Origin of the sequence: Klebsiella sp. A52 (genome assembly GCF_018388785.1) — a bacterium.
Classification (GTDB): Bacteria; Pseudomonadota; Gammaproteobacteria; order Enterobacterales; family Enterobacteriaceae; genus Klebsiella; species Klebsiella aerogenes.
Genome location: NZ_CP074437.1, coordinates 4,130,745 through 4,246,087, shown reverse-complemented (window position 1 = coordinate 4,246,087; position 115,343 = coordinate 4,130,745). Strand labels below are relative to the sequence as shown.

Here is a 115,343-nt window from a genome sequence, read left to right as displayed (position 1 = left end):
TGTAATACTGGTAGCGTACGCCGGCCACGGCAATCCAGTTGTCGGTCAGATACAGGGCGTCCTGCAGATAGGTTGCGTAGCTCTCCTGTTTGATACGCTGATCGCTATCGGCAGCGGAGACGGTATTACAGGTATCGAGAGTGCCGTAAACCGGATGATAAATATTAAAGCCTTTCACGTTCTTACAACGCAGCATATCGGTACGCAGCAGATCGTAATTCTCATAGGCGACGCCGGTCAGCACTTCATTATAAAAGCCGCCGATGACCACATTGCCTTGTAGATCGGCGCGGGTGGAATGCATTTTTTGCGTTGAGCCATGGGTACCGTCGACCCGGCGGGTCAGGTTGCCGGTCGCAGAATCATAGGCCATCACCCTGGCCTGATTATCGTTGTAGTGATCCTGGCTGTAGCTGTAATCAAAGCGCGCGGTCCAGGCGCTGTTAAGTCGATACTCGGCATTCAATTGGGCAATATCGGAATAACCATCGGTGATATTAAAGGCTTCATCGAAACGGGTTTTACGGTCGACGTTGACCGCGTGGCCAGTATTGAGATCGAAAATGGTGCCGCGGTCAAAAGGAGCGCTGTAATCGCGATGTGAATACGAAGCGGTAATAGTCGCGCTATCGCCAAACCAGCTCAGGGAAGGGGCGATAAAGCTGCTTTTGTTCTTGCCGAAATTACGCCAGTAATCTTCATTTTGATATTCGCCGATCAGTCGATAGGCCAGACGAGTCCCTTCTATCGGACCGGTCACGTCGAAGCTACCCGTGCCGCCGCCAAAACTGCTGGAGGTGGCGGAAACCGAACCAGAGAACTGGCGCTCGGGGCGTTTGGTGACAACGTTAATCAGTCCGCCGGGGTCGAGAATACCGTACAGCGTCGAGGCCGGGCCTTTCAGAACTTCCACCCGTTCGGTCGCGGCGTTAAAGCTGCGCGGTAGAACGGTACGCAGGCCGTTGGTCATGATAGAACCGTCGCGATTGGCGCCGAAGCCGCGGCGGGTAAAGGCATCCTGGGTACCGCCGAGGGTATTGGTCTGCACCACGTTGGCGACGTTATACAACGCTTCATCCAGCGAGGTAGCGTGCTGATCTTCCAGCACCCGGTCGCTGACGGTATTCACCACCTGCGGAATATCCAGCAGCGGCATTGAGGTCAATGTCGCCGTGGACGAACTCAGCGGCTGATAACCGCTGGTGGCGTTCTGCTGGCGGCCGTCAGCCACCACGGTAATGGTGTCCTCCGCGTCCTTGGTATTCTTTGCCGCGTTATTTTCTGCGGCCATTAATCCCGGTGAGGCTAAAAAAAGAAGCGAAAAAAGCGCGCGCCCTTGCAACGTCCTGCAGGCGACATGGGGTTGAGTCATTATCTGTTTCTCGTGAACGAATCTGCCTTTGCGGTCAGATAAAGCCAATAAAATCATTGCCCTGAAAATAAAACCTATCTGTTAAGCGTCTGAACGCGCCTTCAGATATGTAATTGAGAATCATTCAAACACGAAGAAATGTAGTAGTAAATGTTATGTAAGATAAAAAATCATCGCAGAAGAAAAGCGCGATTTCGCAGCCTGTCGTAGGCGGTAAGATGCTCTTATTTTATTGATTATAAATGCTATTCATAAAATTCATTTTGTCGATTCGCGAGATGGTCAACGTGAAGGAAGCAACATGAAGCACAGTATTGACTACTACATTCATCCCCTTCATGATCAAAAGAGAATGAGATTTATTTTGATTTGACTGCAGAACGTTGAAGGCGGACGCCGGAACGCTGCGGCGCAGGAGCGAGTTATGCCACAGCGGGTAAACCCTGCAGAAAAGGGGATCGTCCTGGAATCCCTGTCGGCCGGATATGGCCAGACGCTTATCGTCGATGACATTAACCTGACGATCCCCAGCGGTAAAATGACGGTGCTTGCCGGGGCTAACGGCTCAGGCAAATCAACGCTGTTATCGACCATCGCCCGGATGCTAAAGCCGCTCGGCGGCTGCGTCCGTCTGGATGGAAAGGCCATCCACGACATGCCGACCAAAACGGTCTCCCGCCAGCTGGGGATCCTGCCGCAATCGCCGCTGACGCCGGAAGGGCTCACGGTGTTCGAACTGGTATCGCGCGGGCGCTACCCGTGGCAGGGGCTGATGCGCCAGTGGTCTGCAGCCGATGAACAGGCGGTGGAAGAGGCGCTGCTATTAACCGGCACCGCCGAATTCGCCCATCTGGCGGTGGATAGCCTTTCCGGCGGCCAGCGTCAGCGCTGCTGGATAGCGATGGCGCTGGCCCAGCAGACGAAAACCATATTACTGGATGAGCCGACCACCTGGCTCGACCTGCGCTATCAGGTCGAAATTCTTGAACTGCTGCAAAGCCTGACCCGCGAACATGGCCGCACGGTAGTGACGGTGCTTCACGACCTGAACTTTGCGGTGAACTATGCCGACCTGCTGGTATTTCTCAAAAAGGGGCGGATAGCCGGGACCATTTCAGAACAGGAAATCTGCAGCCCCGAACTGATTAAAAACGTCTTTGATGTTGATGTGCAGATGTCAATCAATCCGCAAACCGGCAAACCTTTCTTTATGCCGTTTCGCGCACCCCAGGCCGTTGCCCGATGAGCGCCGCCGTGCTGTACGCCACGCGGCGTCGTACTCGTCCGCGGTTGGCCATGCTGCTATTAACCCTGATGCTAATCGCCGGTTCGCTGATTCATCTTGGTTTAGGCGCCCGCTGGATCGCGCCGCAGACGGTCCTGCAGGCGCTGATCGAGTACGACCCGCGGAACTTCGATCACCGTATTATTGTTGATTTACGTCTGGTTCGGTTGGCGGCGGCGCTGGTGACCGGCGCGGCGCTTGGCGTTGCCGGGGTACTGCTGCAGACGGTGATCCGCAACCCGCTTGGCGAGCCGCATATCCTTGGGCTCAACGCCGGCGCCTCGTTGGCGGTGGTCGCGACCTCGGCACTGGGCCTCTCTCTCGGCGATTTTCCGGCAGCACGCCCGCTAACCGCCGCCTGTGGCGCGGCGCTGCTGTTCGGCGGGGTGATGGCGCTGGCCGCTGCCGGGCGCGGCGGGGCGACGCCGCTGCGCATCACGCTATGCGGCGTCGCGATCTCGGCGTTTGCCTCGGCGGTGACGGCGGCGATATTAATTCTTGATGAACAAACGCTGCTGGCGATGCGCACCTGGCTTGCCGGCGATCTGGCCGGGTTGAACTGGGCTAGCCTACAGGCGGCGCTGGTGCCGGCGCTTTCTGGCATGGGACTGGCGCTGCTTCTCGCGCCACGCCTGAACGTGCTGGCGCTGGGCGATAAAGTGGCGCTGGGGCTGGGGGTGAATCTGGTGCAGACCCGACTGTTGGGGCTGGTCGCTATCGCGCTGCTGTGCGGCGCGGCGGTGGCGGTCGCCGGGCCAATTGGGTTCGTCGGGCTGGTGGTGCCGCACGTAGTGCGCCGTCTGATAACGCAAGATATTCGTCTGGCGTTACCGCTGGCGGCGCCGGTCGGGGCGCTGGTGCTGGTGCTCGCGGATATCGCCGCCCGTACCCTCGTCGCGCCGCAGGAACTGGCGACCGGCGCGATGACCGCGCTGGTGGGCGCACCGCTATTTATCTTTATCGCCGCGAGGTTTTTTAAATGAAACGCGCCGTTCACCGCGCCGGATTTCGGCCACTGGGTTTTGCTTCAAGGCATCTGTTGTTGCGCCCGGCTTCATTAAAAATTGCCGCCTTCATCCTGCTGCTTTTGCTGGCTCTCGGGCTCTACAGCCTCAGCCGAGGCAGCTTCCCGCTGCCATCTTCGACATGGGCGCGTGCGCTGCTGGCGCCGGAGCAGATTGGCGAACAGCAGCGTTTTATCCTGTTTGACATCCGCCTGCCGCGAATTTTGATGGCGCTGCTGTGCGGCGCCATGCTTGGGCTGGCCGGGGCGGCGATGCAGAGCATTACCCGTAACGGTCTGGCGGACCCCGGCCTGATTGGCGTCAAAGAGGGCGCCTGCATTGTCGTGCTGGCGCTAATTCTGTTTTTTCCGGCCGTAGGGCTGGCGTGGCGACCGCTGGCGGGAATGCTCGGCGGTGTGCTGGTGGCGCTGTTGGTGCTGGCGCTGGCGCGCGATTGTTCACGTCCGCGCTTTATTTTGATTGGCATTGGCGTGTCGTGGACGCTGGCGGCAGCGGTTGGCATTTTTATGACCACCGCCGACGTACGCGATGTACAGACGGCGATGATCTGGCTCTCCGGCAGCCTGCACGCGGCGACCTGGCCGCTGCTGGCGGTGGCGTTTAGCTGGGCGCTGCCTGGCGCACTGATTCTGTTCTGCACTGCCCGCGCGGCGGATGTGGCGCTGCTTGGCGACAGTACCGCCATCGGTCTTGGCGTGCGTTTGCCGCAGCTCACGCTACTGCGTTTCTTCGCCCCCGTGCTGCTGACCTCTGCCAGCGTTTCCTGCGTTGGCAGTCTGGGTTTTGTCGGTCTGATGGCGCCGCATATGGCGCGCTTCGTCCTGCGCGGCGGTCAGGTGGCGCTGCTCTGCGGCAGCGCGCTGATTGGCGCGTTGCTGGTGCTGGCAACCGATACGCTGGGGCGGCTGGCGTTTGCGCCGCTGCAGATCCCGGCGGGGATTGTCATTGCGCTGGTAGGGTGCCCATTTTTTATTGCTCTGCTTTGGCGTCGCCGTGACGCCCTGTAAATCAAAAAGGATTGTTATGCGTTGGTTCGTTTCTCTGCTGGTGCTGTGCGCGGGCGCTGCCGCGGCTGTCGATTCGCAAACCTTCACCGACGATTTAGGTCGTACGGTGAGCGTACCGCTGCATCCGCAGCGTATCGTTTCGATGCACGATCTCGATATTACCATCCCGCTGATCGAGCTTGGGGTGCCGCCGGTAGCCAGCCATGGCCGGACGCGCCCTGACGGCAGCCATTACCTGCGCTCCAGCGCTCAGTTAACCGGCGTCGATTTCGACAATAGCGATATTCGCTTTATTGGCACCGCCGATATTGACCTTGAAGCCGTGGCCGCGGCGAAACCGGATCTGATCATTACCGAGCCCAGCCGTCATGTCTCGGTGGAGCAGCTGGCGAAAATCGCGCCGACGGTCAGTATCGATCACCTGCAGGGCAGCGCGCCGCTGATTTACCGCAAACTGGCGCAGCTCACCGGCAGCCAGGCGCGGCTGGCGGTGCTTGAACGTCGTTATCAGGAACAAATCAAACAGCTAAAGGCCACGGTCGCCCCCCAGCAGTACCGCGTGTCGGTGATTCAGGCGAATAACGGTAAGGTAACGGTACACCACTCGTATCACGCGCTGGGGCGGGTTCTGCGCGACGCCGGGTTCCGCTTCCCGCCGTTGATCGACAAGATCCCCGATGGCCAGCGGATCGACGTCAGCGCTGAACAGCTACCGGAGCTGGATGCCGATTTTGTCTTCGCCACCTGGCGTTCGGACACCGGCGGTAAGCCGCAGGATGAGCTAAAGGCCATGGAGGCGGTCATGCCCGGCTGGTGTGACTTTATGCGCGCCTGCCGAACCGGCCGCTATATTTTGCTGCCGCGCGAAGAGGTTATTTCTAATTCGTACGCCGCATTGACGCTGATGGTGGCTCAGGTGCAGTCGCACATCGCCGGACGGCCGATTCCAGCGGGGGCGAAATGAAAGCAGGGGTGAAAAAAGAGAAGGGCAGAGTCGATCTGTTTGGCGAGCGTTTTCGCGCTCGCGCGCACCAGCTTTCGCCCCGTTTACGCGAGGTGGCGAACTACATCAATGATAATCGTGAAGTGGTGCTGGAGCGCACGGCAATGGAGATAGCCACCGCCACCCACACCTCCGATGCCACCGTGGTGAGGGCGATTCAGGCATTGGGTTTTGCCGGGCTGCGTGAGTTAAAAGAGACCATGGCGCGCTGGTTCGGGCCGTCAGCGACCTCGTCGGAAAAGATGCGCTCGACGGTGGGGGCACTCTCCTGTGATGTCAATTCCAGCATTGATTTTGTGCTGGATGGGCATCAACGCGCCTGTGAGGTGCTATCGCGTGCCGATAATCGCGCGGCGGTAGCCCAGGCGGTGGCGCTATTGGGCGATGCGCGTCAGGTGGCGATATTTGGCATCGGGGCGTCGGGGATCCTCGCCGAGTACACCGCGCGTCTGTTTAATCGTATTGGCTTACCTGCCTGTACCCTCAACCGTACCGGCTTCAGTCTCGCCGAGCAGTTGATTAGCCTGCAGCGCGGCGACGTGCTGATTATGATGGGGCAAAAATCACCGCATCGGGAGGGCATGACCACATTGCGCGAGGCGCAGCGGCTGGGGATCCCGACGATATTACTCACCCAGGCGCTAGATTCGCGCTTCAGTCAACTGGCGCAGGTGGTGATTGATGTTCCGCGCGGCGGCGATAACGGGCGGGTGCCGCTGCACGGCACCGTGCTGATTTGCCTTGAGATGATCGTGCTGTCCGTCGCCTCGACCGCGCCGCAAAAGACGGTCAAATCAATGAAGCGAATCAATGAATTGCATCGAGCCATTGGCAAATCAGGTGGTCAACGCGGTTGAACAAAAGATAATTCACTATCCGGTTGCATGCCATGCTAAGTGTGTGTATTTTTATGCAAAATAAATGCATAAAAAGGATGTCTCATGGTCAAGAATTTGCTCAAAGCGTGTTTCATGATGGCCGCGCTGGCGGCAGCCGGACAGGCGGCTGCGGAAACCTATACCGTCGGCTCCGGCGGCACCTACCGTCCCTTTGAATTTGAAAATAGTCAAAAACAGCTGGAAGGCTTTGATATCGATATCATCAAAGCCATCGCCAGGGCCGAAGGTTTTGACGTGAAGCTGGTCAACACTCCCTGGGAGGGCATTTTCGCCACCCTGGGCACCGGCGATCGCGACATTATCATCTCGGGTATTACTATCACCGATAAACGCAAACAGATGGTGGATTTCTCCGCGCCATACTTCCCGGCCGAGCAGTCGATTGTGGTGCCGGAAGGTTCAAAAGTGCACTCGCTGGCGGCGTTGAAAAACGAGAAAGTTGGGGTGGTGAACTCCAGCACCGGCGATATTGTGGTTTCGCAGGAACTGGGTAAAAACAGTACCTCCATTAAGCGCTTCGACAATACGCCGCTGATGCTGCAGGAGCTGTTTGAGGATGGCGTCAGCGCCGCGGTAGGCGACGTCGGGGTAGTAAAATACTACATCAAGCAGCACCCGGAAAAGCAGTTCAAGCTGGTGCCTGACGCTAAATTTGAGCGCCAGTATTTCGGTATCGCCGTCGCTAAAGGTAACAGTGAACTGCTGGGCAAAATCAACGCCGGTTTGCAGAAAATCGTTGCCGACGGCACCTATGCCAAAATCTATAAAACCTGGTTCGATGACAACGTACCGACGCTGCCTGCGCAATAACACCATTTTTCAGTGACCGCGGCTGTCGCTCAGGCGATGGCCGTATTTTTTTAGGGAAGGACTATGACGGGATTCCGTTGGGAGATCATCGAGGAGTACGGCCCGCTGTTTATGGACGGCGCCTTGATGACGATTAAATGTACCATTATCTGCGTGATCCTCGGGACGCTGTGGGGGTTAACGCTTGGACTGGGGCGGATGGCGAAGGCCGAGCACGGGCCATGGAAATATATTCTGCGTTATCTGGTACAGTTTCCGGTACGCTTCTACGTCAGCGCCTTCCGCGGTACGCCGCTGTTCGTGCAGATCATGGTGGTACACTTTGCGCTGGTGCCGCTGTTTATTAACCCGCGCGACGGCCTGCTGGTCACCAGCGGGATAATGAGCGCCGATTTTGCCCGCGAACTGCGTTCTAACTACGGCGCGTTTCTCTCCTGTATCGTGGCGATTACCCTCAACGCCGGGGCCTACGTGTCGGAGATTTTCCGCGCTGGCATCCAGTCTATCGATAAAGGGCAGATGGAAGCTTCGCGCGCGCTGGGTATGCCGTGGTGGAAAACCATGCGTAAAGTGATCCTGCCGCAGGCGTTTCGCCGCATTCTGCCGCCGCTTGGCAACAACGCTATCGCTATTGTTAAAGACTCATCGCTAGCCTCGGCGATCGGGCTTGCCGATCTGGCCTACGCGGCGCGAACCGTCTCCGGCGCTTACGCCACCTACTGGGAACCCTACCTGACTATCTCGCTGGTCTATTGGGTGATTACCTTCCTGCTGGCGCAGCTGGTTAACCGTCTGGAAAAGAGGTTTGGCAAAAGTGATTCACATTAATAACTTACATAAGCGCTTTGGCGATAGCCACGTACTGCGCGGCATCAGTTGCGATATTAAACCGCAGGAAGTGGTTTGCATTATCGGGCCCTCCGGCTCCGGCAAAAGCACCTTTCTGCGCTGCATGAACGCGCTGGAAACCGTGAGCGAAGGCGAAGTGGTGGTCAACGGCTTTGCCGCCCATGACCGGACGACCGACCTCAACAAGATGCGCGAAAGCGTTGGCATGGTGTTCCAGCGCTTTAACCTGTTCCCGCATATGACGGTGCTGGAAAACCTGCTGATGGCGCCGATGAATCTGCGCAACATGCCGCGCCAGCAGGCGGTCGACCTGGCGGATGCCTTGCTGGCGAAAGTGGGCCTCAGCGATAAGCGCGATGCCTGGCCTTCCAGCCTCTCCGGCGGTCAGCAGCAGCGGGTAGCGATTGCCCGCGCGCTGGCAATGAAGCCGTCGATCATGCTGTTTGATGAGCCCACGTCAGCGCTGGATCCGGAACTGGTAGGGGATGTGCTCGAAGTGATGAAAAATCTCGCCAGCGAAGGGATGACGATGGTAATCGTGACCCACGAAATGGGCTTTGCCCGCGAAGTGGCTGACCGGGTGATTTTCATCGATCAGGGGGTGATTCAGGAAGAGGGCAAACCGGCGCAGATCTTTAGCGCGCCGACCAATCCACGCACCGCCGCCTTCCTCAGTAAGGTGCTGTAGCCATCAGCAAAACGGGCAGGTGGAGTCCCGCCTGCCCGTTATCAACAACCCCGCTATTGCGCGGTCTCGGTAGCTTCTTCCATGTCTTCTTCCTGCTCATTGGCGAGCAGCGTTTTTTCATTCTTGCTAAGGCACTGGATAAGCAGGAACAGCACGCCGCTTGCGAACAGGGTGATGATCAAGCCGTCGTAGCCGGAGACGCCAATCAGCATGCCGCTGACAATCGGCCCGGCCACGCTACCGGCGGACCAGAAAAAGCCAAACAGGGCGTTAATCATGATTAACTTTTGCCCGCTAAAGGTTTTACCCGCCCGCACCAGCGACAGGGTATAAAGCGCGCCCGCCGCGGCGCCGAGCAGCAGGCAGATAGCCATCAGCTGTACGCGCGAGGCGAGCATAAACGGCAGCGCCAGTAGCGACAGGCTAAAGATAACCGCGCAGATAAGATGCACGCGGCGGATGCCGAAGCGGTCGGCAACCCATCCCAGCGGCGCCTGGAACATGGCGTCGCCGGTGAGGACGACAGTGACCAGCAGTACCGCCATCGTTTCATTTAAACCTTTATCGATGCCGTACAGCGGCAGTAGCGCGAGAATACTGGCGTCGAAGAAGGCAAAGCAGAATACCCCAGAGGCCAGGACCGGCAGGAAAGCCCCCAGGCTACGCCAGCTGGCGCGCTCGGCAAGGCTTTCGCGACTGCCGCGCGGCAGATGACGCAGCATCAGCAGGCAGACGGCGGTAATGGCGACAATCGCCATCAGCGCCGCGTGTTGCCAGGCGGGGCCGACGGAGATAAGCAGCGGGCCGGCGAGCTGGCAGCCGGTAAAGGCCGAGGCATAGATGCCGGTGAGAGTCGCGCGATTACTGCCCGCCGCGCCGCCGGTTATCCAGCTTTCCCCCAATACGATAATGACGCCGGAGGCGAGGCCGGTCAGCAGGCGCGGCACCAGCAGCAGCGTCATGTCGGTGGTCATGCAGGAGGCGATGGTCGCCAACGCCAGCAGGATCAGGCTGACGCTGAGCAACGCGCCCATTTCAAAACGACGGCACAGCGCGGGAGAAAGAAAAGAAGAGAGCATCATTCCAGCGGGCGGCAGCGCGGCCAGCAGGCCGACATAAAGCGGAGCAACTTGCTGCTGCGCCAGCTCAAGGCTGATTAATGGCACCGTATAGCCGGTGATAAATCCCACAAGTGAAGCGGCCATGATCATCGCTAGCGTGGGGGCCAGGCGATTCTGGTCTGGGTTAAACATTGTATTCCCGATAACGGAAGGTTGCAGGTGGATAATCCGGCAAGACGCCGACCAGTCTGCATGATAATTAATCAGCTGACGGAAGTCACCGCTGAAATAGCTACTATTTTTGATATTGATAAAACGATCCGCTGGTGAATAGACAAAAATCATCATCGCTGAAGTTGTCAGCCGCGGGGGCGAAAGGATATAACGAAGGGTGCCGCCTGGAAGCAGCAGGACGGGGACTACTCATTCAGTAATGAAAGGAACAGGACATGGCGGTATCGTCTTCACTGATTGCCGAAGCTATCGGCTGGCGTCGCGATTTTCATGCTCATCCGGAGCTTGGGTACCAGGAGCAGGAGACCTCGCGTCGGGTCGCCGGGCTACTGGCTTCGTTCGGCCTGCAGGTGCATGTCGGGCTGGCTGGTACCGGGGTGGTCGCGACGCTTGAGAACGGCCCGGGGCCGGTGATTGGCCTGCGCGCCGATATGGATGCGCTGCCGATCGCTGAACAGGGGGCGGTGGAATATCGTTCGCGTCGTGCTGGCGTAATGCATGCCTGCGGCCATGACGGTCACACCGCCATGCTGTTGGCCGCCGCCGCGCACCTTGCGCAGACCCGCAACTTTGGCGGCACCGTGCATTTTGTCTTTCAACCCGCGGAGGAGAACCTCGGCGGCGCGCGCAAAATGGTGGAAGAGGGGTTGTTCGAGCGCTTCCCGATGGACGCTATTTACGCGCTGCACAACTGGCCAGGTTTGCCGCTCGGGCATGTGGCGGTGAATCCCGGGGCAATGATGGCCTCGCTTGACGCCTTCGAGATAACGCTCACCGGCAAAAGCTGCCATGCGGCGATGCCGGAGAGCGGCGCTGACCCTATCGTCGCCGCCGCCCAGCTGATTATGGCGCTGCAGACGATTCCATCGCGACGCCTGTCGCCGCAGGATTCCGCGGTGGTCAGCATTACCCAGATAAACGGCGGTGAGGCGATTAACGTGCTGCCGGACCGCGTGGTGCTGCGCGGGACTTTCCGCTGCCTGAGTAATACGGTGCGCGAGCGGGTAAAAAACCTGATTGAGCAATACGTGCATACGCAGCCGCAGGTCTCCGACGTTGACGGTCAGATTGCGTGGTATCCGGGCTATCCGGTGACCAAAAACGATGAGCAACAGGCGCTGAAGGTGCGCGAGGTGGCGCAGGCCGAGCTCGGCGAAGCCGCGGTACGCTGGCAGATCAATCCTTCCATGGCGTCGGAGGATTTTGCCTGCATGCTGGAAGTGTGTCCCGGTGCCTATTTCTGGATAGGGACAGACGGCGAGACGCCCTCCAGGCCGCTACACAATGCCAGCTACGATTTTAACGACGATCTGCTGGCGCCCGGCGTGGCGCTGTGGACGGCGCTGGTGGAATCGCTGCTACCTGCCGGGCAGGGCTAAGTTATCGTGCGCCGCGGAAAGCGGGTCAAGGGTCTCCGGGCGCCAACATCTTGCAGTTTAAAAAGCCTCGATGGGAGTTCACTTAGCTAAATAACCCCCATCGATGGGATAAACGCCGCCGGTACAGAACGCCGCATTTTCTGACAGCAAAAACAGTATGAAGTCTGCTATTTCCCGCATTTTTGCCATCCTCTTCATAGGGTGGCTATTGGCGAAACTACGTACGATATTGTCAGGAAATTCACTCATTCGTGGCGTTTGGACATAGCCCGGAGCGACGGCATTGATTCGAATGCCTTGCGTTGCAAACTCTAATGCTGCGGTTTGGGTCAAACCGATGATACCGTGTTTAGCCACGGTGTAGGGCGCTAATCCGGGAATACCAACCAGACCATTTACTGCAGATAAATTAACGATAGAACCGCCAGACTTCATCATTGCAGGTATTTCGTATTTTAGGCAGTAAAAAACGCCGCTCAATGAAGTGGCAATAACTTTATCCCAGTTTTCAACCGTCTGCTCTGTTATATTTTTACCATGTTCACCTGTGATGCCCGCATTATTTACAGCATAATCAAGTCTGCCAAAATGTTTGATAACTTTAGCGATCATTTGCTCTACTTGTTCGGGTTGTGACACATCGCATCCGATCCCCAGCGCCTGTTGCCCCTGTGAAGATAATTGTTTCGCTTTTTGGATGGCCTGCTCTGGTGAACGGGAGACAATAACGACCTTAGCCCCATGTTGGTGTAATTGCTCTGCGACTGCCTCACCTATCCCTGTCGTGCTTCCTGTGATGACAGCAACTTTATTCTGGAAATTCATCATTCCCCCTATGACGTAGAATTGAGTCTTGCATCTGGGGGAGTATACAAAATAGCTGTGACAATTTTTGTCAGTACTCTTTTGCCTCGTCGATCCTTTCTTTTATTCTCCATTTTTTCAATAAAGCCGTCCGGCTTTCCCTGTAGATAGAGTCCAGTTGTGCCATCTCTGCAATTTTATCAGTTCTAAAGTGACGAAAATCATTTCTCATTTCACACCATGCGACCAAAAGCCAACATGACTGCATATATGCCAATCCGATGGGCCATATAACACGAGAAGAGTAAGCGCCTTTCTTGTCACAATATTTTATTTTGATTTTACTTTGCTTTTTAATAGCGCTACGAATGTCTTTGAAAAATACCTCATTGCTTTCTGCAGGGCCGATCAAATAGGATTGGCTTTCGATAAGGTTTTTTAATTCATCAGGAATGACGGCGTGTATTTTGGCAAGCGCGTTCCTTGCTGTATTTTTGAAATCATCATCTGTGTTATGAGATACCCAGTTTAGCCCAAGGGTAATAGCATTGATTTCTTCATGAGAAAGATTTAAGGGCGGCAAATGAAAATCAGACTTGACGATATAACCAATACCGGCCCCACCTTCAATACGAACCCCTTGATCCTGTAGCGTTTTTATATCTCTATAAAGCGAGCGCACGCTTATTCCTAATCTTTCTGAGAGCGTGGATGCCGTGATGGGATATCTTTGCGCCCTTAATATCTGTAGTAACTCGAGAAGCCTCTCTGTTCTGGTCATATCTATAAATCCATCCCGATACTGCGAAAAATCTTAAATCTAAAGTTTCCCGTTCATGCGCAGCGCATCAACAACGAGTGAAAAGGCAGGGGAAGGCTGCTTGCGGCTGGGATAATAAAGATAGTAGCCCGGAAAAGGATGACACCAGGACTCAAGCACCCGCACGAGACGATCTTCTCTGATGTGTGAGCCGAATTCCTCTTCAGGTAAAAAGGCGATGCCTAACCCGGCCAGGGCGGCGTCGACAACATGATCCGACGTGTTAAATGTCAACTGTCCATTAACCCGGACGTTCAACTCTCCTCCCTCGCGATCGAATTCCCAGACATAAATCCCGCCGGAGCGGACCATGCGCAAATTAATACACTGATGCTGCGTCAGCTCATGAGGCGTTTGCGGCTGCGGGTATCGCGCGAAATAATCTGGCGAGGCGGCTGCGGCCATGCGTAGTTTCGGGCCGATTGGCATCGCTATCATATCTTTATCAATCGTATCGCCAAGCCGCACGCCCGCATCAAACCGATCCGCCACGATGTCCCGGAATCCGTGATTAGCATCGAACTCAATATGAATATCCGGATATTCGCGGAGCAGCGGCGCAAGCTTGGGCAGCAGGGTCGTCTTCAGCACGTTCGGCCCGCAGGTGATGCGGACGGTGCCTGCAGGCTTGTCCCGCAGTTCAGTCAGCATGTCCAGCTCAGCCTCTATCTCGTCAATACGATGGCCCACTGATTGCAACAGGCGCTCCCCGGCGACCGTCGGGGACACACTGCGGGTGGTCCGCGTCAATAGTCGGATTTGCATTCGTTCTTCCAGCCCGGAAATCGCCTGGCTTAGCGCAGGCTGGGTCACGCCAAGCTGCGCGGCGGCGCGCGTGAAGCTGCCTTCCCGCGCCACGGTGACGAAAGAGAGTAAATCGTTGAGGTTGCGTCTTGCCATGTTGGTTTCCGGGCTATTTATAAATTTTACTTATAAGGCTATTAAGCATTCATTAGCTAGTTTCACTGCTGCCTATTGGTAACAATAATGCGATGAAAAAGTCAACGCTAAACGAGATGGAAAATGCTCACCGTAAAACGCCACTGCTGATGATCCTCTCCGCCGGGCTCAGGGCTGCGGATTGAGCCGTCGCGCCTTCCATACCCATCGTTCTTTTTAACTCACACGCTTATCCCCTACGTCGCCGTTTCAGAAGGGGGAGGGCATCCCATTATCAACAGAAAAGAAAGGCTAAATGCGTAATCAGAAAACTGAAACCAGAAATCAGAACGGAGCCCGTGAAAAACAGCAGGCGCACTGGGGCGGCGTGTTTGCTATGACGCTGTGCGTCTTCGCCCTGATTGCCTCCGAATTTATGCCGGTCAGCCTCCTGACATCGATGGCGCAGTCCCTGAAGGTCACCGAAGGTATGGCCGGGCAGGGAATTGCCATTTCTGGCGCGTTTGCGGTGATGACCAGCCTGTTTATTTCCCGACTGGCAGGCACGCTTAACCGAAAAACGCTGTTGCTTGGCCTGACATGCATCATGGCCCTTTCCGGGGGCGTCATTGCGATGGCACCTAATTACCTGACCTATATGACGGGCCGGGCCCTGATTGGCATCGTGGTCGGCGGGTTCTGGTCAATGTCGGCGGCAACAGCGATGCGCCTGGTGCCGGTGCATCGTGTTCCGCTGGCCCTGGCCATTTTTAACAGCGGCAACGCGCTGGCAACCGTTGTGGCCGCGCCTCTGGGCAGCTGGCTGGGTTCCGTCATCGGCTGGCGGGGAGCCTTCTTCTGTCTGTTACCCGTCGCCATCGTCGCGTTTATTTGGCAACTGCTCAGCCTATCTTCCATGCCGGTTACCCGCCAGCCTGCGGGGGCCGGCAACGTCTTCGCACTGTTACGCCGTCGGGTGGTTATGCTGGGCATGTTGGGTGTGGGGATCTTCTTTATGGGGCAGTTCACGCTCTTTACCTATATCAGACCTTTCCTTGAGACGGTCACGAAGGTAGACGCCTCAGCGGTGACTCCCATCCTGCTGGTCATCGGGATGGCGGGTTTCATCGGCACCATGCTGATTGGCCGGGTATTGAAGCGCGGATTCTACCCGACGCTAATGGCGATTCCCGTGCTGATGGCGATCGCGGCGCTGGCTCTGATCGTGTTTGGCAGCCAGGTGGCCATCGTGACGGCCTTGCTCGGGCTGTGGGGGTTTATTTCAACCGCCGCGCCCGTGGGATGGTGGGCATGGGTTCCACGCACGTTCCCCCAAAATGCCGAAGCGGGCGGCGGGCTGATGGTGGCGATGGTGCAATTGTCCATTGCGCTGGGATCCACCGTGGGGGGCCTGCTGTTCGACCATCATGGCTACCAGAGCACCTTTCTGGCCAGCGCCGCGATGTTGATTATCGCAACCGTACTGATTTTCCTGACCTCACGTGCAGACGCGTCTGCCGATGGTCTTTCATCACACTCGTCCTGACAAGGAAACTATCATGAATAAATTTGCGTTAGCCCTGGGAATGTTCATCAGCGCATTTGCCGCCTCGGCGGCGGATATGTCCAGAGGCGCTGATAACTTTTATAAAAGCGAAAAAGTGACGCAGCAGAAAGTCACTTTTAAAAATCAGTATCAAATGAACGTGGTCGGCAATCTGTTTATCCCGAAAACGATAAATCATAACGCCAAAAACCCGGCGATCGTCGTTGGTCATCCAATGGGCGCGGTCAAGGAACAAAGCGCAAACCTGTATGCGCAGAAGCTGGCGGAGCAGGGGTTTGTTACGCTGGCGATCGATCTCTCGTTTTGGGGAGAAAGCGAAGGCAAGCCGGGGCACCTGATTTCACCGGAAATCTACGCGGATGATTTCAGCGCGGCGGTGGATTACCTCAGTACGCAACCGTTTATTGATCCAGAAAATATCGGCGTGCTGGGCATCTGTGGCAGCGGAAGTTTTGTCATCAGCGCCGCGAAAATTGACCCGCGTATGAAAGCTATCGCCACCGTCAGCATGTATGACATGGGCGCCGCGTTTCGTAACGGTCTTAACCATTCCCAGACGCTGGAACAGCGCAAGGCCTTTATCCAGTCGGCCATTGAGCAGCGGTTTGCCGAGTTCAAAGGAGGAGAGAAAGCATACATTCCGGGTACCGTGAATAAGCTGGACGCTTCTACGCCGCAAATTCAGCGCGAGTTCTTTGATTTCTATCGCACCGAACGCGGCGGTTACACCCCGCAGGGCGAGAAAGAGGAGCTGACGACCAAACCGATGCTGAGCAGTATCGGTAAGTTTATGAACTTCTATCCGTTCAATGATATTGAAACCATTTCGCCGCGTCCGATGCTCTTTATTACCGGTGACCAGGCCCATTCAAAAGAGTTCAGCGAGGACGCCTTTAAACGCGCCGGTCAGCCTAAAGAGCTGTATGTCGTTCCGGGGGCAGGGCACGTCGATCTGTATGACCGCACGGACGTGATCCCCTTCGACAAGCTGACGGACTTTTTCCGCAATAATCTTAAATAACGCGTGGTAATGGGTTGTATTAATAGCTACCGACCTTCGGGTCGGTAGTGGGGTGTAATTTGCTCAAAAGGACAAAATGCTGCCGCATTACTGAGAGTTGAAATGTCTGTGTAGTGCCAGGAGGGGACATCACAGAGATGGCTGTGTGGTGTCACTTGCGGGGGTTACATGATTTACCTGTAATCAAGTGCCATAGCAAACGGGCAAATATTCTTGAGGCTGCGGGGAAGTGCAGCCTCAGTGATATGACTGTGGAAAGCGGTTTATTATTTCTTTGCTGCTCGAATCAGGCCGTCAAGCCATTCCTGATGACCATTAAGCATTGGGTTCGGGCGGGTATTGGCCAGATCTTTTGCCGGGACTCCGTTCTGTGTTTCCTGCGTTAGGATACGGACCCTATGACCGGAAAGATCCTCCAGTAGCCACGCATGATGGACATCGAGTCGTTGAGCGGTATCTTTTTCACCGGCCCATCCGTGCCATGCCAGGCGAGCAGGTTTACCCTCAGCAGGTGGAACAAACTCCACAACCTGAGCTTCAACTGGGAAACCAAACGTGCTGAAGTAGAAGCGAACCCCATTTTCCAATTCTGGACCTTTGTTGTCATAAAAGCGCACATCGGCGGAATTTTTATAGTATTCCGGCCATAGCAGTGGCTGACACAGGAGCGGCCAGACATCATTGACGTTCAGACCTGAGATGATCATTTCATTAGAAACAAAGTTATCGGTAAAACCCGGAATAAAGCCTTCAGGCCAGTTAATCGCGTTCATAAATTTCTCCAATTGCTATAGTTGAGTGTACTGCGTGTGTCATTACGGCAGTAACGTGATGACAGTGATTATTGGTGCAATGGAGTTATAAGGCGAATTGTCATTACTTATATTCTTAATAAGATAAATTATATCAGGGCGCGGGATGTTGGCTTACTTCTGCGCATAAAGCACGAATCCACTGATGACTTGGGTCACGATGGGTTCGCTCATGCCAGGCCATGCTCTTGGTAAAGCCGGGTACTTTCAGGGGCAAAGGGAGAATGATGAGATCGTTGTTAGTCAAGACCATGCGGTGAGGTACAACTGCAATCATATCAGTCACTTGCAATATATCAGGTATCACCTGAAAACTGTTAACTGACATGCCTACTCGTCGTGTCAGACTGAGCTTAGCCAGTGCTTCATCTGTAACACCGGTGAAGTTACCTTCTGATGACACCAAAATATGTTCCTGTTTGCAAAATTGTTCGAGCGTCATTTCCGAACTCGCTGCCAGAGGATGATGACGTCGTGCTACGCAGACATAATCTTCTTCATAGAGCGCTCTTCCATGCAGGTCTTCGGGGGTTGTTTGCGGTGTTATCAAAGCCAGATCAACTTCACCCCGAGACAACTGCTGATACATTCGCTCATTGTCCACGGGCCGCACGGCGATTTTAATATTCGGTGCACGTTGTTTTAGCTCAGCCATCAACGGAACGACAACAGCCTTAAGTGCATAGTCCGTTGCTACGATGGTATAAGTCAGCTCCGCCGCCATAGGATCAAATTGCTTTTGTTTCAGCATGATAGCGATATCGGTGAGTATTTGTTTCACCGGCATAGAAAGTTCGGTGGCCCGCATTGTGGGAACCATACCGTGACTGGTGCGAACAAAGAGGGGATCGTCAAAATAATCACGCAAGCGAATAAGCATGCCACTGACGGCAGGTTGTGTCAGGGAGAGGCGCTGCGCAGCCCGGGTCACGCTTCCTTCATCCAGTAATGCATCAAGGGCCTTAAGAAGGTTAAGGTCGAGGGTTCTCATATCATTTTTCATAGTGAAGTAGCCTGACAGATATAAAATTTTAATTCAGGCTAAATGCTCGGGAAAAGGTTGTCTAGAAGGTTTATGAGTGTTTTCCTTTTGGTGATCTTTTAGTTTTGGCTGGTAACCTTTGTAAAGATAAATCCGCTCTTCGCTTACGGCAGACCTGAGTTTGTCCGCTCCGTGCCAGAGGCGGACGTTGAGGAGAATGTTATTTTGATGCGAAATATTTGCGTAATATTTTTTCTAATAGCGAGAAAACGACCGTCACCCTTTTTGGAGTAATCAGCTGGTAAGGCCGATATAAATAAAATTGCCATTTCTCCTGTCGCAGTTCTGGCAGTGGGGGAACAAGTTGGCCGCTTGTTAAGTACTCCCTACAAATAAAATCGCTGGATTGTACAACTGTTTTCCCGGCCAAGGCAGCCTGAATTTCGGCGTATGGGTCTGTTGTATAAAACTCGATATGACGAGGGACAAAAGTATTCACTGCGTCACTCATAAACTCAAATAATTTTCCTGTATCAGGGTTAATTAAACCACTAAATGGATAACGCTGCCGAAGATCTTCTAAATCAGTTGGTGCTCCCAGGCGTGCAATGAGTTCAGGGGATGAGACTAAAATATGTTCAACTTGCCCGATGTTTTTAATGATAAAGTTAGGATTAGGTTCTCGCCCTACGCGTATACCTATATCGATACGATGCTCTATAGTATCAAGTTTCATCATATCTAAACGCCAGTCGATAAATAACTCAGGATAGGGACGTAGTGCAGTCAATAGTTCATACAATATTTGTTCATGATTTGGAAATCGAAGTAATGTGATACGAACAATACCCTTCATTTCATTATCATCTTTCGCCGTCTGAAATAGTTTTTCAGAATCCTCCAGCAGTCGCTTCGCTTGGGGTAAAAATAGCTCGCCGAAACTGGTGAGAAAGATCGAACGAGTATTGCGTTTGAAAAGAGGTTCACCAAGTTGTTTCTCCAGCTCAGCGACTGTCCGCGTGACTACTGATGGTGAAACCGACAGCTTGGTTGCTGCTTCGCGGAAGTTCAGGGTATCAGAGGCGATGATAAAAAACTTTAGAGCATCAAGTTTGTTCATGATTGTTGTGAAAATTGCAATAATGTATTTTGATAATAGCAATTAATTTGCAACTATTCCAGTCATATAATCGAACAATCAAATAAGTAACCTGTCTTAATTTTTTATCAGAACTCAAAAGAGTAAATTATGTCAATTCAACCAGTAGAGTTAAACAAAGCCTATCGTTTATTGCAGATCGGGCCAACAACAATGATATCGGCTAAAAATGATGGCATTGAAAATGTCATGGCAGCGGCTTGGGTGGGATTAATAGGCAATAACAAAGTGATGGCTTTTATAGGTCCACAGGCATTTACTCGTGGGCTTGTAGAAAAAAGCGGATATTACGTTGTCCAGATCCCAGTAGTAAATCAGATGGAAATGGTTTTATATGCTGGGGGCAACAGTTATTCTGACACACCCGATAAAAACAGTAAAATTCCACTGTTTTATCAGAAAGAGTTTGATCTGCCTTTAGTTGAAGGTTGCGTTGGTTGGCTAGTCTGTAAGGTCATACCCAATGAAAAAAATGAAAAGCAGCACAACTTGTTCATGGGGGAAATTGTCGGAGCATGGAGCGATGACCGCGTTTTCAGAAATGGGCACTGGATTTTTGATGATGCGCCTGATGAATTACGTACTGTCCATTACGTAGCTGGCGGACAGTTTTACGCCATTGGCAAAGGTACAAAATTTAATTATGGTCCAGGAAAAGACTAATCCTTACCTCTGTCTCAATGTAGCCATATAACATGGCTACATTGAGGTAGTAGCATAAAAAAATAATTAAGATGTCCGCTTCTCGTTCACTGCGGACCTCCAGCTAAGTTCGCCTTGTCATAACAGGAAAGCCCATTATACACGTGTATAATGGGCTTTCCTGTGCTGATTCGTTGGCTTGCTTCCCTTCATTATTAAGTGATGCCACCATTGAGAACCTGTTCCATAGGTAAGCATGACAGCTCTTCGCTCACAGTGGCCTTTCTGCTCAGTGAATCCGTCCACTCCGTGCCAGAGATAACCTCTTGATCTCAATAATAAATGGCATCTAATTTGTCCTGACTGATGCGGGATGACAGCACCTGATGGCTCTATTTTCGCTCGCTGTATCTCGGCAAGGTATCCGCTTTATCCTGGCTGTAACCATCAATAGTTTGAGGAGAGGGGATAAGTACCGTTGTACTTTTATCATAACTCCTGCTTTTGAGTTTCATATATTAAACAGAGATCAAAACCACGTACACCCATACGACGGCCTTATTACAGCAGAGCACAGAATCCGGGCACAATAAAACAATCTAAGCCGCTGAGGGCAGGTCAGTTGTATATAGGCGGTTTGAGCACCTGTGGAAAAATTGAATATTTAGCGCTGTTTCGTCAATACCCAGAAGCCCAGAAGGATAATAGTTTACCTGTGTAGAGCAAATTGCACCCTGACCATATGAAAAGGGGGTAAAAAGTGTCATATCGATATGGAATGGATTCGTATGAGTCTCAGGGGCATTATAGCGAAATACCATATCACGTTGAAACATGTGCAAGAGCTGACTGCAGAGCTTAAAAAAAGAAAATATTCACTCGATTGGATGAAGTGAATGCCGAAGCCAGACTTAGCTGACCTGGTGGCGGGTTTACACACAGATATCGGAGCTCGTGATATCTGTGTGTGAAGTTTTTAAAGCTGATGTTCCGGAATCCGGGCGATAACCTTTATCTCAAAATCAAATCCCGCCAGCCAGTTAACCCCCACGGCTGTCCAGTTGGGATATGGCGGCTTCGGAAAAACGGTTTGTTTCACCTGCATAATGGTTGAAAACTGACTCTCCGGATCGGTATGAAAGGTTGTCACATCGATAAGATCTTCAAACGAACATCCTGCGGCGGTAAGAGTGGCCTTGAGGTTTTCAAAGGCACGTTCTACCTGCGTTGCAAAGTCGGGCTCAGGACTACCATCTTCCCGGCTACCCACCTGACCGGATACAAACAGTAAATCACCAGAGCGGATCGCAGCAGAATAACCATGCTTCTCATAGAGAGCGTGGCGATTCGCCGGGAAAACAGGTTTCGGTTGGTTCATAACGTATCCTTTTTTCGGATGTGTGAAGCCGTGCGTGACATAAATAAATCAATTAATATACGCAGTGTATGTAAACTTAACCACACATACGCGGCGTATGTCAAATTTCATACGCTGCGTATATTGCAAGGAGTCCGCATGGCTGCCAAACGCCGCGCCGAAACGATGGAAGAAACCCGCACGAAGTTGATTACAGCCGCACGAAAAGCCTTTGCCGAAAAAGGGTTTGCAGCAGCATCAATGGATGATTTGACTGCCAGCGTTGGCCTGACGCGTGGGGCTCTGTACCATAATTTTGGGGACAAAAAAGGGTTGCTTGCCGCTGTGGTTGCCCAGATTGACTCAGAAATGGCACAAAGTGCCAAGAGTGCAGCGACACAGTTCAGGGATGACCAGCAAAAGCTTCTGGCTGAAGGGATAGCCTATATCAGAATGGCTCTGGATGAAGAAGTCCGGCGTATCGTTCTGCTTGATGGCCCGGCTTTTCTTGGCGATCCTACGAAATGGCCGAGTCAGAACAACTGCCTTGACGCCACCCGAGAGAGCATTTCAGATCTGATTGAACGCGGCTTAATCAAGCCGGTAGATGTGGATGCTACCGCCTGGCTGCTAAATGGAGCTGCACTGAATGCCGCTCAGTGGGTGGCTGCCAGTGAAGATCCGCAGCATGCTTTACCAAAAGCGATTCAGGTTTTCACCCTGCTGGTAAATGGCCTGCTGGAAGAGGGCAAGCACCCATAACCTCCATTCTCAACCTGAAGGTTCGTTAATAAGTTGAGCTCCGTGCCGCTTGTTCCGGCTTCGATTCTCTCGGGTCAGTAATTCAGTCTGAAAATCACATAAGGCCGGTTCAATACGGCCTTCACGAATCTTGATAGTAAAGAATTTTGTGTAGCAATGTTTTACCAGATTTTTCGGACGTTACAATACAGCCAGCCCGATTGTGTATAAACAGGCCCGAGAAGCTAAACTCCACCTTTCATTCATAGAGATCGTACGGCTATTCAGGCAGTCCGCGTCGCGCCAGAAGCGGATATTGATAATTTGATCAATTAATTATTCGATGCGTTTAACATCTGGATGACGTTCGGTTGCAGCTTCATGGAAAATATCATCTAACCAGCCTGCAATTTCATCTTCTGCCAGATCATCTGGAATAACAACGTCATAGATACGGGAATACTTTCTTTCTGTCAGATCTACTCGAAAAACCAACCAGCACTCATTCTTACGCAGAATGCCAAGGTATCGACCAAAGACATTATAAACCAACATGTTATACCTCCAGTAATGTCAATCAAACCACACGTTATATTACTTCGAATAAGAAAGGCAGAGAATAAATCCTGCATTCGTTAGAGGACAACATCTTCTTTTGTCATGACAGTTCTGGTGATCCTGCATGCTGACCGCTTCGTGCCAGGAGCGGACGTTTATGAAAAGGGTGATAGATAAACATCAGCAATTTTATCTCCGATTACAGCACCTCAACCACTTCGAATTCTTCTGCGATCAACTCCATATCCTCAGAAAAATGACCTTCACGGATGAAAAATCGCTGATGCTCTTTCTTCCAGTATTCAAGACTTAAATCGCCTTCACCCTCTTTGCGAGCGAACTCCTCATTAATATCGCAAAAACGCACCAATTGTAGCGAAACCAGCCGGATCACACATACCGGGACATTCTGTCCATCAAGAATTATGTTATAGCTGCCAATCCTCGGAGCAGATTCTTCCTGTTGGTAAGAGGCAAAAGATCCACAAGAGGCCGTTTTGATTCCTTTTTTAATAAGGTTAGCAAGCTCGCTTGCCAGTTCTGGACTGTCTCCCATTTGCCAGGCCCCTGCGCCTGGATATTTCATTTCTATTTTCCTAAGCTTAACCATTAATGCATCTGCCTAACCGTTGATGAAAAAAGTAATAATAGTATTAGCGTTAATGGGGTCACCATTAACAGTAATACGTTACCTCAGATAGTGTGGTTTGCTCTTCGCTCAGACTGGAGCTTAAACTCAGTTGGTTCATCCGCGCAGTGCCAAAAACTGCCCCTGACTGATTGTTAACCGCGCCTCCTATTGTATAGATATTTTCTGTACATCAAGATACATTGAGATAGCTATTTAATGGCTTAAATAGTAATAGACACTAAGTTCAGGAAGGAAAAGTGCTGATGCCAATACCTATTCTCTATACAGAACGCTTACTGTTAAAACCATTATCCTCAGAAGATGCCTCACAAATTCAGATACTTTATCCTCGCTGGGAGATTGTTCGGTACATGGTCTCATCAGTACCGTGGCCCTATCCGGATAATGGCGCCGAGAATTATGTCAATAACGTTGCCTTGCCTGATATAGCAAATGGAATCGCTTGGATCTGGACTATTAGGCATCGTGAAACACCTGACAACATGGTAGGTTTAATCTGTCTTTATGATGTTGAGGATAACAACCGAGGATTTTGGTTATCTCCGGAGCATCAGGGCAAAGGTTTTATGCGTGAGGCCTGTAACGCAGCTACAGATTATTGGTTCAATTCCTTAAATAAGACTATATTGCGTGCGCCGAAAGCGGCTCTCAATAACCGCTCCAAACGTATCTCACAAAGCAGTGGCATGCGGCTCATTAGGACTGAAAAGAAAGCATATGTCAGCGGTCTGCTGGATTCCGAGCTATGGGAAATCACACGTGATGAATGGAATGCTCGTAAAGGTGGCTGATAAGCTGATGGCATGTCCGCTAAGCGCTCCCAGCGGACCTTCAGCTTCGTTAACACGTCCGCTCCGTGCCAAAAGCGGAAGTTAACTACGGATAAAATTCAGCGCCCCACACCCAGAGCCGCTGCATAACGGCAATAAGCTACACTTGTTCATTATTTCCACAACAGGAAAGCCTTCCGCTGCTTCAACGGTGTGTGTTTGACATCGCGCAGTTGGGACATTTTGATCAACAACGAGCATGGCCAGCTAACGATGAAATTGATACTTGTTCGACACGCAGAAACAGAGTGGAATTGGGAAGGAATTATTCAGGGGCACAGCGATAGCTCCTTGACCTGTCGGGGTTTGCGTGAAACATCCGCCCTACTAGCAGCGTTTAGTGCAAGTGAGTATCAAATAGAGCGTGTTTACGCTTCTCCGCTTGGGCGTGCCTGGCAAATGGGGCAAAGCCTGGCTGAACACTTTCATTGTTCACTGACGACTGAACCGGCCCTTAAAGAGCAGGCCTTTGGTCAGTTTGAAGGTATGCCGTTAGAACTACTCAGACAAAAACATCCAAACTATGCAAATGCATTATTCAGGCTTGATGCAGAGTATTGTCCACCAGGGGGAGAGTCACTGGCGCATGCTTCTCAGCGAGTTATGCGTTTTTTACAAAACCTGGAAGATACCTCATCACATCAACAAACAATATGTATTGTGTCTCACGGGCATGTCAGTCAGGGCACTCTGGCAATTCTTAAAGAAGGGACTGTCGATAGTTTCCCTCGCTATGCTCATCCCAATGCAAGTTATTCTGTTATCGACCTGATTAATGGAAAATGTATTGGCCTAAAGTGGGGGATTGCTACACATTTACGTCACCTGAATTAGTGGCTACCTTCCAGGCATTGAAAAACCATCCTGCCAGAGTCATCATTATTTAAGCACAATGTTCACTCCTCGCTGTGAGTTCAACGGGTCGATGCAACGCTATCCTTAGGGGGGACGTTGCTATGAAACGAAGAACTCGGATTAACTTATCCGCGTTGTGCCGGGAGTGCGCATCGCAAACTCATGCTCTTCTGATGACGTGGGTGCTAAAGATAATTGTCCATCCATTGAAACCTGACTTTTTCACACTGACACAATCAATGATTCCAGCCTAATTTGGGTGATGGCATAATCAGGCTGGCGAAAGTGAGGGTGAAAATGGATAAAACAGCGAAAAATCAGATAGTAGATAGCGACATTGCACAGTTATTACTAAAGCACAGGAAAGCTCGTAACTGGACGGTAACGGAACTTGCTCAACGCTCAGGCGTCAGCCAGGCGATGATTAGTAAGATTGAACGAGGCGTCTCCAGCCCCAGCGCGACTATTCTTAGTCGGTTAGCGAACGCCATGAATATTACGCTATCAAAACTTTTCGCCGAGCTTGAGCAACATCAGAATTCGCTGGTTCGTTTCGCTCACCAGCAGCAGCATTGGACAGATGAACAATCAGGCATTATTCGTTGGACATTGTCCCCGGCGGGCGCCAGCCCGGAACTGATAAAAGTTGAAATCCCTGCAATGGGGCAACTGACGATCCCCGCTTCCGCTATTGAGCATCTTTGCGGGCAAACACTTTGGATGCTGAGCGGCAACCTTGATTTTAGGGTCAATCATCAGACCCATCACTTACAAGCGGGTGACTGTCTTGCTCTTACCTTTGCAGGCGAGTGCCAAATGACTAACCCGGATAGCGAACAGAGCTGTACATACATCGTTGCGTTTAGCCAAAAAAACAGATGATATTTCCCCTGCTAAACGGTTAGACGCCATTCCCTTTACGCAGGTGCAGCAGGGGATAAGGTCTTCCCTGACTATCCTGCCCGGAGCGCCCTGAAACCTGGAAGCCCATATGTTGATAAAACCCGACAGCCTGTTGGTTTTGTTCATTGACGTCGACGCTTAAATCAGGATGAAGAGCGAGGGCATGGGATATCAACTGTTTTCCGACGCCAAGCCCGCGAGCAGCAGCATCTACGAACAGGGCCTCCAGATGACCATCATGTAAGAACATAAATCCGAGTGGCTGGTCTTCACCATTTGTCGCTACCCATACAGGGGTTTCCGAAAAAAAGCCGACCACCTCTTTTTCGATCTCTTGCCGGTCATGGGCTGTCAGAAAATCATGCGTAGCATCGACAGAACTTTTCCAAATTTGGATGATGTCTTCCGCTTCAGAAGGTCGTGACATTCTGATTTTTATCATCTTTTTTTCCTTAAAATGGACATGTTTTTGGGTAATAACCTACAAAATGAATCCACGTAATTTACTATGGTGCAATTAAATTCACAATAGTGATATTGTCGCCATTCGTTTTCATTCTCGATGGGAAGAAGCGCAAACATGCTGAATACCAGGGAGAAGCTAAGCCTCCCCCTGAATTCACCCTCAGGCGTTAGCCGCCGCCTTTAACCGCGCCTTCATCAGACTATAGGTCGTCCAGGCGTACCGTTCCGCCCAGTCCTGGTCGGCAATGGCCTCGACCTTCACCGCGCAGTACTTGGTTTCCGGCGTTTTCGAGATAGGATCCAGATTATCCTGGGTCAGCTCATTACAGGCGCCGACCCACCACTGGTAGGTCATGTACACCGCGCCGGGGTTGATACGCTCGCTGAGATCGGCGCGAGTCATCACTTTGCCGCGCCGCGAACTCACCCAAACCAGCTGACGATCGGCAATACCTGCCCGCTCGGCATCGGCAGGGTGCATCTGTATCCGGCCCGGTTCGTCCGCCAGCGACTGCAGCGCGGCGCAGTTGCCGGTCATTGAACGGCAGGAGTAATGTCCGACTTCGCGCACCGTGCAGAGCACCAGCGGGAAATCATCGTCCGGCGTTTCCGCCGGCGCGCGCCACGGCGCGGCGAACAGTTGCCCTTTGCCCGATGGGGTATCAAAGTGATTATCCTGATACAACCACGGCGTACCGGGGTGATCGAGCGTCGGGCACGGCCACTGCACGTGGCCCATATCGCCCATTTTCTCCCAGGTTACGCCGTAGAACAGCGGGCAGAGTTCACGCATCTCATCCCAGATTTGCTGGTTACTGGCGTAATGCATCGGATAGCCCATCTCGCTGGCCAGCAGGCTGATAATTTCCCAATCGCGTTTCACGTTACCTGTGGGAGAAATAGCCTGCTCGAAACGCTGGAAGCCGCGGTCGGCGCAGGTAAAGACGCCGCCGTGCTCGCCCCAGGACGTCGCCGGCAGCAGTACGTCAGCCACTTCCGCCGTTTTGGTCATAAAGATATCCTGCACCACCACGAAATCCAGCGCCTCCATCCCTTTGCGTACCAGACCCAGGTCAGCCTCGGTTTGCAGCGGATCCTCGCCCATGATGTAGTAGGCTTTGATTTCTCTCGCCAGCGCTTTATGCGGGACTTCGGTGATACGAGTGCCGATTTGCGTATCCATCAGCGCCGGATCGATGCCCCAGGCATTGGCGAATTTGGCGCGAACCGCGGCGTCGGTGACATCCTGATAGCCCGGGAACTGGTTGGGTAATACGCCCATGTCGCAGGCGCCCTGAACGTTATTTTGTCCGCGAACCGGGCCGACGCCGACGTTAGGCCTTCCGAGGTTGCCGGTCAGCAGCGCGAGGCTGGCGAGACCACGAACGACATCAACCGCCTGGCCGAACTGGGTTACGCCCATTCCCCACATAATGGTGGCGGAAGGAGCGGCGGCGAAGGTGCGCATCGCCCGCCGGATAGCCAGCGCCGGGACGCCGACCAGTGCTTCCACGGCTTCTGGAGAGTAGTCTTTCACCGCTTCGCGGTAGGCCTCCAGCCCTTCGGTATAACGCTCAACGTAATCGTGGTTGTAGAGATCTTCCTCCAGCAGGACGTGGGCGAAGGCGTTGACCAGCGCCATATTGCTGCCGTTGTTGAGTTGCAGATGCTGGTCGGCGATGCGGGCGGTTTCAATGCGCCGCGGATCGCAGACGATGATTTTCGCGCCGTTATCGCGGGCTTTGAGCACCCGTCGAGCCACGATAGGGTGAGAATCGGCACAGTTGTAGCCAAAGACCAGCAGGCATTTTGAGTTCTCGATATCGCTTATTGAGTTACTCATCGCGCTATTGCCGAGTGAAGCCTGCAGCCCGGCGACCGACGGCCCGTGGCAAACGCGGGCGCAACAGTCGACGTTATTGGTATTGAGTACCGCTCGGGCGAATTTCTGCATCACATAGTTGGTTTCGTTACCGGTGCCGCGGGACGATCCGGTGGTCATGATGGCGCGCGGCCCGTACTTGGCTTTGATCTCGCTGAGCTTAGCGGCGGTGTAGCGAATCGCTTCTTCCCAGCTGACCGGGGTGAACGGGCCGCCTTTCTGATAACGAATCATCGGTTGCTTGAGGCGAGGCGTGAGAAGCTGCGTGTCATTGAGGAAATCCCAGCCGTAGTAGCCTTTCAGGCATAGCTGGTTTTGATTGGTGACGCCGTCGGCGGCCTCGGCGCGAATGATTTTATCATTTTCGACAACCAATTTGAGTTTACAACCCGCCCCGCAATAGGGGCACACGCTGGTAATTTTATTCATCAGTAACAGACCTGTTAACAGTGAAGATAGGGCGATAGCGCGCCGGGCCCGGCAGGCTACCGTCAGCAAACGCGCGACGTCGATCGTCGTGCGATGCAAATCGATTGCATAATGCGTGCCAAAGTGAAAATAGCGCTGATGACGCGGGATGAAGGTGATAAAGACGCGGGAAAATCACTGACGTCGTCACAAGTGACGATGACGCGGGACGCCGTGGCTGACGATCGCCCCGCGGGGACTGAGGTTAAGCGTTAACTTCCATATTCTGCTGCAGTTGGTTCAGCGTCTCTTGCGACATGCCGGCCTGCCGCGCGGCGGCGCAGATCGCCTGCCAGCTACTGGCATCGAGCGGAATACCGTTTGCCAGCCGCTGCTGACGATTGGCCGCTTCCCACTCACCAGGCGCCAGAATAGGCGTATCGGCATCGTGCGGCGACTGTTTACACCAGTCGATAAAGGCCTCGGTTTCGCGCTGCATCTGCGGCGCATCGAAGGCTTCAGGGCTGAGAATAATGGTAGTCATGCAGTTGAAGATGGCGTCGACGCAGCCCTGCAGGCTGTCCTGATGGGTCGTTTGTCCGCCTGAGACCGCGCCGCCGAGCACCTCGCAGAGCGTCGCCAGGGCATAGCCTTTATGTTGAGCAAAAGTGAGCAGGGCGCCAAGCGGCGAGGTCTGCATCACCGCCGGATCGGTGGTCGGTTCGCCGCGAGAGTCAATTAATGAGCCGGCAGGCACCGCTTCGCCTTTATGCCATGCGACGCGGGTTTTGCCAAAAGCTATGGCGCTGGTGGCGTAATCGAGCAGCAGCGGCGGATGGCCTTCACGCGGGAAGACCACGCAGAGTGGGTTAGTGCCGAAGCGACTATCTTTGCCGCGAAATGGCGCCACCATCGGGTCGCCGACGACGCTAACGAAATGAATGGATATTAACCCCTGCGCCGCGCATTGTTCCGCCCAGTAACCGATGCGCCCGATATGGTGAGCATTGCGCAGCGCCACGGCGGCCAGGCCGTGCTGTTTGGCTTTTTCAATCCCCAACTGCATGGCTTCATGGGCAACGACCTGGCCAAAACCGGCGTTGCCGTCGAGGGTGACGACGGCGCCGGCGTCTTTCATCACGCTGGCATGGCGGTTAAGTTGCAAAAAACCTTCGCTATGGGATTTTACGTAGCTCGGGATCATGCCGACGCCGTGGGAATCGTGTCCGGCAAGGTTGGCGGCGATCAGGTGGTCTGCGACCAGCGCGGCTTCGGTTGGCGTACTGCCCAGCTGCGTGAACAGAGTAGTGACGAAGTGGTGTAGCTCCGTGGGGCGAAATCGATGTCCTGTAGGCACGGATAGTCTCCTCGATGTATGTTGTTGTTTTGTTGCGTTTGCCGTTCCATGCTGCGCCGCGAGGCGCAGAAGATCAAGGCAATAAATATCTCTCACTAAATAGGGAGAATATTGGCATGGTTCATTTTGACGAAACCGCCCGGCAAAATGCTTTGAATGGAATATGAGGTAAATATGTAAAAGGTACATCTATTATTCCATCCTGATAATGGCGCTGCTCCTGTTTTTCTTTATTCGAATGGTCCTGAAGAAATGCAAATAAAAGGCTTTGACCATAGCGCTAATCGCTCCGTGACGCCGCAGCATTAATCTGTGACCTCGCTCGCTGTTTTCACTATTCGCTGAATAAACTCCATAAACACCACTTTTTAAACTACACCACTGTCACAAAAGCTATAAAAAACCCGGCCCATGCGTTGCAGAGGTTGTTACAGCACTATATGTTAAATTTGTGTTTAATTATTGATGCTTAAGGGTTGATTTTATGTATAAGAAAATCGGTGGTTTAGTGGTTTCACTGACGACAGTCTTCTCGTACTCCGCGCTGGCGGAGGTGCCGCAGGGCTACCCGGCAGATTATCAAAAGGTCGTTGATGCCGGGGTGAAAGAGGGCAAAGTCGTGGTTTATTCCACAACGGACACCAAAGCGGCGGGGCCGTTAATTAAAGGCTTTGAAGCGCAATATCCTGGGATTAAAGTTGAATATAACGATATGAACAGCACCGAGCTGTACAACCGTTATATTAGTGAACAAGCTGCCGGCGGCGGGAGCGGCGACGTGGTGTGGAGCTCTTCCATGGACACGGCGCTGAAATTAGCCACCGATTATGCGCAAGAGTACGCTTCGCCGGAAGTCGGCAAGCTGCCGAAATGGGCGGTCTGGCAGCAAAAAGCATACGGCACAACCTATGAGCCGGTGGTCTTTATCTATAACAAACGGCTGATCCCACAAAATGAAGTGCCGGATTCACATACCGCATTGGCCAAACTTATCGCCGGGCAGGCTGATAAATTTAAAGGCAAAGTCACCACCTACGATATCGAGAAGTCGGGGCTTGGTTTTATGCTGGCGGTGCAGGATAGCAAGGCTGACGGCAATTACTTTGCAGACCTGGCGAATATCGCCAAAGGCGGCCTGACGGTGCAATCCTCTACCGGCACCATGATGGAGCGCGTCTCCTCCGGTGAAAACCTGATCGGCTATAACATCCTCGGCTCCTATGCCGAAGCGCGCGCTAAAACCGACCCGTCATTAGGTATTGCCTATCCGAAGGATTACGTGCTGGTGCTGTCCCGCGTCTCATTTATCACCGCGGAAGCAGGGCACCCTAATGCGGCGAAACTGTGGTTCGACTATGTACTGTCGGAAAAAGGGCAAACGATTCTCGCCTCTCAGGGTGATATTCCATCAATTCGCAACGATATTGAAGGTAAAAATGATATCGACGGAATGACGAAATTACTGGGCAATGCCCTGAAGCCAATTCCGGTGGATGAAAGCCTGTTGCAATATCTGCAGCCTAAACAGCGTCTGGAGTTTATTAAGCAATGGCGTGCCGCCGCTGCGAAATAAAGTAATGGCATGTGGAAATTCCCCTGGAATGCAGTCGGGGGAATGACCTTATCAGTGTTCAGTAAATAAGTACTCATATCTCTTCTTGATCATTTATCTCTGCACTTTGCCAGGGGAATTAAAAATGAACATTTTACGCAGAAAGTGGCAGGGGCTACCGCGTGGCATGGTGGTATTGATTGCGGCGCTGGTGATTTACGTTCCGCTATTATTTATCGTGGCGCAAAGCTTTCTGTCCGCGCCATTTTTTGCCCGCTCAAAAGAGTGGAGCCTCGAAGCCTTCGGTTTTATTTTTACCGATCCGGATTTTTATCTGGCCTTGCGCTCCGGATTTATTCTCGCCTTTGGTCTGGTCATTATCGCGATTCCGCTGGGCGGCATTCTGGCCTTTTTAATGGTTCGCACCGATTTACCCGGCAGACGCTTTATTGAGCCGCTGATCCTGGTGCCGATTTTCGTCTCGCCGATGGTGCTGGGCTTTGGTTACGTGGTGGCAGCCGGGCCGGTCGGTTTCCTGTCGCAGTGGGCGCAGGCGTGGCTTGGTTTTGTGCCGTGGAATATCTATTCGATGTTCAGCATCGTGGTAATCGCCGGTTTAACGCACGTCCCGCACGCCTATCTTTATATCTCCTCGGCGCTACGTAGCGTCGGTTCGGATGTGGAAGAGGCGGCGCGTACCGTCGGCGCCACGCCGCTGCAGGTGATGACCTCGGTGAGCCTGCCGATGGTACGGCCGTCCATTCTCTACGCCTGCGTGCTGCTGTTCTTCCTCGGCCTGGAGGTCTTTGGCCTGATGCTGGTGCTCGGCGATCCGGAAGGCAACATGGTGCTGGCGACCTATCTCTATAAGTTGACCAATAAACTGGGAACGCCTTCTTACCATCTGATGGCGGCGGTCGCGGTGGTGTTAATCTGCATTACCATTCCGCTGGTGATGTTGCAGCGCCGGTTGATGCGTACCGCCAACCGCTTCGTGACCATGAAAGGTAAAGCGTCGCAGTCGCGTGCCTTGCCGCTGGGGAAATGGCGTTGGGTCGCGGGCGCGGTCGTGGTGGCGTGGCTGACGGTGACCATCGGCGTCCCGCTGCTGGGCGTGGCGCTACGGGCCTTTATTTCCAATTGGGGCGTTGGCGTTTCGCTATGGGATGAGCTGTCGCTGGCGACTTTCCGCAATATCTGGCAGCAGCCGAACCTGCTGCGGGCGATCGTCAACTCGATGGCGATCGGGATTATCGGCGGCGCGCTGGCGGTGGTCTGCTATCTGTTTGTCGGTATCGCCATGCACCGCAAGCCGGATAACGTGACGCGTTTTCTCGACTACAGCGTGCTGGTACCGCGTGCGGTGCCGGGCCTGTTGGCCGGTCTGGCGTTTCTGTGGGTGTTTCTGTTTGTGCCGATGTGGCTCGATCAGTCGTTGAAAAACGGCTGGCTCTCGGCGCTGCCGGTCGCCGACTGGCTGCGCGAACACCTTATCGTGCAACTGCGCGCGCTGCGCAACACCATTTTCAGCGTCTGGTTGGCCTATACGGTGGTGTGGATGGCCTACGGCCTGCGCCTTATTTCATCAACGCTCCTGCAGGTGGCGCCGGAGCTGGAGGAGGCCGCGCGCAGCACCGGCGCCTCTCGCGGGCAAATCACCCGCCACGTCACTGTTCCTCTGGCGCGCTACGGGCTTATCGGCTCCTGGCTGCTGATGTTCCTGATCTTTGAACGCGAGTATTCAACCGGCGTTTATTTGTTGTCGCCAGGCACCGAAACGATCGGTTCGATGCTGGTCTCTCTGTGGGCGGCGGGCGCCATTGATATCGTCGCGGCGCTATCGTTTATCAATATTCTGCTGGTGGTAGTCGGTCTGGGTATCGCCCTGCGCTTTGGAGTGAAATTACATGATTGAGTTATCGGTAGACAATTTACATCTGACCTATGGCGACAACCCGGTGCTGAAAGGGGTGTCGATGGAGCTCAAACGCGGAGAGGTGGTGTCGCTGCTCGGCCCTTCAGGCAGCGGGAAAACCACGCTGCTGCGTGCGGTTGCTGGTCTGGAGAAACCGACCGCCGGGCGGATCACCATTGGCAATAACGTGGTTTATGACGGCAGCCCGCGTAGCGAGATCCCGGCGGAAGAGCGTAATCTCGGGCTGGTGTTCCAGTCCTACGCCCTGTGGCCGCATAAAACGGTATTCGACAACGTGGCCTATCCGCTGAAACTGCGTAAGGTGGCCAGCGGCGAGATTAAACAGCGGGTGCAGAGCGTACTCGAGCAGCTAGGTCTGGGACATCTGGGCAACCGGCACCCGCACCAGCTTTCCGGCGGCCAGCAGCAGCGCGTGGCAATTGGGCGGGCGCTGGTCTATAACCCGCCGGTTATTCTGCTGGATGAGCCGCTATCCAACCTCGACGCCAAGCTGCGTGAAGAGGCGCGGGTATTTCTGCGCGAGCTCATTATTAAGCTGGGCCTGTCGGCGCTGATGGTTACCCACGATCAGAATGAAGCGATGGCGATCTCCGATCGCATTTTGCTGCTTAACAACGGCGTGATTGAACAGCAGGGGACGCCGCAGGAGATGTACGGTAACCCAGCTACTCTGTTCGCCGCCGAGTTTATGGGCAGCAATAACCGCCTGCACGGTAAGGTGACGGCGCTGGAGAACGGACGCGCGCGGGTTGAAGGCGCCAGCTGGGCGCTATGGGGCCGCGCGGGCGAGGGGATAAGCGTTGGCCAGCCAGCGACGGCGGTGATCCGCGTCGAACGCCTGCGACTTGACTGCTCGCCGCAGGATAACAGCCTGGAACTTCCGCTGCTGACCAGCATGTATCTCGGCGATCGGTGGGAATATTTGTTCCGCACCGAGGGCGATGACTTTGCGATTCGCGCCTACGGCACGGCCCTGCGTGACGCCGAACATTGTCACCTGACGCTGCCCGCGGACGATGTGTGGATCTTCCCGCAGCGATAAACTTTGCTTAGGGCGCCAGATGACACACTGCTTCGATATTGTGTCCATCTGGCGCAATGACAAAGGCGGCGTAGTAATTGGCGTGGTAATTAGGCCGCAGTCCCGGCGCGCCGTTATCCTTGCCTCCGGCGGCCAGCGCCGCGTGCCAGAAGGCATCAACCTGCTCGCGGCTGTCGGCGCTAAAGGCGATATGCAGCGATGCGGGTTTATCTTCGCTTTGATAGAGGCATAAAGAGGCATCGTTTGCCCCGGCTAATTCCGCGCCGTAAGCCGGCTCGCCTTCGCCCGCCAGCGTCACGCCGAGCGGCGCCAGCGCCTGTAAAAAGAATGCCTTGCTCGCGGCATAATCACTGACGCCAAATTTGACATGATCGAACATAAATTCTCCTTGTGGTTGGGAATATCTGTACGACATCACCGTGTCGTTAAAATGAGAAGGGCACAGATACTGATTTAATTAACAACGGTGATTAACTAATTTAACAGCTCGAATTGTTTAATTATTCATTAAGCGAGTATTTACAGGTGCTTAATCTGCCATGTACCATAAACAAAAAATAACAAATGTGATACATATCACCCTTTATTGGCGCTTTGGTAAAACCAAAGGCGCGAAATTTCCGCATGACTTACCGCACTCAGGTTATTAAATGCCCGATCTTATCGTGACAACCCGGTGAATATTTGCGCCATTTTCCCGCGTTACGTTGAGAATCGTCTAATATCCAAACGATAACCCTATAAATCTTATCGCTATTGGCGATTTATTGTACGTCTTATTGGCCAAAGCCAGACGGTCTGTTTCGCAACAGTTCAATGGTATCGGTACCAGAGCGGGATTTGCTGGGCTTGTAAGCGACAAAACAGTATTTTTAATTGACAGGAATGTGATTATGTCGAGCGAGAAAACCAACAATTCAAGGCGTGATTTTTTAGTAAAATCAATGGCCTTGATTCCAACGGTAGTCATCGGCGGCGGCAGCGTGGGCGCCATTGGCGTGGCGGCGAGCGCCACGGCACAGGCGGCCTCCGCACCCTCAGCCGGTGGCAACGCGGCATCCACCGACTGGAAGCCGCAATTCTTCAACGATCGCGAGTGGCTGTTTATCAACGCCGCCGTCGCTCGCTTAATCCCGGCCGATGAACTCGGTCCCGGCGCCAAAGAGGCCGGTGTGCCGGAGTTTATCGACCGCCAGCTCAATACCCCTTATGCCACCGGTTCCATCTGGTATATGCAGGGGCCATTTAACCCCGACGTGCCGAAAGAGATGGGCTACCAGCTGCCGCTGGTACCAAAACAGATTTATAACCTCGGTATCGCCGATGCCGAAGAGTGGTGTCAAAACCAGTATCACAAGAGCTTTGCTGAACTGAGCGGCGAGCAGCAGGATGAGGCGCTCGGTCTGTGGGAATCCGGCAAGGCGCAGTTCAAACAGCTGCCGGCCTCGCTGTTTTTCTCCTATCTGTTGCAAAACACCCGCGAAGGCTTCTTTAGCGACCCTATCCATGGCGGCAATAAAGGCATGGTCGGCTGGACGCTGATTAATTTTCCCGGCGCGCGCGCCGACTTTATGGACTGGGTTGAACGAGGCGAACGCTATCCCTTCCCACCGGTATCAATTAATGGGGAGAGGGCGTAATCATGGCGACCGTATTGAAAAAAACCGATGTGGCGATCGTTGGCTTCGGCTGGGTTGGCGCGATCATGGCCAAAGAGCTGACCGAAGCGGGGCTCAACGTCGTCGCGCTGGAACGCGGTCCGATGCGCGATACCTGGCCGGACGGCGCTTATCCGCAGGTTATCGATGAGCTGACCTATAACATCCGCCGCAAGCTGTTCCAGGATCTCTCTAAAAGCACGGTGACGATTCGTCACAACACCAGCCAGCAGGCGGTTCCCTACCGTCAACTGGCCGCCTTCCTGCCGGGCACCGGCGTTGGCGGCGCGGGTCTGCACTGGTCCGGCGTGCATTTCCGCGTCGATCCGATCGAACTGCGTATGCGCAGCCACTATGAAGAGCGCTACGGCAAAAACTTTATTCCCCAGGATATGATCATCCAGGATTTCGGCGTCACCTACGACGAACTGGAACCGTTCTTCGATAAAGCGGAAAAAGTCTTTGGCACCTCCGGTACCGCCTGGTCGGTCAAAGGGAAGGTTGTCGGTAAAGGCCGCGGCGGTAACGCCTTCGCGCCGGATCGCTCGGACGATTTCCCGCTGCCGGCGCAGAAAAATACCTGGTCGGCGCAGCTGTTTGAAAAAGCGGCGCTGGAAGTGGGCTATCATCCCTATAACCTGCCGTCAGCAAACACCTCCGACTCCTATACCAACCCGTATGGCGCGCAGATGGGGCCGTGTAACTTCTGTGGTTTCTGCAGCGGCTACGCCTGCTACATGTATTCGAAAGCCTCGCCGAACGTGAACATCCTGCCGGCGCTGCGCCAGGAAAAACGCTTTGAACTGCGTACCAACGCCAACGTACTGAAGGTCAATCTGACTGACGATAAATCCCGCGCCACCGGTGTGACCTATGTCGACGGTCAGGGCCGTGAAATGGAACAGCCGGCGGATCTGGTGATAATCGGCGCCTTCCAGTTCCATAACGTGCATCTGATGCTGCTTTCCGGGATTGGTAAACCGTACAATCCTGAGACTGGCGAAGGGGTGGTCGGGCGTAACTTCGCCTATCAAAACATGACCACTATCAAGGCCATTTTCGATAAAGATACCTTCACCAACCCGTTCATCGGCGCGGGCGGCAACGGCGTCGGCGTCGATGACTTCAACGCCGATAACTTCGATCACGGCGCGGCGGGCTTCGTCGGCGGTTCGCCGTTCTGGGTTAACCAGGCGGGGACCAAGCCTATCTCCGGCCTGCCGGTGCCTCCGGGTACCCCGGCGTGGGGCAGTAAGTGGAAATCGGCGGTGGCCGACACCTACACGCACCACCTGTCGATGGATGCTCACGGCGCGCATCAGTCCTATCGCCAGAACTATCTCGATCTCGATCCGAACTACAAAAACGTCTTTGGTCAGCCGCTGCTGCGCATGACCTTCGACTGGCAGGAAAACGACATCAAGATGGCGCAGTTTATGTTCGATAAGATGGCGCCGATCGCCAAAGCGATGAAACCGAAATATATGCTCGGCAGCCCGAAAAACGCCAATAGCCACTTTGACACCACCAGCTACCAGACCACCCATATGAACGGCGGCGCGGTGATGGGCGAAGATCCGAAGACCAGCGCGGTGAACCGTTATCTGCAGAGCTGGGACGTGCATAACGTCTTTGTCATCGGCGCTTCAGCTTTCCCGCAGGGGCTGGGCTACAACCCGACGGGTACCGTTGCCGCGCTGGCCTACTGGTCGGCGAAGGCTATCCGCGAACAGTACCTGAGAAATCCGGGTCCATTGGTGCAGGCATAAGGGAAAGCAAATCATGAAAATGCAATGGTTATCGGCACTGGTTCTCGGTGCGTTAAGCTGCGCGGCGTTCGCCGAAGAGGTGCCCGCGGACAGCAATCTGATTAAGCAGGGCGAATATCTGGCGCGCGCCGGCGACTGCGTGGCCTGCCACACCAACGGTAAAGAGGGCAAACCTTTTGCCGGCGGTCTGCCGATGGAAACGCCGATCGGCACCATTTATTCCACCAACATCACGCCGGACAAAGCGCACGGTATTGGCGGTTATACCTTCGAAGAGTTTGACGACGCGGTGCGTAAAGGCGTGCGTAAAGACGGCTCCACGCTCTATCCGGCGATGCCGTATCCTTCCTTCGCCCGTATCAACGAAGCGGATATGCGCGCCATGTACGCCTACTTTATGCACGGCGTGGAGCCGGTGAACGTCGCCAACAAAGACACGGACATCCCGTGGCCGCTGTCGATGCGCTGGCCGCTGGCGTTCTGGCGCGGCATCTTCGCCCCGACGCCGAGCGACTTTGTCGCCAATCCGCAGGTGGATCCTGTACTGGAGCGCGGCCGTTACCTGGTGGAAGGGCTTGGCCACTGCGGCGCCTGCCACACCCCGCGTAGCCTGACGATGCAGGAAAAAGCGCTTAGCGAAAGCGAAGGTGATAACTACCTGGCGGGTAGCAATGCGCCGATTGACGGTTGGGTGGCTTCCAGCCTGCGCGGTGAGAATCGCGACGGTCTGGGGAGCTGGAGCGAAGCCGAGCTGGCCGAGTTCCTGAAAACCGGGCGCAATGATAAATCCGTGGTCTTCGGCGGCATGAGCGACGTGGTTGAGCACAGTCTGCAGTATCTCTCGAATGACGATATCACCGCTATTGCCCGCTATCTGAAGTCGTTACCGCCGCGCGGCGGTAAACAGACGCCAGCTCCGGTTGAAGATAGCGTGGCGAAAGATCTGTGGAAAGGCGATGACAGCAAAACCGGCGCGGCGCTGTACGTCGATAACTGCGCCGCCTGCCACCGTACCGACGGCGTCGGTTATAAACGCGCGTTCCCGTCGTTGAAAGGCAACCCGGTGGTACAGACCGAAGATGCGACCTCGCTGATTCACATCATTCTGACCGGCAACACCACGCCGGCGGTGAAGGATGCGGTCTCGAACCTGACCATGCCGTCGTTCGGCTGGCGCCTTGACGATCAACAGGTCGCGGATGTGGTCAACTTCATCCGCACCAGTTGGGGCAACAACGCGCCGCCGGTGAGCGCCAGCGATGTGGCGAAAGTACGTAAAGATAAGTCGATGATTCGCGATGAAAAGGCGTTAGGTAACGCCGACGTCTCGAAACTGCCGACTGCTGCAGAGTAACTGGGCCGGGGCGGGGCACTGGATTCGCCCCGCCTGAGGTAAAAAACGTGATGACACCTGAACAACAGGGGACACAGCCATGATGCCGGAACTGGGCAACTATCTGCTGTGTCTGGCGGCGGGGCTGGCGCTGCTGCTAAGTATCTTTCCGCTATGGGGCGCGGCGCGTCAGGAACGATGGCTGATGGCATTAGCCCGGCCGCTGGCCTGTGCGCTGTTTATCTGCATCATCGGCGCGTTTGCGCTGCTGGTGCATGCCTTTGTAATCAATGATTTCACCATCCGCTACGTGGCGGAAAACTCCAACACCGCGCTGCCGGTGTGGTACCGGGTGGCGGCCACCTGGGGAGCGCACGAAGGCTCTTTGCTGCTGTGGGTGCTGTTGCTCAGCGTGTGGACGTTCGCCGTCGCGCTCTTCAGCCGGCAGATGCCTTCCGACGCGGTGGCGCGGGTGCTGGCGGTAATGGGGATGATCGCCTTCGGTTTCCTGCTATTTATCCTGTTCACCTCCAATCCGTTCAGCCGTAGCCTGCCGCTGTATCCCGTAGATGGCCGCGATCTCAATCCTATGTTGCAGGATATCGGGATGATTTTTCATCCACCAATCCTTTACATGGGCTACGTTGGCTTCTCGGTGGCCTTCGCCTTCGCGATTGCGTCGCTGCTGGCGGGGCGGCTGGATACCGCATGGGCGAGATGGTCGCGCCCGTGGACGCAGGCGGCGTGGATGTTCCTGACACTTGGGATCGTGCTGGGCTCGGCGTGGGCCTATTACGAACTGGGCTGGGGCGGCTGGTGGTTCTGGGACCCGGTGGAAAACGCCTCGTTTATGCCGTGGCTGGTTGGTACCGCGTTGCTGCATTCGCTGGCGGTAACCGAAAAGCGCGGCAGCTTTCGCGCCTGGACGGTGCTGCTGGCGCTGGCGGCTTTCTCGCTGTGCCTGCTGGGGACTTTTCTCGTGCGATCCGGCGTGCTGGTATCGGTGCACTCTTTTGCCTCCGATCCGGCGCGCGGGATGTTTATTCTTGCCTTGTTGACCCTCGCGATTGGCGGCTCGCTGCTGCTGTATGCGGTGAAAGGTGGGCGAGTGCGGGCGCGAGTGGAACATACGCTCTGGTCGCGCGAGTCGTTCCTGCTTGGCAACAATATTCTGCTGATGGCCGCGATGCTGGTGGTGCTGTTAGGCACGCTGCTGCCGTTGGTGCATAAAGCGTTGGGGTTGGGGACGATATCGATCGGCGAACCGTTCTTCAATACCATGTTCACCGCGCTGATGGCGCCGTTTGCGCTGCTGCTGGGGCTGGGGCCACTGATTCGTTGGCGCCGCGATGAGCCAGGTAAACAGCTTAAACGATTGGCGATATCACTTGTCGTGACGTTGTCACTTTCACTGGCGTTACCATGGCTTCTTCAGGATCGCATCACCGCGATGGCGGTCATCGGCCTGATGATGGCGCTATGGGTGCTTATCTTCGCGCTGATTGAAGTCCACGAACGGGCCACGCATCGCCACGGTTTCTGGCGCGGCCTGCGTACCTTAACCCGCAGCCAGTGGGGCATGGTGCTCGGCCATGTCGGCGTGGCGGTAACCGTTATTGGCATCACCTTCAGCCAGAACTACAGCATCGAGCGCGATGTCCGCATGCGGGCTGGCGACAGCCTAGATATTCATCGTTATCACTTCGTCTTCAAGGGCGTGCGTAATATCGTCGGGCCGAACTGGAGCGGCGGCGAGGGGGTGATTGCCGTCAGCCGCAACGGTCGCCCGGAAGCCACGCTGTATGCCGAAAAACGCTTTTACACCGCCAGCCGGATGATGATGACCGAAGCGGCCATCAGCGGCGGGTTTACCCGCGATCTTTACGCCGCGCTGGGTGAAGAACTGGATGATGGCAGTTGGGCGGTGCGTCTGTACTACAAACCGTTCGTGCGCTGGATCTGGTACGGCGGCGTACTGATGGCGCTGGGTGGGCTCTGTTGCATGCTCGATCCGCGTTACCGCCGGTCGCGGCAACAGAAAACAGCAGCGGATCGCAATGACATTAACCGCTCGCTGTACCAGTCCCGACTGCGCGAACTTGAGCAGGAGCGTACTGATAGTAATGAAGCGATGATCGTCGAGCTGCAACGTACATTGTTGGCGGATATTTCGCCGCAGGAAACGACGCGCGTTCGGCCGCTTAGCCGCTGGTTGCTGCTACCGGGGGCGCTGTTATTGGTCTTCGTCAGCGGCGGGCTGTATCTGAAAACCAGCGATGTGGGTCAGGTGCTGCTGTGGCGACAAAGCGAGCGCCATTATCCCGCGCTGCTGGCGCAGGCGAAAGATCCGACCGCGGCGCCGCTGCGGATGGATGAGTTGGCCCAGCTGAGGCTTGGGCTGCGCAGCCATCTGCAGGATAGCCCTGACGATCTCGCCGGCTGGCAACTGCTTGGGCGGCTTGGCCTGCTGCTAAACGATGGCGAGACGGCGATCGGCGCGTTCGGGCGGGCGCATAAGCTGGCGCCGGATGACCCGGCGGCAAGTTTTGATTACGCCAGCGCGCTGGTGCGGGCGGGCGATAACGCGCAGATGCGGATGGGCGAGCTGTTGCTGCGCGAGCTGCATCAGCGGCAGCCGAAAAACCTGCCGGTGCTGGAGATGCTGGCGCTCAGCGCGGTACGTAATGAAGACTATCCGCAGGCGGTAGCGGCGCTACAGCAGCTGCTGATGTTGTTGCCGGAGGGCGATGCCCGCCGCGAGGCGATTGCCCGCCAGCTGGCGCAGGCGCAGCAGGCTCGGTAGTAGATACTGTTATCGGTTGGCAACGGTTTTGTCGCACAGGGGGGTTCCCGGAGGCGGCGCGTTGCGCCTTCTCCGGGCTACCAAATCGCACAGCGCTGTAGCCCCGGTAAGCGGCAGCGCCACCGGGGGTTTGGAGGCCATTGGTACCGGCAGGGCCGTAGGCCGGATAAGGCGTAGCCGCCATCCGGCAAAATAACGGCGTAACAGACGAAAAAAAGCCCCTGCGAACAGGCAGGGGCAAACCATGTCAGAGCTTATTTTTTATTAATTGAATACCATGCCGCCATCGATCAGCAGCGATTGACCGGTCATATAATCGGAATCCGGGCTGGCAAGATAAGAGACGCAGGCGGCGACATCTTCTGGCTCCGACAGGCGACCAAGGGTGATGCGTTTGGCGAATTCGGCGGTGCCATAGCCCAGAGGTTTACCGGCCGCTTCGGAGACCTGACGATCGATCTCGGCCCACATCGGCGTTTTCACAATCCCCGGGCAGTAGCCGTTGACGGTAATACCCAGCGGCGCCAGGTCACGGGCGGCGGTTTGCGTTAAACCGCGTACGGCGAATTTGCTCGAGCTGTAGACCGCCAGTTCCGGGTTGCCGACGTGGCCGGCCTGCGAACAGGCGTTGATGATTTTGCCGCCGTGACCCTCTTTTTTAAAGGCATCGACTGCCGCCTGAATCCCCCAGATCACCCCTTTAACGTTGATGTTGTAGACCTTGTCGACAATCTCCGGCGTAATGGATTCGATAGGCGTCGATGGCGCAACCCCGGCGTTGTTGACGATGACGTTGAATCCGCCCAGCGTTTTCCGCGCCTGTTCGACGGCGGCAAACACCTGCTCGCGGTCGGAAACATCGACTTTGACCGCGATGGCCCGGCCGCCGTGCTGATTGATTTCATCCGCCACGGCTTTTGCAGTAGCGTCATTGTAATCGGCGATCGCCACGGCAAAACCGTCCTTCACGAGGCGTAACGCGATAGCTTTACCAATGCCCTGACCGGCGCCGGTGACAAGTGCGACTTTTTTCATTTCCATTTCCTTTTGTGATGACTTAAAGAATCTGACTCAGGTGTAGCTGGCCCATCAGCAGCGGGTTATCGCGGTAATCCACGGGGATGGCGACCACCGCCGGGCCGTCGACGTCCATCGCCGCGCGTAGCGTCGGCTCCAGCGCATCAGCGCTTTCCACCGCAAACCCTTTCGCGCCGAAGGATTCGGCATAGGCTTTAAAATCCATTGGCCCGAACTCGACGCCGGACAGGCGTTGATATTTTTTCTCTTCCTGGATAGCAACCATGTTGTAGCCGTTATCGACCCAGATAAGATGCAGGATGTTGGCTTTCAGGCGGACCGCCGTTTCCAGCTCCATACTGGATTGCAGAAAACCGCCATCGCCGGAGACCGAGACCACTTTGCGCTGCGGATTGACCAGCCAGGCCCCGATGGCCCACGGCAGGGCGACGCCCATGGTTTGTTGACCGTTGGAGATCATCACCTGACGGGCGCGGAAGCTGTAGAGATAGCGGGCGATCCAGATATGGAAGCTACCCATATCGACCGTCAGCGTGACGTCGCTGTTGACGATATCCTGCATGGCGCGAACGATACGCAGCGGGTGCAGGGCGAACTGATTCAACTGCGCTCCGCGGCGGTCAAGCAGTTCCCGCTGATGCTGGCGGTCGTGGAGGATTTCAGCGGCCTGCGGCGAGAGCACCAGCCGATGATCGATATTTTGCGCCAGCTTGTTCAGCGTGCCGGCGATGTCGCCCACCAGCTCGACATCCGGCGTGTAGTTACGCTCTTCATAGGCGGGCAGTACGTCGATATGTACCAGCGTCGCGTTGCCGCTGTTCCACATCGCCGGTTCGTATTCCACCGGGCTATAGCCGATGCAGATAACCAGGTCGGCCAGTTGCAATAAGCGGTCACCGGCCTGATTGTTAAACAGCCCGACGCGCCCGGCGAAGCGCGAGAAGTTATCCTGATTGACCGCCCCGGCGGCCTGATAGGTGCTGGTGACCGGAATATGGCTGGTTTCCAGCAAACGATGCAGCGCGGCGCTGTTTTCCGTCTGGCTGGCCATCAATCCAAGCAGGAACACCGGATTCTTCGCCTGGGCAATCAACTTCGCGACCTGATTGATTGCCTCGTCAGGCGCGGCGCCCATCTGCGGCGCGCTGCTGGCGGGCAGCACTTTGCCGGTCGCCGGACCATCGACGACATCCTGCGGCAAGCTGACGAAGGCGCTGCCCGGGCGCCCCTGCTCGGCGGCGCGAAAGGCATTAGAAACCACTTCCGCCAGCGCATCCGGCGAGGTCACTTCCACGGCGTATTTGGTGACCGGGCTGAACATCGCCACCGTGTCCATACTCTGATGCACCTGTTTGGCTTTATCGGCGCGTTTGACCGCGCCGCCCAACGCCACCACCGGGTCGCCTTCGCTATTAGCGGTGGCCATGCCGGTTATCAGGTTGGAACAGCCCGGACCGGAGGTTACCAGCGCGACGCCCGCTTTGCCGGTAATACGCCCGACCGCGGCGGCCATAAAGGCGGCATTGGCCTCGTGGCGCACTGGAATAATGCGGATTGAGGAGTCCAGTAATGAGTCGAAAACCTTATCGATTTTAGCGCCGGGGATCCCGAAGACCTGGCGTACGCCTTGCGCTTCCAGTTGGCTGACGACCAGATCGGCGCCGTGCGCCCACTGGCGCAGCGGATACTGTTTGTCCATGTGAACCTCCTAACTTTCTACTGAACGGATGGCGGCATCGAGATTGTCGGGATGCAAATTGGCCTGCAGGAACGCGCTGTCGGCGGGAAGGTCGATCATCAGCTTATGAATTTCGCCGAAGGTCAACACCCCATGGTCGAGCTGGTAGTCCAGCAGGTGGCCGCCGCCCTGGCGGTCATCGGTGATAAAGTGTTCGTGATAGCCGGCGACGTTAATTCCCTGCATATGCTGCGGGGTACGAAAGCCGACCAGTACGCCGTCACGCTGGTTAAAGCGGAACACCGGCTGATCGTCGAGTACGTCGGTCATCGCCCGGTAGGGCGGCGTCTGACGCGGCACGGTGCGGGTATGGGCGTGGCGGAAATGACCATCGATTCGCAGCGCGCAGAACAGATTGTCGGAAGGGATTTGCTGGTCAATGACCTCATGCAGCTGCTGGCGGCTGACCGGGTGGTCAAAGGTTTTACGGTACTGCGGCTGGAACCAGGTCATTACCGCAAATGGGGTTTTCTGTTCCGGACGCGCTTTACGCGCGCTGCCGTCGGCACGCAGTTGATACACCTGGCTGCTAAACGCGATCAGCTCGCCGTCGAGTTCATTAAATGTGCCGAGCCCGAAATCGCCGTGCTTCAGCAGGTCCGCAATGGTGGTGGTACCTTCGTAGACGCCGCTAAGCAGGGCGCTCATCAGCGAAGTTTGATATAGCACGCTATCGGGATGCTGGGCGGAAAACGCGCGTAGCGTTTCACACAGACTCTCTTCGCAGGTGCAATCTGAAGCATGATTCATGAGCCACTTCCTCGTTCAACAAATATAAGAAAGGTTAAATAAAGGTTGACCCGATTCAGCTCACAGTTCCAATATAGAAATCATGCTGGTTTGAGACGTTTTCGATATGGAACTTCGTTATCTACGCTATTTTGTCGCCGTCGCCCGGACGCGACACTTCACCCGGGCCGCGAAAGAACTGGGTATCTCACAGCCACCGTTAAGTCAGCAAATTCAGCGGCTTGAACGTGAGGTTGGCACTCCGCTGTTGCGCCGGCTAACCCGCGGGGTGGAGCTGACCGAAGCCGGGGAGTCCTTTTATGAAGATGCCTGCCAAATCCTCGCGCTGAGCGATGCGGCGCTGGAAAAGGCCAAGGGCATTGCCCGCGGCATGAACGGCAGTCTGTCGTTAGGTATTACCAGTTCTGATGCTTTCCATCCGCAAATCTTCACCTTGCTGCACCGTTTTCAGCTAGAACATCCGGGCGTCGCCCTCCATCAACAGGAAGGCAACATGGCGAATTTGATGGCGGCGCTGAGCGAGGCGGAGATCGATATCGCCTTTGTCCGCCTGCCGTGCGAAAGCAGCAAGGCGTTTAATCTGCGTATCATTGATGAGGAGCCAATGGTCATCGCGCTGCCGCGCGATAATCCATTGTCAGCGGAGCCGACGCTGGCGCTGGAGCAGCTGCGGGACGTCGCGCCGATCCTCTTCCCGCGTGAAGTGGCGCCGGGTTTGTATGAGCTGGTGTTCAATAGCTGCCTGCGCGCCGGTATTGATATGAACCGCGCCAGGCAGTCGTCGCAGATTTCATCGTCGCTGAGTATGGTAAACGCCGGATTTGGTTTCGCGCTGGTGCCGCAGTCGATGACCTGTATCGCGCTGCCCAACGTCAGCTATCAATCGATACAGGGGATGCCGGTTAAGACCGATATTGCCATCGCCTGGCGCCGTTTTGAGCGCTCGCGTACGGTGAAGCGATTTTTGGAGATGTTCTAATTCCCGGGGCGCATAGCGTGACCCAACGGAGATACGCTGACCTTTTCTCCGTTGGGTTAGCGTTACTGCGCCACCCAGCCGCCATCCATATTCCACGCCGCGCCGCGAACCTGCGCGGCGGCGTCGCTGCATAAAAATAGCGCCATTTCCCCCAGTTGCTGAGGCGTCACGAATTCGCCGGAGGGTTGTTTTTCGGCAAGCAGCTGCGCTCTGGCCTGCTCCGGGTCGGCCCCCTCGGCGATACGTTTATCGATCTGCTGCTGAACCAGCGGCGTCAGCACCCAACCGGGGCAAATCGCGTTGCAGGTAATGCCGGTACGCGCGGTCTCCAGCGCCAGCGTTTTGCTAAAACCAATCACCCCATGCTTAGCGGCGACATAGGCGGATTTCTCTTTCGAGGCGACTAACCCATGCACGGAGGCAATATTAATAATCCGCCCCCAGTTGCGCTCGCGCATGCCCGGCAGCGCCAGGCGGCTGGTGTGGAAGACGCTGGACAGATTTATCGCCAGAATATCGTTCCATTTTTCCACCGCGAACTGCTCCACCGGCGCAACATGCTGGATACCGGCGTTATTAATCACAATATCGACGCCGCCAAATTCGCTTTCGGCGTAGCGCATCATGGCTTCAATTTGCCCGACGTCGCGCAGGTCGGCATCGTGATAGCCGGGAATTTTACCCAGCGCGGCAACCTCGGCTCGCGCGCTCGTGCTGTCGCCAAAACCATTCAACACCAGCTGCGCGCCGGCCTGCGCCAGTACTTTGGCAATGCCTAAACCAATACCGCTGGTGGAGCCGGTGACCAACGCTGTTTTACCGTTTAAATTCATTTCGTTACTCCTTACATCAGGCATCAGACAATGCCGGTTAAATAGAACACGGCAATGACAAACAGAACCGCGAGGCTTTTGATAAGCGTAATGGCGAAAATGCCGCCGTAAGCCTGGCGATGACTTAAGCCGGTGATTGCCAGCAGCGTGATGACGGCGCCGTTATGCGGCAGGGTATCCATGCCGCCGCTGGCCATCGACGCGACGCGGTGCAGTACCTCAAGCGGGATATTGGCGGCGTGCGCGGCGGCCACGAAGGTATCTGACATCGCCGCCAGCGCGATGCTCATTCCGCCGGAGGCGGAACCGGTGATCCCGGCCAGTACGGTGACGCTTATCGCCTCGTTTAACAGGGGATTGGGAATAGCGGTCAGTGCTTTCGACAACACCAGGAAACCCGGCAGGGCGGCAATCACCGCGCCGAAACCATATTCCGAAGCGGTATTCATCGCCGCGAGGATCGCGCCGCCGACCGCCGTACGACTGCCTTCCGCCAGACGGCCGCGGATATTGCGAAATCCGAACAACAGCACCACGACGATGCCGGACAGCAGTGCGGCCTCGACGGCCCAGATAGCGGTGATTTTGCCGACCTCGGTGACGATGGGTTTGGCAAGCCCAGGCAGAGTCAGCTCGTGGCTGGCGCCATACCACTGCGGGATCCAGCGGGTAAACAGCAGGTTCAGCACGCCGACCAGCAGCAGCGGGGCAATGGCGATCAGCGGATGCGGCAGATTGATGTTATCCGGCGTCTGCGGCTCGTTTTGCAGATCGGTACCGTAACCCTCGCCATTCGCGAGCGCTTTACGCCGCTGTCGTTCCAGCCACAGTAAACCGAAGGTGATGATAAACAGTGAACCTATCAACCCAAGCCAGGGGGCGGCCCAGGCGTTGGTGCCAAAAAAGCTGGTGGGGATAATGTTCTGGATCTGCGGGGTGCCCGGCAGGGCATCCATAGTGAAGGAGAACGCGCCCAGCGCGACGGTTGCCGGGATCAGCCGCTTCGGGATACCGCTCTGGCGAAACAGTTCGGCGGCAAAGGGATAGACCGCAAACGCCACCACGAACAGCGAAACGCCGCCGTAGGTCAGCAGGGCGCAGACCAGCACGATCACCGGGATCGCATGTCGCCGCCCGAGAATTTGAATCGCGGCGGCGACGATCGAACGTGAGAAGCCCGACAGCTCAATCAGCTTGCCAAAGACGGCGCCGAGCAGGAATACCGGAAAATAGAGCTTCACGAAACCGACCATTTTTTCCATAAACAGGCCGGTAAAGGTGGGGCCTACCGCGCTCGGGTCGGTGAGCAGAACCGCGCCAAGCGCGGCGATAGGGGCAAACAGGATAACGCTGTATCCACGATACGCAGCCAGCATCAGTAATGCCAGCGCGGCCAGGGCGATCAACACACTCATTACGACTCCTCACTATCATTGTTATTGTCGGGGTACAAAACGAGAAGTTACGGTTTCAGGGCGTAGCGCAGCTGATGTTCACGGCGCGACTGTATTCGTTTCTGCCGGGCCTCATCCCAGCGATAAAAACCTTGCCCGCTACGGGCGCCGGTAGCGCCTTGCGCGACCTTGTCGGCGACCAGCGACATCATGTCGCTGCCCGTGGCCAGTTCCGGCAGCAGGTGCTGGCAGATATCCTGGACCGTCGCCAGACCGGTCATATCGGCGGCTTCCAGCGGGCCGACCATCGCGTAACGGCGGCCGAGCGAGGCGCGCATCACTTTGTCGACCACTTCTGGCGAAGCGATGCCGCTCTTGACGATATGCAGCGCTTCGCGCAGCAGGGCGAACTGTAGTCGGTTGCCGACGAACCCCGGCGCGGCGCGGTTGAGTACTACCGCTTCCAGCGAGCAGGAGGATAAAAAGTCGCTGACCTGGTTGGCGAGATGCGGCAGGGTAGCGCTACCCGGCACCACTTCCACCAGCGGGATAAAATGCGGCGGATGCCAGAAGTGGGCGATTAACAAGCGCTCCGGATGCCGCATCCCCTGCGCCAGCCGATCCGGCGGTAGTCCGCTGGTGTTGCTGGCGATGATGGCTTCGTCGGCGATCAGCGTTTCCAGTTCCCGGTATAAGGCGTGCTTGAGCGCCAGACGCTCCGGAATCGCTTCGATCAGCAAGCTGGCGTCAGCAAGATCGCCTAATGCCGTGGTGCCGGAGAGGCGCGAGAGCACCGACGCACGCTGAGCGGCGTCAAACTGCTCGCACTCTTCAAGCTCGCGCAAAATGGCGGCGGCGACGTTCTCGATCTCGCTAATGCGCGCCGGGTCGGTGTCGTAGAGGCGTACGGCGTGGCCGTGGCGGGCAAAATGGCAGGCGATGCCGACGCCCATCAGGCCGGCGCCCAGTACCGCCAGTTGTGGTGTAAACATAGTGGCTCCTGTTAACGTTCGATGGTCATCGCGATACCCTGACCGCCGCCGACGCAAAGCGTCGCCAGGCCTTTGCTGACATCGCGGCGCTGCATTTCGTGCAGCAGACTAACCAGAATGCGACATCCTGAGGCGCCAATCGGGTGGCCGAGCGCGATAGCGCCGCCATTGACGTTGACCTTCTGGTTGTCCCACTCAAGCAATTTACCGACTGCCAGCGCCTGTACGGCAAAGGCCTCGTTGGCTTCGATGAGGTCCACCTCCTCCAGCGCCCAGCCGGCGCGCTGCAGCGCCTTCCGGCAAGCGCTTACCGGGCCGATACCCATCACGGACGGATCGACGCCGGCCACCGCAGAGCTGACTATTCGCGCCAGCACCGGCAAGCCAAGCTGCCGCGCTTTATCGACGCTCATCAATAAGACTGCCGCCGCGCCATCGTTGAGCGAAGAGGCATTGCCCGCGGTAACGCTGCCATCTTCCGTGCGGAAGGCCGGGCGCAACTGCGCCAGCTGTTGTTCGCTGGTTTCCGGGCGCGGCTGTTCGTCTGCGTCCACCCTGCGCGGCGCTTTTTTACCCTGAGGGACGCTCAGCGGCACTATCTCAGCCTGAAAGCGTCCGGCGGCTATCGCGGCGGCGGCTTTGCGCTGCGAAAGGGCGGCGAAGGCATCCTGCTGGGGGCGGGAGATGTCAAAGGCGTCGGCAAGGTTCTCGGCGGTGATGCCCATGTGATAGTCGTTAAACGCATCCCATAATCCGTCCTGAATCATACTGTCCTGCATGCTGGCATGGCCGAAGCGCAGACCATCGCGCGCGCCCTGAACCAGATACGGAGCATTGCTCATGCTCTCCTGGCCGCCGGCGATAACGATCTCCGCCTCGCCGCTGCGAATGGCCTGTACTGCCTGTTGCACGGCTTTCAGCCCGGAACCGCAAACCAGATTGACGGTAACGGCCGGGGTTTCAACCGGTAGCCCGGCGCGCAGCGCGGTTTGTCGCGCCGGATTCTGTCCGCAGCCGGCGGTTAATACCTGGCCAAAAATCAGTTCGTCAACGGCGCTGGCCGGTAGCTGTGTGCGTTCAAGCAGACCACGCACTACGGCGGCGCCAAGCTCGACGGCGGAAAGGGAAGATAAGGCGCCGCGAAAACTGCCGATTGGCGTACGTAGCGCGCAGACGATAGCGACTTCTTTCATATTGCCTCCTTAGTTGAAGCGCATTTCGCGGACGTCATCGGCAATGACCAGCCGTCCAGCCGTTTTACGGGCAATTTCGTCAATGCTGACGCCGGGAGCGTATTCGTGCAGAACAAAGGCGCCGTCGCTAATTTCCAGCAGCGCGAGATCGGTCAGTACCCGGCGAATACAGCCCGCGCCGGTGAGCGGCAGGGTGCACTGCGCCAGCAGTTTGGATTCGCCGTTTTTCGAAGCGTGCGTCATCACGACGATGATGTTTTGCGCGCCGGCCACCAGATCCATGGCGCCGCCCATGCCTTTCACCATTTTCCCGGGGATCATCCACGAGGCGATATTGCCCGCGACATCGACCTCAAAAGCGCCCAGAACCGTGAGATCGACGTGGCCGCCGCGGATCATGGCGAAGGACTGGGCGGAGTCAAAGATAGCCGCCCCGGTTTGGGCGGTAACGGTCTGCTTGCCGGCGTTAATCATGTCGGCATCGAGAGTCGACTCATCGGGAAATTCGCCCATCCCCAACAGGCCGTTTTCCGACTGCAGCATCACTTCAATACCGGCGGGAATATAGTTAGCGACCAGCGTGGGAATGCCGATACCGAGATTGACATAATCGCCGTCGCGCAGTTCCTGGGCGACGCGCATCGCCATTTGTTCGCGAGTTAACATGTTCAGTTCCCTCCGGCACGCAGCGTGCGCTGTTCAATACGTTTTTCGAATTGCCCGACGATCAGCCGGTCGACATAAATACCGGGCGTGTGGATGGCGGACGGAGGGAGTTCGCCCGGCGCGACGATTTCTTCGACTTCCACTACCGTGATCCGCCCGGCGGTGGCCATCAACGGGTTAAAATTCTGCGCGGTATGGCGGTAGACCACGTTACCGAACCAGTCGGCTTTCCAGCCCTTTACAAGGGCGAAATCGCCGCGAATGGCCTCTTCGAGAATGTAATTTTTACCGTCGAACTGACGCACTTCTTTGCCTTGCGCCACCGGCGTGCCGTAACCGGTCGCGGTATAGAATCCGGGGATCCCGGCGCCGCCGGCGCGAATTTTCTCGGCAAGCGTCCCTTGCGGCGTCAGCTCCACGGCGAGTTCGCCGCTTAGTACCAGCTGTTCGAAGAGGGCGTTTTCTCCCACGTAGGAAGCCACGACTTTGCGCACCTGGCGCGTTTCCAGCAGCATGCCGAGACCAAAGCCATCGACGCCGCAGTTATTAGAAACTACCGTCAGGCCCTGTACCTGGCGGCGTTTGACCTCGGCAATTAAGTTTTCCGGAATGCCGCACAGGCCGAAGCCGCCGGCCAGTAACGTCATGCCATCGGTTAATCCGTCCAGCGCCGCTTCATAGCTGGCGACGCGCTTATCCAGTCCTGCCATCATTTTTCTCCTGCCTTGCGATGGCTCTATCATTAAGGGCGCGGACTGATTTGATAATTTTGAATTTGTGACCCACTCATTTGGATTTTTTATTAATTTATCGTTAACTAAATTCTTTCAATTAGTTAACAGGTGGAAAAATGAGAATGAGTGTCAAACAGTTACGCGCGTTTCTAGCGGTAGCTCACACTCTCAATTTCGCCCACGCCAGCGAGCGCCTGAACCTGTCGCAGCCGGCGCTGAGTTTGACCATCAAGGGGCTGGAAGAGGCGCTTGGCGGCGCGTTGCTGCAGCGCAGCACCCGCAAAGTGACCTTAACCCAGGAGGGAGAGACCTTTCTGCCGATGGCCCGCCAGCTGCTGGCGGACTGGGACAATGCCGAAGAGGCGATGCGGCAAAGTTTCACCCTGCAGCGGGGAAAGATCTCCGTCGCCGCGATGCCGTCGTTTGCCGCTAACGTGCTACCGGAAGTGCTTAAAGCCTTTCGCGACCGCTATGCGGGAGTCAACGTGACGGTGCATGACGTGATTAATGAGCAGGTCATTGAGATGGTGCGCGAAGGCCGGGTGGAGATGGGGATCGCGTTTGAGCCATCGCCCGGCAACAATTTGTTGTTTACGCCGCTGGCGGTGGATCGCTTTGTGGCGATCGTACCGAAAACGTCGCCTTTAGCGAGTAAAAAGCAGTTAAGCTGGCGTGAACTGCTGACGCTGGATTTCATTACCCTGCAGCGACCGTCGGCGGTGCGTTTGATGCTGGAAGAAGAGCTGGCGCGCAGCGGCAGCCAGTTGGACGTGGCGCTGGAAAGTCATCAGTTGGTCACCGTCGGGCGGATGGTCGCCAGCGGTCTGGGCGGCAGCGCGGTGCCCGCGTTATGCCAGTCGCAGATGCAGTCGCTGGGAGCGGTTTGTCTGCCATTAAGCGATCCGCCGATTGAAAAGTGTATTGGCGTTATTCACGCCGGACATATGCAGTTGTCGAAAGCGGCGCAGGCGCTGCTGGAAACGCTGAAGGGTTTTTTGCCCGCTTAGGTCGTTTACAGATAAAAAAACCGGCCTGGTTAGCCGGTTTAATCATCAGATTTTGCAGGCATCGCCGCAATCATCATCGGCAACAATCGCCTGCGCTTTTTTGTCCGCTTCGTCCAGGCGTTCAGCGTTACGTTCTTCCGCTTCTTCCAGGCCGCTAAACACCAGGTTGTCGAGATCAATTTCCATGAGTTACCCACTTTGCTACTTTTTTGACTGTCGGCAGAGTATAGGTCAAAACGATGGAAGGTTGCACCCCGCGCCCGAAGCTATCGCACAGAGCGTTAATCGTCAGCTTGTTTTTGGTAGCGGAGTGGAGGGGTATTAGTCAATAACCGCTATTATTCATAGTTGACATTATTCATTTATTATATGGAAGCATAAAATGATAATTTTCGGATTGTTTCTTAAATGAAATGACAACGAACCAGTAAATAACGATTGACCCGTTTCAGATATGGTAATATGGCCGCGATTATGGATGAGTCTATGGACCTTGATCAATGGTATCGATAACAGCATCTGCCATCAAAGAATGGCGGAGAAATAATAAAGTCATTTGTCACGTAAAACTTAAATATAAAAAGGTATTGCGAAAATGTCGCGAAATACCTTTAACAGGAGGTAAGTACAAGGAATATCAACGGCTTTGCCAGACATACACATGTGCAAAATTGACCAGTGCGACACCGGGGCTGGTACATTTTGAAGATAAGCCTTTTAAGGCATATTTAAATAAGCGAATGTCGAAAAGAGCTAAACTGAATATTGCCCATGGCGCTTTGAATTTTATTGAAAAAAGCTTTCAGGCGGAAATATTACCGCAGTTGTATAATGTATCGTCGTTCGGTTGCTCGATGATTACCATCCCGTTGAAGAATGGAACCAGCCTGGAAGTGAAACTTCTGGCCTCGCCGTTCCAGGAAGAGGGGGAACTGATGCTGCAGATGTTCTTTGAAAATAAACGCGTATATAGCGTCTGTTTTTCCTGCACGGATCAAGGAAGCGCGTGGATTGGCGGTATTCAGGGCGGTAAAGACATTAGCAACGATGAAGTGAAGGCGTTGACCAAAGAGCTCTACGGCACGCGGCCAAAAAACCTGATTATCACCTTGCTGTACGGGTTATTGCGCCACTTTAATATCCGTGAGATCTACGCCATCGACAGCGACTACCATGTGAAGAGCGACAAGGTGAAAGCCAGTTACTCAGAGTTGTGGTTAGAAATTGGCGGCGAGAAGCAGCGGCGCGGTTGGTACAAATTACCTCCACAAGAGATTAAAAAAAGTCTTGAAGAGGTGAAAAGTAAACATCGCAGCCAGTTCATTAAACGTGAGAGTTTAAAAGAGCAGGCGCAGTTGGATCTGATCGCAGCATTACGGCAGATTAGCGTAGGTAACAACACCAACCAACCATAATACTGGATTGCCGATTCGCCGGGGGCGGCGGGTCGGCAAGCCATGATTGATGCCATCTCCTTCCTTGCGGCCCGTCTAATACCACTCTCCTTTACAACCTGCTCATCTATCAAATCCAGTTTATAAATTAAAAAATTTTAAACATTTTATGCGGTTAAATTTTACATAAAATTTACATGTCCATATACTTTCTTACGTTCTTCGCCCTGGTTTGGGGCGTCCAACCAACAGGTTAACTGCGCTGTACGGCATCGCTTATCGATCGGCGCTTTAAAATAAATGCTTTGGTTATATCGACATATGTCGAATGGGATGAAATATGGACGAACAAAAAGGTCATGGTCGAAGGATCTTCTTCACCATATACCGATTGCTTTTTGTGTTACTGAGTTTTGGCATTGGGATTTTCTTAACTATCTGGGGGGGCAAGCTGCTCTCGCTCGGCGGCAGCGCCTGGTATCTGTTAGCCGGTCTCGCTTATCTCATCATCGCCGTCGGTTACTTCACTCGTAGTCAATACGCGCTTCCTCTTGCTGTTCTTACCTTTCTGTTAACGCTGGCCTGGGCGCTGTATGAAGTGCAGCTCAGCTACTGGGGCTTGATCCCTCGTCTGGTGGTTCCTGCGCTGATGCTGATGCTGGCCCTATGGCTGGCGGCGGCGATGCCGGTGGCTCGCGTGCGTCTGGCGAACTGGAGCGCGACGGTTATCTTTATTGCGCTGCTGGCGACGCTGGTTTCGGCGTTCTACCCGCACGGCGGCATCCATAATGGCGTCGTGAAAGCGGCGAATGGCAACAGCGCGACGCAGGCGGCAAAAAGCGATAACTGGGAATTCTTCGGCCGCGATGCCTCCGGCACCCGTTTTGCGCCGTATACAGATATTACCCCGGAAAACGTTCATAAGCTGAAAGTTGCCTGGACCTACCACACAGGCCGCCGCCTGACCGGCCCGGCCATTGGCGTTGACGAAAATACGCCGCTGCAAATTGGCGATACGCTGTATTCCTGTACGCCGCTTAACGTGGTGACCGCCATTGATGCCGATACCGGCAAGGCGCGCTGGCGCTTTGACCCGCATGCGCAGACGGCGGAACATGTGACCTGCCGCGGCGTGGGTTACTATGATGTGCAGAGCGACGATACGCTCAGCGCGGAAGAAAAAGCGAGCCCGGCGCTGCAACAGTGTCCGCAGCGGATCATGGTATCGACCGTGGATGCGCGCCTGCTGGCGCTGAATGCAAAAACCGGCGAACTGTGCGCTGACTTCGGCGACCACGGCAGCGTGGATCTGAAGCAGGGCATGGGCGACACCGAAAACAGCAAACGCTACCATCCGACTTCAACGCCGGTGATCATGGGGCATATTGCGGTGCTGGGCGGCTGGGTACGCGATATCGTACACGGCGAGCCATCCGGGGTCGTACGCGCTTTTGACGTACGCGATGGTAAAGTCGTCTGGGCCTGGGATGTCGGCAAGCCGGAAAATATCACCGACCCCGAAAAAGGCCGCGTTTATACGCTCGAAACGCCGAACGTGTGGACCATTCCCGGCTTTGATAAAGAGCTGAATCTGGTTTATCTGCCGACCGGTAACGGGCCGCCGGACTACTGGGGCGGCGATCGGAATGAAGCGAAAGAGAAATATGGCTCCGCGGTGGTGGCGGTGGATGCCAGTACCGGTAAAACAAAATGGGTTTTCCAGACCGTTCACCACGATATCTGGGATTACGACCTGCCATCGCAGCCAGTACTGTTCCACATGAAAAACGAGCAGGGCGAGGACGTCCCGGTTCTGATCCAGACCACCAAAACCGGACAGATTTACGTGCTCGACCGCCGCACCGGCAAACCGGTGACCCGCGTCGAAGAACTGCCGGTCGCTCATCAGGGAGCGGAGGGCGAACATCTGTCTGCCACCCAGCCGTTCTCTACCGGCATGCCGCAGTTAGGCGTCGAGCCGCTGAGCGAAAAATCAATGTGGGGCGTGACGCCGTTCGACCAACTGATGTGCCGTATCGATTTTAAAGAGTCGACCTACCTTGGCATGTATACGCCGCCGTCAGAGAAACCGTATATCGAGTGGCCAAGCCTGCTCGGCGGCATGAACTGGGGCGGCATCACCATCGATGAACGTACCGGCACGCTGTTCGTCAACGATATGCGTATGCCGTTGCGGATGTCGCTGGTGCGCAAAGAAGAGATGGCGAAATACAAAGTCTCCACCGACGAAGTCCCTGGCTTTATGGGCACCGTTCGCCCGCAAGTTGCCGGGCCTTACGGCGGCGTGCGTATCGACATCCTGCAGTCCGCGCTGGGCGTGCCCTGTAATACCCCGCCGTTTGGTACCATGAGCGCTATTGACCTGAACAGCCGTCAGCTCTTGTGGCAGGTGCCGATGGGTTCGGTAGAAGATACCGGGCCGCTGGGGATGAAAACCCATCTGCATATCCCGTTGGGAATGCCGACCCTGGGCGGCCCAACCTCCACCGCCTCGGGTCTGGTGTTCTTCGCCGGTACCCAGGATAACTACCTGCGGGCGCTGGATTCCGCCAGCGGTAAAGAGCTGTGGCGCGCTCGCTTGCCGGTTGGCGCGGTAGCGGCGCCGCTGGTCTACAAATCGCCGAAAACCGGCAAAGAATACGTGCTGATTTCCGCCGGCGGCGCCAGCCACTCGCCGGACGTCGGTGACGATATTATCGCCTACGCGCTGGAGGAATAACGTCTCTAAACGAAACAGGTCCCGGAAACGGGACCTGTTACTGACTGACAGCCCGCGCGTAGCAGGGGTCAATCCTGGACTTTTACTATCTGAACATCGCTTTGCGCAATACGCTGCCCTGCGGCATTGACGTAGGCCAGAGACACCGGCGCACCGCTGGTTTTATCTACTAACTGGATATGCGGCGACGTATGCAGGAGTTGCTGATGTCCCCATTCCATCAGGGCAAAAAGGACCGGCGCCAGGCTGCGGCTCTTTTCGGTCAGCGTATATTCATAACGCTCACGCGCCCCCGCTTCGCGATAGGGAAGTTTACGTAGTAGCCCCACATCAACCATCAATTTTAAACGCTGAGTTAACGTCTGTTTGCTCATTCCGGTATGAACGCGAATCGTTTCGAAACGCGTCACGCCGTAAAACGCCTCTCTTAAAATCAATAAAATCCATTGATCGCCAACAATTTTAGCGCTTTCCGCCAGGCCGCAAAGTTCCGCGGGCAGGTAAGGGGATGAATTATATTTTGACATGATTTAGGTTATCTCCTAACCTGAGTTTGAAATATAGACTCAGTTAATCAGGAGAATACTGTGCCTTTTGTTAATGTGCAAACGATTAAAGGGATCATGACCACTGAGCAGAAGAATGAACTGCTGCGTCGCATGACTGACCTCATGGTGGAAATTGAAGGCCGGGGCGATCCGCAATTCCGTCAGTCCGTCTGGATCCGTATTGATGAACACGAGCCGGAACAGTGGAGCCTCGGAGGAATACAGCCGACAGCGGAGATGATAGCGGCAAAATTTGCCGCTAAACGATGATCTTATTGCCGTTATTGTTATGCGATAACCACGCGCGATTCAGCCTCAATTTCATGACAGGCGACCTGGTGCCCCGGCGCGATTTCGCGTAGACGCGGCGGTTCGCGACGGCAACGTTCGTTTGCCTGCGGGCAGCGAGATGAAAAGCGGCAGCCAGCAGGCGGTCGGGAAGGGTCGGGAATTTCCCCCTGAACGACCGCCAGCGGCTCGCTATCAGGATCCAGCGTGGGGACAGCGGCCAGCAGCGCCTGGGTATAGGGATGAAGAGGGCGGCTAAACAGCGCATCGCGGCTGGCCGTTTCCACCAGTTGACCGAGGTACATCACCGCCACGTCGTCGCACAGATGCTCCACTACCCCGAGGTCATGTGAGATGAATAGAAAAGTGACGCCACGTTCGTCGCGCAGGTCGGCAAACAGATTGATAATCTGCGCCTGAATCGACACATCGAGTGCGGAAATGGGTTCATCGGCGACGATAAAGTCCGGATTCAGAATTAGCGCGCGGGCGATGCCGATGCGCTGCCGCTGACCACCGGAAAATTCATGCGGAAAACGGTGGTAATGCTGAGGCGCCAGCCCGCATATCTTCATCACCGCAATGACTTTCTCATAGAGTTCAGCGCGCGTGCACAGTTTATGCTGCAGCATCGCCTCGCCAATCGCCTCGCCGATGCGGATGCGTGGATTCAGTGAACTATAGGGGTCCTGAAATACCAGCTGAATTTTTGGCCGTAAAGCCTGCATTGCTGCCGCTGACAGTTCGGATAACTCCTGACCGCGGAATTTAATGCTGCCGGCGGTTTTTTCATACAATCCAAGCAAGGTGCGGCCAACGGTGGTTTTACCGCTACCGGATTCTCCGACGAGGCCGAAAATCGTTCCCGGACGGATATTAAAACTGACGTCATCGACCGCGCGCAGTTCCCCGGTCTGCTGGCCGAACAGGCCGTCGCGCAGCGGAAAATACTTTTTCAAGCCATTAACTTCAATTACATAGGGCTGATTCATGCCACCGACTCCGTGAATTCACTATAAAAACAGGCCGCCTGGTGAGAGGGCCCCAAAAGTGGCGGTGTATCCTGGCGGCAGCGCGCGGTTGCCTGTTGGCAGCGATCGGCAAACGCGCAGCCCGCAGGCAGTTGCGCGAGATCCGGTACCTGGCCGGGAATGGAGTACAGCCGCCGGCGGCGTGCGCCCGGCACCGGGCGAGAGGCGATAAGACCGCGGGTATAGGGATGCTGCGGCTGGCGCAGTACCTCGGCGGTGGTTCCCTGTTCGACGACCCGCCCGGCATACATCACCACTACCCGTTCGGCCATCTGTGCGATCACTCCCAGATCGTGGGTGATCAGCAGCAGAGCCATCTGGTTTTCGCGCGCGCGGTCGCGCAGCAGTCGCAGGATCTGCGCCTGTACGGTGACATCCAGCGCGGTTGTCGGTTCATCCGCTATTAATAATTTTGGCCGGCAGCTCAGCGCCATGGCGATCATTACCCGCTGTAGCATGCCGCCGGAAAGCTGGTGTGGATAGTTCGTCATCAGGCTTTCGCTGCGCGCCAGTCCAACCTCGTTTAACAGTTGTATTGCGCGCTGCCAGGCGGCTTGCGGCGAGTCGCCGCGATGACGTATTAGCGGCTCGCAGAGCTGTTCGCCTATGGTCAGTACCGGGTTGAGCGCCGACATCGGCTCCTGGAAGATCATCGCCAACTGGTTGCCGCGCAGGTCGGCCATGTGACGGGCTTTCAGCTTGAGCAGATCGCGTCCTTCGAAATGGATCTCGCCGCCGTCAATGCGAGCGGCCTGGGGAGGCAGCAGGCCCATTAACGACATGGCGGTCACGCTTTTGCCGCAGCCGGACTCACCGACGATACCTACCGTTTGCCCGGCCTGAATCGAAAAAGAGACCTCCTGTACCGCGCGCACCCGGCTACCTTCAGCAGCGAAAGAGACAGAAAGTTGCTTAAAAGAAATTAATGGCGTGCTCATTTCAGCCTCTGTTTCATTTTCGGGTCCATTGCGTCGCGCAGGCCGTCGCCCAGCACATTAATAGCAATCACAGTAATAAAGATGGCAATCCCGGGAGGCATCCATAGCCACGGTCGCCGCTGAAAATCAATCAGGCTGTTAGCAGCATCCATCATGTTGCCCCACGATGGTGTCGGCGGTACCACGCCGAGGCCGAGATAGCTCAGCGCCGATTCGCTCAGAATGGCGTTAGCGACCGCCATTGTCGCCATCACCACCAGAATCGGGATGGTATTGGGCAGCAGGTGACCGAACAGCCGGCGACGCGCCGAGAGTCCCAGTACCTGCGTCGCCAGCATAAAATCGCGCTCGCGTAGCGACAGGCACTGCCCGCGCACCAGCCGCGCCAGCTTCGGCCACTCCAGCAGGCTGAGCATAATTACGACCATCCAGATGCGGGAATCCGGCGAAAAGTCGAGCTCGGAGAGCATCGCGCCGGCGACGATTAATAATGGCAGGCCGGGTATCGTCATCACCAGATCGGCTAGCCGCATGATCAGTTTATCGGTGAGCCCGCCGACATAGCCCGACAGCGCTCCCAGCAGGTAGCCCAGCGTTACCGATAGCAGCATAGTCAACAGGCCGATTATCAGTGAAATGCGCCCGGCCAGCAGTAAACGCGTATAGATATCGCGGCCAAGAAAATCGGTACCTAACCAGTGTTCGGCGCCAGGTGGTTTGTTGATCATCAGCGCATCGGTGGCGTCATCTTTCCACGGCGACCACATCGGCCCGAGCGCGCACCACAGGGCCATCACCGCAAGCAGGATTAAACACAGCATCGCCATTCGGTTGCGGCGCAGTTGGCGCCACGCCTGATGCCATGGAGAGGGAGTTATTTGCGCGAGCGCGGGGATTGTCGCCTGGCGCAGGCGGCGACGGTGGCCAAACAGGGAAGTTATCATCATTACCTCACTCGAATGCGCGGATCGGCCCACGCGTAGAGCACATCGGCCAGTAAATTACCGATGATCGTCAGCACCGCCAGAAACAGGGTAAACCCCATCAATACCGGATAATCGCGAGCGGCCAGCGAATCGATATGAATGTGTCCGGCCCCCGGCCAGTTAAATACTTTTTCGGTAATGATGGCGCCAGAGAACAATCCCGGCAGTTCAAAGCCAAGCAGGGTGATGACCGGCAGTAGCGCATTGCGCAGCGCGTGTTTCATGATAACCGTGCGTTCTCGCAGACCTTTAGCACGGGCGGTACGAATGAAATCCATCTTCACCACGTCGAGCATGCTGGCGCGAAAATAGCGCGTCAGGCTACCGGCCTGCAGCATCACCAGCGCCAGTACCGGTAGTACCAGATGGGCGGCGACCTGCAGCACATACTGCCAGCCGCTATCGTCGCTGCCGGTATTGGTCATCCCGCCTACCGGCAGCCAGTGAAGGTCGACGGCAAACCACTTAATTAGCAGCAGGCAGAGGAAAAAGGTGGGAAAGGACATGGCGGCGAACACCGCGATACTCACCAGATGATCAAACCAGGAATTAGGTCTGAGCGCGGAGACCACGCCAACCGTCAGGCCGATACCCCAGTAGAAAACCAGCGCCACGCTTGCCAGCAGGAAGGAGTTCCAGATGTACTGGTTCAGTAGCTGGCTGACTGGAATTTGGTATTGCAGCGAGAAGCCTAAATCCCCGCGCAGCAGTTGCCCCAGCCAGTGAAGGTAGCGGGTGAAAAGCGGCTGGTCGAGGCCGTATATCGCCTTCAGTTCGGCGGCGCGGGCGGCCGTCAAGGTGATATTGCCATCGATAAAGTCGCCGGGGGTTTTGGCAAAGAGCATAAAAATGATAAAGGAGGCCAGCAGCAGCATCGGCAGCGTTTGCAATAAGCGCCTCAGGATGAAATTTTTCATAACATTCTCACATCAGCCGCCGGGGAGGCCGGCGGCTGGGGGATTTACTTCACGATTTTCACGTCCGGCAAACTGCCGGTGAGGCCGTTATAGATATCCGGCTTAAAGCCGGTCACGCGGGCGCTGCTGGCGGAAAGAATCTCCCGGTATCCAAGCAAGATAACCGGCGGATCCTCGGCCAGCACCTGGTACAGCTGGTGATAGATAGGCTTGCGTTGTTCGACATCCAGCACCGCGTTACCCGCATTGATAAGCTTATCGACTTCAGCATTGTGGTAGCCCGACTCTTTGGCTTCGCTGCTGTAGAAGTCCCACACGCCGTCATGCGGATCGTTGAGAGTGCTGGTGCTAAACGACGCCAGATCGTAATTACCCGCTTTGCGCTGCGCCATCAGCGCGTTGAAATCAACCACCTGCGGTTTCAGCAGCACGCCGATCTGCCGCCAGTTCTCTTTGGCAATCGGAATCAGCGCGTCGTTAATGACTTTTTTGCTCGCCAGCAGGGTCAGCTCCAGCCGTTTACCGTCTTTCACGCGGATGCCATCGGCGCCAGGCAGCCAGCCCGCTTCATCGAGCAGTTTTTTCGCCTGCGCCGGATCGTAATGATAGGGGTTGACGCCCTGCGCGTTGAAAGCCCAGGAAATAGGCGCGATCGGTTCAATGGCTACCTTGCCGTATCCCTGATACACCACGTCGATTAACTTCTGGCGGTCAAGCCCGTAAATCAGCGCCTGACGCACTTTTTTATCCTGTAGCGCCGGGCGATGGATGTTGAACTCCACCTGGCTGTAGTCGCTGGAACCGTAGAGGTTGATATTGGCAAAACCGAGCATCTTAAGCTGCTCAATATCATCCGGACGCGAGGTGAAGGCGTCGTAGTCGGTTTCGCCGGTCTGGAATAACTGGAAATTGGTGGACGGATTGGTCACGCGATAGATAAAGCGTGGCGTTGGCGGCGTACCGCGGTAAAAATGCGTGTTGGCGTGGAAGCGAATCTCCTGACCGGGAATATATTTATCGTAGACATACGGGCCGTTACCCAGCGGTTTTCCGTGCAGAGAACGCAGATAATCCAGATTTCCGCGTTGATACCCTTTGCCGTACCAGGCTTTTGATAATACCGGACCGCCGATTTTCGCCAGCGTCGTCGCGCCCGGCTGAGTGGTGGTAACCTGCAGGGTCAGCGGATCGATAACTTTCAGGCCGCTCACGCTATCGGCTTTGCCGGCTTTATATTCTGCGCCGCCGGCGATATTGGCCAGAGTAATATCGGTGTCGCCGTCATATTTCGGGTCGAGCAGAACGGTCAGCGTAAAGGCGACATCCTCCGCGGTGAGTGGCGATCCGTCGCTGAAGGTCAGGTTAGGGCGTAATTTGATGGTATAGACTTTGTTATCCGCGCTCACCGTCCAGCTCTCAGCCAGCCCCGGCACCAGCTTCCCCTGACTGTCCCAGTCAATCAGGCGCGAGAAAATAACGTTGGTGACGTTCTCATCCCAGCCGTTGACGAAGAAGTAAGGGTTAAAGATCCCCTGCGGTTCGGAAATGCCGGCCACCACCGTGTCTTTACGCAGTTTGGCGCTTGCCGGGATCTGGCTGGCATCGGTTGCGGGAGTGATCCCTTCTTTAAGGATATCGTCGGCGTTGGCGACAGAAGAAAATGCCACCATGCTACCGAGTAGCGCCACTTTCAGCGCCAGCGCGAAGCGCGTTTGTCTGGTTTTTAATCCTTGCCGTAATCTGGACAAAAGTGCTACCTCATCAAATGATTGCGTTGTTATTTACAATTCATGACGAAGATAAGAGGCGCGCTGAATACTGTCTAACAACGAAACGCTATGGTTTATAGCCATTTCGCATTAGCAAAAAACCGGCAATATAATGCCGGTTTTCGGGGAAGTCATAGTGGATTGTTCTATATGCCGCGGCAGCTAATCGCGGGCCTCAACCGGCAGCCACAGAGCCTGCGGATTGGCGAAATAATATTCAACTTCGGCATAAAAACGGCTGGCGTGCAGGCCATCCACAAAAGCGTGATTAAATCGGCCGGCAACCGGAATGATGCCATTTTTCAGTTTCCCCCACGTCAGGGCGGGCACCGCCGCGCCAACGTAGTATTCCGCATGGGTCATGGCGCTGAAGTGCAGCCACGGCAGGCAACTGGCGCAAAAGAAATTTTCTTCTTCCACAATAAGCGGTGAGGGATTGGTGCTTCTTGCGGCCTCAATGCGCGGCGTTGCGGCGGCGCTAAACGCGGGGAAATCAGCGGCGTTATCGCACCATACCTGCCGAAAACCTTCGCTGGTCGTCATGATCGGCGTCATCACCGAGATGGCGTCATATTCGATGATATCGTCGTTGCGCAGGCGCTGTCTTAGCTGCGGTACGGCGTTGGCCGCGCGCAACAGGCCGAATAATGCCAGTTGAAAGAAGGAGACGCCGTGGTCCTTCGCGCAGGTATACAACTGTTGCGCTTCGACCGGTACGCACAGATTGAAGCTGGGATTGGCAAAGGTACGGTAGAACGTAAAATGATCCAGGCGAGGCCAGCTCGCTTTATCAATGACGCGATAATGTGCCACGATTGACTCCTTCATGTGGGTTTCCCTTACTATGCGACGATTTCCACCAGGTTACCATCCGGGTCTTTGATAACCGCCTCATAATAGCCATCACCGGTGGTGCGTGGGGCAGAGACTAAAATGCCCGCCATTTCAGCGCGTTTGGCTAACGCATTAACCTGTTCCGCGCCGCCGACGGCGATCGCCAGATGCGCCCACCCCGTATGGTTGTTATCGCGGGGCGAGTCCTGTAAGCCGGGTTTAGCCATTAACTCAATTGCCAGGTCAGAGCCAATTTTTACAAAGTAGGATTCAAAACCAGGATTGGTTTTACTGTGGTATTTTTCGTTGATTTCACCGGCAAAAAACTCCACCCAAAAGCGTGCTTGTTGCTCAAGATGGCGGGTCCAGAGGGCGATGTGGGCAACTTTCATGATTTACCTCGTAAGGGTTCGGGTTGACAGCATGCGCATGAGTGAATGATTATGCTCTTTGCTGCTCGTTATGTTTATTTAAAGGAGTTATTGTGCTCGATTATGCTGCTTTCCCTCAGCAACGACAAGCGCTGATTTGTCAGATCCTGCAGGAGGACGGTAGGGTCGTCTGCGCCGATTTGGCCCAGCGCTTACAGGTCTCTGAACATACTATTCGCCGCGATCTTCATGAGTTGAGCAAAGAAGGATATTGTAAGAAAGTCTACGGCGGCGCGGTGATGACCCTGCCGGAATCCATGGAGTACAGCGAACGTAAAGAGAAAAACAGGGCAACAAAGAGCAGGATCGCACAGAAGTGCGCACAGCTAGTGAAACCGGGCGGCTGTATTTTTATTGATACCGGCACCACTAATCTGGCAATGGCGGAAGCGCTACCGGGCGAACTGGCCTTAACCGTGGTTACCAATTCTCCGGAAATCGCGGCGGTTCTGCTTAAAAAACCGCTTTACGAGGTTGTGATGCTCGGAGGTCTGGTGCAACGCGCGGCTGGCGGTTGTGTCGGCGCATCGGCGGTGGCCCAGGTACAGGGGATCCTCTTCGACCAGGGGTTTATTGGCGGCTGCGCGATGGCTCCGGAGTCAGGTTTAACCGGCTTTGATCACGCCGATTGTGAATTTAAGAAAGCGGTTATCAAACAGTGCAGTGAGATTATCGTTGGCTTAACCTCAGATAAAATCCCCGCCGTCGCGCGTTTTGTGGTAGCTGAAAGCAGCGCCATTGATGTGCTGGTGGTGGAGGAAAACATTAGCCGTAAATACCGGGATGCTTTCCGTGAACACGAGATCCGTATCTATACCGTCTAGTACAGGGGCAAATTATTAATTTGAGAAAACCGGGCTATCACTTTGATAAAAATGGCGGCGAAATGTTTCTGGCCTGCGGGCCTCGGCCTTAGTAGCGCTATTTTCTCCGCACTTTAGCCGTATTTTGCGCGGCGACTCACAAAAACGAAGCTTACGCAGCACCTCATTGATTTCTGGCACAAATCTTGGATTTGTTATCGGTGAAGTGGCTTTTCCCATGGGTTATGGATAGCGCGACGTTTAGCGAACCCGGGATTGCCCGCAACGGATAATCATTGAGGGGACTGTTATGTGTGCTTCACCTTCAGCGCCGCTACGGCGCGTGGATGGACTGGCGAAAGTCAAAGGAACGGCCGTTTATGGCGACGATATTACCTTACCGGGCATGCTGTATGGCGTTTGCCGCTTTGCGGATATACCCGCCGGGAAAATCGAGGCGATAGATCTTAGCGAGGCGCTGAATGTTGCAGGCGTAGTAAAAATCGCCACCTGGCAGGATATCCCCGGTACACCGGTCGTGGGGATCATCGTCAAAGATTATCTGCCTATCGTCAAAGACGAGGTGGTCTTCCACGGCGATGTCGTCGCCGTGGTGGCGGCAACCAGTTATGAAGCCGCCTGCGAAGCGGCGGATAAAATTCATGTGCGCTATACGCCTTATGAGCCGCTAACGGACGTAGAAGCCGCGCTGGCGGCGGACGCCCGGCGAATTCACCCGGAGCGCAGCGATAATATCGCCGCCCATCACCACACCGTTAAAGGCGACATCGCCAAAGGCTTTGCCGAAGCCAGTCACGTGATTGAACGTGAATATGAAGTGGGCTTCCAGGAACACGCCTACATCGAACCGGAAGTCGTACTGACCTGGCTTGATCCTACCGATGGTAGCCTGATTATCTCCGGCTCCATTCAGAACCCGCACCGCGTACGCAGCTTCGTGGCTAAGTTTATGGGCTGTCCGCAAAGCCAGATTAACGTCAAACGCGCGGTGATGGGCGGCTCGTTCGGCGGGAAAGACGACATCATCGATCATCTGGCCTGCCGTTCCGCATTGATGACGCGGCTTACCGGTCGTCCGGTTAAATTTACCTACACCCGCGAGCAGTCCATTATCGAAAGCTGTAAGCGCCACCCTTATAAAATGAAGTATCGGGCCGGGGTGGACGACAACGGGCGTATTCTGGCGATCAAAATCGATATTCTTGCCGACAGCGGCGGCTATGCGGCGTCTTCCCCGTTCGTCACCTGGCGTTCTTCGGTGCAGGCGGCGGGGCCGTACAATATTGATAACGTCCATATCGACGTCAAAGCCGTCTATACCAACAACAGCTATACCTCGGCGATGCGTGGTTTCGGTTCACCACAGGTGGTTTACGCCAACGAATCCTTTATGGATGAAATTGCCGAAGTGCTCAATCTCTCGCCGGTGGCGGTGCGTGAAGTGAATGCGCTGCGTCAGGGAGATACCTCGGTCACCGGGCAGCGGTTTGATAAACACACCGTCTCGGCGACTGAAGTCCTGAGTAAGGCGGTGAATGCCTCGGAATTTGCGGCAAAACGCCAGCACTATCGTGAATTGAACCAACAAGGCGGCGTTTATCGATATGGTATTGGCCTGGCGCTGAGCTACCGCGGCTGTTCCATTGGCGCGGAAGGGGTTGATACCTCGACGGCGCTTATCCAGGTCAATGAAGACGGTAGCGTCAATCTGGCGACATCGGTATCGGAAAACGGTCAGGGTCTGCAAACCGCGATGTCGCTAATCGCCTCGGAAGCCTTTGGTATTCCACTGTCGGAACTGCATTTTATAGAGCCGCCGACCTCGGTTATCGGCGACGGCGGATCGACGGCGGCGACCCGCGGGACAATGGTCGGCGGCGGGGCGATTCTTGACGCCGCGGACAAGATAAAACGCCGTATTCTCAGCGTCGTCGGCGACAGCATCGGCACCCGTGAGTTGGAAGAAACCCTGTGGCAGGATGGCTTTATCATCAACGCCCAGGACAATGAACGGCGTATTGACTTCAAAACCGCGGTTAATAAGACCAAATGGGCCAGCGTCAGCCTGACCGAGTACGGCTGGTTTGTGCCGCCGCCTATTCATTGGGATGAAGAAAAAGGCTGCGGCAGCCCGTACTTTACCTGGGTCTACGGCTGCCAGGTGGCGGAGGTACGGGTGAATACCAGCACCGGTAAAACCGATTTGCTGCATGTTACCGCCGCCCATGACGTGGGCCGGGTACTCAACCCGGTGGGTTTTGAAGGCCAGGTTTACGGTGGGGTGGCGCAGGGTTTCGGCTATGCGCTGCTGGAAGACTTCAACATTGAAAACGGCCGGGTCAAATCGGAAAACTTCGACAGCTACCTGCTACCGACGATGAAAGATATTCCGCCGATGACGATTATCGGCGTAGAAAACCCGGATATCGCCGGGCCTCTGGGGGCGAAGGGGATCGGCGAGCCGGCCACTGAACTCGCGGCGGCGGCTATCAACAACGCGGTAAGTTTCGCCCTCGAGACGCGGTTTAATAAATTACCGCTGACCCTTGAACAGGTGATCCTCGGCTACAACCTGAAAAAGCCGGTTCGCCAAAGCGAAATGATGCTGGAGGCGGAAAACAAGAAGCAGGTGCTGCGTCTCACTGACGTGGAAGTGACTCGCGCGAAAAGCCTGCAGGAGGCGTTAACTCTGCTGGCGCAAGAGGGCGTGACGGCTATCGCCGGCGGTACCGATGTAATTGTGCAGGGGCGTCTGCAAACCCGCGCGATGCGGCTGGTTGATATTTCCCGTCTGCCGGAGTTGACGCAGGTGAGCGAAGATCCGGTCAGCCATGAGGTCATCATTGGCGGAGCGATGACCTTTAACCGTATTACCGATCATCCGCTGCTGCGCGAACGTTACCCGCTGCTGGTGCAGGCCTGTCATACCGTCGGTTCGCACCAGATCCGCAACCGCGCCACCATCGGCGGCAATATCGTCAACGCCGCGCCCTGCGGCGATTCCATTCCGCCTGCCATCCTCTATGACGCGCGCATCGAACTGCGCTCGCTAAATGGCGTACGCACCCTCGGTCTGGCCGAGTTCTTGCTGTCCGGCTACAAGACCCAGCGCCAGCCGGATGAACTGCTGACCAAAGTGATACTGCCGCCGCCGGCGCGCCCGCAGGCGAAAGGGTTTTATCACCAGTTAGGGCGGCGCAACGCCCTCAACATCACCCGTCAGAGCCTGAGCGCGCTGCTCGATTTTGCTGATGATGGCACGGTGAGCTACTGCCGTCTGGTGGACGGCGCGCTGTTCAGCAAGCCGCAGCGGTTGTTGGATATTGAACGCTGCCTGTTAGGGAAACCGTTAAATAGCGACACGATTAACAGCGCCTGCGAGGTGCTGGACAAGCTTATCTATGCGGCCATCGGTAAGCGCTGGTCGGCGGCATATAAGCAGCCGGTGTTCGTCAATATGTTCCGCGACATGATGGCCGAGGCGCAACGGGCCTCAGGGATTTAATGATTCAATCAGGGCGCCAGAGCGCCCTGTACAGGATAAAGCTATGAGCACAATTAAAGTGAAGGTAAACGGCAAGCTGGTGGAAGCAAAAGTAGAAGGCAATATGCGCCTATTGGATCTGGTGCGGGATACATTGCATCTTACCGCCACCAAAGAGGGATGTTCGATTGGCGAATGCGGCGCCTGCACGGTGCTGATGGACGGTAACGCCGTTTGTTCTTGTCTGGTACTGGCCGAACAGTGTGATGAAGCGGAGATCGAGACCCTGGAAGGGTTAAACGATAATCCGATTACGCAAAAATTACAGGATGCGTTTATTGAGAAGGGCGGCGTGCAGTGCGGGTTCTGTACGCCGGGAGTATTGGTCAGCGCCACCGAGTTGTTAACCAAAGAGCCGCACCCGGACGAAGCGCAAATAAAGGATGTATTAGAAGGCAATATGTGCCGCTGTACCGGCTATCAGCCGATTATTGACTCCATTCAACACGCGATTAAATCGTGATCTTGTACCGGGGCTGCTGTTTTGTGCTATTTGGTGGCCGGATAAGGCGCCACCGGGGGAGAATTCCCGGATAGCGGCGCATGGCGCCTTATCCGGGCTACGGTTTGATATTCGTTTGGTAGCCCCGGTAAGCGTAAGCGCCACCGGGGAGGATTCCCGGATAGCGGCGCATGGCGCCTTATCCGGGCTACGGTTCGGTAGTCGGTTGGTAGCCCCGGTAAGCGTAAGCGCTACCGGGGAGGATTCCCGGATAGCGGCGCATGGCGCCTTATCCGGGCTACGGTTCGGTAGTCGGTTGGTAGCCCCGGTAAGCGTAAGCGCCACCGGGGAGGATTCCCGGATAGCGGCGCATGGCCCCTTATCCGGGCTACGGTTCGGTAGTCGGTTGGTAGCCCCGGTAAGCGTAAGCGCCACCGGGGATAATTCCCGGATAGCGGCGCATCGCGCCTTATCCAGGCTACGGTTCGGTATTGGGTGGTAGCCCCGGTAAGCGTAAGCGCTACCGGGGAGGGTTCCCGGATAGCGGCGCACAGCGCCTTATCCGGGCTACGGTTCGGTAGTCGGTTGGTAGCCCCGGAAGCGTAAGCGCCACCGGGGAGGGTTCCCGGATAGCGGCACATGGCGCCTTATCCGGGTTACGGTTCGGTAGTCGGTCGGTAGCCCCGGTAAGCGTAAGCGCTACCGGGGAGGGTTCCCGGATAGCGGCGCATGGCGCCTTATCCGGGCTACGGTTCGGTATTCGGTTGGTAGCCCCGGTAAGCGTAAGCGCCACCGGGGAGGGTTCCCGGATAGCGGCACATGGCGCCTTATCCGGGCTACGGTTCGGTAGTCGGTTGGTAGCCCCGGTAAGCGTAAGCGCCACCGGGGAGGGTTCCCGGATAGCGGCGCGTAGTGCCTTATCCGGGCTACGGTTCGGTAGTCGGTCGGTAGCCCCGGTAAGCGTAAGCGCTCCCGGGGAGGGTTCCCGGATAGCGGCATATGGCGCCTTATCCGGGCTACGGTTCGGTAGTCGGTCGGTAGCCCCGGTAAGCGTAAGCGCCACTGGGGAGGGTTCCCGGATAGCGGCGCATCGCGCCTTATCCGGGCTACGGTTCGGTAGTCGGTCGGTAGCCCCGGTAAGCGTAAGCGCCACTGGGGAGGGTTCCCGGATAGCGGCGCATCGCGCCTTATCCGGGTTACGGTTCGGTATTCGGTTGGTAGCCCCGGTAAGCGTAAGCGCCGCCGGCGGAGGATTCCCGGATAGCGGCGCATGGCGCCTTATCCGGGCTACGGTTCGGTATTCGGTCGGTAGCCCCGGTAAGCGTAAGCGCCACCGGGGGAGGTTCCCGGATATCGGGTATGGCCGTCGAACCTTAACCCATCGCGCTTTCGCGCAGGCGGGCTTTCAGCTTGTTGTACTCGTCGATCACGTACTGCTCCGCCGCGCGCTGATCGGCAATCCGCTCAACGTTAACCGCGCAGTACTTGTACTCCGGCGTTTTGGTTATCGGGCTCAGGTTCTCCGACACCAGCTCGTTACAGGCGCCGATCCACCACTGGTAGGTCATATACACCGCGCCTTTATTCGGCCGATCGCTGACCTGCGCGCGGGTGATGATGCGCCCCTTACGCGAGTTGACCCACACCAGCGCTTCATCCTCGATGCCTAACCGTTCGGCGTCGGCGGTGTTGATTTGCGCATAGCCCGGTTCATCCGCAAGCCTGCTTAAGGCCGCACAGTTACCGGTCATCGAACGGCACGAGTAGTGACCGACTTCTCGCACCGTTGAGAGCACCATCGGGTACTGTTCAGAAAGTTTATCTCCCGGCGCGACCCAGTTGCAGGTGAAAAACTGGGCTTTACCACTCGGCGTAGAGAACGTCTCTTTAAACAGATACGACGTCCCCTGGTCGGTGTCGGACTCATCGCGGCATGGCCACATGACGTAGCCGAGCTCGCCCATTTTCTCATAGGTGGCGCCGTAGAAGTCCGGGCACAGATGCCGCAACTCATCCCAGATCTCCTGGGTGTTGTTGTAGTGCATCGGATAGCCCATCCGGGTGGCGATTTCGCTGATGATCTGCCAGTCGGTTTTCAGGTCCCACTTTGGCTCCACCGCTTTAAAGAAGCGCTGGAAGCCGCGGTCCGCTGCGGTATACACACCTTCGTGCTCGCCCCACGAGGTGGACGGCAGGATGACGTCGGCCGCGGCGGCGGTTTTGGTCATGAAAATATCCTGGACGATAACCAGTTCCAGCTGTTCAAACGCCTTGCGCACCGCGGAAAGCTCGGCATCGGTCTGCAGCGGATCCTCGCCCATAATGTACGCCGCGCGGACTTCGCCGTGTTCGGCGCGGTGCGGCAGCTCGCTGATGCGGTAGCCGGTATGTTCCGGCAGGCTGTCGACGCCCCACGCTCTGGCAAACTTCTCGCGGTTTTCCGGGAACTTAACGTACTGGTAGCCCGGATAGGTATCCGGCAGCGCGCCCATATCGCAGGCGCCCTGAACGTTGTTCTGTCCGCGTACCGGGTTGACGCCGACGCTCGGCTTGCCGAGGTTGCCGGTGAGGATCGCGAGGCTGGTCAGCGACCGCACGGTCTCCACGCCCTGGTAGAACTGGGTGACGCCCATGCCCCACAGGATGGCGGCGGATTTGGCGCTGGCGTACATCCGGGCGCAGGCGCGGATCTCCTGAGCGCTGACGCCGGTTATCTCTTCCACCGACTCCGGCGTGTAGCCTTCGACGATTTTGCGATACTCCTCGAAGCCCTCGGAACGGCTGGCGACGAAGGATTTATCGTACAGATCCTCTTCAATAATAACGTGGCCAATGGCGTTGAGCAGCGCGATATTCGAGCCGTTCTTCAGCGCGATGTGCATGTCGGCGATGCGCGCGGTTTCAATCTTGCGCGGGTCGCAGACGATGATTTTTGCCCCGTTGCGTTTGGCGTTAATGACGTGATTCGCCACGATAGGGTGGGAATCCGCCGGGTTGTAACCGAAGATAAACACCAGATCGGTGTTATCAATCTCCGTGATGGCATTACTCATGGCGCCGTTACCGACCGACTGGTGCAGACCTGCAACCGAAGGGCCGTGTCAGACGCGAGCGCAGCAGTCGACGTTATTGGTACCAATAACGGCGCGCGCGAATTTTTGCATCACGTAGTTGGTTTCATTACCGGTCCCGCGGGAGGAGCCGGTGGTCTGGATCGCGTCCGGGCCATATTTTTCTTTAATGGCGCCAAGGCGGGTGGCGACGTAATCGAGCGCCTCGTCCCAGGAGACGGCTTCCAGTTTGCCGCTACGCTTACGACGGATCATGGGGGTTTTGAGACGCGGGGTCAGGATCTGGGTATCGTTAATGAAGTCCCAGCCATAATAACCTTTCAGACACAGGGTGCCCTGATTGTTTTTCCCCATGGCCGCTTCGGCGCCGACGACCATGCCGTCGTCCACCACCAGCCGCAGCTTACAGCCAGCGGCGCAGTAGGGACAGACGGTGGTTACTTTTTCCATCGTGTGACTCCTTAAAAATAGTACGGCAGCAGATAGATAAAACGGCTGTTAATTCCGAGGGTAATGGCGTCCTGGATGGCGGGAACCGCCATCAGGGCCATCATCAACAGTGCAAAAAGCAGACGTTGCGACATAGACATAATCACTCCTGGCCGTCAGCGGCGGTTTGACCTTTCTGTACCTTGCGCAGCAGTAGCCACATGCGCACTGTACGCACGGCCATGTTGCGGGCAGCCGCGCTCGGCGGCGCCGGGTCCGGTTCCGGGACATCGTGAGAAATACGGAACGGCACGCTGCCGTTCAGCGTCAGGTTGGCGACAATCGCCGTCAGGGTGCCGATAGTGATGCCGCTATGCAGAAACAACTGCATCATCGGCGGGAACTGGGTAAACAGATTCGGCACCAGTACCGGCATCATGCCGAGACCAAGGGTGAGCGCGACGACCATCCCATTGTTATTGTTGCGATAGTTGACCTGGCCGAGAGTACGAATACCGGAAACGGCAACCATGCCGAACATAACGATACCAGCGCCGCCGAGGATCGGTTTCGGAATCAGTACCACCAGCGCCGCCATTTTGGCGAAAATGCCCATTAGCATCAGAATGACGCCCGAGACCGACACCACGAAGCGGCTGCGTACGCCGGTCAGGCCAATCAGGCCGACGTTCTGCGCGAAGGCCGCGTAGGGAAACAGGTTGAAGAAGCCGCAGATCGTCGTCGCCAGTCCGCAGGTATTCAGGCCGTTACGCAGCATGCTGGCCGTGACCTGTTTACCGACGATATCGCCGGTCGCCATGATGGACGACATGGTTTCGACCATCACCACCACCATGACCATCGACAGCAGGGCGACCGGCACGATATGAAACTCAGGCCGGGCGAACTGCATCACCTGTGGCAGATGCAGCCAAGGCGTAGCGTTGACGAGGTTAAAATCCAGCGGCTTGAAGAAGCTCCATAAAATAGTGCCGATCACCAGCCCGATCAGCACCGAGGTGTTCTTGACCACGCCGGTGGCGAAGGTATAAAGGTTAAGAATAATGACCAGCGTGATGGCCGCCATCAGCAGCGAGAAGAGATCGCCGAAACCGGCCATCTCGCTGCTGCCGCCGCCAATCCATCCTCCCGCGACCGGCATAATAGAGAGGCCGATCAGCGTCACAATGCCACCCATCACCACCTTCGGAAAGAAGCGAATGAGACGGCTAATCCACGGCGCGCAGCAGAGGATAAAAATGCCGGAGACGATAACCGAGCCGGAGATCGCCCCGATACCGTACTCTTTGCCGATAAGCACCATCGGGATCAGCGCGGCGAAAGTACAGCCCTGGATCAGCGGTAAGCGGCAGCCCAACCACTGCTTGATGCCCATCGATTGCACGATGGTTGCGGCGCCGCAAATAAACAAATCGGCGCTGATTAATAAAATAATATGCTCCGCAGGCAAACCGACCGCGTTACCCACCACCAGCGGTACCGCCACCGCTCCGGCGTACATCACCAGCACGTGCTGCAATCCATAGAGAATCATTTGCGTAATTGGCAGGACCTCATCGACCGGCGCGACAGTCGCCGTATTGCGTGAGGCCGGAATGGCAAAATCTTTCATGAAGTAGTTGTCTCCTTTACGACTTCTTCCCGTGCCGAACTGAAAGGGCAGAAGTTACGATTCGAAGGCCATTGCCTCCCTCTGCTGATGATGTTCACCAGCGTATAACGCGCACGGAGTTGCTTATGCGTTAGGAGGGTTATGCGTAAGCTGTGCCAAAAATGAGCGAAGCGGTAGTGGAAGAATATATTTGTGAAATCAATCACGGGTTGGCATGTTTATTTCTTGCAGGCCCGTTTAACGCTGCGAGCGGGCATCAGAAATAAAAATGGCGAATATCAGTTTGAGATATATGCCGTCTCATTTTGGTAGGCGAAATAAGCGCTAAGAAGGTAAAAATGATAAAAAGGCAGGACGGGCTTGAGATTCCATCCCAGTGATTTGATGAGCTTTTATTTATTCGAGAGTGACAGGAGAGTAATAATTTGAGCTGACTCGCAAAAATGAATGGCAGCAGAAGGTGAGCGCCCAATATCGCCCGAATATTGCAATCCATCCCTGAGACTATTCCAGAAGAATAAAAGGGAAGCAAATGAATCGATTTATTGTGGCCGATGTTGCGAACTGTATTGGATGTCATGCCTGCGAAGTAGCCTGCGTCACGGCGCATCATCAGGATGCCTGGCCGGCACAGCGCAGCGCCTTTGTTCCGCGCATCCATGTTGTCTTCCACCGGAATGCCAGTACTGCGACCACTTGCCACCATTGCAACGACGCGCCTTGCGTCACCTCCTGCCCGACTCAGGCGCTGTATGTCGCCAACGACAGCATCCAGTTTACCCAGTCCGAGTGTATCGGTTGCAAAAACTGCGTCGTCGCTTGCCCATTTGGCGCAATCGAGATGGTCGCCAGCGGGGAAGATGGCCCGCAGCTGGCGCAAAAATGCGATCTTTGTCGCGAGCGCCCCTCCGCAGAACAGGCCTGCGTGGCCAGTTGCCCGACACAGGCGCTGCGCGTAATGGACGAGAGCGCGCTTCTGCGGTTACAGCGGGAAAGACAAATCCGCTCCGCCCAAGGGCAGCCGCTGGCCGAGCATCGTGGCGCAAGGCGCGAAGCGATCCTGGATAAAGCGCCGCGGGTGGGGGCGAAGAAGCTTGCCGCGGAGGAGCGAAAAGCGCATTTTGCCGAGATCTACCAGCGCCTTAGCGAATGTGATGCCGAATATGAAAGCGAGCGTTGCCTGTACTGCGCGCAAAAAGCCTGGTGCAACTGGACCTGCCCATTACACAACCATATTCCCGATTTCATCCGACTGGTGCGTGAGGGCAAAATTATTGAGGCCGCAGAACTCTGTCATCAAAGTAGTTCGCTTCCGGAAATTTGCGGCAGGGTCTGCCCACAGGACAGGCTATGTGAGGGCGCCTGTACGCTGAAAAACGAAGGCGGCGCGGTGGCGGTTGGCAATCTTGAACGGTATATCACCGATACCGCGCTGGCGATGGGCTGGCGGCCAACCACAGGCGAGGTTGCGCCGCGTCGGGAACGCGTGGCTATTATCGGTGCCGGACCGGCGGGACTGGGCTGCGCGGATATTCTCGCGCGCGCCGGGGTACAGGTTGATGTTTTTGATAAACATCCTGAAATTGGCGGGCTGCTGACTTTCGGCATTCCGTCTTTCAAGCTGGAAAAAACGGTAATGGCGCTGCGGCGTGAGATCTTCAGCGATATGGGGATTCGTTTCCATCTCAATCAGGAAGTGGGGCGCGACGTGGCCTTCAGCGACCTGGTTGCTAACTATGACGCGGTCTTTTTAGGCGTCGGCACCTATGGGCTGATGGGCGCTGGTCTTGATGGCGAAGATGCGCCGGGTGTTATTCAGGCGCTGCCGTTCCTGATTGCCAATACCCGTGAGGTGATGGGGCTTGAAGAGAGCGCCGAATATCCGCTAACCGACATTAAGGGTAAGCGGGTGGTGGTGCTGGGCGGTGGCGATACGGCGATGGACTGTCTGCGCACCGCGGTGCGTCGCGGAGCCGAGAGCGTGACCTGCGCCTATCGTCGCGATGAGTTAAGCATGCCGGGCTCGAAAAAAGAGGTGGTGAACGCGCGGGAGGAGGGCGTGGCGTTTCAGTTTAACGTTCAGCCGCAATATATCCTGCGTAACCGTAAAGGCCAGGTCAGCGCCGTCGGGATGATCCGTACCGAAATGGGTGAACCAGGACCGGATGGCCGCCGCCGCCCGCGGCCAATTGCCGGTTCAGAATTCGAACTCCCGGCCGATGTGCTGGTGCTGGCGTTTGGTTTCCAGGCCCATGACATGCCGTGGCTGCGGGGGCACGGCATCAAACTTGACCGCTGGGGGCAGATTGTGACGGGCGGCAAAGGTCGCGGCACCACGCAGACCAGCCATGACAAAATCTATGCCGGCGGCGATGCGGTGCATGGCGCCGATCTGGTGGTGACGGCAATGGTTGCCGGGCGCCAGGCCGCAAGCGAAATGCTGGCGCGATTTGACCATAAGGAGCGGTGATGACCCATTTTATTCTTGCCAGTTCACAGGCCTGTATCGGCTGTCGTACCTGCGAAGTCGCCTGCGCACTGGAGCATGTGGCGGAAGGGGCGGAATTTCATCCGCGATTGAAGGTGATGCGACTCGACACGTTGAGCGTGCCGGTGATGTGCCATCAGTGTGAGAACGCGCCATGCGTTGGGGTCTGTCCGACCGGCGCATTGGCGATGGGCGCCGAACGGGTCGAGGCCGATGCCGAGCGCTGCATAGGCTGCCAGAGCTGTGTCGTCGCCTGCCCATTTGGCGCGATTACTATCGAGACATCGGCGGCGCATCCGCCGGTTATCGTGAAGTGCGATCTTTGCGAGCAGCGAGATGGCGGCCCGGCCTGCGTGTCGGTATGCCCAACGGCGGCAATATCGCTGATGACCGGTGAGGCGCTGGCGGCGCTGCAGAAACAGAGAACGATCGCCAGCGCCAGCTTGTTGAGTTTATAGGAGAGTCCCGGATGGCGACGCGCCGCGTCTTATCCGGGCTACCCGAACGATGTTTCTGCGCTATTTATAGCCCCGCTAGAAGCCAAAAAATAAACCCGGTACAGCGACCGGGTTTTGTTTTTGCGTGATGGGATTACGGCAATGCATCCATCCGCTGCCACATCTTCTTCGCCACCTTCCGCGCTTCGGCGAAAATCGTATCGCAATCAATAGCGAACTGCCGATCCTCATAGACCATGACACCATTCACCATCACGCTATGTACGTGGCTGGCCCCCATACCGAAGGCGATGTGCCCGGCGAGATTAGCCGCCAGCAGCGGCGTCGGCGGAATATAATCGCTGATGGTTAAATCCGCCTTATAGCCTGCCTCAATACGGCCGAAACGGTCGTTAAAGTTGCGGCTAAGCAGCGTGTTGCCGTTGCTTAATGCCCGCGCAAAGCTATCCGGCCACAACGGCCCGCCGGCATCACGGTGTTTAAAGAAGGCGAACTTGAGCTCTTCAAACATATCGGAGCCGATACCGTCGGTGCCCAGCGCCAGGTTGCGAAATGCCGTCAGCTGCTGGTTATAGCCAACATGGTTGTTCATGTTAGAGCGGGCGTTATGGACAAGAAAACCATCGTGCGCGTTCAGTAGTTCAATATCCGCGTCCGACAGATACAGCCCGTGAGCCACCAGCGTTTTACTATCGATGAGATCGAACTCCGCCAGGCGTACCAGCAGATCTTTACCGTAGTGATGGTGGCTGTGGGAAACGTCGTAACGGTCTTCCGCCATATGAATATGCAGGCCGCGCCCGGTTGCTTTTAATGCTTCGCGAAGCATCAAAAGCCCCTCGTTAGGAACCGTAAACGGCGCATGGGCGCCGATATGCGCTTCTACCAGATAGGGTTCGTCGCCGTTTTCCCGCGCCCGATCGATTTCGTGGGCAAAACGGATATTTTCCTCCACGCTTGCCTGAAGTTCCTGCAGGCCGCCGTTACGGTCGGTGGTTTCAAAACAGGTCATGCCGCGCAGGCCGACCTTGATGAAAGCGTTACGTAACTGACTTAATGATCCAGCGATATAGTTCGGCGACGCGCTGTGGTCAATGACGGCGGTGCAGCCGCTGCGAATGGCCTCCAGCGAACAGATAAGCCCGCTGTAGTATAAGGACTCCTCATCCAGCGCGCGGTCCAGGCGCCACCACAGGTTTTTCAGCGTGGAGATAAAATCGGGACTCGGCGCAATATTGGCCTGAATTCCGCGCGACAGTCCGGAATAAAAATGGTTATGCGAGCAGACCATTCCCGGCATCACCAGCCGGCCGCGCATTTCTTTGATACGCGCCTGCGGATAACGCTGGCTCAGGTTCGCGCCTGTTTCGATAATTCTGTCATTTTCGATTATGATATCGACACCTTCTTCCACTTTTGCCGGGTGAAGCTGGGCAAGGGTGGCATTTTTAAGCACTAAGATACTCATACTTCGACGGCTCCCAGCAAATAGTGGTGATGTTGATGGACGTGGCTGATGATGCGGCACATGGCATCCAGTTGCGGCGGTACTTCAGCGAACTGACCCTGAGTATCGATTTCCAGTTGCCAGATCAGGCCATCCTGGCGGACATGAACCCGCTGCTGTTCCACGAGGAAACCCGGATTGCTGCTGTTGTTGAAATCCTGTTCGAGGCTAAAAACGGTGACTTTGTCCTTATAAGGTTTGCCTTGCCATGGGCAGAACTGCGCGCAGTTGCCGCATTCGTTGCAGTACGCGTCGAGGTGCAGCGTCTGGAAGCGGTTGTCGAACCCCGGCACCGCGATTGAGACGTTGGCGCGGTTCGGGCAAACATCAACGCACTTGCTGCAGACGTAATTACATTCGAGGCAACGCTCCGCCTCCTGCGCGACAAAGGCATCGCGGTCGTCTTTATCAACCTGAGCGATAGCAATGGTTCCTTTGCGGCGGTAGATATCCGCGGGATCGACGTTATTCCACTGTTTATCGCCGAAGTGGCTGCGGATATTCTCGCGCTTCAGGATCGCATCGCTGGCGCGACGGGCGTTGCCTATCGCCGAGACGATCGAAGAAGGGCCATGCTGTACATCGCCAATCAGGAAGACGTTAGCCAGACGGCTTTCGCCATCAGCATTGACCTCAGGCCAGCCGTGGTCGTTGAGCGGGATCCCCATCGCCGCCAGCGCTTCGCCATCCTGCTGTTCGCCGATAGCGGTAATCAGCGTATCGACCTGCAGCGTCCAGGTTTCATCGGTGGGCAATGGGCGACGTCGACCCTGTTCATCAGGTTCGCCGAGGGCCATGGTGCGAACGGTTAGCGTGCCGTCAGCGGCGAAGTGCTCCGGGTTACTGAGGAAGCGGAACGTAACGCCATCCTGAAGGGCTTCTTCGTACTCCTCGCGCCATGCTGGCATCTCCTGCTGCGAGCGGCGATAAATCACCGTCGCTTTCTCAACGCCGGGGATGTGCAGCGCCGCGCGGGCGCAGTCCATTGCAGTATTGCCCGCGCCGACAATGGCCACGTGTTTACCCACGTTCAGGCGATCGCCGCGGTTGAACGCGCGCAGGAAGTTGAGCGATTTATGAATATTCGTGTTGTCGCCGCCAAGCTTCACGCCGCTGTTTTTGTCGGTACCAGTGCCGACCAGTACATAGCGATAACCCTCCTGACGGAGTTTTTCGACGGTGAGATGCGGGTCGCAGCCGTAGACAATATTGACGCCGTGATTAACAACGAACTCAATATCCTGCTGGATAAGTTCCGCGGGAATGCGGAAATGCGGAATGATGTTTTTTACCACTCCGCCAGCGTTAGCTTCGCGCTCAAATAGCGTGACCGGGTGGCCGGCGCGGGCGAGGAAGTAACCCGCCGCCAGCCCCGCCGGGCCTGCGCCAATCACCGCCACCGGGTTACGGCTACCGGAACCAGCCGGTTTATGCCAGCGGCGTTGGTATTCCGGCCAGCCTTTCTCAAGGGCGATTTTTTTCAGCTCGCGGATATTTAACGCGCTGTCATAATCAAGACGCGTACAGTTGTACTGGCACTGGTGATCGCAGATATGGCCGGTGATCGCCGGCAACGCGTTACGTTGATAGATAAGCTCCAGCGCATCGGCATAGCGCTGCTCGCCCATCAGGCGAATGTATTCCGGAATATCCTGTTTGATGGCGCAGGCGCTGACGCAAGGGGCGACGTAGCAGTCGGTTAACGGCAGCGGCTCGCCAACGTCGATGCGATCGTCCGGCTTCCAGTGTTTTTGCGTGTACTCCATGCTCACCGCTTTTTCCGCCAGCGCGTTCAGGCGCTTGACGTCGACCTGATTCATTTCCCAGCCATCGGCCTGTTCCAGCTCGCGCATGCACTGGCTAAGACGCAGGTAACCACCGGGTTTTAGCAGATCGGTCGCCATGGTAATGGGGCGGATCCCGGTTTCAAAGATATCGCGGATATTGAGCTGGCTGGCGCCGCCGGAGTAGGAGATCGGGAGTTTGCCGTCGAATTCACGCGATAGCAGCGCCGCAACGTTGATGGAGAGGGGGAACAGGGCGCGGCCGGACATATACATCTCATCGCCGGGCAGCGCGCCTTTATTGTTGACCGTGCCGAGGGTGTTGGTTAGCTTAACGCCGAAGCCGAGTTGTTTACTTTTCGCCAACGCCATCAGACGCGTCAACATTTCCAGCGCCTGGCCGATTTTAAGATCGTGTTCAAAAGATTCTTCATTCAGACCGATATAGTCAAAGCCGCAGGTGTCGAGAATTTCGCGTACGCGCGGGTAGCCCAACAGCGTCGGATTAAGCTTCACGAAGGTGTTGAGCTGCTTCTCTTCCAGCATATAGCGGCAAATGGCTTCGATTTCATCCGGCGGGCAACCATGCATGGTAGAGAGAGTAACCCCTTGTACCAGTTTTGCCGGAATGCGTTCCGCGAGCGTCGCCAGCCGCGGGCGGATATCATCCAGCGACAGGCGGGCAAGGAAGGCGTCATCATGCAGCCAGCGGTTCAGCGTGTCGCGGTACTGGGTAAATTTCGGCTGCCCGGCGGCGTTCATCATATTATCGATAAACTGCTGCATCGGCGGTTGTTTGATGCCTTCCAGGTTATAGCCGACGCTCATATTGAAAATAAATGACTTGCCGTTTTGCGCCGGCGTGAACGGGAAAATCTCTTCCAGCAGATGCAGAATAAACCATGCTTTAAGGTATTCATCCCACGCTTTTTGCAGCGTGAATTCCGTAGACCATTCGGTATTGAAGCATTCGTCTTCAGCGTCGATACAGGGTTTTTCCAGCTCAAGGCGGTCGAGGATCTGTACGGTTTTCAACTCGATAAACCGCCCGCCGGTGAGCCAGGCGGTGATGATATTCTGCGCCAGTTGGGTATGCGGGCCGGCGGCCGGGCCGATTGGGGTGGCGCAGCTTTCGCCGAAGACGCTTACCCGGCGTTGGTTGGTGGGCGAATAGAACTGCTGCTCAGGAATACCAAAAATGGAATGGTGTTGTTGATACTCATCGAAAATGCGCGTCAATAATTCCTCAAACGGGACGGGACGCATGATATCCCCCATAACCCTCTCCTTTATCTGTGCAATCAAATTTGCCGGTTAGTGGTGCTTATTCCGACGGATAGTTAAGGAAGAGCAACAATCGAACCAGTTATTAAAGGCAGAAGGTTTGAATAATTAAAAATGTGAGACAGATCTAAAGAACGCCTGGCTTTGTGAATAGGCTCACGCTATGGTAATGAGAATTAAAATCACTCTATATTTTTATCCGCCGGGATTTCTCAAAATAAACGGCGAAATATCACAATGATAATTTCCCGACAAAGGCACTATTAATCCTGGTTTTGCAGGCGAATAAAATCAGCAGGGGTATCGATATCCCAGACCATTTGCGGAAAATCTAACTCCAGACAGCGATGGCGGCTTTGTAATAACCGTTTGCGCATTGAGTCGGGTCCATCGTGAGTGATAAGTTGGCGCAACTGCGTGCCGGCAATAAGGATTGGATGACCCGGTACGCCTTGATATTGCGGAAGAAGCGCGCTGTCGCCCCGTTGTTGCCACAGCCGCTGGAAAAGCGCAGTCGGCAGGCAGGGTAAATCGCCGAGGGTGATAAAACAGTAGTTGTTTCGCACCTGGCTTGCGCCGGCGCAAACAGAAGTAAACAGACCCTGCTGATAGTTGGGATTATAAACCAGGGTTATTTTCGGATGCGCCGAATAGCGTTGATGTAACTCCTCTGCGCGAAAACCGCTCACCAGAATAATACGCGAGCAGAATTGCAGGGCGTTTTTTATACTTGCATCAAGTATTGTCGTTCCGCGCCAGGGTAACATCATTTTCCACTGTCCCATCCGGGAGGACAATCCGGCGGCGGTAATAATACAATCGACCTGTTTCATACTCCTCCCTGAATAATGGAATCCTGTCCAGCGCATGGAAAATATACCGCATCTGCAATCGCTGTTTTGTGATTTAGGCGTAAATGATGGTCCGCTGCTGATTTCCGCCGTCGGCGCGGGAGGTAAAACCAGTACCTTAATGTGGCTGGCGCAGCGTTTTCGTGAGGCTGGCCGGCGAGTTCTGCTCACCACGACCACCCACATGTATCTTCCGACAACCCTACCTGTGCTGATTTGCCGCGATCCGCTGGCGCTGCCTGACGAGGTTTGGCTGCGGCCGCTACAGGCCTGCTACGCCTCATGGCTCGCCCCTGCGGGTAAAGTTCGTGGGTTTAGCCCGCAACAGCTTGATGCGCTGGTTGCCGCAGGTTGCGTGGACGTGGTGCTGGTAGAAGCTGACGGGGCTCACGGTTTCGCCTTAAAAGCGCCAGCTGAGCACGAACCTTGCATACCTCAATCCTGTTGCTGCGTTATTGCCGTCATGGGGGCCTGGAGGCTCGGGCAAAACGTTGGGCCAGCGACCGTTCATCGCTGGCCCCTTTTTTCCCGGATAACCGGCGCGGCGCCGGATACAGCGCTGAGGTGGCCGATGCTGCATCGCTTGATCGCGCATCCGCAGGGAGCGTTTAAAGGCGTTCCGCCCGCCAGTCGCCGGATCCTGCTGCTGAATCAGCTTTCTCAAAATGAGAATTTACCGGAGGAGGCGCTGTTGCAGCAGTGGGGGATTAACGCACTGTGGGCGGGAGCAGTACAAGAGCAACCCGCGATAACGCGGCGACGAACAACAGAGTGACGCCCCGGCTTGGGCGCATGGCGGATATCCATTGAGGTTGTTATGAATATTTTCTCTGAAGCGGCAAAACTCGAAGCACAGAATCGCCCGTTTGCCCTGGCGCAGATTGTCGATAGCCGCGGCTCAACGCCGCGCCATTCGGCGCAGATGTTAATCCGTGAAGATGGTTCGATAGTCGGCACCATCGGCGGCGGCATGGTTGAGCGTAAAGTGATTGAACAGGCGCTGGAAGCGCTCAGCGAAAAAGCGTCGCGCATGTTTCATGGGCGGATGGCGCGCAGCGGCAGCGATGCGGTCGGCTCCGATTGCGGTGGGGCGATGTCGGTCTATATTAGCGTACATGGCCTGCGCCCGCGGCTGGTGCTGATCGGCGCCGGACACGTTAACCGTGCGGTGGCGCAAAGCGCGGCGCTGCTGGGTTTTGAGGTGGCGGTGGCCGATATCTATTCTGAAAGCCTGAACCCCGACTATTTTCCGCCGACAACGCAATTGCTGCATGCTGAAACCTTCAGCGAGGCAGTGGATTCCCTGGCGATCCGCGGTGATGACTTTGTGTTAATCGCCACCAATAACCAGGACCGTGAAGCGCTGGATAAACTGATTGAACGGCCGGTCGCCTGGCTTGGGCTGCTGGCCAGCCGCCGTAAAGTCCAGGTATTTTTACGCCAGCTGCGGGAAAACGGCGTTGCCGCAGAACATATTGCCCGCCTGCATGCGCCGGTTGGCTATAACATTGGCGCCGAAACGCCGCATGAGATAGCAATTAGCATTCTGGCGGAAATCCTGCAGGTAAAAAATCGCGCGCCCGGCGGCCTGCTGATGGCGGCTGCCACGCCTGCGCAGCAGCAGTTGGTCGCTATTCGCGGCGCCGGCGATATCGCCAGCGGCGTGGCACTGCGCCTGTGGCATGCGGGGTTCAAAGTGGTGATGCTGGAAGTGGCGAAGCCGACGGTTATCCGCCGCAGCGTCGCTTTTGCCCAGGCAGTCTTCGACGGTGAAATGACGGTAGAAGGGGTGATGGCGAAGCGGGTGTCATCCGCTCAGGAGGCCATCCAGGTGATTGAGAATGGCGTGATTCCGGTATTGGTGGATCCGCTGTGCGAATCGCTGACTGAACTGCGTCCTGTCTGCGTCGTGGATGCCATTCTGGCGAAAGAGAATTTTGGTACGCAACGAGAAATGGCGCCGGCGGTAATTGCGCTGGGCCCGGGTTTTTGCGCTGGCGTGGATTGTCATGCGGTGATTGAAACCAATCGCGGCCATTGGCTGGGGCAGGTGATTTACGATGGCAAAGCGCAGGAGAACACCGGGGTTCCTGGTAATATTCTTGGGCATACCTCACGACGGGTGATCCGCGCCCCGGGTGCCGGGGTGATGCATGCGAAGGTGGCGCTGGGGGATATCGTTAATGAAGGCGATATCATCGCCACTATCGGCGAGGCCGAGATTATTGCGCCATTAAGCGGTATGGTGCGTGGTTTGCTCAGCGATGGGTTAGTGGTCGATAGCGGCTTTAAAATTGGCGATATCGACCCGCGCGGCGCCAGCGCCGATTTTACCAGCGTCTCCGATAAGGCGCGCGCCATCGGCGGCGGGGTGCTTGAGGCGCTGATGACGCTGATGAATAAAAGAGTAAAAGAGAAGAGTGAGTTATTGTCGGTGGCGTAGATAGCGGCACGAAGCCGCTTTTTTGCCGGGTGGCGGCTACGCCTTACCCGGCCTACCGTTCGTGCGACCGGCCTTTAATTTATTCACTGCGCTGGATGAAGCCGGTGTTGATGGCCTCAAAATCCCCGGTGGCGCTACCGCTTACCGGGGCTACAGAACTGTGCGGTCTGGTAGCCCGGATAAGGCGCAACGCGCCGCCTCCGGGAAAACAGTATCTACATTTCGTGCCTTTTTACCCTTCAATAACCGTACCGGTTTTTCCTTCAATTCCTTCTTTGGCTTTATTTAATACGGTGATGAGCGCTTTGCGCCCCGGACGTGAACGGGCGAATGACGCGGCGGCCTCAACTTTCGGCAGCATCGAACCCTTAGCGAAGTGACCCTCACGAATGAACTGTTCAGCATCGCTGAGCGACAGCTTATCCAGCCACTGCTCGTTGGGTTTGCCGAAGTTGATCGCCACTTTCTCGACCGCGGTCAAGATGATCAGCATGTCGGCGTCGATCATCGCCGCCAGTTTAGCGCTGGCCCAGTCTTTATCAATTACCGCGCTGGCGCCGCGCAGATGATTGCCTTCGCGGATTACCGGGATCCCGCCGCCGCCCGCGGTGATCACCACGTGACAGGCATCCATTAGCGCTTTTACCGTCTCTTTCTCAATAATATCGACCGGCTGCGGCGAGGCGACAACCCGGCGATAGCCGCGCCCGGCATCTTCTTTCATGACGTAGCCCTGACGCGTGAGCTGTTCCGCTTCCTGCTCGGTGAAAAAAGAGCCGATAGGTTTGGTCGGATTTTTAAACGCCGGATCGTTGGCGTCGACTTCCACCTGGGTGATGATTGTCGCCACCGGGATATGCATCGATCGCGACAGCAGCTCCTCGCGCAGGGCGTTTTGCAGGTCATATCCGATATAGCCCTGGCTTAGTGCCACGCAGACCGACATGGGCAACATCGGGGTATGGGCCTCGGTTTTGGCTGCGGCTTCGAAAGCAAGGTTAATCATCCCAACCTGCGGGCCGTTGCCGTGGGTCACGACCACCTGGTGGCCATGGGCTATCAGGTCGACAATAGCCTGCGCGGTTTGCTTGACGGCCTGCATTTGCCCGGCCAGATCCTCGCCAAGCGCGTTACCGCCGAGGGCGAGTACAATTTTCTTACTCATGAATGCCTCACTTAAGATGTGGTTCCGCTGACCGGAAGGTGAGCGGTAGAAAAGGGATCGCGGCGTAAAAAACGCCCCTGGCCAGCGCTGCCGGTGAAGGTGCCGTTATCGAAAATAACCCGGCCATGCGATAAGGTCTGGCGAATCGCGCCCTGGCAAATAAAGCCCTCCCAGGGCGAATAGTCGGCGTTGTCATGCAACATCTCATGGCGGATCGTGGTGGTGCGCTGCGGATCGATTATGACGACATCGCCGTCTGCGCCGGGTGCCAATAGTCCTTTTTTCGGCCACAGGCCAAATAGCTTCGCAGGGGTGGCGCTGGTGAGCGCGACGAAACGCTGCGGTGAGATCCGCCCGGTCATGACGCCGTGGGAAAACATGAGCAACAGGCGGTTTTCCACCCCAGGTAGGCCGTTCGGACAGCGGCTGAAATCGCCGCCGGAGAGCTGCTGGCGTTGGGCCATCGAGAAAGCGCAGTGATCGGTCGCCACCACGTCGATCGAGCCATCGGCGATACCGCACCACAGCGCATCATTGTTGCTGGCGTTGCGCAGCGGCGGGCTTAATAAATAGCCCAGCGCGTCTTCGCGTTCATAGCACCGGTCGTCAAGCAGCAGATATTGCGGACAGGTTTCAATCCATACCGGCTGATGCCGCCGCTGGGCGAGACGCAGATAATCCAGCCCCAGGCCGTTGGAGAGATGAACGATATACAGCGGCGCATTGTCGGCGAGCTGGGCGAGGTTGATCATCCGTGCGATGGCCTCCGCTTCACACTCCAGCGGGCGGCTAAGGGCGTGGTAGCGCGGCGCGGTTTTGCCGGCCGCCAGAAATTCGGCCCGTTTACGGGCGATAGCGGCGTCGTTTTCCGGATGAACGGTGGTTAGCGCGCCGGCGCGGTGGAGATGGCGCATCGCCTGAAGCACTTCGTCATCGTTCAACTTATACTGGTAGGTCAGGTAGAGCTTGAAGCTGCTAATTCCGGCTTCCACCATCATCGGGATTTCATCGAGGATGGCATGGTTGATATGCTGGATAACGCCGTGAAAACTGTAGTCGATCACCGCTTTGTAGGCGGCATATCCGTGATAGGCCTCTAGCTGGTGACGAAGCCGGCAGCCGGCGGGGCCGAAGCCCATATGGTCGACGATAGTGGTGGTACCGCCGCAGGCGGCGGCGCGGGTGCCGGTGAAGAAATCATCGCAGCTGCGGGCGTGCCCGGTATCGATATTAAAGTGAGTATGAACGTCAATGCCGCCGGGCATGACGTAGCAACCTGCGGCATCGATAGTCTGGCAAGGTTCGGTCGGGGTTATCCGTTCGGCGAGCTGGCTGACCAGGCCGTTTTCAATCAGCAGATCCTGTTTTGCCTGGCCGTCGGCGTTGACCACGATGCCGTTTTTAATCAGTACGCGCATAAAAACTCCAGACTCCCGCCGACGCGCGGCGGGAGGAATAACCGTACGAACTTACTCCGTTGCCAGCCAGCTCAGCGGGATTGCGGCGTACATCGCGGCGCAGGTCACCAGATGCTGTTTCCAGGTTTTTTCATTTGGCGCATGGGCTTCCGGCTCTTTACCCGGACCGAAACCGATAACCGGGATGCCGTGACGGCCCATGATGGAAACGCCGTTGGTGGAGAAGGTCCACTTGTCGACCACCGGCGCTTTACCGAACAGCCCTTCATAGGCGTTGCTGAGCGCGCGTACGGTGAAATGATCCTCTTCAACTTTCCAGGTCGGGAAGTAGCATTCCGTTGGATAAACCAGCCCGGTCCATGACGGGCGTTCATAGTTGTACATTGAGACCACGGCGCCAGCCTTCTGCACGGCAGGCAGGGCGCGGATCTCATCCAACGCGCCTTCCCAGGTTTCGCCCCAGGTCAGACGGCGGTCGATAGAGACCGCGCAGCTGTCGGCAACCGCGCAGCGGCTTGGCGAGGTGAAGAAAATTTCTGAAACGGTGAGGGTGCCTTTACCCAGGAATTCATCGTTGCCAAGGTTATGGGACAGCTCCTGCAGCTCGTTAAGAATCGGCCCCATTTTGAAAATGGCATTATCGCCGCGCTCCGGCGCCGAGCCGTGGCAGCTCACCCCCTGAACATCAACGCGAATCTCCATACGCCCGCGCTGACCGCGATAGATTTGGCAATCCGTCGGCTCGGTACTGACCACGAATTCCGGGCGAATGCCGGACTGCTCGATGATGTACTGCCAGCACAGACCGTCGCAATCTTCCTCCTGGACGGTACCGGTCACCAGCAGGGTATATTCATCTTCCAGACCGAGGTCCTTGATGATTTTTCCAGCGTAGACCATCGACGCCATCCCGCCTTCCTGGTCGGACGCGCCGCGCCCGCCGATCAGCTCATCGGTTTCCATCCCCTGATAGGGGTCGAAGGTCCAGTTCTTGATGTTACCGATGCCGACGGTATCGATATGCGCGTCCATGGCGACCAGTCGCGGGCCGTGGCCGATATAGCCCAGCACGTTGCCCATCGGGTCGATCTCGACTTTATCGAAGCCGACTTTTTCCATCTCTTCTTTAATACGATGCACGACGCGTTTTTCGTCACAGCTTTCGCTGGGGATGGCGATCATATCGCGCAGGAAGCGGGTCATATCCTGCTGGTAGTGGTTTGCTTTTTCGACAATCAGTTTGAATGGAATGTGCTTAGCCATGAATTAACTCTCCGGTCCTGATTTCCCGCTTCGCGGGAAGAAAATGTTGAATAAGTTGAACGTTTACTGTGCTGCCGGCAGCTTGCCTTCCCAGACGACCTCGCGGTAATGCTGCACGTCGGTGTCGCCTTCGGTGCTGATGACCAGCACCACGGAGTGGTTATCAAGCCCCAGTTTGTTCATCAGCGCCTGGCGCTGCGGATGGAAGTGGACGGCGGCCAGCGTCCCGAGCCCGACGGCGCCGGATTCCCCGGAGATAACCCGGTGATCATTGCCGACGGGATTACCGAGTACGCGCATACCGAGGGCGGCAACGGCATCCTGGCAGGAGATAAATTGGGTGGCGCAGTTGCGCAGGATTTCCCAGCCCAGCGGGTTAGGTTCGCCGCAGGCCAGTCCGGCCATGATGGTGGCCATGTCGCCGCCGACGTTGACGATGTCGCCTTTTACTCCGGAGCGATAGATGCAGTCCGCCAGTTCAGGTTCGACGATCACCGAGTGCAAATCGCGGGCGCCGAAGACGTCGACCAGATAGCCGAGCACGCCGCCTGCCATCGCGCCGACACCGGCCTGCAGGAAGACGTGGGTAGGGCGAGCAATGCCCATCGCCGCCATCTGTTCTACCGCTTCATCGGCGAGGGTGGCGTAACCTTGCATAATCCAGGTTGGGATTTTGGTGTAACCTTCCCATGCGGTGTCCTGTACCACTTCCCAGCCGTTTTTCTGCGCGGTTTGCATGGTAAAGCGCACGGTATCGTCGTAGTTCATATCGGTAACGATACATTCCGCGCCGAGGCGCAAAATGGCATCCACGCGTTCCTGCGCTGAACCTTTCGGCATGTATACCACCGCGTTTTGCCCTAGCTGCTGGGCGGCCCAGGCGACGCCGCGCCCGTGGTTGCCGTCGGTGGTAGTGGCGAAAGTCATCTTCTCTTTGATGGTGGATTTCAGGGTATCAAACGAGAAGGCGTTAATATCGAGACGGTATTTTTCACACAACAGCTGGGCGATGGCGTAGGCGCCGCCGAGCATTTTGAAGGCGTTGAGGCCAAAGCGCTGGGATTCATCTTTTACCAGGATGTTCTTTACGCCGAACAGCGCCGCCAGTTCCTTCAGGGCATATAGCGGCGTCGGTTGGTAACCGGCGATTTTTTGATGAAAATGACGCGCCTGTTGCGCCTGCTGACGGGAAAACAGCGGCGAGGTTTCACCGGTAAAGAAGCGGTTGTCGGCAATATCCATTTTCAGCGAAAAAGCAGACATATTCTGTCCTTATCCTTCTTTGGAGTCGGGGAAGCCGGCCCGCAGACCGGCTTGCGAGGTTATTTGATGCGTTTTTGCGCGTCCTGCAGCAGTTGCTCCAGCAACTGACCGGGTTTGGCATATTTGCGACAGAGGATCATGGCGGCGATGATGTACGGCTTCCAGCTGGCCTCTTTATAGGTGGCGATACGGTATTTTTCGAACACCGCTTCGGTGACTTCGCCTTCCTCGCAGGAGACGCCGGTAATATCCGCCGGCAGGCAGTGCATATACAGCGCGTCACCGTCTTTGGTGTGCTTCATCATCTCTTCGGTACAGTGCCAGTCTTTGTGATTGGCGTTCTGGGCGAGACAGGCTTTTTCCAATGCTTTCAGCCCGTCATGGTCGTTGGCGCGCAGTAGCTCGGTGCGCTGTTCCATCACTTTGTATGGCGCCCAGGATTTCGGGTAAACGATATCGGCGTCTTTAAAGGCTTCCGCCATATCGGTGACCTGACGGAAGCTGCCACCGGATGCCGCGGCGTTTTTCTTCGCCACTTCGATAACATCCGGGATCAGATCGTAGCCTTCCGGATGGGCGAGGGTGACGTCCATACCGAAGCGGGTCATCAGACCGATGATCCCCTGCGGAACGGAAAGCGGTTTGCCGTAGCTTGGCGAGTAGGCCCAGGTCATGGCAATTTTTTTACCTTTCAGATTTTCCAGCGAGCCGAAGTGTTCACGCAGCCAGGCCAGATCGGCCATCGCCTGCGTCGGATGGTCGATGTCGCACTGCAGGTTTATTAATGCCGGGCGCTGCGGCAGTACGCCCTGTTTGTGGCCGTCATCCAGCGCTTCGCCGACTTCACGCATATAAGCGTTGCCGGCGCCGAGATACATATCGTCGCGGATACCGATGGCGTCAGCGCAGAAGGAGATCATATTGGCGGTTTCACGTACCGTTTCACCGTGGGCGATCTGCGACTTGCCTTCGTCGAGGTCCTGCTGCGCCAGGCCGAGCAGGTTTAACGCCGAGGCATAAGAGAAGCGGGTGCGGGTCGAGTTATCGCGAAAGACCGAAATACCCAGCCCGCTGTTAAAAACTTTGGTAGCGATGTTTTCCGCCCGCAGCGTTTTCAACGCCGCGGCGACATCCAGCACCTGCTTCAGCTCGTCCGGCGATTGCTCCCACGTCAGCAGGAAGTCTTTTTCATGCAGGTTGGAGTTGAGCTTATTGATATCCTTGATCAGTTCGTTAACAGTTTTCATATTTCGATCCTGGTAGTGAATGACGGCTTATTGATTGCTGTGCAGTCGAAATGACATTGATGTAAGTGGCGACGGCCAGCGCTGTATTACCACTAACAATAAGCGTGCCAGTTGTAATTCAGTCGCGGTGCGCGAGCGAAAAAGTCGGGAATTATGAGAGGCGGGTCACGAAAAATGGCTTATAACGGTCAATTGATAGAAATGAAATTCATTCGCCAGTTGTCACGATAAATTTAATTTGATCCATCAGACGAGCGTGGATATCGTTCTGCGACGGTGATTTCGACACCAAAATGATAATTTTGGCCTGTGGATTATCATATTGAGAGGAAAATGTGATACCTCTTCCATATTTTCTTTAAGCCGTAAAAAAGCGCAGGGTTGGCACCTTTTTTCAAGTTGCGCAGCGGTAGTATGATAAACGCAGAATAAAAAGAGTCGATCTTCAGCTTTTCTCTTTCGGCTACTGATATTAAAAGGTCAATTATGATTCCCTCCAATTCTCTATCCGTTTTAATGCAGATTCAGCCAACGATTCAACGTTTTGCCCGCATGCTCTCCAGCGTGTTACAACTCGAGGTCGAGATTGTCGATAATACGCTGTGCCGCGTCGCCGGTACCGGCGCCTACGGTAAATTCCTGGGGCGAAAATTAAATACAGATTCGCGACTTTTACGTTACATAATAGAAACAAAAAAAGAAAAGGTCGTGACTCATTCGCGTTTTGACCCCTTGTGTAAGGGGTGTACCAATAAAGAGAACTGTAAAGAGAAGGCATTTCTGGGCACTCCGGTCATTTATCAGGAACAGTGTGTCGGGGTTATTAGCCTGGTCGCCCTAACTCGCGAGCAGCAGGAGCGCATTAATGACAACCTCCACGAGTTCTCAGATTATGTACGACACGTTTCTTCAATATTTGTCTCCCGCCTGTTAGAAGACCAGGGTGGGGGAGACAATATGCTTAAAATGTTTTCCACCATGATTGAAAACATGGATCAGGGCGTGCTGGTGGTTAGCCAGGATCAAAAAGTTAAATTTGCCAATCAGGCGGCAATGAAAATCCTTGGCGCGAATCACGGTAGTATGATTGGTAAAACTATTCATTTTCGTCCGCTGACTTTTGCGCAAAATTTTATTCGCGGCCACGTTCAGCACGTCATTTCTTTTGATGATAAGAAAGAGCTGATTATCGGTCAGCTGCACGCTATTCAGGATCAATGGCTGTTCTTAATGGCCTTCCATCAGTCGCATTCGTCGGCCGATCTGGCGCCGCCGCAGGATGTCCCGCAGATTGAACAGATGGTTGGCGAATGTCGGCCAATGCGTCAGCTGAAAAAACTGATTACCCGTGTGGCGCCAAGCCCGTCGAGCGTAATGATCGTCGGCGAAAGTGGAACCGGCAAAGAGGTGGTCGCTCGCGCGGTGCATAAGCTCAGCGACAGACAGGCAAAGCCTTTCATCGCCATCAACTGCGCGGCCATCCCCGAGCAGCTACTGGAGAGCGAGCTCTTTGGTTACGTCAAAGGCGCATTTACCGGGGCGTCGGCAAACGGCAAGACCGGGTTGATTCAGGCAGCTAATCACGGCACGCTGTTTCTCGATGAAATCGGCGACATGCCGTTAACCCTGCAGGCTAAGCTGCTGCGGGCGATTGAATCGCGCGAAATTCAGCCGGTGGGGGCGAGCCATCCGGTGCCGGTCGATATCCGCATTATTTCGGCCACTAACCAGAATCTTGAGCAGTTCATTGCCGAAGGCAAATTCCGCGAGGATCTGTTCTATCGGCTTAATGTCATCCCACTGCGCCTGCCGCCGCTGCGCGAGCGTCAGGATGATATCGAATTGCTGATTCACTATTTCCTGCACCTGCACACCCGGCGGCTGGAGCTGGTTTATCCCGGCGTGTCCCCGGAAGTTATCGCCTTACTGAAGAACTACCGTTGGCCGGGCAATATTCGCGAGCTGAGTAACCTGATGGAGTACCTGGTTAACGTGGTTCCCTCCGGTGAGGTGATCGATCTGTCGCTGTTGCCGCCAAATCTTATCAGCAGCGGCAAAGTCAACGAGCGTGAAAGCACCGGGGCGGCGCCAGCCAGCGTTGCGAAAGAAGAAGAGGGGGGAACGGCGCTGGAGGAGATGGAAAAGCAGATGATCCGCGATGCTTTGACGCGTTATAGCAATAAAAAGCAGGCCGCTGATGAACTCGGGATCGGCATTGCGACGCTATATCGTAAAATCAAAAAATATGAACTGGTCGGGGTTTGATAACCCGTATCACTCTGAGAGCAATGTTTATCAAAATCGCCGATCGTTATTGATCTGGCATGCATCACGCGCCGAATACCCGGAAAAGAGAAAATCACTACTGATGATTTTCTCTTTTTTTACAGCTTTCAACTCCTCCCTCATGGCTTATCTGTTCTGCTTGCTCGCTTCAGTCACCATTTTCTGTTCGTTTTTTCAGCAGGTGGCATTGTTCTTGCCTTTACCGTTTGCCATCGGCTGCTGCGATAGCCGGCAAACAAACATGATAAGGACAGGAATATGGTGCAGATAAATGAGAATCTCGCGACTCCGCCCGTTTCATCGTTGAGTCGTTTTTTTGCTAAGCCCCGCATTATTGCTAAACCTGGATTTAACCGCTGGTTGGTCCCACCGGCGGCGCTGGCGGTGCATTTGTGCATTGGTATGGCCTACGGCTTTTCCGTCTACTGGCTGCCAATGTCGCAGCTGATCGGCGGCAGCGCGCCGCTGCAGTGTCCGGTCGATATGTCATTCTGGCAGCAACTGGTTACCCGCCAGTGCGACTGGAAAATTTCCCTGCTTGGCTGGACCTATACGCTGTTCTTCGTTTTTCTCGGCTGCTCCGCGGCGCTCTGGGGGAGCTGGCTGGAGAAGGTTGGCCCGCGTCTGGTGAGTTTCGTTGCAACCCTTTGCTGGTGTGGCGGCCTGCTGCTGGCGAGCGCGGCAATCTATTTTCATCAGCTGTGGCTACTGTGGTTGGGCGCCGGTGTGATTGGCGGCATTGGCCTGGGGCTTGGCTATATTTCGCCGGTCTCAACGCTGTTGCGCTGGTTTCCCGATAAGCGGGGGATGGCCGCGGGAATGGCGATCATGGGCTTCGGCGGCGGGGCGCTGGTGGGTGCACCGCTGGCGAATTGGCTGATTAATTTTTTCGCCGATGGTCAGGAAAGTGGGGTATGGCAGAGCATTCTGGCGCTGGCGGTGATTTATGCGCTGTTTATGCTCTGTGGGACATTCGGCTATCGCCTGCCGCCGATGGGCTGGCATCCGCGCGGCGCGAAAGCGCAGCAAGTCATCGGCAAACAGCCAACCATTCAGGTTCACGTCAGCGTCGCGTGGCGCACCCCGCAATTCTGGCTGCTGTGGCTGGTGCTGTGGCTCAACGTTACCGCCGGGATCGGCATTCTCGGCATGGCCTCGCCGATGCTGCAGGAGATTTTTGCCGGTAAGTTACTATCGCTGGATCTGGGCTGGCAGGAACTTAATACAGAACAGCTGAAGCGTATCGCGACGATGGCGGCGGGATTTACCGGCCTGCTCAGCCTGTTTAATATTCTGGGGCGCTTTTTCTGGGCTTCTGTTTCCGATATGTGCGGTAGGAAGGTCACCTTCGCGCTGATCTTCTTTCTGGGAACCCTACTTTACGGCACGCTGCCGCTCATTAACCACGGCGGCTACGTGGCGTTTTTTGTCTGTGCGCTTTGCGTGATTATCTCTATGTACGGCGGCGGGTTCGCGACCATCCCGGCGTATCTCGCCGATGTATTTGGCTCACAAATGGTTGGCGCGATCCATGGCCGTCTGCTGACTGCCTGGTCGGCGGCGGGGATCAGCGGCCCGGTGCTGGTCAACTATTTGCGCGAGTACCAGCTGGCGCAAGGCGTGGAACCCGCGAGAATTTATGACATCACGCTGCTGGCGTTGACCGGGTTGCTTATCATCGGCTTTATTTGTAATCAGCTGGTTCGGCCGATTTCGCAGAAATATGCCATGACCGCGGAGCAACAGCAGCAGGCGAGGGGCCTGTATACTATCAATAAAGACGCGCAGCTGAGCTGGGAACCGACGCCCGCGCCGCTGCTGCTGACGCTAAGCTGGCTGGCGGTCGGCATACCCTTGCTGTGGGGGATGGGCACCACCTTGCAACAAGCGGTGAAGTTCTTTATGTAGACCCACAGAGGCAAGCGCCCAAAGGAGAGGTTGGGTGCTTATTGCGCAGCTATTACCAATAACGATTCCCATTCTGCGCTTCGGTGATACACTAGCTAAATGTGATCTTTGTCATATCGTAATTACTACAGAGAAAAGAGACACTGCTATGCAACATATCATTGAGGGCTTCCTCAACTTCCAGAAAGAGATTTTCCCGCAACGCAAAGAGCTCTTCCGCAGCCTGGCGTCGAGCCAGAATCCTAAAGCGTTGTTCATCTCTTGTTCCGATAGCCGCCTGGTTCCGGAACTGGTTACCCAGCAGGAACCTGGGCAGCTGTTCGTTATTCGTAATGCCGGTAATATTGTGCCCTCATTTGGACCGGAGCCGGGCGGTGTGTCTGCCACCATTGAATATGCCGTTGTCGCCCTTGGCGTGACGGATATTGTTATCTGCGGTCACTCCAACTGCGGCGCGATGAAAGCCATCGCCACCTGCCAATGTCTGGAACCAATGCCTGCCGTTTCCCACTGGTTGCGCTACTCCGACGCGGCGAAAGCGGTGGTTGAGAAGAAAACCTGGGCCAGTGAAACCGATAAAGTGAACGGTATGGTGCAGGAAAACGTCATTGCCCAGTTGAACAACATTAAAACGCATCCATCGGTCGCGGTTGGCCTGCGTGACAAAACCCTGCGTCTGCACGGGTGGTTCTATGATATCGAAAGCGGCGATATTCGCGCGCTGGATAAAGACACCAAAACCTTCGTTTCACTGTCGGAAAACCCGGAAGTCTACTTCGAATAATATCCCCCCAGGGCAAGGAAGCCCTGTGCATCGTAATAAATCATTCATGAACCTATCTCATAGGTCTGTTCGTTAACACCTGGCTAATCAACCCCCTGCCAAGTTTCTATAATCCTCTTCTCCTGTCGATACTTTCCGTTTGGAGAACAAACGATGCAAAACCCATTGAACGCGCGCCAACAGGCGCTGATCCCGGTCGGCGCCCTGGCCGCTGAAGGCAATATCGCGGCATTGGACCCGGCGCTGGAGACCGCGCTGGATACCGGCCTGACAATAAATGAATTAAAAGAGACGCTGGTGCAGTTGTATGCCTACTGCGGCTTTCCGCGGAGCCTGAATGCGCTCTCCTGCCTGATGAGGGTGATAACCGAGCGCCAGGCGCGAGGCGTTATTGATAACGAGGGGGCGACAGCGACCCCGTTACCGGAGAACTGGGATAGCCTGCAGGCCGGTAGCCGTAATCAGACACAACTGGTAGGGCAAACGGTCAGCGGACCGCTATTTGATTTTGCGCCGGCCATTGACTGCTATCTGAAGGCACATCTGTTTGGCGATATTTTCCAGCGTGACGTTCTGGATTGGTCGACGCGCGAGCTGGCGACGATCTCAATGCTGGCAGCGCTATCCGGCGTGGAAAGCCAGCTGAAGAGCCATTACGCGATTAGCCTGCACAACGGCCTGACGGCGCAGCAGCTGCGCGGATTTATTAACGTGTTGGCGACAAAAGTCAGCGCTGGGATAGCGGATAAGGCCTCGGTGGTGCTGGAACAAGTGGTTATTGAGCAGCAGCAGGATGGAAAAGGCGTTTAATGGCTGCGGTCTCTTCCAGCCGGTTGAATCATTGGCGGAGAGTACATCTCATTAATGGTTGGAAGAGGTGAACGACGGAGGGGACAACAACATTGTCTTCGCTAAAAAGCAGCGCGGCGCGCCAGAGAGAATGTCTGACGCGCCATGCTCGCACTATTATTTGCTCAGTTCGGCAGTCATATAGACGCGGTTATTGAACTGGGCGCTGGTGATTTTATAAGACGCGCCTTGCTCTGCAGCCTGCGCGGCAATTTTCGCTTCCGCACGGTCGAGGGTCGAAGCGGTTGCCGTCACGCTCTGCGCGAAAGCACCGAATGACATCAGGGACAGAACGGTAACAGCAGCAAAAGTTTTGATGGATTTCATGGTCATATTCCTTAAATTTTTTGTTTGGGGAGGAGCACTGTTGCTCCGATGTGATAAGAATAGAACCAATGCCGGTTGTTTAAAATCGAAACAATTTGCGTATCTCATTCAAAATTTATGATCAATATTGGCAGCGAATGTTTATCTGAAACGGAGGCGGGGATGATAGGGCGGGCTGATAGGGTGGCGGCTTTACAAAGCCACACAAATGTTGAAGGAACTTGCCGTAAAGCGTGCTACTCTCTATCTGAAGTTGTTGAATTTACTACGGAATGGTTAACGCCTGAAGGAGAACGCTATGGTAATGACCACGCTATCCCCCTTAGTAGTGACGCGTTGGAGTGAAAGCCCGGCGGTGCAGGAACTACAAGATACCCAATTGCTGCGGCCTTGGGCAAAAGCCACCGCCTGCTGTCGTAGCAAGAAAGCGTGGAAGAGGCGTTATGTCACTCGCCAGAAACAGGCCGAATAAACCGAAACGGTATTTGCCGGTCTATTCCTGGTGTTGCGGTTGATAGCGTAGTGGATACTCCGCAAGTGGATGGGGCAGGTTCATATTATGGCTGCCCTCAATCTCGGCAACGATGGTTTGATAACCGGCAATCCAGCGTTGCCCCTGCGCTTTAGCCTGCTGGTGTTGCAGATGGTTCATCATCATTTCCATAGACTGTCGGTCACGCCAGTAGTAATTATTGATGATTCTGCCGCTGGCGGCATCATGATAGCTCTCCATCCCGATAAACCCTTCTAGCGACCGGGTGTAGCGTTCGATTACGCCGTCCAGTTGATAAAAGTCGTCGTCGTACTCTTTCTTCTCGAAGATAAAACTGGTTAAAAATAGTGACATCGCCTGCTCCTGTGCCTGCCTTTACAGACTGATTAACGTGGACTGGTGACTCAGGCCGGGCATCATCTGCTCCAGTCCCTCGGTAAGCATCCGCCCGGCCTCATGCAGCGCTTCGAGCGGCATTTCCGGCAGGCTTTCCAGAATAAACCACATCTGCGGGTCGCGAGCGCTCAGACGGGTGCGAACTCCCTGTCGCCAATTCCAGCGGCGGCAGGTAACGCCGCGATCGTCACGCCAAATGACTTCTCCCGGTTCCGCTGATTCAACGACGGCTAAGCCTTCCTTCATCGTATCAAAAAGCTCAGAACCGTCGGCGATAACCAGACGCGGCGCGCCGCAATAGGCGGCGATGTTCTCACCCCCGACCGGAACGGCATACCGCAGGCTGACGGCATTGTAGAGGTCAACGACCGGGTCAATTGCCGGCATGGCGCCCTCGCGCAGCACGCGTTTACGCAACGCCTCCGCGGAGCAGGGCGTGCGTTTTGGCTTAGCGCCAAACGCTTTGAATACCGTAGACCAAGCAGTGAGATGATCTTCCGCCCAGGCGGGCTGTCCGGCTAATACCGCCTGACAGGCTGTGGCCAGCGCGGCTTCACCTATAGAAGCATCACGTGGCGGCGCAGCGTTGACGGTAATACTCAGCGCCCGAAACCCCGGGGCGATCGCGGCTAACTGTGGGCTAATTGACGGTAATGGGTGAGACATTGCATAATCCTGTAACGACTGATTTAGAGCATAATATCGACCGATGAACAACAAAGTCAATATAACGACCGATAATAGCAACGATCTAAGCCGCATTAATGAGGCGGTATCGCGGCGTATTAAGCAGTTTCGACGCGAAAAGAAGATCTCTCTCGACGAGCTTTCCCGTCGCGCAGGCGTCAGTAAAGGGATGCTGGTGGATATCGAAGGGTGTCGGGCGAATCCCAGTATCGCGTTGTTGTGCAAAATCGCTGCGGCGATGGGGGTGTCGGTGGCGGAGTTTGTCAACGTCGCCAGTGAACCGATGGTCCATCTTATCGACCGTGACGCAATTCCGGTATTATGGCGCGGCGAGCAGGGCGGCAGCGCCAGACTGCTGGCCGGCACCAGCGGACCGGATATGCTTGAGCTCTGGCAGTGGCGGATGCTGCCTGGCGAATCGTTCCGTTCGCCGGGGCACCCGGCCGACACCTTCGAACTGCTATATGTGACCGAGGGAGAACTCACCCTGACGGTGAATAATGACCAATATCAGGTGGCAGAGGGATGTTCTGCGGTAGCGCGTACTGATGCGCCGCATGAATATTGTAATGTTAGCCAGTTGCCCGTCGTCTTTACCATGACGGTGTATGAGAAAGGGCGCTGACGCGGACTCTGGCGTAATTCTGGCTTCACCACTACGCTCAATAATTCACGCCCTGGATAGAGATAGTATCCAGGGGAACGCGGTGAGCCAGAGGAAGCCTTATGAGTGAAGTCAAAATTGTTGCCACGCTGACCCCTTATCCTGAATATATCGATACCATCAGAAATGCGGCATTAGCCATGGTGCCGCCGACGCACAGAGAAGCAGGGTGCCTGCAATACGACCTGCACGAAAGCCGGGAGATCCCTGATGTCAGGCAGCTTTCCCAACAAGGAAAGATCTCATTTGTGTTTATTGAGCGTTGGCGTTCGGAAGACGATCTGAAACAGCACGTTGCGATGCCCTATCATGATGATTTTCTGGCGATACTGGACGGTAAACTGGAGAGTATTCAGGTACAGCGATTGATGGCGTTGTAGATAAAAGCAAGAGGAAAAAAGAGAAGTGCGCACCAAATCAATAATGATTGAAATGGTGCGTCCGAGTGGACTCGAACCACCGACCCCCACCATGTCAAGGTGGTGCTCTAACCAACTGAGCTACGGACGCAAATGGTGCGTTTAATTGGACTCGAACCAACGACCCCCACCATGTCAAGGTGGTGCTCTAACCAACTGAGCTATAAACGCAAATGGTGCGTTCAATTGGACTCGAACCAACGACCCCCACCATGTCAAGGTGGTGCTCTAACCAACTGAGCTATGAACGCAATGTTGTGGTGACAACGGGGACGCATATTAACGGCAGGGAGGCCATGTGGCAAGAGGCAAACGTCACTTTTCTTGCAGAATAGACGCGTTTGCAGAACTTTTATCCATATCGCCCATATTTTACTGATGATAAAGGATATTTCTTCAGCAATATCCCGCTTCGTTGCGTTTTTCTGCCCGGATTGGCAGGGGAGACGCTCACCGACTTTATGCTAGAGTGTGCGGCAAATAAACGACGGAGCGCAGTAATGAAAGCAATTGGCATTTTTTGTGGTTCTTCTACCGGGGACAACCCGATTTATCAGATTTACGCGCAACAGGTTGGCAAGGCGCTGGCGCAAGCCGGGGTGGAGCTCGTGTATGGCGGTGGTAAAGTGGGACTCATGGGCGCCGTGGCAGATGCTGCATTAGAACACGGCGGGCGGGTCATTGGCGTGATGCCGCGCGGGCTGGTGGAGCGCGAAATTGCGCATAGCGGACTAAGCGAGCTGCATGTCGTTGAGAATATGCATGAGCGTAAAAACAAAATGTCGCTGCTGGCGGACGGCTTCATTGCCATGCCGGGCGGAGCCGGAACGCTGGAAGAAATTTTTGAACAGTGGACCTGGGCGCAGCTCGGTATTCATGAAAAACCCTGTGCTTTTCTGAATGTGAACGGCTATTACAATCCGCTGCAGGCGATGGCGGAAAAAATGGCCGCCGAAGGGTTTATGCACCGCCGCTATGCTGAGATGCTGACTTTTAGCGATGATGTGCAGGAGATTTTGACCGCATTCCACCGCTATGAGCCGCCGCAGCGCAAATGGCTTGCGAAGTAGCGCTATTTTTAAGTCGATTTATTATTTAACGCCAAAAAAAGGGCAAACCGCGTCAACGGCTTGCCCTTTTATATAGCATTTCTGGTTAGCGCGCTGCGCGCTGCAGGATAACGCTGGACGGCTGACGCTGCAGGAAGCGCATGCGCAGCATCATCATGATGGCAGCGGAGGTCAGGCCGATGATAAAGCCGCACCAGAAGCCCGCAGGCCCCATCCGCGGCACCACAATATCGGTCAGCGCCAGCAGATAACCGCTTGGCAGCCCCAGTACCCAGTAAGCGGTGAAGGTAATAAAGAAGATCGACCGCGTATCTTTATAACCGCGCAGAATACCGCTGCCGATCACCTGAATGGAGTCGGAAATCTGATAAATCGCCGCCAGCAGCATCAGCTGTGAGGCCAGTAGCACCACCTCAGGGTTATCGTTGTACAGCAGGGCAATCTGCTTACGCATCAGGATCGTGAAAATCGCGGTGATCATTGCCATGCAGACGCCCACGCCGACGCCGGTACGCGCGGAGGTCTGGGCATCCAGCGTCGAGCCCTGGCCGAGACGAAAGCCAACGCGAATGGTCACCGCCGCCGCCAGCGAGAGCGGAAGAACGAACATCAGCGAACTGAAGTTGAGCGCGATTTGATGCCCTGCGACATCGATAATCCCCAATGGCGAAACCAGCAGCGCCACAACTGCGAACAGCGTGACTTCAAAAAACAGCGCCAGCGCGATTGGCAACCCCAGCTGTACCAGCCGTTTTAATACCGAAAAATCAGGTTTACTAAAACGCTCAGCGCAGCGGATATCGCGCATTGAGCGCGCGCGGCGTACCCAGGTCAGCATGCTGGCAAACATGACCCAGTAGACCGAGGCGGTCGCGACCCCGCAGCCGATACCGCCAAGCTCCGGCATGCCGAAATGACCATAGATAAAAATGTAGTTCACAGGAATGTTGACCAGCAGGCCGATAAAACCCATCACCATTCCGGGTTTGGTTTTTGCCAGCCCTTCGCACTGGTTACGCGCGACCTGGAAAAACAGATATCCCGGCGCTCCCCATAGCAGCGCACGCAGATACCCCACCGCTTTGTCGGCAAGTTGTGGGTCGATGTTGTGCATCGAGCTAATGATATAGCCTGCGTTCCACAGCACCACCATCACCAGTACGGAGACAAAGCCCGCCAGCCAAAAGCCCTGACGTACCTGCTGGGCGATGCGATCGCGGCGGCCGGAGCCATTGAGTTGGGCGATAACCGGCGTTAGCGCCAGCAGCAGACCGTGGCCAAACAGGATGGCAGGTAGCCAGATCGAGGTGCCGATAGCCACGGCGGCCATATCGGTTGCGCTATAGCCGCCGGCCATCACCGTATCGACAAAACCCATCGCCGTCTGGGCGACCTGCGCCAGAATGACCGGGATAGCCAATGCTAATAACTGACGCGCTTCTATAAAGTACTTCTGCACGTGAACACCTTTATATTGTTGTTATTTTGAGACTAAAAAAGCCGCCTTAAATGGCAGCAAGAAGAAAAAACAGGAGGAATTTCCAGTCTATTGTAGCGAGGATTAGCCATTAAGCCAGTGAAAAAATGGTGGGGGCACGATGCGCGCTGGCAACCTGTTTGGTCAACTGTTATTGTTCCGCGTATATATAACGGTAATGATACCGTCACGATTCTCAACAGGAGCAAAGTATGTTTACTGGTATTGTACAGGGGACTGCGAAAGTGGTGTCCATCGATGAGAAACCGAATTTCCGCACCCACGTGGTGGAGCTGCCGGCGCATATGCTCGACGGCCTGGAGACCGGTGCTTCGGTGGCGCACAATGGCTGTTGCCTGACCGTTACCGAAATTGACGGCCCGCGAATCAGCTTTGATTTGATGAAAGAGACGCTGCGGATCACCAACCTTGGCGCTATCCATGAAGGCGATATGGTCAACGTTGAGCGAGCGGCGAAATTCAGTGATGAAATCGGCGGCCATTTGATGTCCGGCCATATTATGACCACCGCCGAAGTCGTTAAAATCCTCACCTCGGAAAACAATCGCCAGATTTGGTTTAAGGTACAGGACCCGGCGCTGATGAAATATATCCTGTATAAAGGTTTCATTGGCGTGGACGGTATTAGCCTGACGGTTGGCGAGGTGACCCCGACTCGTTTCTGCGTGCATCTGATCCCCGAAACGCTGCAGCGTACGACGCTTGGGGTGAAAAAACTCGGCGATAAAGTGAATATCGAAATCGATCCGCAGACTCAGGCGGTGGTGGATACCGTGGAACGCGTGCTGGCGGCAAAAGAAGCGGCGCAAAAAAGCGCGGAAGAATAATTAAAAAAGCCCCCGTAGATGCGTATTTCTGCGGGGGCTTTTTTTAGCGAGTCTAGCGGGCTACGCGCAGGCCGTGTTCAACACCACGCGAGAAGACGACCTGCCAGAGCTGAATATCGCGGGCGCGGAAAGCACCGGCGCAGGCATTCAGATAATAGGTAAACATGCGTTTGAAACGGTCCGAATAGTTATCGGCAATATCCGGCCAACTGGCAAGGAAACGCTCGTACCAGGCCATCAAGGTGGTGTCATAATCGGCACCAAAGTTATGCCAATCTTCCATCACAAAATGCTTCTCGCTGGCATCGGCGATATGGCGTACCGACGGCAGGCAACCGTTAGGGAATATATATTTATTAATCCACGGATCGACGTTGTGATCGGTAATTTTTGAGCCAATGGTGTGCAGCAGAAAACGACCGTTTGGTTTTAAATTACGATCGACAACTTCAAAATAAGTGGCGTAATTTTTAGGCCCTACGTGCTCGAACATCCCGACGGAGACGATGCGGTCAAAACTTTCGTGGAGATCGCGATAGTCCTGCAGCAGAATATTGACATCTAATCCCGCGCAACGCTCTTGCGCCATTTTTTGTTGTTCAGCCGAAATGGTCACGCCGGTCACGCTGACGTTATAGTTTTTGGCCATGTAATAGGCCAACCCACCCCAACCGCAACCGATATCCAGCACTTTCATTCCCGGCTCAAGCTGCAGTTTGCGACAAATAAGATCTAATTTATCCTGCTGCGCCTGCTCCAGATTTTCGGCCTCTTTCCAGTATCCGCAGGAATATTGCATATAGGGATCGAGCATGCGGTGGAAAAGGTCGTTGCCTAAATCGTAGTGTTCTTTACCAACAATCCAGGCGCGTTTTTTGCTTTGCAGATTGAACAGACGAGCGCCAGCGATACGAAGCGTATCTTTGAAGTGGCGGGGGAGTTGCTTATCCAGCCCGGCGCGCAATACCTTGTGAAAGAATATATCCAGGCGTTCGCATTCCCACCAGCCGTCCATATAGCTTTCGCCTAATCCGAGAGACCCTTCCTGTAACACGCGTTTAAAAAAGAGCGGGTTTTTTACCCGGATATCGGAGGGTGCGGAACCATTGATTTCAATTCCGGCACGGCCCAATAATTCAGCTGCAATCCGGTACCAATCATCGTTTGGTACACTTACTTCTTCTATACACGATGAACTCATAGCTTCTCCATCACGCCCAAGTGATCAGAACCTTAAAACAGCGTAGACGCTTTTTTGGCTTTGTGAGAAATCTCACGAAAAAATCGTGAGGGTGCTATCCGACGTAGAACAGAGGAAGGGAGATAACCCTTGCCGAAAGGCCTTCCATGGTTAAACGGGCTGCGTCCTGCCCCCGTTAATATCTAAAAAACTTTCTATTTATGTGATGCCGGATCCAGTATAGGCCGCTAAAAACCGCCTTTCAATAAAAATATATTAGCAGGCTAATGACTGGTCCGGGATATCCTTTAAAAATTCATCAAGCGTGAGATGATTCGCTCACTAACTGTACGCGTCGTTGCTGCATCCAGAAACCGATGCCTGCCAGGACGATGGAAATCAGCATCACGCTGGTGGTGGTCAGAAGCGGAGTGGCGATAAGGCTTGAGACCAGCAGGCTTGCCAGGAAGCACAGGCCAAGCTGCAGCGTATTCTGCAGGGCGGCGGCGCGGCCGGTCGCCTGTGGAAAAGGTTTCAGCGCCTGGGCGACAACGATAGGGTAAATGCCGCCATTCACAATCGCCATGATGCAAAACGGAACCATTAACGCAACCAGCGACGGATGATCCTGTATTCCGGCAAGCCAGGTCGCGGCTACGCTCAGCGAAAAAACAACCAGCAGCCAGGGCAGCATCTGATGACCCTGCCATTTTTGCAGCGCCGCACGGCAGCCGTAACCGCCGATCAGGAAGGCGATAGTTTGCGGCACGTAGCTAAGACCAATTACCGTCGGACCATAGCCCATTTCATGGAGGATAAATGGCGAACCGGTGAGCCAGGCGAAGAAGCTGGCGGAACACGCCGCATAAATGAGCACGTTACCGCTATATTCACGTGAACGCAGCAGGGACATAAAGGTAATTTTCTGCTGGGTTTCGCCAGCAGGTTTGACGACCGCCTTCAGACGAAAAGCCGGCAGCATCAACAGTATGGTGATAGCGAACAGGGTGGCGAAGATAGCCTGCCATTCCAGATGGACTAACAGCCAGCTGCCGAGTAACGGCGCCAGCGCCGGAGAGAGCCCGACCAGTGGCATGATCGTCGCGAAAATGCGGTTGGTGCGCTGGGCCGGATAGTAGTCGGTCACCATCGCCTGCCAGGTCACCGCGGCGGCGCATACGCCAATCGCCTGGACAAAACGCAGTACCAGCATCAGCGTCGCATCGCGTACCCACAGCATCCCAAGGCAGCCAAGAGCGAAGATAGCCAGCCCGGCGAGCAGAATCGGTTTCCGACCATAGCGGTCCGACAGCGGCCCCCAGAACAGCTGGCCGATCGCGAAGCCCGCGAGGAATAAGCTCAAGCTGGCGCTAACCGATGCGGCAGAGGTGTTGAGGTCTTGCTGAATGGCGGCAAAGGCCGGTAGATACATGTCGGTGGCCAGAAAGCCAAGCACGCTCAGGCCGCCCAGCCACACTAAAAATCCTTTCCCAGGTTGTTGCATAACGTTCTCTTTCTACTGATGCAGGTACGATGCCGCAGAGTGTAGGGAGTGTAATCCGCCTTGTGAAACGCTATTATTTGTCACATGCATTCAAAAATTTTGCAGGCAGAATATGTGGTCTGAATATTCCTTAGAAGTGGTTGATGCTGTGGCGCGTAACGGGAGTTTCAGCGCCGCGGCGCAGGAGTTGCACCGCGTACCTTCGGCGGTGAGCTATACGGTGCGACAACTGGAGGAGTGGCTTGCGGTTCCGCTTTTTGAACGTCGCCATCGTGATGTTGAATTGACCCCCGCCGGGCACTGGTTTTTGCAGGAAGGACGTTCTGTTATCAAAAAAATGCAGATCACCCGCCAGCAGTGCCAGCAGATTGCTAACGGCTGGCGTGGCCAGCTGTCGATTGCGGTGGACGATATCGTTAAACCGGCGCGGATGCGCCAGATGATTGTTGATTTTTATCGCCATTTTAGCGATGTCGAACTGATCGTTTTTCAGGAAGTTTTCAACGGCGTCTGGGATGCGTTAGCCGATGGGCGGGTAGAATTAGCTATTGGCGCGACGCGTTCGATTCCGGTGGGCGGGCGTTACGCTTTCCGCGATATGGGGATGCTGAACTGGCATTGTGTCGTCGCCAGCAGCCATCCGCTGGCGCAGATGGAAGGGCCGCTCAGCGATGACGTGTTGCGCAACTGGCCGTCACTGGTGCGCGAAGATACCTCACGCTCGCTGCCGAAGCGCACAACCTGGCTGCTGGATAACCAGAAGCGGGTGGTGGTGCCGGATTGGGAATCTTCAGCCACCTGTCTTTCAGCAGGATTGTGCGTCGGGATGGTGCCAGGCCACTTTGCCCGCCCGCATATTGATAGCGGGGAGTGGACGGCCTTAACGCTGGAAAACCCATTCCCGGATGCCGCCTGCTGCCTGACCTGGCAACAAAGCGATGCCTCACCCGCTTTGAGCTGGCTACTTGACTATCTTGGCGACAGCGAAACGTTGAATCGGGAGTGGTTGCGGGCGCCGGAATAACCGGCGCCGGGGGGAGGGCGTTAGCGGCGATAATCGACGAACGGGCCGTCGGCAACCGAGCGGCGCTCGATAAGACGCGGATGTACCTCAATGGACTGCGACTCTTCACGTTTATTAACAATGCGATCGAGCAGCATATTGAATGCCGCTTCCCCGAGCGAGTCCTTTGGCTGATGTATAGTGGTCAGCGCCGGGCTGAAGTAGCGGGCGTTACGCACGTTATCATAGCCGATCAGCGAAATGTCCTGCGGTACGCGCAGGCCCATTTCGTCGGCGGCGCAGATAGCGCCCATCGCCATGATGTCGCCGCCGCAGAACACGGCGGTTGGGCGGTGCTGCTGATTGAGGATCTGCTGCATGGCGCGGTAGCCGGATTCCGGTTCAAAGTCGCCCTGAACAATCCAGTTTTCCGGCACATTGATATGCGCTTCTTTCATTGCCTGCATGAAGCCTGCCAGGCGTCCGGCACCGGTGTTACGCTCAAGCGGGCCCGGAATAACGCCAATTTCACGATGGCCGCGTTCAATCAGGTAACGGCCGGCGATATAGCCGCCTTCAAAGGCATTATCGATAACCGAGTCGGTAAAGTCCGCTTTGGCTTCACCCCAGTCCATCACCACCATCGGGATATGACGATACTCTTCGAGCATACTGAGTACGGACTCCGGGTACTCGGAACACATCACCAGCAGGCCGTCAACGCGCTTTTGCGCCATCATAGACAAGTAGGCGCGCTGTTTTTCCGGATCGTTCCAGGCGTTGCCCAGAATCAGGGTATAGCCTTTCTGGAAGCAGCTTTTTTCTACGGATTCGATAATTTCAGCGAAATAGGCCGCTTCGCTGCTGGTGGCCAGCAGACCGATCGATTTAGTGTGATTGACTTTCAGGCTGCGAGCCACGGCGCTTGGCGAATAGTGGAGTTCTTTAATTGCCGCCCACACCGCATTGCGCGTCTCTTCCGCCACGAAACGGGTTTTGTTAATCACATGTGATACAGTTGTAGTGGAAACGTTTGCGCGTTTCGCTACATCTTTAATAGTTGCCATTACTTCTCACTCCAGACCTTGACCTGATCGTCTGATTATCGATACGTAAACGTTTGCCTATACACACCCTGTATACAATGATCAACATTGCAACACCTGGGAAAACGACACAGAACGACAGGAAGGGGTCAATGGCCGATACGCTTTCAAATTAGCGTGGGATTTTGTCCTATCTCGCGGCAAAGGGGAAGAGCAAAAATGTGCATCACTCTAAATCCGGGAAGATTTTTGCATATTTTTGTGCAAAAATGAGCAAGCTCACTTTCTATGTGGGGATAATCAGGGGAGAAAATTGATGGACACAAATTTAAAGTTTTCGCTGACAACGACGGTTATTGTTCTGGGTCTGATCGTCGCCGCCGCGTTGACCGCGGTACTGCACTGATTCCAGCAGGGAGGGGGCTTCCCCTCCTATCCCGCCATTATTAGCAGATCTGCAAAAATCTTTTGTCATTTCGTTTACTTCTGTTTTTCTGTGATTGATGTCATGCTTTTGGCTTCTGATGTAATGCCGTGTCCTGAATCGGCCTGATGGAGTCTCTGAATGAAAATCAACTTTCCCTTACTCGCGTTGGCGATCGGTGCCTTTGGTATCGGTACCACTGAGTTTTCCCCGATGGGATTACTGCCGGTTATCGCCAAAGGCGTAGATGTTTCTATTCCGGCCGCGGGGATGCTGATTAGCGCCTATGCCATTGGCGTGATGGTCGGCGCGCCGTTAATGACGTTACTGCTGTCGCATCGCGCTCGCCGCAATGCATTGATCTTCCTGATGGGGATCTTCACCCTCGGCAACGTGCTCTCTTCTATTGCGCCGGATTACACGACGCTACTGCTGTCGCGCATTATCACCAGCCTCAATCATGGCGCGTTCTTTGGCCTTGGCTCGGTCGTTGCCGCAAGCGTGGTGCCAAAACACAAACAGGCCAGCGCGGTTGCGACCATGTTTATGGGGCTGACCATTGCCAATATCGGCGGCGTACCGGCTGCCACCTGGCTTGGTGAAACCATCGGCTGGCGAATGTCGTTCCTGGCCACGGCGGGTCTGGGGTTAATTGCGATGGTAAGCCTGTGGTTCTCCCTGCCGAAAGGTAGCGCCGGCGAGCGTCCGAACGTGAAGCGCGAGCTGTCGGTATTAATGCGGCCTCAGGTACTCTCTGCGCTGTTGACCACCGTGCTGGGCGCCGGGGCAATGTTCACGCTGTATACCTACATTTCTCCGGTACTGCATACCATCACCAACGCTTCACCGCTGTTTGTTACCGCCATGCTGGTATTAATCGGCGTCGGTTTCTCGCTTGGCAACTATCTGGGCGGTAAGTTTGCCGACCGTTCAGTCTCCGGCACTTTGAAAGGATTCCTGCTGTTGTTGATTGCCATCATGTTGGCTATTCCGCTGCTGGCGCAATCGCAACTGGGTGCTGCCGTCAGCATGGTCGTGTGGGGCGCGGCAACCTTCGCGGTCGTTCCGCCGCTGCAGATGCGGGTAATGCGCGTGGCGCACGAAGCGCCGGGCCTGTCATCATCGGTGAATATTGGCGCTTTCAACCTCGGCAACGCGTTGGGCGCGGCGGCGGGCGGCGCGGTGATATCCGGCGGTCTCGGGTATGCTTTTGTGCCGGTGATGGGGGCGATTATTGCCGGGCTGGCGTTGGCGGTGGTGCTGTTTGGCGGGCGTTCGCAACCAGAAGAAGCATTAGCGAATAACTAAGTCGCACTAAGAAAAACCGCAGCGGGGTAATCCTGCTGCGGTTTTGTTTTTATGCTGCCAGGTTAGCGGCAACAAATTTCCAGTTTACCAGCGCCCAGAAGTGTTCCAGATAATTAGGACGGGCATTGCGGTAGTCGATGTAGTAGGCGTGTTCCCAGACATCAACGGTCAGCAGCGGCGTCGCATCGGTAGTCAGCGGAGTGCCGGCGTTGCTGGTGGAGACGATAGCCAGGCTGCCGTCTGCGTTTTTAACAAGCCAGGTCCAGCCTGCGCCGAAGTTTTTCGCCGCGGCATCGGTGAATTTCGCTTTAAAATCAGCGAAGCTACCGAAAGATTTGTTAATCGCTGCGGCCAGTTCGCCTTCCGGCTCACCGCCGGCGTTCGGCGCCAGGCAGTTCCAGTAGAAAGTGTGGTTCCAGACCTGCGCTGCGTTATTGAAGACGCCGCCTTCAGAAGAGCGAACGATCTCTTCCAGAGATTTGCCTTCAAAAGCGGTGCCTTTGATCAGGTTGTTGAGGTTGGTCACGTAGGCCTGGTGATGCTTACCGTAATGGTATTCCAGGGTTTCTGCGGAAATGTGCGGCGCCAGGGCGTCTTTTGCATATGGTAATGCAGGTAATTCAAACGACATTGCTACTCTCCTTATAACTTTTTGTTTTTTCTCACATTAATTAGGTGAAAATTCACCTGAATACAGTATTTACTGTGTAACGCTGTCGCGAGTGTTACATGTTATTGTGTTGAGAATGTTAACATTTGCTGAAGTCAGTTAAAAGACTTACAACAACAAAGGTTATTCATTGCTAACGCGACTGATTAAGCCTTCGCCAGTCTGGCACATGGCGAGCGATATGATTCGCAAATTCCCCATCGACGCGCCTGCCTACGACTAAAACGCTTCGTATCTTCACCGCCTGTTATCTTTTTAGATCGCTATAAAACATTAGCTTGCGAGCATTATGCGTAATGGGAATGACTTTCATGCCCAATAATCATTAGGATTAATTTTAATTGTATGACAAATATAATTGTCTCTGCAGGCAACGGACCTCGGAGTAAGAAATCGTTATTGAACAAGCATAAAGCTCATAATTGATGGATGAAAAGAGATGGCGCACAAACATGAAATGGTCAGCGGACATATCATTCCGATCGTCGTAGATATTATCGAATGGATCGAAGACAACATTTTTACCGCGCTCCCCGTTACCGCGATCTCGCGAAAATCGGGTTATTCGCACTGGTACTTTCAGCGTCAGTTCGCGCTGATTACCGGTTATACGCTGGGAACGTATGTGAGCCGACGCAAAATGACCATTGCCGCCGGCATTCTCAAACAGACGAAGGATTCGGCGCTGAGTATCTCATTGCTGCTCGGGTTTGAAGGCCAGGCGACATTCTGCCGTACTTTCCGTCGTCATTTTGGTATGTCGCCGACCAGTTATCGCCGTCACCCCGCGCAACTGGAGGAGCGTATGCAGTATCCGCTGAATCTGCAAGAGGAGGGGAATATACAGCAGAACGGTATGCCGCCGCAGCGGCAAACCGGGATCGGCGTTTCTTAACGAATGGTTTTTGGCGTCATCACACGGCGCGCGCCGACGTAGTGGCGAACCCAATAATCTTCGCTTAAAGAGGTTATCTGGATGTCACGGCCGGTACGCGGCGACTGGATAAACTTTCCGTTTCCAACGTAAACGCCAACGTGGTCGGCGGTGCCGCGTCCGCGGGTGCGGAAGAAGACCAGGTCGCCGCTTTGCAGTTCATCGCGGTCAACCGGGCGGGCATCGCGCAGGTGATACATTTCGTTAGCGGTGCGCGGAATATGAATTTTAACCAGATCTTTATAGGCGTAATAAACTAGCCCGCTACAGTCAAAACCGGTGCGCGGAGAGGAGCCTCCCCAGCGGTAAGGCTTGCCTAGCTGATCCATGAGTTTATTCATCGCGGTGCTTTGCGCTTTTTGCACCCGGGCTTTGTGCGCATCGGCAATCGTCAGATTCGGTTCATCGGCAACAGGTTTACAGCGCTTTTTGTAGCCTTTACGCACTACGCATTTGCTTTTTACGCTGTTCAACGCCAGCGACGTTGCTTCGCTGGATGTTACCGTTTTCGCACACTGCTTTTTATAACCTTTGCGCAACACGCATTTTTTGGTGGCGCCGGCGGCTTGACGATTAAGTGCGGTTTGGCTTGCTGCGGTAGTACGGGTAGGGTGCTTTGCGCTTGAGGTTTTTTTACGGGTAGTTTTAGCGGTGGATTTAGATTTATTCTGTGCCGCTTTCTTCTTACGCTCGGCGGTGGAGCCTTTCGCCGGATGCGCCTTCGGCGTAGCCGAAGCGTGCGTATGCCCTGAAGCATGCGCCAATGGCGTAAGCGAGATAGATGTAAACAGTAATGCACAGAGCGATATCGCGATTTTATTGAGCCGCGCCACTGAGCAATCCCCTGATTAAATTACAGACATATACCAATGCCTGACGGTGAATGACAAACCGGAATGATTCTAAAGCATAAAAAGCCAGAAAGTTAATACTCTTTTGTATCTAAAATGTCGTTTGGTTAACGATTGCAAAAAAATAAGTCAGAGAATCGCCGACCCGTACAGAAAGTGCGCAATTCGCCTCGCGGCGGCGTTACAAAGTGATATTTTTAAGGCAACTTCAGACGACTGAAGATAAAATGTGGCGAGTGAAAAAAATGTTATTATCGGTCCTGCGTCCAGGACGCTACAATGACAAATTACTGCCGTAAAGATGTTTAAGGAAGCACGACAATGAGCACCACTTTAGAAACGATCCAACGTCAAATCGCTGAAAACCCAATTCTGCTGTACATGAAAGGCTCTCCGAAGCTGCCGAGCTGCGGTTTCTCCGCTCAGGCAGTGCAGGCGCTTTCCGCTTGCGGCGAACGTTTTGCCTACGTAGACATCCTGCAGAACCCGGATATTCGCGCTGAACTGCCGAAATACGCTAACTGGCCGACCTTCCCGCAGCTGTGGGTTGACGGCGAACTGGTTGGCGGTTGCGACATCATCATCGAAATGTATCAGCGCGGCGAACTGCAGCAGCTGATTAAAGAAACGGCTGCCAAGCACAGCGCTGACGAGCCGAAAGCAGAGTAATTCTTCGCTGCAAAGAAAAAGCGACTTCCCCGGAAGTCGCTTTTTTTATGGCTTATGCTTCGATCGGCGCTAGCGGCCAGCCGCCAAGGCGCTTCCAGCGGTTGACGATTTCGCAGAATAGCTGGGCGGTTTGCTCGGTATCGTACAACGCGGAATGGGCCTTGCTGCCGTCAAACTCCATTCCTGCGGCGATGCAGGCTTTAGATAATACGGTTTGCCCTAAGGCCAGCCCGCTCAGTGCGGCGGTATCGAAGGTCACGAAAGGGTGGAACGGATTGCGTTTCAACCCGGCGCGCTCGGCGGCGGCCATCGTGAAGCTGTGATCGAAAGTCGCGTTATGCGCCACCATTATCGCCCGGCTGCAATCGCTCTCTTTCATCCCTTTGCGGACCATCTTAAAAATAGCGTGCAGCGCATCGTATTCGCTTATCGCGCCGCGTTCAGGATCGTTTGGGTTAATTCCATTGAAAGCCAGCGCTTCTGGCTGCAGGTTGGCCCCTTCGAAGGGAGCCACGTGAAAATGCAGCGTTTCGTCCGGCATTAGCCAGCCCTGCTCATCCATCTTCAACGTAATAGCGGCGATCTCCAGCAGGGCGTCGGTTTTGGCATTAAACCCGGCGGTCTCAACATCAATCACCACTGGGTAAAAACCGCGAAAACGGCCGCACAGACCATTAAGTTGAGCGTTCTCGGACATCAGATTCTCTTAGCTGGAAAAAAGTAGCGCGCATTATGGCAAATTTTGCCGCGGCTTGCAGCAGGAAGGGAGAAAACATCGGGCGCGAACGCGCCCGATGAAATTGATGATAAACGTCATGCAATCAGTGGGATTT

At 55.4% G+C, this 115,343-nt stretch carries 100 protein-coding genes, 3 tRNA genes and 2 pseudogenes (1 of these 105 only partly in view); 48 read left to right on the top strand and 57 right to left on the bottom strand.

Annotated features, from left to right (window positions below):
* Positions 1–1,291, bottom strand: partial view of a TonB-dependent siderophore receptor gene (locus tag KGA69_RS20050; protein ID WP_213292617.1) — the 5' portion only. It extends 782 nt beyond the left edge of the window; 1,291 of the gene's 2,073 nt are visible here — the first part of the coding sequence; its start codon is at positions 1,289–1,291; the stop codon falls past the left edge of the window.
* Positions 1,292–1,796: 505 nt separating this feature from the next.
* On the opposite strand from KGA69_RS20050, the gene KGA69_RS20045 reads away from it, so the two are divergent.
* From KGA69_RS20045 to KGA69_RS20010, 8 genes and pseudogenes are all read left to right on the top strand, one after another.
* A complete protein-coding gene (locus KGA69_RS20045) occupies positions 1,797–2,618 on the top strand; it encodes an ABC transporter ATP-binding protein (protein ID WP_032707830.1) in 822 nt (273 codons plus the stop codon).
* Positions 2,615–3,640 carry a FecCD family ABC transporter permease gene (locus KGA69_RS20040; RefSeq protein ID WP_213292616.1) on the top strand — a complete coding sequence of 342 codons (1,026 nt, stop codon included), beginning with the start codon at positions 2,615–2,617 and terminating at the stop codon, positions 3,638–3,640. The genes KGA69_RS20045 and KGA69_RS20040 overlap by 4 nt, the downstream gene beginning before the upstream one ends.
* Positions 3,637–4,689, top strand: coding sequence for a FecCD family ABC transporter permease (locus tag KGA69_RS20035; protein WP_049061024.1), 1,053 nt, complete (start codon positions 3,637–3,639; stop codon positions 4,687–4,689). Before KGA69_RS20040 ends, KGA69_RS20035 begins: the two co-directional genes overlap by 4 nt.
* 11 nt (positions 4,690–4,700) lie before the next feature.
* Positions 4,701–5,653: pseudogene (locus KGA69_RS20030) on the top strand (iron-siderophore ABC transporter substrate-binding protein).
* Positions 5,622–6,549, top strand: a pseudogene (locus KGA69_RS20025) (MurR/RpiR family transcriptional regulator); the annotation flags it as partial. The pseudogenes KGA69_RS20030 and KGA69_RS20025, both read left to right, overlap by 32 nt.
* Before the next feature lie 84 nt (positions 6,550–6,633).
* The gene (locus KGA69_RS20020) at positions 6,634–7,401 is read left to right on the top strand and encodes a basic amino acid ABC transporter substrate-binding protein (RefSeq protein WP_045396186.1); all 768 of its coding nucleotides are present in this window, start codon (positions 6,634–6,636) and stop codon (positions 7,399–7,401) included.
* 63 nt (positions 7,402–7,464) lie between these two features.
* Positions 7,465–8,229, top strand: a complete 765-nt coding sequence (locus KGA69_RS20015) for an amino acid ABC transporter permease (protein ID WP_020079062.1) — start codon at positions 7,465–7,467, stop codon at positions 8,227–8,229.
* The gene (locus KGA69_RS20010) at positions 8,216–8,938 is read left to right on the top strand and encodes an amino acid ABC transporter ATP-binding protein (RefSeq protein ID WP_032715551.1); all 723 of its coding nucleotides are present in this window, start codon (positions 8,216–8,218) and stop codon (positions 8,936–8,938) included. The genes KGA69_RS20015 and KGA69_RS20010 overlap by 14 nt, the downstream gene beginning before the upstream one ends.
* 53 nt (positions 8,939–8,991) lie before the next feature.
* On the opposite strand, the gene KGA69_RS20005 is transcribed toward KGA69_RS20010, so the two are convergent.
* Positions 8,992–10,191 (bottom strand): MFS transporter, encoded by a 1,200-nt coding sequence (locus KGA69_RS20005; RefSeq protein ID WP_045396224.1) that lies wholly within the window; start codon positions 10,189–10,191, stop codon positions 8,992–8,994.
* Positions 10,192–10,448: 257 nt separating this feature from the next.
* Between KGA69_RS20005 and KGA69_RS20000 the strand changes: the two genes are divergently transcribed.
* The gene (locus tag KGA69_RS20000) at positions 10,449–11,612 is read left to right on the top strand and encodes a M20 aminoacylase family protein (protein ID WP_045396189.1); all 1,164 of its coding nucleotides are present in this window, start codon (positions 10,449–10,451) and stop codon (positions 11,610–11,612) included.
* A 78-nt stretch (positions 11,613–11,690) separates the two neighbouring features.
* On the opposite strand, the gene KGA69_RS19990 is transcribed toward KGA69_RS20000, so the two are convergent.
* The 3 genes from KGA69_RS19990 to KGA69_RS19980 form a co-directional block, all read right to left on the bottom strand.
* The gene (locus tag KGA69_RS19990; protein WP_063447707.1) at positions 11,691–12,437 is read right to left on the bottom strand and encodes an SDR family NAD(P)-dependent oxidoreductase; all 747 of its coding nucleotides are present in this window, start codon (positions 12,435–12,437) and stop codon (positions 11,691–11,693) included.
* 70 nt (positions 12,438–12,507) lie between these two features.
* Positions 12,508–13,197, bottom strand: coding sequence for a helix-turn-helix transcriptional regulator (locus tag KGA69_RS19985; protein WP_213292615.1), 690 nt, complete (start codon positions 13,195–13,197; stop codon positions 12,508–12,510).
* A gap of 39 nt (positions 13,198–13,236) precedes the next feature.
* Positions 13,237–14,136, bottom strand: coding sequence for a LysR family transcriptional regulator (locus KGA69_RS19980; protein WP_213292614.1), 900 nt, complete (start codon positions 14,134–14,136; stop codon positions 13,237–13,239).
* Between the two features lie 295 nt (positions 14,137–14,431).
* On the opposite strand from KGA69_RS19980, the gene KGA69_RS19975 reads away from it, so the two are divergent.
* Both KGA69_RS19975 and KGA69_RS19970 read left to right on the top strand, forming a co-directional pair.
* Positions 14,432–15,661 carry an MFS transporter gene (locus tag KGA69_RS19975; protein ID WP_213292613.1) on the top strand — a complete coding sequence of 410 codons (1,230 nt, stop codon included), beginning with the start codon at positions 14,432–14,434 and terminating at the stop codon, positions 15,659–15,661.
* 13 nt (positions 15,662–15,674) lie between these two features.
* The gene (locus KGA69_RS19970; RefSeq protein WP_047078804.1) at positions 15,675–16,703 is read left to right on the top strand and encodes an alpha/beta hydrolase; all 1,029 of its coding nucleotides are present in this window, start codon (positions 15,675–15,677) and stop codon (positions 16,701–16,703) included.
* A 266-nt stretch (positions 16,704–16,969) separates the two neighbouring features.
* Here the strand turns inward: KGA69_RS19970 and KGA69_RS19965 are convergent, their stop codons facing one another.
* From KGA69_RS19965 to KGA69_RS19955, 3 genes are all read right to left on the bottom strand, one after another.
* Entirely contained in the window at positions 16,970–17,476 is a 507-nt protein-coding gene (locus KGA69_RS19965) for an SRPBCC family protein (RefSeq protein WP_045396209.1), read from the bottom strand.
* A 133-nt stretch (positions 17,477–17,609) separates the two neighbouring features.
* A complete protein-coding gene (locus KGA69_RS19960; RefSeq protein WP_045396212.1) occupies positions 17,610–18,518 on the bottom strand; it encodes a LysR family transcriptional regulator in 909 nt (302 codons plus the stop codon).
* Between the two features lie 199 nt (positions 18,519–18,717).
* A complete protein-coding gene (locus KGA69_RS19955) occupies positions 18,718–19,617 on the bottom strand; it encodes a LysR family transcriptional regulator (protein ID WP_032709936.1) in 900 nt (299 codons plus the stop codon).
* A 129-nt stretch (positions 19,618–19,746) separates the two neighbouring features.
* Here KGA69_RS19955 and KGA69_RS19950 point away from each other — a divergent pair, with 129 nt between their 5' ends.
* The gene (locus KGA69_RS19950) at positions 19,747–20,319 is read left to right on the top strand and encodes a flavin reductase family protein (RefSeq protein ID WP_047050174.1); all 573 of its coding nucleotides are present in this window, start codon (positions 19,747–19,749) and stop codon (positions 20,317–20,319) included.
* A 955-nt stretch (positions 20,320–21,274) separates the two neighbouring features.
* Here the strand turns inward: KGA69_RS19950 and KGA69_RS19945 are convergent.
* On the bottom strand, positions 21,275–21,676 hold the full coding sequence (locus KGA69_RS19945; RefSeq protein ID WP_015705171.1) for a RidA family protein: 402 nt from the start codon (positions 21,674–21,676) through the stop codon (positions 21,275–21,277).
* Positions 21,677–21,814: 138 nt separating this feature from the next.
* Here KGA69_RS19945 and KGA69_RS19940 point away from each other — a divergent pair, with 138 nt between their 5' ends.
* Entirely contained in the window at positions 21,815–22,417 is a 603-nt protein-coding gene (locus KGA69_RS19940) for a TetR/AcrR family transcriptional regulator (protein ID WP_015705172.1), read from the top strand.
* Positions 22,418–22,732: 315 nt separating this feature from the next.
* Here the strand turns inward: KGA69_RS19940 and KGA69_RS19935 are convergent, their stop codons facing one another.
* Both KGA69_RS19935 and KGA69_RS19930 read right to left on the bottom strand, forming a co-directional pair.
* The gene (locus tag KGA69_RS19935) at positions 22,733–22,951 is read right to left on the bottom strand and encodes a DUF7661 family protein (protein ID WP_015366962.1); all 219 of its coding nucleotides are present in this window, start codon (positions 22,949–22,951) and stop codon (positions 22,733–22,735) included.
* A gap of 202 nt (positions 22,952–23,153) precedes the next feature.
* Positions 23,154–23,510, bottom strand: coding sequence for an ASCH domain-containing protein (locus KGA69_RS19930; protein WP_161798772.1), 357 nt, complete (start codon positions 23,508–23,510; stop codon positions 23,154–23,156).
* A gap of 338 nt (positions 23,511–23,848) precedes the next feature.
* On the opposite strand from KGA69_RS19930, the gene KGA69_RS19925 reads away from it, so the two are divergent.
* The 3 genes from KGA69_RS19925 (at position 23,849) to KGA69_RS19915 (ending at position 26,173) form a co-directional block, all read left to right on the top strand.
* The gene (locus KGA69_RS19925) at positions 23,849–24,397 is read left to right on the top strand and encodes a GNAT family N-acetyltransferase (protein ID WP_032707855.1); all 549 of its coding nucleotides are present in this window, start codon (positions 23,849–23,851) and stop codon (positions 24,395–24,397) included.
* A gap of 252 nt (positions 24,398–24,649) precedes the next feature.
* A complete protein-coding gene (locus KGA69_RS19920) occupies positions 24,650–25,270 on the top strand; it encodes a histidine phosphatase family protein (protein ID WP_072048057.1) in 621 nt (206 codons plus the stop codon).
* 318 nt (positions 25,271–25,588) lie between these two features.
* A complete protein-coding gene (locus KGA69_RS19915) occupies positions 25,589–26,173 on the top strand; it encodes a helix-turn-helix domain-containing protein (RefSeq protein WP_015705175.1) in 585 nt (194 codons plus the stop codon).
* Positions 26,174–26,192: 19 nt separating this feature from the next.
* Here KGA69_RS19915 and KGA69_RS19910 read toward each other — a convergent pair whose 3' ends face one another.
* The 3 genes from KGA69_RS19910 to KGA69_RS19900 form a co-directional block, all read right to left on the bottom strand.
* Positions 26,193–26,636 (bottom strand): acetyltransferase, encoded by a 444-nt coding sequence (locus KGA69_RS19910; RefSeq protein ID WP_213292612.1) that lies wholly within the window; start codon positions 26,634–26,636, stop codon positions 26,193–26,195.
* Positions 26,637–26,819: 183 nt separating this feature from the next.
* Complete coding sequence (gene fdhF, locus KGA69_RS19905) at positions 26,820–28,970, bottom strand: formate dehydrogenase subunit alpha (protein WP_213292611.1); 2,151 nt, start codon at positions 28,968–28,970, stop codon at positions 26,820–26,822.
* A 244-nt stretch (positions 28,971–29,214) separates the two neighbouring features.
* On the bottom strand, positions 29,215–30,306 hold the full coding sequence (locus KGA69_RS19900; RefSeq protein ID WP_015705181.1) for a malate/lactate/ureidoglycolate dehydrogenase: 1,092 nt from the start codon (positions 30,304–30,306) through the stop codon (positions 29,215–29,217).
* 484 nt (positions 30,307–30,790) lie between these two features.
* On the opposite strand from KGA69_RS19900, the gene KGA69_RS19895 reads away from it, so the two are divergent.
* The 3 genes from KGA69_RS19895 to KGA69_RS19885 all read left to right on the top strand — a co-directional run bounded on the left by KGA69_RS19895 (position 30,791) and on the right by KGA69_RS19885 (position 34,836).
* On the top strand, positions 30,791–31,879 hold the full coding sequence (locus KGA69_RS19895) for an ABC transporter substrate-binding protein (protein ID WP_020079034.1): 1,089 nt from the start codon (positions 30,791–30,793) through the stop codon (positions 31,877–31,879).
* A gap of 124 nt (positions 31,880–32,003) precedes the next feature.
* Positions 32,004–33,773 carry an ABC transporter permease gene (locus KGA69_RS19890; protein ID WP_045361202.1) on the top strand — a complete coding sequence of 590 codons (1,770 nt, stop codon included), beginning with the start codon at positions 32,004–32,006 and terminating at the stop codon, positions 33,771–33,773.
* Positions 33,766–34,836: an ABC transporter ATP-binding protein gene (locus KGA69_RS19885; protein WP_047050603.1), complete on the top strand. Its 1,071-nt coding sequence runs from the start codon at positions 33,766–33,768 to the stop codon at positions 34,834–34,836. The genes KGA69_RS19890 and KGA69_RS19885 overlap by 8 nt, the downstream gene beginning before the upstream one ends.
* Before the next feature lie 7 nt (positions 34,837–34,843).
* On the opposite strand, the gene KGA69_RS19880 is transcribed toward KGA69_RS19885, so the two are convergent.
* A complete protein-coding gene (locus tag KGA69_RS19880) occupies positions 34,844–35,215 on the bottom strand; it encodes a VOC family protein (RefSeq protein ID WP_045397720.1) in 372 nt (123 codons plus the stop codon).
* A 511-nt stretch (positions 35,216–35,726) separates the two neighbouring features.
* Here KGA69_RS19880 and KGA69_RS19875 point away from each other — a divergent pair.
* The 4 genes from KGA69_RS19875 (at position 35,727) to ccmI (ending at position 42,399) form a co-directional block, all read left to right on the top strand.
* Complete coding sequence (locus KGA69_RS19875; protein ID WP_162184089.1) at positions 35,727–36,476, top strand: gluconate 2-dehydrogenase subunit 3 family protein; 750 nt, start codon at positions 35,727–35,729, stop codon at positions 36,474–36,476.
* Positions 36,477–36,478: 2 nt separating this feature from the next.
* Positions 36,479–38,263 (top strand): GMC family oxidoreductase, encoded by a 1,785-nt coding sequence (locus tag KGA69_RS19870; protein WP_045397725.1) that lies wholly within the window; start codon positions 36,479–36,481, stop codon positions 38,261–38,263.
* Between the two features lie 10 nt (positions 38,264–38,273).
* Positions 38,274–39,617: a c-type cytochrome gene (locus tag KGA69_RS19865; protein ID WP_213293149.1), complete on the top strand. Its 1,344-nt coding sequence runs from the start codon at positions 38,274–38,276 to the stop codon at positions 39,615–39,617.
* Positions 39,618–39,696: 79 nt separating this feature from the next.
* On the top strand, positions 39,697–42,399 hold the full coding sequence (gene ccmI / locus KGA69_RS19860; RefSeq protein WP_213292610.1) for a c-type cytochrome biogenesis protein CcmI: 2,703 nt from the start codon (positions 39,697–39,699) through the stop codon (positions 42,397–42,399).
* A gap of 264 nt (positions 42,400–42,663) precedes the next feature.
* On the opposite strand, the gene KGA69_RS19855 is transcribed toward ccmI, so the two are convergent.
* From KGA69_RS19855 to budA, 3 genes are read right to left on the bottom strand one after another with little or no spacing between them, the layout of a single operon-like run.
* On the bottom strand, positions 42,664–43,434 hold the full coding sequence (locus KGA69_RS19855) for a (S)-acetoin forming diacetyl reductase (protein ID WP_045397690.1): 771 nt from the start codon (positions 43,432–43,434) through the stop codon (positions 42,664–42,666).
* Between the two features lie 22 nt (positions 43,435–43,456).
* Entirely contained in the window at positions 43,457–45,136 is a 1,680-nt protein-coding gene (alsS, locus tag KGA69_RS19850; protein ID WP_047046546.1) for an acetolactate synthase AlsS, read from the bottom strand.
* Positions 45,137–45,145: 9 nt separating this feature from the next.
* Positions 45,146–45,925: an acetolactate decarboxylase gene (budA, locus tag KGA69_RS19845; RefSeq protein WP_015705188.1), complete on the bottom strand. Its 780-nt coding sequence runs from the start codon at positions 45,923–45,925 to the stop codon at positions 45,146–45,148.
* 106 nt (positions 45,926–46,031) lie between these two features.
* On the opposite strand from budA, the gene KGA69_RS19840 reads away from it, so the two are divergent.
* Positions 46,032–46,904, top strand: coding sequence for a LysR family transcriptional regulator (locus tag KGA69_RS19840; protein WP_063447797.1), 873 nt, complete (start codon positions 46,032–46,034; stop codon positions 46,902–46,904).
* 62 nt (positions 46,905–46,966) lie between these two features.
* Here the strand turns inward: KGA69_RS19840 and KGA69_RS19835 are convergent, their stop codons facing one another.
* The 6 genes from KGA69_RS19835 to KGA69_RS19810 are packed head-to-tail and all read right to left on the bottom strand — an operon-like array spanning position 46,967 to position 52,692.
* Entirely contained in the window at positions 46,967–47,737 is a 771-nt protein-coding gene (locus tag KGA69_RS19835; protein ID WP_032707870.1) for a 3-hydroxybutyrate dehydrogenase, read from the bottom strand.
* Positions 47,738–47,760: 23 nt separating this feature from the next.
* Positions 47,761–49,152: a GntP family permease gene (locus tag KGA69_RS19830; RefSeq protein WP_045397687.1), complete on the bottom strand. Its 1,392-nt coding sequence runs from the start codon at positions 49,150–49,152 to the stop codon at positions 47,761–47,763.
* Between the two features lie 47 nt (positions 49,153–49,199).
* The gene (locus KGA69_RS19825) at positions 49,200–50,123 is read right to left on the bottom strand and encodes a 3-hydroxyacyl-CoA dehydrogenase family protein (protein ID WP_045397686.1); all 924 of its coding nucleotides are present in this window, start codon (positions 50,121–50,123) and stop codon (positions 49,200–49,202) included.
* 11 nt (positions 50,124–50,134) lie between these two features.
* Positions 50,135–51,316: an acetyl-CoA C-acetyltransferase gene (locus tag KGA69_RS19820; protein ID WP_213292609.1), complete on the bottom strand. Its 1,182-nt coding sequence runs from the start codon at positions 51,314–51,316 to the stop codon at positions 50,135–50,137.
* 9 nt (positions 51,317–51,325) lie between these two features.
* Positions 51,326–51,982 carry a CoA transferase subunit B gene (locus KGA69_RS19815; RefSeq protein ID WP_045397682.1) on the bottom strand — a complete coding sequence of 219 codons (657 nt, stop codon included), beginning with the start codon at positions 51,980–51,982 and terminating at the stop codon, positions 51,326–51,328.
* A 2-nt stretch (positions 51,983–51,984) separates the two neighbouring features.
* Positions 51,985–52,692 (bottom strand): CoA transferase subunit A, encoded by a 708-nt coding sequence (locus tag KGA69_RS19810; protein WP_045397680.1) that lies wholly within the window; start codon positions 52,690–52,692, stop codon positions 51,985–51,987.
* A gap of 140 nt (positions 52,693–52,832) precedes the next feature.
* Here KGA69_RS19810 and KGA69_RS19805 point away from each other — a divergent pair, with 140 nt between their 5' ends.
* Complete coding sequence (locus KGA69_RS19805; protein WP_020079025.1) at positions 52,833–53,723, top strand: LysR family transcriptional regulator; 891 nt, start codon at positions 52,833–52,835, stop codon at positions 53,721–53,723.
* Between the two features lie 45 nt (positions 53,724–53,768).
* Here KGA69_RS19805 and KGA69_RS19800 read toward each other — a convergent pair whose 3' ends face one another.
* On the bottom strand, positions 53,769–53,909 hold the full coding sequence (locus tag KGA69_RS19800; RefSeq protein ID WP_015705194.1) for a hypothetical protein: 141 nt from the start codon (positions 53,907–53,909) through the stop codon (positions 53,769–53,771).
* Between the two features lie 314 nt (positions 53,910–54,223).
* Between KGA69_RS19800 and KGA69_RS19795 the strand changes: the two genes are divergently transcribed.
* On the top strand, positions 54,224–55,138 hold the full coding sequence (locus tag KGA69_RS19795; RefSeq protein ID WP_045397678.1) for a DUF535 family protein: 915 nt from the start codon (positions 54,224–54,226) through the stop codon (positions 55,136–55,138).
* A gap of 319 nt (positions 55,139–55,457) precedes the next feature.
* Positions 55,458–57,857, top strand: coding sequence for a membrane-bound PQQ-dependent dehydrogenase, glucose/quinate/shikimate family (locus KGA69_RS19790; RefSeq protein ID WP_049060070.1), 2,400 nt, complete (start codon positions 55,458–55,460; stop codon positions 57,855–57,857).
* Between the two features lie 68 nt (positions 57,858–57,925).
* Here the strand turns inward: KGA69_RS19790 and KGA69_RS19785 are convergent, their stop codons facing one another.
* Positions 57,926–58,384, bottom strand: a complete 459-nt coding sequence (locus KGA69_RS19785; RefSeq protein WP_049060071.1) for a winged helix-turn-helix transcriptional regulator — start codon at positions 58,382–58,384, stop codon at positions 57,926–57,928.
* A 60-nt stretch (positions 58,385–58,444) separates the two neighbouring features.
* Here KGA69_RS19785 and KGA69_RS19780 point away from each other — a divergent pair, with 60 nt between their 5' ends.
* Positions 58,445–58,675 carry a tautomerase family protein gene (locus KGA69_RS19780; RefSeq protein WP_047050609.1) on the top strand — a complete coding sequence of 77 codons (231 nt, stop codon included), beginning with the start codon at positions 58,445–58,447 and terminating at the stop codon, positions 58,673–58,675.
* 17 nt (positions 58,676–58,692) lie between these two features.
* On the opposite strand, the gene KGA69_RS19775 is transcribed toward KGA69_RS19780, so the two are convergent.
* From KGA69_RS19775 to KGA69_RS19745, 7 genes are all read right to left on the bottom strand, one after another.
* The gene (locus KGA69_RS19775; RefSeq protein WP_047050611.1) at positions 58,693–59,685 is read right to left on the bottom strand and encodes an ABC transporter ATP-binding protein; all 993 of its coding nucleotides are present in this window, start codon (positions 59,683–59,685) and stop codon (positions 58,693–58,695) included.
* On the bottom strand, positions 59,682–60,662 hold the full coding sequence (locus tag KGA69_RS19770; protein WP_047050612.1) for an ABC transporter ATP-binding protein: 981 nt from the start codon (positions 60,660–60,662) through the stop codon (positions 59,682–59,684). The genes KGA69_RS19775 and KGA69_RS19770 overlap by 4 nt, the downstream gene beginning before the upstream one ends.
* Positions 60,659–61,606, bottom strand: a complete 948-nt coding sequence (gene opp4C / locus KGA69_RS19765) for an oligopeptide ABC transporter permease (RefSeq protein ID WP_045397668.1) — start codon at positions 61,604–61,606, stop codon at positions 60,659–60,661. The genes KGA69_RS19770 and opp4C overlap by 4 nt, the downstream gene beginning before the upstream one ends.
* Before the next feature lie 2 nt (positions 61,607–61,608).
* Positions 61,609–62,565 (bottom strand): ABC transporter permease, encoded by a 957-nt coding sequence (locus KGA69_RS19760; RefSeq protein WP_015705201.1) that lies wholly within the window; start codon positions 62,563–62,565, stop codon positions 61,609–61,611.
* A gap of 44 nt (positions 62,566–62,609) precedes the next feature.
* A complete protein-coding gene (locus tag KGA69_RS19755) occupies positions 62,610–64,313 on the bottom strand; it encodes an ABC transporter substrate-binding protein (protein ID WP_045397666.1) in 1,704 nt (567 codons plus the stop codon).
* Between the two features lie 183 nt (positions 64,314–64,496).
* A complete protein-coding gene (locus KGA69_RS19750) occupies positions 64,497–65,147 on the bottom strand; it encodes a CatA-like O-acetyltransferase, family 1 (protein ID WP_045397692.1) in 651 nt (216 codons plus the stop codon).
* Between the two features lie 29 nt (positions 65,148–65,176).
* Positions 65,177–65,560 (bottom strand): VOC family protein, encoded by a 384-nt coding sequence (locus tag KGA69_RS19745; protein ID WP_045397664.1) that lies wholly within the window; start codon positions 65,558–65,560, stop codon positions 65,177–65,179.
* A gap of 92 nt (positions 65,561–65,652) precedes the next feature.
* Between KGA69_RS19745 and KGA69_RS19740 the strand changes: the two genes are divergently transcribed.
* The 3 genes from KGA69_RS19740 to KGA69_RS19730 all read left to right on the top strand — a co-directional run bounded on the left by KGA69_RS19740 (position 65,653) and on the right by KGA69_RS19730 (position 70,430).
* A complete protein-coding gene (locus KGA69_RS19740) occupies positions 65,653–66,423 on the top strand; it encodes a DeoR/GlpR family DNA-binding transcription regulator (protein ID WP_045397662.1) in 771 nt (256 codons plus the stop codon).
* Positions 66,424–66,712: 289 nt separating this feature from the next.
* Positions 66,713–69,928 (top strand): molybdopterin cofactor-binding domain-containing protein, encoded by a 3,216-nt coding sequence (locus tag KGA69_RS19735; RefSeq protein ID WP_213292608.1) that lies wholly within the window; start codon positions 66,713–66,715, stop codon positions 69,926–69,928.
* Positions 69,929–69,971: 43 nt separating this feature from the next.
* Positions 69,972–70,430 carry a (2Fe-2S)-binding protein gene (locus KGA69_RS19730; RefSeq protein WP_015366918.1) on the top strand — a complete coding sequence of 153 codons (459 nt, stop codon included), beginning with the start codon at positions 69,972–69,974 and terminating at the stop codon, positions 70,428–70,430.
* A gap of 1,352 nt (positions 70,431–71,782) precedes the next feature.
* Here KGA69_RS19730 and fdhF (KGA69_RS19725) read toward each other — a convergent pair.
* Genes fdhF (KGA69_RS19725) through KGA69_RS19720 form a run of 3 tightly spaced genes read right to left on the bottom strand, consistent with a single transcriptional unit; the run spans position 71,783 to position 75,542 of the window.
* Entirely contained in the window at positions 71,783–73,930 is a 2,148-nt protein-coding gene (fdhF, locus tag KGA69_RS19725) for a formate dehydrogenase subunit alpha (protein WP_213292607.1), read from the bottom strand.
* 11 nt (positions 73,931–73,941) lie between these two features.
* A complete protein-coding gene (locus KGA69_RS24250; RefSeq protein WP_015366915.1) occupies positions 73,942–74,070 on the bottom strand; it encodes a hypothetical protein in 129 nt (42 codons plus the stop codon).
* A 2-nt stretch (positions 74,071–74,072) separates the two neighbouring features.
* Positions 74,073–75,542, bottom strand: coding sequence for a nucleobase:cation symporter-2 family protein (locus KGA69_RS19720; protein ID WP_015366914.1), 1,470 nt, complete (start codon positions 75,540–75,542; stop codon positions 74,073–74,075).
* Positions 75,543–76,074: 532 nt separating this feature from the next.
* Here KGA69_RS19720 and ygfT point away from each other — a divergent pair.
* Positions 76,075–78,012 (top strand): formate-dependent uric acid utilization protein YgfT, encoded by a 1,938-nt coding sequence (gene ygfT / locus KGA69_RS19715; RefSeq protein WP_063447946.1) that lies wholly within the window; start codon positions 76,075–76,077, stop codon positions 78,010–78,012.
* Complete coding sequence (locus KGA69_RS19710; RefSeq protein ID WP_045392545.1) at positions 78,012–78,488, top strand: 4Fe-4S dicluster domain-containing protein; 477 nt, start codon at positions 78,012–78,014, stop codon at positions 78,486–78,488. The genes ygfT and KGA69_RS19710 overlap by 1 nt, the downstream gene beginning before the upstream one ends.
* A gap of 133 nt (positions 78,489–78,621) precedes the next feature.
* Here KGA69_RS19710 and ssnA read toward each other — a convergent pair whose 3' ends face one another.
* From ssnA to KGA69_RS19695, 3 genes are all read right to left on the bottom strand, one after another.
* On the bottom strand, positions 78,622–79,956 hold the full coding sequence (gene ssnA / locus KGA69_RS19705; protein ID WP_045392543.1) for a putative aminohydrolase SsnA: 1,335 nt from the start codon (positions 79,954–79,956) through the stop codon (positions 78,622–78,624).
* Positions 79,953–83,057 carry a putative selenate reductase subunit YgfK gene (gene ygfK, locus KGA69_RS19700; protein ID WP_213292606.1) on the bottom strand — a complete coding sequence of 1,035 codons (3,105 nt, stop codon included), beginning with the start codon at positions 83,055–83,057 and terminating at the stop codon, positions 79,953–79,955. Before ygfK ends, ssnA begins: the two co-directional genes overlap by 4 nt.
* A 269-nt stretch (positions 83,058–83,326) precedes the next feature.
* Positions 83,327–83,896: an NTP transferase domain-containing protein gene (locus tag KGA69_RS19695; RefSeq protein WP_213292605.1), complete on the bottom strand. Its 570-nt coding sequence runs from the start codon at positions 83,894–83,896 to the stop codon at positions 83,327–83,329.
* Positions 83,897–83,930: 34 nt separating this feature from the next.
* Here KGA69_RS19695 and yqeC point away from each other — a divergent pair, with 34 nt between their 5' ends.
* Positions 83,931–84,689, top strand: coding sequence for a selenium cofactor biosynthesis protein YqeC (gene yqeC, locus KGA69_RS19690; protein WP_045392537.1), 759 nt, complete (start codon positions 83,931–83,933; stop codon positions 84,687–84,689).
* A gap of 42 nt (positions 84,690–84,731) precedes the next feature.
* Positions 84,732–86,357 (top strand): selenium-dependent molybdenum cofactor biosynthesis protein YqeB, encoded by a 1,626-nt coding sequence (gene yqeB / locus KGA69_RS19685; RefSeq protein WP_047050061.1) that lies wholly within the window; start codon positions 84,732–84,734, stop codon positions 86,355–86,357.
* 232 nt (positions 86,358–86,589) lie between these two features.
* Here the strand turns inward: yqeB and arcC are convergent, their stop codons facing one another.
* The 5 genes from arcC to ygeW all read right to left on the bottom strand — a co-directional run bounded on the left by arcC (position 86,590) and on the right by ygeW (position 92,713).
* Positions 86,590–87,522, bottom strand: a complete 933-nt coding sequence (arcC, locus tag KGA69_RS19680; RefSeq protein ID WP_047042754.1) for a carbamate kinase — start codon at positions 87,520–87,522, stop codon at positions 86,590–86,592.
* A gap of 11 nt (positions 87,523–87,533) precedes the next feature.
* Positions 87,534–88,940, bottom strand: coding sequence for a dihydropyrimidinase (gene hydA, locus KGA69_RS19675; RefSeq protein ID WP_045392531.1), 1,407 nt, complete (start codon positions 88,938–88,940; stop codon positions 87,534–87,536).
* A gap of 51 nt (positions 88,941–88,991) precedes the next feature.
* Entirely contained in the window at positions 88,992–90,203 is a 1,212-nt protein-coding gene (locus KGA69_RS19670) for a YgeY family selenium metabolism-linked hydrolase (protein ID WP_015705213.1), read from the bottom strand.
* A gap of 63 nt (positions 90,204–90,266) precedes the next feature.
* A complete protein-coding gene (gene dpaL, locus KGA69_RS19665) occupies positions 90,267–91,466 on the bottom strand; it encodes a diaminopropionate ammonia-lyase (RefSeq protein WP_045392528.1) in 1,200 nt (399 codons plus the stop codon).
* Between the two features lie 59 nt (positions 91,467–91,525).
* Positions 91,526–92,713, bottom strand: coding sequence for a knotted carbamoyltransferase YgeW (gene ygeW / locus KGA69_RS19660; RefSeq protein ID WP_015366901.1), 1,188 nt, complete (start codon positions 92,711–92,713; stop codon positions 91,526–91,528).
* 486 nt (positions 92,714–93,199) lie between these two features.
* Here ygeW and KGA69_RS19655 point away from each other — a divergent pair, with 486 nt between their 5' ends.
* The 4 genes from KGA69_RS19655 to KGA69_RS19640 all read left to right on the top strand — a co-directional run bounded on the left by KGA69_RS19655 (position 93,200) and on the right by KGA69_RS19640 (position 98,501).
* Positions 93,200–94,978 (top strand): sigma-54 interaction domain-containing protein, encoded by a 1,779-nt coding sequence (locus KGA69_RS19655; RefSeq protein ID WP_045392525.1) that lies wholly within the window; start codon positions 93,200–93,202, stop codon positions 94,976–94,978.
* Between the two features lie 279 nt (positions 94,979–95,257).
* A complete protein-coding gene (locus tag KGA69_RS19650; RefSeq protein WP_045392522.1) occupies positions 95,258–96,907 on the top strand; it encodes an OFA family MFS transporter in 1,650 nt (549 codons plus the stop codon).
* A gap of 148 nt (positions 96,908–97,055) precedes the next feature.
* A complete protein-coding gene (locus KGA69_RS19645; RefSeq protein WP_015366898.1) occupies positions 97,056–97,691 on the top strand; it encodes a carbonic anhydrase in 636 nt (211 codons plus the stop codon).
* A 153-nt stretch (positions 97,692–97,844) separates the two neighbouring features.
* Positions 97,845–98,501, top strand: a complete 657-nt coding sequence (locus tag KGA69_RS19640; protein ID WP_213292604.1) for a carboxymuconolactone decarboxylase family protein — start codon at positions 97,845–97,847, stop codon at positions 98,499–98,501.
* 156 nt (positions 98,502–98,657) lie between these two features.
* Here the strand turns inward: KGA69_RS19640 and KGA69_RS19635 are convergent, their stop codons facing one another.
* The 3 genes from KGA69_RS19635 to KGA69_RS19625 form a co-directional block, all read right to left on the bottom strand.
* The gene (locus KGA69_RS19635; RefSeq protein WP_015366896.1) at positions 98,658–98,867 is read right to left on the bottom strand and encodes a YdgH/BhsA/McbA-like domain containing protein; all 210 of its coding nucleotides are present in this window, start codon (positions 98,865–98,867) and stop codon (positions 98,658–98,660) included.
* 493 nt (positions 98,868–99,360) lie between these two features.
* Positions 99,361–99,714: an antibiotic biosynthesis monooxygenase family protein gene (locus KGA69_RS19630; protein ID WP_047042767.1), complete on the bottom strand. Its 354-nt coding sequence runs from the start codon at positions 99,712–99,714 to the stop codon at positions 99,361–99,363.
* Positions 99,715–99,735: 21 nt separating this feature from the next.
* Positions 99,736–100,422, bottom strand: a complete 687-nt coding sequence (locus KGA69_RS19625; RefSeq protein ID WP_049060422.1) for a B3/B4 domain-containing protein — start codon at positions 100,420–100,422, stop codon at positions 99,736–99,738.
* Positions 100,423–100,465: 43 nt separating this feature from the next.
* Here KGA69_RS19625 and KGA69_RS19620 point away from each other — a divergent pair, with 43 nt between their 5' ends.
* Together KGA69_RS19620 and KGA69_RS19615 are read left to right on the top strand one after the other, a co-directional pair.
* Positions 100,466–101,068 carry a cupin domain-containing protein gene (locus tag KGA69_RS19620; RefSeq protein WP_049060424.1) on the top strand — a complete coding sequence of 201 codons (603 nt, stop codon included), beginning with the start codon at positions 100,466–100,468 and terminating at the stop codon, positions 101,066–101,068.
* A 101-nt stretch (positions 101,069–101,169) separates the two neighbouring features.
* Positions 101,170–101,487 (top strand): putative quinol monooxygenase, encoded by a 318-nt coding sequence (locus tag KGA69_RS19615; RefSeq protein WP_045392507.1) that lies wholly within the window; start codon positions 101,170–101,172, stop codon positions 101,485–101,487.
* 53 nt (positions 101,488–101,540) lie between these two features.
* Here KGA69_RS19615 and KGA69_RS19610 read toward each other — a convergent pair.
* From KGA69_RS19610 to KGA69_RS19600, 3 genes are all read right to left on the bottom strand, one after another.
* Positions 101,541–101,617 (bottom strand) — tRNA-Val (locus KGA69_RS19610).
* Positions 101,618–101,620: 3 nt separating this feature from the next.
* Positions 101,621–101,697: transfer RNA gene (locus tag KGA69_RS19605), tRNA-Val, on the bottom strand.
* A gap of 3 nt (positions 101,698–101,700) precedes the next feature.
* Positions 101,701–101,777: transfer RNA gene (locus KGA69_RS19600), tRNA-Val, on the bottom strand.
* A 249-nt stretch (positions 101,778–102,026) separates the two neighbouring features.
* On the opposite strand from KGA69_RS19600, the gene KGA69_RS19595 reads away from it, so the two are divergent.
* Entirely contained in the window at positions 102,027–102,596 is a 570-nt protein-coding gene (locus KGA69_RS19595) for an LOG family protein (protein WP_047042772.1), read from the top strand.
* An 85-nt stretch (positions 102,597–102,681) separates the two neighbouring features.
* Here the strand turns inward: KGA69_RS19595 and mdtK are convergent, their stop codons facing one another.
* The gene (gene mdtK / locus KGA69_RS19590; protein WP_015366890.1) at positions 102,682–104,055 is read right to left on the bottom strand and encodes an MdtK family multidrug efflux MATE transporter; all 1,374 of its coding nucleotides are present in this window, start codon (positions 104,053–104,055) and stop codon (positions 102,682–102,684) included.
* A gap of 230 nt (positions 104,056–104,285) precedes the next feature.
* On the opposite strand from mdtK, the gene KGA69_RS19585 reads away from it, so the two are divergent.
* Positions 104,286–104,921, top strand: coding sequence for a riboflavin synthase (locus KGA69_RS19585; RefSeq protein WP_015366888.1), 636 nt, complete (start codon positions 104,286–104,288; stop codon positions 104,919–104,921).
* 52 nt (positions 104,922–104,973) lie between these two features.
* Here the strand turns inward: KGA69_RS19585 and cfa are convergent, their stop codons facing one another.
* Positions 104,974–106,122 carry a cyclopropane fatty acyl phospholipid synthase gene (gene cfa, locus KGA69_RS19580; RefSeq protein WP_045392498.1) on the bottom strand — a complete coding sequence of 383 codons (1,149 nt, stop codon included), beginning with the start codon at positions 106,120–106,122 and terminating at the stop codon, positions 104,974–104,976.
* 298 nt (positions 106,123–106,420) lie between these two features.
* Entirely contained in the window at positions 106,421–107,605 is a 1,185-nt protein-coding gene (punC, locus tag KGA69_RS19575) for a purine nucleoside transporter PunC (protein ID WP_045392495.1), read from the bottom strand.
* A gap of 112 nt (positions 107,606–107,717) precedes the next feature.
* Between punC and punR the strand changes: the two genes are divergently transcribed.
* Entirely contained in the window at positions 107,718–108,629 is a 912-nt protein-coding gene (punR, locus tag KGA69_RS19570) for a DNA-binding transcriptional activator PunR (RefSeq protein ID WP_015366885.1), read from the top strand.
* 20 nt (positions 108,630–108,649) lie between these two features.
* Here punR and purR read toward each other — a convergent pair whose 3' ends face one another.
* Positions 108,650–109,675 (bottom strand): HTH-type transcriptional repressor PurR, encoded by a 1,026-nt coding sequence (gene purR / locus KGA69_RS19565; RefSeq protein WP_015366884.1) that lies wholly within the window; start codon positions 109,673–109,675, stop codon positions 108,650–108,652.
* 295 nt (positions 109,676–109,970) lie between these two features.
* Between purR and KGA69_RS19560 the strand changes: the two genes are divergently transcribed.
* Positions 109,971–110,060 carry a cytochrome bd-I oxidase subunit CydH gene (locus tag KGA69_RS19560; RefSeq protein WP_032705726.1) on the top strand — a complete coding sequence of 30 codons (90 nt, stop codon included), beginning with the start codon at positions 109,971–109,973 and terminating at the stop codon, positions 110,058–110,060.
* Between the two features lie 159 nt (positions 110,061–110,219).
* The gene (locus KGA69_RS19555; RefSeq protein WP_015366882.1) at positions 110,220–111,386 is read left to right on the top strand and encodes an MFS transporter; all 1,167 of its coding nucleotides are present in this window, start codon (positions 110,220–110,222) and stop codon (positions 111,384–111,386) included.
* 49 nt (positions 111,387–111,435) lie between these two features.
* Here KGA69_RS19555 and sodB read toward each other — a convergent pair whose 3' ends face one another.
* Positions 111,436–112,017 carry a superoxide dismutase [Fe] gene (gene sodB / locus KGA69_RS19550; RefSeq protein WP_015366881.1) on the bottom strand — a complete coding sequence of 194 codons (582 nt, stop codon included), beginning with the start codon at positions 112,015–112,017 and terminating at the stop codon, positions 111,436–111,438.
* 478 nt (positions 112,018–112,495) lie between these two features.
* On the opposite strand from sodB, the gene KGA69_RS19545 reads away from it, so the two are divergent.
* Entirely contained in the window at positions 112,496–112,951 is a 456-nt protein-coding gene (locus KGA69_RS19545) for a helix-turn-helix domain-containing protein (protein ID WP_045392492.1), read from the top strand.
* Here KGA69_RS19545 and KGA69_RS19540 read toward each other — a convergent pair.
* Positions 112,948–113,823, bottom strand: coding sequence for a C40 family peptidase (locus tag KGA69_RS19540; protein ID WP_045392489.1), 876 nt, complete (start codon positions 113,821–113,823; stop codon positions 112,948–112,950). The genes KGA69_RS19545 and KGA69_RS19540 overlap by 4 nt on opposite strands.
* Positions 113,824–114,162: 339 nt before the next feature.
* Here KGA69_RS19540 and KGA69_RS19535 point away from each other — a divergent pair, with 339 nt between their 5' ends.
* A complete protein-coding gene (locus KGA69_RS19535; RefSeq protein ID WP_045392486.1) occupies positions 114,163–114,510 on the top strand; it encodes a Grx4 family monothiol glutaredoxin in 348 nt (115 codons plus the stop codon).
* 52 nt (positions 114,511–114,562) lie between these two features.
* Here KGA69_RS19535 and rnt read toward each other — a convergent pair whose 3' ends face one another.
* A complete protein-coding gene (gene rnt / locus KGA69_RS19530) occupies positions 114,563–115,207 on the bottom strand; it encodes a ribonuclease T (protein WP_045392483.1) in 645 nt (214 codons plus the stop codon).
* Positions 115,208–115,343: the final 136 nt, after the last annotated feature.

Excerpts from the sequence above, each read along its gene's own strand:
- KGA69_RS20045 (WP_032707830.1), top strand. The coding sequence starts at position 1,797 with ATGCCACAGCGGGTAAACCCTGCAGAAAAGGGGATCGTCCTGGAATCC.
- KGA69_RS20040 (WP_213292616.1), top strand. The coding sequence starts at position 2,615 with ATGAGCGCCGCCGTGCTGTACGCCACGCGGCGTCGTACTCGTCCGCGG.
- KGA69_RS20035 (WP_049061024.1), top strand. The coding sequence starts at position 3,637 with ATGAAACGCGCCGTTCACCGCGCCGGATTTCGGCCACTGGGTTTTGCT.
- KGA69_RS20020 (WP_045396186.1), top strand. The coding sequence starts at position 6,634 with ATGGTCAAGAATTTGCTCAAAGCGTGTTTCATGATGGCCGCGCTGGCG.
- KGA69_RS20015 (WP_020079062.1), top strand. The coding sequence starts at position 7,465 with ATGACGGGATTCCGTTGGGAGATCATCGAGGAGTACGGCCCGCTGTTT.
- KGA69_RS20005 (WP_045396224.1), bottom strand. The coding sequence starts at position 10,191 with ATGTTTAACCCAGACCAGAATCGCCTGGCCCCCACGCTAGCGATGATC.
- KGA69_RS20000 (WP_045396189.1), top strand. The coding sequence starts at position 10,449 with ATGGCGGTATCGTCTTCACTGATTGCCGAAGCTATCGGCTGGCGTCGC.
- KGA69_RS19990 (WP_063447707.1), bottom strand. The coding sequence starts at position 12,437 with ATGAATTTCCAGAATAAAGTTGCTGTCATCACAGGAAGCACGACAGGG.
- KGA69_RS19985 (WP_213292615.1), bottom strand. The coding sequence starts at position 13,197 with ATGACCAGAACAGAGAGGCTTCTCGAGTTACTACAGATATTAAGGGCG.
- KGA69_RS19980 (WP_213292614.1), bottom strand. The coding sequence starts at position 14,136 with ATGGCAAGACGCAACCTCAACGATTTACTCTCTTTCGTCACCGTGGCG.
- KGA69_RS19975 (WP_213292613.1), top strand. The coding sequence starts at position 14,432 with ATGCGTAATCAGAAAACTGAAACCAGAAATCAGAACGGAGCCCGTGAA.
- KGA69_RS19970 (WP_047078804.1), top strand. The coding sequence starts at position 15,675 with ATGAATAAATTTGCGTTAGCCCTGGGAATGTTCATCAGCGCATTTGCC.
- KGA69_RS19965 (WP_045396209.1), bottom strand. The coding sequence starts at position 17,476 with ATGAACGCGATTAACTGGCCTGAAGGCTTTATTCCGGGTTTTACCGAT.
- KGA69_RS19960 (WP_045396212.1), bottom strand. The coding sequence starts at position 18,518 with ATGAAAAATGATATGAGAACCCTCGACCTTAACCTTCTTAAGGCCCTT.
- KGA69_RS19955 (WP_032709936.1), bottom strand. The coding sequence starts at position 19,617 with ATGAACAAACTTGATGCTCTAAAGTTTTTTATCATCGCCTCTGATACC.
- KGA69_RS19950 (WP_047050174.1), top strand. The coding sequence starts at position 19,747 with ATGTCAATTCAACCAGTAGAGTTAAACAAAGCCTATCGTTTATTGCAG.
- KGA69_RS19945 (WP_015705171.1), bottom strand. The coding sequence starts at position 21,676 with ATGAACCAACCGAAACCTGTTTTCCCGGCGAATCGCCACGCTCTCTAT.
- KGA69_RS19940 (WP_015705172.1), top strand. The coding sequence starts at position 21,815 with ATGGCTGCCAAACGCCGCGCCGAAACGATGGAAGAAACCCGCACGAAG.
- KGA69_RS19935 (WP_015366962.1), bottom strand. The coding sequence starts at position 22,951 with ATGTTGGTTTATAATGTCTTTGGTCGATACCTTGGCATTCTGCGTAAG.
- KGA69_RS19930 (WP_161798772.1), bottom strand. The coding sequence starts at position 23,510 with ATGGGAGACAGTCCAGAACTGGCAAGCGAGCTTGCTAACCTTATTAAA.
- KGA69_RS19925 (WP_032707855.1), top strand. The coding sequence starts at position 23,849 with ATGCCAATACCTATTCTCTATACAGAACGCTTACTGTTAAAACCATTA.
- KGA69_RS19920 (WP_072048057.1), top strand. The coding sequence starts at position 24,650 with ATGAAATTGATACTTGTTCGACACGCAGAAACAGAGTGGAATTGGGAA.
- KGA69_RS19915 (WP_015705175.1), top strand. The coding sequence starts at position 25,589 with ATGGATAAAACAGCGAAAAATCAGATAGTAGATAGCGACATTGCACAG.
- KGA69_RS19910 (WP_213292612.1), bottom strand. The coding sequence starts at position 26,636 with ATGATAAAAATCAGAATGTCACGACCTTCTGAAGCGGAAGACATCATC.
- fdhF (WP_213292611.1), bottom strand. The coding sequence starts at position 28,970 with ATGAATAAAATTACCAGCGTGTGCCCCTATTGCGGGGCGGGTTGTAAA.
- KGA69_RS19895 (WP_020079034.1), top strand. The coding sequence starts at position 30,791 with ATGTATAAGAAAATCGGTGGTTTAGTGGTTTCACTGACGACAGTCTTC.
- KGA69_RS19890 (WP_045361202.1), top strand. The coding sequence starts at position 32,004 with ATGAACATTTTACGCAGAAAGTGGCAGGGGCTACCGCGTGGCATGGTG.
- KGA69_RS19885 (WP_047050603.1), top strand. The coding sequence starts at position 33,766 with ATGATTGAGTTATCGGTAGACAATTTACATCTGACCTATGGCGACAAC.
- KGA69_RS19880 (WP_045397720.1), bottom strand. The coding sequence starts at position 35,215 with ATGTTCGATCATGTCAAATTTGGCGTCAGTGATTATGCCGCGAGCAAG.
- KGA69_RS19870 (WP_045397725.1), top strand. The coding sequence starts at position 36,479 with ATGGCGACCGTATTGAAAAAAACCGATGTGGCGATCGTTGGCTTCGGC.
- ccmI (WP_213292610.1), top strand. The coding sequence starts at position 39,697 with ATGATGCCGGAACTGGGCAACTATCTGCTGTGTCTGGCGGCGGGGCTG.
- KGA69_RS19855 (WP_045397690.1), bottom strand. The coding sequence starts at position 43,434 with ATGAAAAAAGTCGCACTTGTCACCGGCGCCGGTCAGGGCATTGGTAAA.
- alsS (WP_047046546.1), bottom strand. The coding sequence starts at position 45,136 with ATGGACAAACAGTATCCGCTGCGCCAGTGGGCGCACGGCGCCGATCTG.
- budA (WP_015705188.1), bottom strand. The coding sequence starts at position 45,925 with ATGAATCATGCTTCAGATTGCACCTGCGAAGAGAGTCTGTGTGAAACG.
- KGA69_RS19840 (WP_063447797.1), top strand. The coding sequence starts at position 46,032 with ATGGAACTTCGTTATCTACGCTATTTTGTCGCCGTCGCCCGGACGCGA.
- KGA69_RS19835 (WP_032707870.1), bottom strand. The coding sequence starts at position 47,737 with ATGAATTTAAACGGTAAAACAGCGTTGGTCACCGGCTCCACCAGCGGT.
- KGA69_RS19830 (WP_045397687.1), bottom strand. The coding sequence starts at position 49,152 with ATGAGTGTGTTGATCGCCCTGGCCGCGCTGGCATTACTGATGCTGGCT.
- KGA69_RS19825 (WP_045397686.1), bottom strand. The coding sequence starts at position 50,123 with ATGTTTACACCACAACTGGCGGTACTGGGCGCCGGCCTGATGGGCGTC.
- KGA69_RS19820 (WP_213292609.1), bottom strand. The coding sequence starts at position 51,316 with ATGAAAGAAGTCGCTATCGTCTGCGCGCTACGTACGCCAATCGGCAGT.
- KGA69_RS19815 (WP_045397682.1), bottom strand. The coding sequence starts at position 51,982 with ATGTTAACTCGCGAACAAATGGCGATGCGCGTCGCCCAGGAACTGCGC.
- KGA69_RS19810 (WP_045397680.1), bottom strand. The coding sequence starts at position 52,692 with ATGGCAGGACTGGATAAGCGCGTCGCCAGCTATGAAGCGGCGCTGGAC.
- KGA69_RS19805 (WP_020079025.1), top strand. The coding sequence starts at position 52,833 with ATGAGAATGAGTGTCAAACAGTTACGCGCGTTTCTAGCGGTAGCTCAC.
- KGA69_RS19800 (WP_015705194.1), bottom strand. The coding sequence starts at position 53,909 with ATGGAAATTGATCTCGACAACCTGGTGTTTAGCGGCCTGGAAGAAGCG.
- KGA69_RS19795 (WP_045397678.1), top strand. The coding sequence starts at position 54,224 with ATGGTATCGATAACAGCATCTGCCATCAAAGAATGGCGGAGAAATAAT.
- KGA69_RS19790 (WP_049060070.1), top strand. The coding sequence starts at position 55,458 with ATGGACGAACAAAAAGGTCATGGTCGAAGGATCTTCTTCACCATATAC.
- KGA69_RS19785 (WP_049060071.1), bottom strand. The coding sequence starts at position 58,384 with ATGTCAAAATATAATTCATCCCCTTACCTGCCCGCGGAACTTTGCGGC.
- KGA69_RS19775 (WP_047050611.1), bottom strand. The coding sequence starts at position 59,685 with ATGAATCAGCCCTATGTAATTGAAGTTAATGGCTTGAAAAAGTATTTT.
- KGA69_RS19770 (WP_047050612.1), bottom strand. The coding sequence starts at position 60,662 with ATGAGCACGCCATTAATTTCTTTTAAGCAACTTTCTGTCTCTTTCGCT.
- opp4C (WP_045397668.1), bottom strand. The coding sequence starts at position 61,606 with ATGATAACTTCCCTGTTTGGCCACCGTCGCCGCCTGCGCCAGGCGACA.
- KGA69_RS19760 (WP_015705201.1), bottom strand. The coding sequence starts at position 62,565 with ATGAAAAATTTCATCCTGAGGCGCTTATTGCAAACGCTGCCGATGCTG.
- KGA69_RS19745 (WP_045397664.1), bottom strand. The coding sequence starts at position 65,560 with ATGAAAGTTGCCCACATCGCCCTCTGGACCCGCCATCTTGAGCAACAA.
- KGA69_RS19735 (WP_213292608.1), top strand. The coding sequence starts at position 66,713 with ATGTGTGCTTCACCTTCAGCGCCGCTACGGCGCGTGGATGGACTGGCG.
- KGA69_RS19730 (WP_015366918.1), top strand. The coding sequence starts at position 69,972 with ATGAGCACAATTAAAGTGAAGGTAAACGGCAAGCTGGTGGAAGCAAAA.
- KGA69_RS24250 (WP_015366915.1), bottom strand. The coding sequence starts at position 74,070 with ATGTCTATGTCGCAACGTCTGCTTTTTGCACTGTTGATGATGGCCCTG.
- KGA69_RS19720 (WP_015366914.1), bottom strand. The coding sequence starts at position 75,542 with ATGAAAGATTTTGCCATTCCGGCCTCACGCAATACGGCGACTGTCGCG.
- ygfT (WP_063447946.1), top strand. The coding sequence starts at position 76,075 with ATGAATCGATTTATTGTGGCCGATGTTGCGAACTGTATTGGATGTCAT.
- KGA69_RS19710 (WP_045392545.1), top strand. The coding sequence starts at position 78,012 with ATGACCCATTTTATTCTTGCCAGTTCACAGGCCTGTATCGGCTGTCGT.
- ssnA (WP_045392543.1), bottom strand. The coding sequence starts at position 79,956 with ATGAGTATCTTAGTGCTTAAAAATGCCACCCTTGCCCAGCTTCACCCG.
- ygfK (WP_213292606.1), bottom strand. The coding sequence starts at position 83,057 with ATGGGGGATATCATGCGTCCCGTCCCGTTTGAGGAATTATTGACGCGC.
- KGA69_RS19695 (WP_213292605.1), bottom strand. The coding sequence starts at position 83,896 with ATGAAACAGGTCGATTGTATTATTACCGCCGCCGGATTGTCCTCCCGG.
- yqeC (WP_045392537.1), top strand. The coding sequence starts at position 83,931 with ATGGAAAATATACCGCATCTGCAATCGCTGTTTTGTGATTTAGGCGTA.
- yqeB (WP_047050061.1), top strand. The coding sequence starts at position 84,732 with ATGAATATTTTCTCTGAAGCGGCAAAACTCGAAGCACAGAATCGCCCG.
- arcC (WP_047042754.1), bottom strand. The coding sequence starts at position 87,522 with ATGAGTAAGAAAATTGTACTCGCCCTCGGCGGTAACGCGCTTGGCGAG.
- hydA (WP_045392531.1), bottom strand. The coding sequence starts at position 88,940 with ATGCGCGTACTGATTAAAAACGGCATCGTGGTCAACGCCGACGGCCAG.
- KGA69_RS19670 (WP_015705213.1), bottom strand. The coding sequence starts at position 90,203 with ATGGCTAAGCACATTCCATTCAAACTGATTGTCGAAAAAGCAAACCAC.
- dpaL (WP_045392528.1), bottom strand. The coding sequence starts at position 91,466 with ATGTCTGCTTTTTCGCTGAAAATGGATATTGCCGACAACCGCTTCTTT.
- ygeW (WP_015366901.1), bottom strand. The coding sequence starts at position 92,713 with ATGAAAACTGTTAACGAACTGATCAAGGATATCAATAAGCTCAACTCC.
- KGA69_RS19655 (WP_045392525.1), top strand. The coding sequence starts at position 93,200 with ATGATTCCCTCCAATTCTCTATCCGTTTTAATGCAGATTCAGCCAACG.
- KGA69_RS19650 (WP_045392522.1), top strand. The coding sequence starts at position 95,258 with ATGGTGCAGATAAATGAGAATCTCGCGACTCCGCCCGTTTCATCGTTG.
- KGA69_RS19645 (WP_015366898.1), top strand. The coding sequence starts at position 97,056 with ATGCAACATATCATTGAGGGCTTCCTCAACTTCCAGAAAGAGATTTTC.
- KGA69_RS19640 (WP_213292604.1), top strand. The coding sequence starts at position 97,845 with ATGCAAAACCCATTGAACGCGCGCCAACAGGCGCTGATCCCGGTCGGC.
- KGA69_RS19635 (WP_015366896.1), bottom strand. The coding sequence starts at position 98,867 with ATGAAATCCATCAAAACTTTTGCTGCTGTTACCGTTCTGTCCCTGATG.
- KGA69_RS19630 (WP_047042767.1), bottom strand. The coding sequence starts at position 99,714 with ATGTCACTATTTTTAACCAGTTTTATCTTCGAGAAGAAAGAGTACGAC.
- KGA69_RS19625 (WP_049060422.1), bottom strand. The coding sequence starts at position 100,422 with ATGTCTCACCCATTACCGTCAATTAGCCCACAGTTAGCCGCGATCGCC.
- KGA69_RS19620 (WP_049060424.1), top strand. The coding sequence starts at position 100,466 with ATGAACAACAAAGTCAATATAACGACCGATAATAGCAACGATCTAAGC.
- KGA69_RS19615 (WP_045392507.1), top strand. The coding sequence starts at position 101,170 with ATGAGTGAAGTCAAAATTGTTGCCACGCTGACCCCTTATCCTGAATAT.
- KGA69_RS19595 (WP_047042772.1), top strand. The coding sequence starts at position 102,027 with ATGAAAGCAATTGGCATTTTTTGTGGTTCTTCTACCGGGGACAACCCG.
- KGA69_RS19585 (WP_015366888.1), top strand. The coding sequence starts at position 104,286 with ATGTTTACTGGTATTGTACAGGGGACTGCGAAAGTGGTGTCCATCGAT.
- cfa (WP_045392498.1), bottom strand. The coding sequence starts at position 106,122 with ATGAGTTCATCGTGTATAGAAGAAGTAAGTGTACCAAACGATGATTGG.
- punC (WP_045392495.1), bottom strand. The coding sequence starts at position 107,605 with ATGCAACAACCTGGGAAAGGATTTTTAGTGTGGCTGGGCGGCCTGAGC.
- punR (WP_015366885.1), top strand. The coding sequence starts at position 107,718 with ATGTGGTCTGAATATTCCTTAGAAGTGGTTGATGCTGTGGCGCGTAAC.
- purR (WP_015366884.1), bottom strand. The coding sequence starts at position 109,675 with ATGGCAACTATTAAAGATGTAGCGAAACGCGCAAACGTTTCCACTACA.
- KGA69_RS19560 (WP_032705726.1), top strand. The coding sequence starts at position 109,971 with ATGGACACAAATTTAAAGTTTTCGCTGACAACGACGGTTATTGTTCTG.
- KGA69_RS19555 (WP_015366882.1), top strand. The coding sequence starts at position 110,220 with ATGAAAATCAACTTTCCCTTACTCGCGTTGGCGATCGGTGCCTTTGGT.
- sodB (WP_015366881.1), bottom strand. The coding sequence starts at position 112,017 with ATGTCGTTTGAATTACCTGCATTACCATATGCAAAAGACGCCCTGGCG.
- KGA69_RS19545 (WP_045392492.1), top strand. The coding sequence starts at position 112,496 with ATGGCGCACAAACATGAAATGGTCAGCGGACATATCATTCCGATCGTC.
- KGA69_RS19535 (WP_045392486.1), top strand. The coding sequence starts at position 114,163 with ATGAGCACCACTTTAGAAACGATCCAACGTCAAATCGCTGAAAACCCA.
- rnt (WP_045392483.1), bottom strand. The coding sequence starts at position 115,207 with ATGTCCGAGAACGCTCAACTTAATGGTCTGTGCGGCCGTTTTCGCGGT.